The sequence below is a fragment of the Bordetella sp. MIP270_01_BMS genome (assembly GCF_054958705.1).
The window spans coordinates 4020825-4134681 of record NZ_CM143297.1 but is presented as its reverse complement, the minus strand read 5'-3'; the positions used below and the strand labels follow the sequence as shown (position 1 = coordinate 4134681).

The 113857-nt window shown below is 65.5% G+C and carries 105 protein-coding genes, 1 tRNA gene and 2 pseudogenes (2 of these 108 only partly in view); 44 read left to right on the top strand and 64 right to left on the bottom strand.

Features of this window, described 5'->3' with window-relative positions:
* The 4 genes in view from ACV17W_RS19435 to ACV17W_RS19420 are tightly spaced (at most 54 nt apart) and all read right to left on the bottom strand, a layout consistent with a single transcriptional unit that may run on beyond the window.
* Window positions 1-1448, bottom strand: the 5' portion of a protein-coding gene (locus ACV17W_RS19435) for a UvrD-helicase domain-containing protein (RefSeq protein WP_462593998.1). 1993 nt of this gene lie to the left of the window's left edge; only the first 1448 of its 3441 coding nucleotides appear in the window; the start codon lies at window positions 1446-1448; its stop codon lies off the left edge, out of view.
* Window positions 1445-4120, bottom strand: a complete 2676-nt coding sequence (locus tag ACV17W_RS19430) for a PD-(D/E)XK nuclease family protein (protein ID WP_462593997.1) — start codon at window positions 4118-4120, stop codon at window positions 1445-1447. The genes ACV17W_RS19435 and ACV17W_RS19430 overlap by 4 nt, the downstream gene beginning before the upstream one ends.
* Before the next feature lie 54 nt (window positions 4121-4174).
* Complete coding sequence (locus ACV17W_RS19425; protein ID WP_462593996.1) at window positions 4175-4309, bottom strand: hypothetical protein; 135 nt, start codon at window positions 4307-4309, stop codon at window positions 4175-4177.
* A gap of 3 nt (window positions 4310-4312) precedes the next feature.
* A complete protein-coding gene (locus ACV17W_RS19420; RefSeq protein WP_462593995.1) occupies window positions 4313-5512 on the bottom strand; it encodes an MFS transporter in 1200 nt (399 codons plus the stop codon).
* A 175-nt stretch (window positions 5513-5687) separates the two neighbouring features.
* Here ACV17W_RS19420 and ACV17W_RS19415 point away from each other — a divergent pair.
* Window positions 5688-5762 (top strand) — tRNA-Arg (locus ACV17W_RS19415).
* 185 nt (window positions 5763-5947) lie between these two features.
* Window positions 5948-7138: a D-alanyl-D-alanine endopeptidase gene (pbpG, locus tag ACV17W_RS19410; protein ID WP_462593994.1), complete on the top strand. Its 1191-nt coding sequence runs from the start codon at window positions 5948-5950 to the stop codon at window positions 7136-7138.
* Between the two features lie 9 nt (window positions 7139-7147).
* On the opposite strand, the gene ACV17W_RS19405 is transcribed toward pbpG, so the two are convergent.
* The 5 genes from ACV17W_RS19405 to ACV17W_RS19385 form a co-directional block, all read right to left on the bottom strand.
* On the bottom strand, window positions 7148-7552 hold the full coding sequence (locus tag ACV17W_RS19405) for a ribbon-helix-helix domain-containing protein (RefSeq protein ID WP_462593993.1): 405 nt from the start codon (window positions 7550-7552) through the stop codon (window positions 7148-7150).
* Between the two features lie 120 nt (window positions 7553-7672).
* The gene (locus ACV17W_RS19400) at window positions 7673-8251 is read right to left on the bottom strand and encodes a DJ-1/PfpI family protein (RefSeq protein WP_462593992.1); all 579 of its coding nucleotides are present in this window, start codon (window positions 8249-8251) and stop codon (window positions 7673-7675) included.
* A 192-nt stretch (window positions 8252-8443) separates the two neighbouring features.
* Window positions 8444-8932, bottom strand: a complete 489-nt coding sequence (ybaK, locus tag ACV17W_RS19395) for a Cys-tRNA(Pro) deacylase (protein ID WP_462593991.1) — start codon at window positions 8930-8932, stop codon at window positions 8444-8446.
* A gap of 99 nt (window positions 8933-9031) precedes the next feature.
* Window positions 9032-9997, bottom strand: a complete 966-nt coding sequence (xerD, locus tag ACV17W_RS19390) for a site-specific tyrosine recombinase XerD (protein ID WP_462593990.1) — start codon at window positions 9995-9997, stop codon at window positions 9032-9034.
* 18 nt (window positions 9998-10015) lie between these two features.
* The gene (locus ACV17W_RS19385; RefSeq protein ID WP_462593989.1) at window positions 10016-10900 is read right to left on the bottom strand and encodes a LysR substrate-binding domain-containing protein; all 885 of its coding nucleotides are present in this window, start codon (window positions 10898-10900) and stop codon (window positions 10016-10018) included.
* Window positions 10901-11205: 305 nt separating this feature from the next.
* Here ACV17W_RS19385 and ACV17W_RS19380 point away from each other — a divergent pair, with 305 nt between their 5' ends.
* Both ACV17W_RS19380 and ACV17W_RS19375 read left to right on the top strand, forming a co-directional pair.
* Window positions 11206-12903 carry a thiamine pyrophosphate-binding protein gene (locus ACV17W_RS19380; protein WP_462593988.1) on the top strand — a complete coding sequence of 566 codons (1698 nt, stop codon included), beginning with the start codon at window positions 11206-11208 and terminating at the stop codon, window positions 12901-12903.
* A gap of 47 nt (window positions 12904-12950) precedes the next feature.
* The gene (locus ACV17W_RS19375) at window positions 12951-14144 is read left to right on the top strand and encodes an acyl-CoA dehydrogenase (RefSeq protein WP_462593987.1); all 1194 of its coding nucleotides are present in this window, start codon (window positions 12951-12953) and stop codon (window positions 14142-14144) included.
* A 1243-nt stretch (window positions 14145-15387) separates the two neighbouring features.
* Here ACV17W_RS19375 and ACV17W_RS19370 read toward each other — a convergent pair.
* The 5 genes and pseudogenes from ACV17W_RS19370 to ACV17W_RS19350 form a co-directional block, all read right to left on the bottom strand.
* Window positions 15388-15831, bottom strand: coding sequence for a MaoC family dehydratase (locus tag ACV17W_RS19370; protein ID WP_462593986.1), 444 nt, complete (start codon window positions 15829-15831; stop codon window positions 15388-15390).
* An 87-nt stretch (window positions 15832-15918) separates the two neighbouring features.
* A complete protein-coding gene (gene boxA, locus ACV17W_RS19365; protein ID WP_462593985.1) occupies window positions 15919-17187 on the bottom strand; it encodes a benzoyl-CoA 2,3-epoxidase subunit BoxA in 1269 nt (422 codons plus the stop codon).
* 29 nt (window positions 17188-17216) lie between these two features.
* Window positions 17217-18643 (bottom strand): annotated as a pseudogene (gene boxB, locus ACV17W_RS19360) (benzoyl-CoA 2,3-epoxidase subunit BoxB).
* A 155-nt stretch (window positions 18644-18798) separates the two neighbouring features.
* Entirely contained in the window at window positions 18799-20457 is a 1659-nt protein-coding gene (gene boxC / locus ACV17W_RS19355) for a 2,3-epoxybenzoyl-CoA dihydrolase (protein WP_462593984.1), read from the bottom strand.
* Window positions 20458-20591: 134 nt separating this feature from the next.
* Entirely contained in the window at window positions 20592-21500 is a 909-nt protein-coding gene (locus ACV17W_RS19350) for a helix-turn-helix transcriptional regulator (protein WP_462593983.1), read from the bottom strand.
* A 183-nt stretch (window positions 21501-21683) separates the two neighbouring features.
* On the opposite strand from ACV17W_RS19350, the gene ACV17W_RS19345 reads away from it, so the two are divergent.
* From ACV17W_RS19345 to ACV17W_RS19305, 9 genes are read left to right on the top strand one after another with little or no spacing between them, the layout of a single operon-like run.
* Window positions 21684-22154, top strand: a complete 471-nt coding sequence (locus ACV17W_RS19345) for a 4-hydroxylaminobenzoate lyase (protein WP_462593982.1) — start codon at window positions 21684-21686, stop codon at window positions 22152-22154.
* Window positions 22155-22172: 18 nt separating this feature from the next.
* Window positions 22173-23738 (top strand): 3,4-dehydroadipyl-CoA semialdehyde dehydrogenase, encoded by a 1566-nt coding sequence (locus tag ACV17W_RS19340; protein WP_462593981.1) that lies wholly within the window; start codon window positions 22173-22175, stop codon window positions 23736-23738.
* A 34-nt stretch (window positions 23739-23772) separates the two neighbouring features.
* A complete protein-coding gene (locus ACV17W_RS19335) occupies window positions 23773-25332 on the top strand; it encodes a benzoate-CoA ligase family protein (RefSeq protein ID WP_462593980.1) in 1560 nt (519 codons plus the stop codon).
* The gene (locus ACV17W_RS19330; RefSeq protein ID WP_462593979.1) at window positions 25329-26159 is read left to right on the top strand and encodes an alpha/beta fold hydrolase; all 831 of its coding nucleotides are present in this window, start codon (window positions 25329-25331) and stop codon (window positions 26157-26159) included. The genes ACV17W_RS19335 and ACV17W_RS19330 overlap by 4 nt, the downstream gene beginning before the upstream one ends.
* Window positions 26160-26196: 37 nt before the next feature.
* On the top strand, window positions 26197-27360 hold the full coding sequence (locus tag ACV17W_RS19325; protein ID WP_462593978.1) for an ABC transporter substrate-binding protein: 1164 nt from the start codon (window positions 26197-26199) through the stop codon (window positions 27358-27360).
* Between the two features lie 21 nt (window positions 27361-27381).
* Window positions 27382-28263 carry a branched-chain amino acid ABC transporter permease gene (locus tag ACV17W_RS19320; RefSeq protein WP_462593977.1) on the top strand — a complete coding sequence of 294 codons (882 nt, stop codon included), beginning with the start codon at window positions 27382-27384 and terminating at the stop codon, window positions 28261-28263.
* A gap of 1 nt (window position 28264) precedes the next feature.
* Window positions 28265-29320, top strand: coding sequence for a branched-chain amino acid ABC transporter permease (locus ACV17W_RS19315; protein WP_462593976.1), 1056 nt, complete (start codon window positions 28265-28267; stop codon window positions 29318-29320).
* A complete protein-coding gene (locus tag ACV17W_RS19310) occupies window positions 29313-30071 on the top strand; it encodes an ABC transporter ATP-binding protein (RefSeq protein WP_462593975.1) in 759 nt (252 codons plus the stop codon). Before ACV17W_RS19315 ends, ACV17W_RS19310 begins: the two co-directional genes overlap by 8 nt.
* The gene (locus ACV17W_RS19305; protein WP_462593973.1) at window positions 30059-30769 is read left to right on the top strand and encodes an ABC transporter ATP-binding protein; all 711 of its coding nucleotides are present in this window, start codon (window positions 30059-30061) and stop codon (window positions 30767-30769) included. The genes ACV17W_RS19310 and ACV17W_RS19305 overlap by 13 nt, the downstream gene beginning before the upstream one ends.
* Before the next feature lie 78 nt (window positions 30770-30847).
* Here the strand turns inward: ACV17W_RS19305 and ACV17W_RS19300 are convergent, their stop codons facing one another.
* From ACV17W_RS19300 to ACV17W_RS19280, 5 genes are read right to left on the bottom strand one after another with little or no spacing between them, the layout of a single operon-like run.
* Window positions 30848-31954, bottom strand: coding sequence for an ABC transporter ATP-binding protein (locus tag ACV17W_RS19300; RefSeq protein ID WP_462593972.1), 1107 nt, complete (start codon window positions 31952-31954; stop codon window positions 30848-30850).
* Window positions 31951-32751: an ABC transporter permease gene (locus tag ACV17W_RS19295; RefSeq protein ID WP_462593971.1), complete on the bottom strand. Its 801-nt coding sequence runs from the start codon at window positions 32749-32751 to the stop codon at window positions 31951-31953. Before ACV17W_RS19295 ends, ACV17W_RS19300 begins: the two co-directional genes overlap by 4 nt.
* The gene (locus tag ACV17W_RS19290) at window positions 32748-33575 is read right to left on the bottom strand and encodes an ABC transporter permease (RefSeq protein ID WP_462593970.1); all 828 of its coding nucleotides are present in this window, start codon (window positions 33573-33575) and stop codon (window positions 32748-32750) included. The genes ACV17W_RS19295 and ACV17W_RS19290 overlap by 4 nt, the downstream gene beginning before the upstream one ends.
* 2 nt (window positions 33576-33577) lie before the next feature.
* Complete coding sequence (locus ACV17W_RS19285) at window positions 33578-35212, bottom strand: amidohydrolase (protein ID WP_462593969.1); 1635 nt, start codon at window positions 35210-35212, stop codon at window positions 33578-33580.
* Between the two features lie 6 nt (window positions 35213-35218).
* The gene (locus ACV17W_RS19280) at window positions 35219-36340 is read right to left on the bottom strand and encodes an ABC transporter substrate-binding protein (RefSeq protein ID WP_462593968.1); all 1122 of its coding nucleotides are present in this window, start codon (window positions 36338-36340) and stop codon (window positions 35219-35221) included.
* Window positions 36341-36484: 144 nt separating this feature from the next.
* Between ACV17W_RS19280 and ACV17W_RS19275 the strand changes: the two genes are divergently transcribed.
* Window positions 36485-37447, top strand: a complete 963-nt coding sequence (locus ACV17W_RS19275) for a LysR substrate-binding domain-containing protein (RefSeq protein WP_462593967.1) — start codon at window positions 36485-36487, stop codon at window positions 37445-37447.
* Window positions 37448-37453: 6 nt separating this feature from the next.
* On the opposite strand, the gene ACV17W_RS19270 is transcribed toward ACV17W_RS19275, so the two are convergent.
* Window positions 37454-39010, bottom strand: coding sequence for an acetolactate synthase large subunit (locus ACV17W_RS19270; RefSeq protein ID WP_462593966.1), 1557 nt, complete (start codon window positions 39008-39010; stop codon window positions 37454-37456).
* 336 nt (window positions 39011-39346) lie between these two features.
* Here ACV17W_RS19270 and ACV17W_RS19265 point away from each other — a divergent pair, with 336 nt between their 5' ends.
* The 4 genes from ACV17W_RS19265 to ACV17W_RS19250 are packed head-to-tail and all read left to right on the top strand — an operon-like array spanning window position 39347 to window position 42535.
* Window positions 39347-40354: a Bug family tripartite tricarboxylate transporter substrate binding protein gene (locus ACV17W_RS19265; protein WP_462593965.1), complete on the top strand. Its 1008-nt coding sequence runs from the start codon at window positions 39347-39349 to the stop codon at window positions 40352-40354.
* Between the two features lie 14 nt (window positions 40355-40368).
* A complete protein-coding gene (locus tag ACV17W_RS19260; RefSeq protein WP_462593964.1) occupies window positions 40369-41049 on the top strand; it encodes a 3-oxoacid CoA-transferase subunit A in 681 nt (226 codons plus the stop codon).
* A gap of 5 nt (window positions 41050-41054) precedes the next feature.
* Window positions 41055-41711, top strand: coding sequence for a 3-oxoacid CoA-transferase subunit B (locus ACV17W_RS19255; protein ID WP_462593963.1), 657 nt, complete (start codon window positions 41055-41057; stop codon window positions 41709-41711).
* Window positions 41711-42535: an IclR family transcriptional regulator domain-containing protein gene (locus ACV17W_RS19250; RefSeq protein WP_462593962.1), complete on the top strand. Its 825-nt coding sequence runs from the start codon at window positions 41711-41713 to the stop codon at window positions 42533-42535. Before ACV17W_RS19255 ends, ACV17W_RS19250 begins: the two co-directional genes overlap by 1 nt.
* Window positions 42536-42574: 39 nt before the next feature.
* Here ACV17W_RS19250 and ACV17W_RS19245 read toward each other — a convergent pair whose 3' ends face one another.
* The 7 genes from ACV17W_RS19245 to ACV17W_RS19215 form a co-directional block, all read right to left on the bottom strand.
* Window positions 42575-43597, bottom strand: coding sequence for an amino acid ABC transporter substrate-binding protein (locus ACV17W_RS19245; protein WP_462593961.1), 1023 nt, complete (start codon window positions 43595-43597; stop codon window positions 42575-42577).
* A 253-nt stretch (window positions 43598-43850) separates the two neighbouring features.
* On the bottom strand, window positions 43851-44909 hold the full coding sequence (locus ACV17W_RS19240; RefSeq protein ID WP_462593960.1) for an L-threonylcarbamoyladenylate synthase: 1059 nt from the start codon (window positions 44907-44909) through the stop codon (window positions 43851-43853).
* 6 nt (window positions 44910-44915) lie between these two features.
* The gene (locus ACV17W_RS19235) at window positions 44916-46106 is read right to left on the bottom strand and encodes a 5-(carboxyamino)imidazole ribonucleotide synthase (protein ID WP_462593959.1); all 1191 of its coding nucleotides are present in this window, start codon (window positions 46104-46106) and stop codon (window positions 44916-44918) included.
* Between the two features lie 39 nt (window positions 46107-46145).
* Entirely contained in the window at window positions 46146-46667 is a 522-nt protein-coding gene (purE, locus tag ACV17W_RS19230) for a 5-(carboxyamino)imidazole ribonucleotide mutase (protein WP_462593958.1), read from the bottom strand.
* Between the two features lie 168 nt (window positions 46668-46835).
* The gene (locus ACV17W_RS19225; RefSeq protein ID WP_462596590.1) at window positions 46836-47366 is read right to left on the bottom strand and encodes a disulfide bond formation protein B; all 531 of its coding nucleotides are present in this window, start codon (window positions 47364-47366) and stop codon (window positions 46836-46838) included.
* A gap of 17 nt (window positions 47367-47383) precedes the next feature.
* Window positions 47384-47542, bottom strand: a complete 159-nt coding sequence (locus tag ACV17W_RS19220) for a DUF5993 family protein (protein WP_462593957.1) — start codon at window positions 47540-47542, stop codon at window positions 47384-47386.
* A 213-nt stretch (window positions 47543-47755) separates the two neighbouring features.
* A complete protein-coding gene (locus tag ACV17W_RS19215; protein ID WP_462593956.1) occupies window positions 47756-48637 on the bottom strand; it encodes a phosphoribosylaminoimidazolesuccinocarboxamide synthase in 882 nt (293 codons plus the stop codon).
* A gap of 224 nt (window positions 48638-48861) precedes the next feature.
* Here ACV17W_RS19215 and ACV17W_RS19210 point away from each other — a divergent pair, with 224 nt between their 5' ends.
* Complete coding sequence (locus ACV17W_RS19210) at window positions 48862-49287, top strand: GFA family protein (protein WP_462593955.1); 426 nt, start codon at window positions 48862-48864, stop codon at window positions 49285-49287.
* 74 nt (window positions 49288-49361) lie between these two features.
* On the opposite strand, the gene fba is transcribed toward ACV17W_RS19210, so the two are convergent.
* The 10 genes from fba to ACV17W_RS19160 form a co-directional block, all read right to left on the bottom strand.
* Complete coding sequence (fba, locus tag ACV17W_RS19205) at window positions 49362-50426, bottom strand: class II fructose-bisphosphate aldolase (protein WP_462593954.1); 1065 nt, start codon at window positions 50424-50426, stop codon at window positions 49362-49364.
* A gap of 434 nt (window positions 50427-50860) precedes the next feature.
* A complete protein-coding gene (locus ACV17W_RS19200; RefSeq protein WP_462593953.1) occupies window positions 50861-51295 on the bottom strand; it encodes a hypothetical protein in 435 nt (144 codons plus the stop codon).
* A gap of 135 nt (window positions 51296-51430) precedes the next feature.
* Window positions 51431-52333 (bottom strand): beta-keto acid cleavage family enzyme, encoded by a 903-nt coding sequence (locus ACV17W_RS19195; RefSeq protein WP_462593952.1) that lies wholly within the window; start codon window positions 52331-52333, stop codon window positions 51431-51433.
* The gene (locus ACV17W_RS19190; protein ID WP_462593951.1) at window positions 52326-53345 is read right to left on the bottom strand and encodes a 4-hydroxyphenylpyruvate dioxygenase family protein; all 1020 of its coding nucleotides are present in this window, start codon (window positions 53343-53345) and stop codon (window positions 52326-52328) included. Before ACV17W_RS19190 ends, ACV17W_RS19195 begins: the two co-directional genes overlap by 8 nt.
* Window positions 53342-54265 (bottom strand): agmatinase, encoded by a 924-nt coding sequence (gene speB, locus ACV17W_RS19185; protein ID WP_462593950.1) that lies wholly within the window; start codon window positions 54263-54265, stop codon window positions 53342-53344. The genes ACV17W_RS19190 and speB overlap by 4 nt, the downstream gene beginning before the upstream one ends.
* A 55-nt stretch (window positions 54266-54320) precedes the next feature.
* Window positions 54321-55643, bottom strand: a complete 1323-nt coding sequence (locus tag ACV17W_RS19180) for a TRAP transporter large permease (protein WP_462593949.1) — start codon at window positions 55641-55643, stop codon at window positions 54321-54323.
* Entirely contained in the window at window positions 55636-56196 is a 561-nt protein-coding gene (locus ACV17W_RS19175; RefSeq protein ID WP_462593948.1) for a TRAP transporter small permease subunit, read from the bottom strand. Before ACV17W_RS19175 ends, ACV17W_RS19180 begins: the two co-directional genes overlap by 8 nt.
* Complete coding sequence (gene dctP, locus ACV17W_RS19170; protein WP_462593947.1) at window positions 56193-57260, bottom strand: TRAP transporter substrate-binding protein DctP; 1068 nt, start codon at window positions 57258-57260, stop codon at window positions 56193-56195. The genes ACV17W_RS19175 and dctP overlap by 4 nt, the downstream gene beginning before the upstream one ends.
* A 56-nt stretch (window positions 57261-57316) precedes the next feature.
* Window positions 57317-58087, bottom strand: a complete 771-nt coding sequence (locus ACV17W_RS19165) for a creatininase (protein ID WP_462593946.1) — start codon at window positions 58085-58087, stop codon at window positions 57317-57319.
* 109 nt (window positions 58088-58196) lie between these two features.
* Window positions 58197-59090, bottom strand: a complete 894-nt coding sequence (locus ACV17W_RS19160; protein ID WP_462593945.1) for a LysR family transcriptional regulator — start codon at window positions 59088-59090, stop codon at window positions 58197-58199.
* Between the two features lie 256 nt (window positions 59091-59346).
* Between ACV17W_RS19160 and ACV17W_RS19155 the strand changes: the two genes are divergently transcribed.
* Window positions 59347-59754 carry a GFA family protein gene (locus ACV17W_RS19155; RefSeq protein WP_462593944.1) on the top strand — a complete coding sequence of 136 codons (408 nt, stop codon included), beginning with the start codon at window positions 59347-59349 and terminating at the stop codon, window positions 59752-59754.
* Between the two features lie 57 nt (window positions 59755-59811).
* On the opposite strand, the pseudogene ACV17W_RS19150 reads toward ACV17W_RS19155, so the two are convergent.
* Window positions 59812-60165 (bottom strand): annotated as a pseudogene (locus ACV17W_RS19150) (YciI family protein); the annotation flags it as partial.
* A gap of 440 nt (window positions 60166-60605) precedes the next feature.
* Between ACV17W_RS19150 and infA the strand changes: the two are divergent.
* Together infA and ACV17W_RS19140 are read left to right on the top strand one after the other, a co-directional pair.
* Window positions 60606-60869 carry a translation initiation factor IF-1 gene (infA, locus tag ACV17W_RS19145; RefSeq protein ID WP_462593942.1) on the top strand — a complete coding sequence of 88 codons (264 nt, stop codon included), beginning with the start codon at window positions 60606-60608 and terminating at the stop codon, window positions 60867-60869.
* A 35-nt stretch (window positions 60870-60904) separates the two neighbouring features.
* A complete protein-coding gene (locus tag ACV17W_RS19140) occupies window positions 60905-61189 on the top strand; it encodes a hypothetical protein (RefSeq protein WP_462593941.1) in 285 nt (94 codons plus the stop codon).
* Window positions 61190-61272: 83 nt separating this feature from the next.
* Here the strand turns inward: ACV17W_RS19140 and ACV17W_RS19135 are convergent, their stop codons facing one another.
* The 3 genes from ACV17W_RS19135 to mog are packed head-to-tail and all read right to left on the bottom strand — an operon-like array spanning window position 61273 to window position 63173.
* Window positions 61273-62106, bottom strand: coding sequence for a peptidoglycan DD-metalloendopeptidase family protein (locus ACV17W_RS19135; protein WP_462593940.1), 834 nt, complete (start codon window positions 62104-62106; stop codon window positions 61273-61275).
* Window positions 62107-62141: 35 nt separating this feature from the next.
* Window positions 62142-62480, bottom strand: coding sequence for a hypothetical protein (locus ACV17W_RS19130; RefSeq protein ID WP_462593939.1), 339 nt, complete (start codon window positions 62478-62480; stop codon window positions 62142-62144).
* A gap of 57 nt (window positions 62481-62537) precedes the next feature.
* Window positions 62538-63173, bottom strand: a complete 636-nt coding sequence (gene mog / locus ACV17W_RS19125; RefSeq protein ID WP_462593938.1) for a molybdopterin adenylyltransferase — start codon at window positions 63171-63173, stop codon at window positions 62538-62540.
* Between the two features lie 306 nt (window positions 63174-63479).
* Here mog and ACV17W_RS19120 point away from each other — a divergent pair, with 306 nt between their 5' ends.
* Window positions 63480-64955 carry an inorganic phosphate transporter gene (locus ACV17W_RS19120; protein WP_462593937.1) on the top strand — a complete coding sequence of 492 codons (1476 nt, stop codon included), beginning with the start codon at window positions 63480-63482 and terminating at the stop codon, window positions 64953-64955.
* Window positions 64956-65087: 132 nt separating this feature from the next.
* Here ACV17W_RS19120 and ACV17W_RS19115 read toward each other — a convergent pair whose 3' ends face one another.
* Window positions 65088-65435, bottom strand: coding sequence for an AzlD domain-containing protein (locus tag ACV17W_RS19115; protein WP_462593936.1), 348 nt, complete (start codon window positions 65433-65435; stop codon window positions 65088-65090).
* A complete protein-coding gene (locus ACV17W_RS19110; protein ID WP_462593935.1) occupies window positions 65432-66181 on the bottom strand; it encodes an AzlC family ABC transporter permease in 750 nt (249 codons plus the stop codon). The genes ACV17W_RS19115 and ACV17W_RS19110 overlap by 4 nt, the downstream gene beginning before the upstream one ends.
* Window positions 66182-66299: 118 nt before the next feature.
* Here ACV17W_RS19110 and ACV17W_RS19105 point away from each other — a divergent pair, with 118 nt between their 5' ends.
* The 9 genes from ACV17W_RS19105 to ACV17W_RS19065 all read left to right on the top strand — a co-directional run bounded on the left by ACV17W_RS19105 (window position 66300) and on the right by ACV17W_RS19065 (window position 74867).
* Window positions 66300-66785, top strand: coding sequence for a GNAT family N-acetyltransferase (locus ACV17W_RS19105; protein ID WP_462593934.1), 486 nt, complete (start codon window positions 66300-66302; stop codon window positions 66783-66785).
* A gap of 30 nt (window positions 66786-66815) precedes the next feature.
* The gene (locus tag ACV17W_RS19100) at window positions 66816-67361 is read left to right on the top strand and encodes a DinB family protein (RefSeq protein ID WP_462593933.1); all 546 of its coding nucleotides are present in this window, start codon (window positions 66816-66818) and stop codon (window positions 67359-67361) included.
* Between the two features lie 20 nt (window positions 67362-67381).
* Entirely contained in the window at window positions 67382-67711 is a 330-nt protein-coding gene (locus ACV17W_RS19095; RefSeq protein ID WP_462593932.1) for a DHCW motif cupin fold protein, read from the top strand.
* A 113-nt stretch (window positions 67712-67824) separates the two neighbouring features.
* Window positions 67825-68478 carry a glutathione transferase gene (gene yfcF, locus ACV17W_RS19090; protein WP_462593931.1) on the top strand — a complete coding sequence of 218 codons (654 nt, stop codon included), beginning with the start codon at window positions 67825-67827 and terminating at the stop codon, window positions 68476-68478.
* Complete coding sequence (locus ACV17W_RS19085) at window positions 68478-68912, top strand: VOC family protein (protein WP_462593930.1); 435 nt, start codon at window positions 68478-68480, stop codon at window positions 68910-68912. The genes yfcF and ACV17W_RS19085 overlap by 1 nt, the downstream gene beginning before the upstream one ends.
* Window positions 68913-69022: 110 nt before the next feature.
* Window positions 69023-69751: a GntR family transcriptional regulator gene (locus ACV17W_RS19080; protein ID WP_462593929.1), complete on the top strand. Its 729-nt coding sequence runs from the start codon at window positions 69023-69025 to the stop codon at window positions 69749-69751.
* 169 nt (window positions 69752-69920) lie between these two features.
* Window positions 69921-71207 (top strand): hypothetical protein, encoded by a 1287-nt coding sequence (locus ACV17W_RS19075; RefSeq protein WP_462593928.1) that lies wholly within the window; start codon window positions 69921-69923, stop codon window positions 71205-71207.
* A gap of 49 nt (window positions 71208-71256) precedes the next feature.
* Window positions 71257-72234, top strand: coding sequence for a Bug family tripartite tricarboxylate transporter substrate binding protein (locus ACV17W_RS19070; protein WP_462593927.1), 978 nt, complete (start codon window positions 71257-71259; stop codon window positions 72232-72234).
* 164 nt (window positions 72235-72398) lie between these two features.
* Complete coding sequence (locus tag ACV17W_RS19065; RefSeq protein WP_462593926.1) at window positions 72399-74867, top strand: DUF3141 domain-containing protein; 2469 nt, start codon at window positions 72399-72401, stop codon at window positions 74865-74867.
* Between the two features lie 248 nt (window positions 74868-75115).
* Here the strand turns inward: ACV17W_RS19065 and ACV17W_RS19060 are convergent, their stop codons facing one another.
* The 3 genes from ACV17W_RS19060 to tkt are packed head-to-tail and all read right to left on the bottom strand — an operon-like array spanning window position 75116 to window position 79376.
* Complete coding sequence (locus ACV17W_RS19060) at window positions 75116-76309, bottom strand: phosphoglycerate kinase (protein ID WP_462593925.1); 1194 nt, start codon at window positions 76307-76309, stop codon at window positions 75116-75118.
* 5 nt (window positions 76310-76314) lie between these two features.
* Complete coding sequence (gap, locus tag ACV17W_RS19055; RefSeq protein ID WP_462593924.1) at window positions 76315-77325, bottom strand: type I glyceraldehyde-3-phosphate dehydrogenase; 1011 nt, start codon at window positions 77323-77325, stop codon at window positions 76315-76317.
* A gap of 14 nt (window positions 77326-77339) precedes the next feature.
* Complete coding sequence (gene tkt, locus ACV17W_RS19050; RefSeq protein WP_462593923.1) at window positions 77340-79376, bottom strand: transketolase; 2037 nt, start codon at window positions 79374-79376, stop codon at window positions 77340-77342.
* 191 nt (window positions 79377-79567) lie between these two features.
* Here tkt and ACV17W_RS19045 point away from each other — a divergent pair, with 191 nt between their 5' ends.
* The gene (locus ACV17W_RS19045) at window positions 79568-80299 is read left to right on the top strand and encodes a 16S rRNA (uracil(1498)-N(3))-methyltransferase (protein WP_462593922.1); all 732 of its coding nucleotides are present in this window, start codon (window positions 79568-79570) and stop codon (window positions 80297-80299) included.
* Window positions 80300-80355: 56 nt separating this feature from the next.
* Here ACV17W_RS19045 and ACV17W_RS19040 read toward each other — a convergent pair whose 3' ends face one another.
* The 4 genes from ACV17W_RS19040 to ACV17W_RS19025 all read right to left on the bottom strand — a co-directional run bounded on the left by ACV17W_RS19040 (window position 80356) and on the right by ACV17W_RS19025 (window position 85286).
* On the bottom strand, window positions 80356-80820 hold the full coding sequence (locus tag ACV17W_RS19040) for a barstar family protein (RefSeq protein WP_462593921.1): 465 nt from the start codon (window positions 80818-80820) through the stop codon (window positions 80356-80358).
* On the bottom strand, window positions 80817-82013 hold the full coding sequence (locus ACV17W_RS19035; RefSeq protein ID WP_462593920.1) for a patatin-like phospholipase family protein: 1197 nt from the start codon (window positions 82011-82013) through the stop codon (window positions 80817-80819). Before ACV17W_RS19035 ends, ACV17W_RS19040 begins: the two co-directional genes overlap by 4 nt.
* 12 nt (window positions 82014-82025) lie before the next feature.
* Window positions 82026-84314: an NADP-dependent malic enzyme gene (locus ACV17W_RS19030; protein WP_462593919.1), complete on the bottom strand. Its 2289-nt coding sequence runs from the start codon at window positions 84312-84314 to the stop codon at window positions 82026-82028.
* A 108-nt stretch (window positions 84315-84422) separates the two neighbouring features.
* On the bottom strand, window positions 84423-85286 hold the full coding sequence (locus ACV17W_RS19025; RefSeq protein ID WP_462593918.1) for a hypothetical protein: 864 nt from the start codon (window positions 85284-85286) through the stop codon (window positions 84423-84425).
* A 31-nt stretch (window positions 85287-85317) separates the two neighbouring features.
* Here ACV17W_RS19025 and ACV17W_RS19020 point away from each other — a divergent pair, with 31 nt between their 5' ends.
* Window positions 85318-86475 carry a pyridoxal phosphate-dependent aminotransferase gene (locus ACV17W_RS19020; protein WP_462593917.1) on the top strand — a complete coding sequence of 386 codons (1158 nt, stop codon included), beginning with the start codon at window positions 85318-85320 and terminating at the stop codon, window positions 86473-86475.
* A gap of 119 nt (window positions 86476-86594) precedes the next feature.
* Here the strand turns inward: ACV17W_RS19020 and ACV17W_RS19015 are convergent, their stop codons facing one another.
* Entirely contained in the window at window positions 86595-87431 is an 837-nt protein-coding gene (locus ACV17W_RS19015; protein WP_462593916.1) for a lytic transglycosylase domain-containing protein, read from the bottom strand.
* An 82-nt stretch (window positions 87432-87513) separates the two neighbouring features.
* Between ACV17W_RS19015 and ACV17W_RS19010 the strand changes: the two genes are divergently transcribed.
* On the top strand, window positions 87514-89058 hold the full coding sequence (locus tag ACV17W_RS19010) for a UbiD family decarboxylase (protein ID WP_462593915.1): 1545 nt from the start codon (window positions 87514-87516) through the stop codon (window positions 89056-89058).
* Here ACV17W_RS19010 and ACV17W_RS19005 read toward each other — a convergent pair whose 3' ends face one another.
* The 10 genes from ACV17W_RS19005 to ACV17W_RS18960 form a co-directional block, all read right to left on the bottom strand.
* Window positions 89059-89424 (bottom strand): hypothetical protein, encoded by a 366-nt coding sequence (locus ACV17W_RS19005; RefSeq protein ID WP_462593914.1) that lies wholly within the window; start codon window positions 89422-89424, stop codon window positions 89059-89061.
* Between the two features lie 5 nt (window positions 89425-89429).
* A complete protein-coding gene (locus tag ACV17W_RS19000; RefSeq protein WP_462593913.1) occupies window positions 89430-89849 on the bottom strand; it encodes a phage holin family protein in 420 nt (139 codons plus the stop codon).
* Between the two features lie 41 nt (window positions 89850-89890).
* Complete coding sequence (locus ACV17W_RS18995; RefSeq protein WP_462593912.1) at window positions 89891-90208, bottom strand: ElaB/YgaM/YqjD family protein; 318 nt, start codon at window positions 90206-90208, stop codon at window positions 89891-89893.
* An 82-nt stretch (window positions 90209-90290) separates the two neighbouring features.
* A complete protein-coding gene (locus ACV17W_RS18990; protein ID WP_462593911.1) occupies window positions 90291-91016 on the bottom strand; it encodes a hypothetical protein in 726 nt (241 codons plus the stop codon).
* A gap of 95 nt (window positions 91017-91111) precedes the next feature.
* Window positions 91112-93907 carry a nitrate reductase gene (locus ACV17W_RS18985; protein ID WP_462593910.1) on the bottom strand — a complete coding sequence of 932 codons (2796 nt, stop codon included), beginning with the start codon at window positions 93905-93907 and terminating at the stop codon, window positions 91112-91114.
* A gap of 50 nt (window positions 93908-93957) precedes the next feature.
* On the bottom strand, window positions 93958-94287 hold the full coding sequence (nirD, locus tag ACV17W_RS18980; RefSeq protein ID WP_462593909.1) for a nitrite reductase small subunit NirD: 330 nt from the start codon (window positions 94285-94287) through the stop codon (window positions 93958-93960).
* Window positions 94288-94295: 8 nt separating this feature from the next.
* Window positions 94296-96734: a nitrite reductase large subunit NirB gene (gene nirB / locus ACV17W_RS18975; protein ID WP_462593908.1), complete on the bottom strand. Its 2439-nt coding sequence runs from the start codon at window positions 96732-96734 to the stop codon at window positions 94296-94298.
* A gap of 31 nt (window positions 96735-96765) precedes the next feature.
* Complete coding sequence (locus ACV17W_RS18970) at window positions 96766-97608, bottom strand: ABC transporter ATP-binding protein (protein WP_462593907.1); 843 nt, start codon at window positions 97606-97608, stop codon at window positions 96766-96768.
* Between the two features lie 5 nt (window positions 97609-97613).
* The gene (gene ntrB / locus ACV17W_RS18965; RefSeq protein ID WP_462596589.1) at window positions 97614-98414 is read right to left on the bottom strand and encodes a nitrate ABC transporter permease; all 801 of its coding nucleotides are present in this window, start codon (window positions 98412-98414) and stop codon (window positions 97614-97616) included.
* 40 nt (window positions 98415-98454) lie between these two features.
* Entirely contained in the window at window positions 98455-99693 is a 1239-nt protein-coding gene (locus ACV17W_RS18960) for a CmpA/NrtA family ABC transporter substrate-binding protein (RefSeq protein WP_462596588.1), read from the bottom strand.
* A 385-nt stretch (window positions 99694-100078) separates the two neighbouring features.
* Between ACV17W_RS18960 and ACV17W_RS18955 the strand changes: the two genes are divergently transcribed.
* Both ACV17W_RS18955 and cysG read left to right on the top strand, forming a co-directional pair.
* Window positions 100079-100675, top strand: coding sequence for an ANTAR domain-containing response regulator (locus ACV17W_RS18955; RefSeq protein ID WP_462593906.1), 597 nt, complete (start codon window positions 100079-100081; stop codon window positions 100673-100675).
* Between the two features lie 103 nt (window positions 100676-100778).
* The gene (gene cysG / locus ACV17W_RS18950; RefSeq protein WP_462593905.1) at window positions 100779-102194 is read left to right on the top strand and encodes a siroheme synthase CysG; all 1416 of its coding nucleotides are present in this window, start codon (window positions 100779-100781) and stop codon (window positions 102192-102194) included.
* A 119-nt stretch (window positions 102195-102313) separates the two neighbouring features.
* Here cysG and upp read toward each other — a convergent pair whose 3' ends face one another.
* Window positions 102314-102952 carry a uracil phosphoribosyltransferase gene (gene upp, locus ACV17W_RS18945; protein WP_462593904.1) on the bottom strand — a complete coding sequence of 213 codons (639 nt, stop codon included), beginning with the start codon at window positions 102950-102952 and terminating at the stop codon, window positions 102314-102316.
* Between the two features lie 84 nt (window positions 102953-103036).
* A complete protein-coding gene (dacB, locus tag ACV17W_RS18940; RefSeq protein WP_462593903.1) occupies window positions 103037-104479 on the bottom strand; it encodes a D-alanyl-D-alanine carboxypeptidase/D-alanyl-D-alanine endopeptidase in 1443 nt (480 codons plus the stop codon).
* Between the two features lie 190 nt (window positions 104480-104669).
* Between dacB and queA the strand changes: the two genes are divergently transcribed.
* The 6 genes from queA (at window position 104670) to ACV17W_RS18910 (ending at window position 111466) form a co-directional block, all read left to right on the top strand.
* The gene (gene queA, locus ACV17W_RS18935; protein ID WP_462593902.1) at window positions 104670-105797 is read left to right on the top strand and encodes a tRNA preQ1(34) S-adenosylmethionine ribosyltransferase-isomerase QueA; all 1128 of its coding nucleotides are present in this window, start codon (window positions 104670-104672) and stop codon (window positions 105795-105797) included.
* Window positions 105798-105799: 2 nt separating this feature from the next.
* Window positions 105800-106936, top strand: a complete 1137-nt coding sequence (tgt, locus tag ACV17W_RS18930; protein ID WP_462593901.1) for a tRNA guanosine(34) transglycosylase Tgt — start codon at window positions 105800-105802, stop codon at window positions 106934-106936.
* A gap of 477 nt (window positions 106937-107413) precedes the next feature.
* Complete coding sequence (gene yajC, locus ACV17W_RS18925) at window positions 107414-107755, top strand: preprotein translocase subunit YajC (protein WP_462593900.1); 342 nt, start codon at window positions 107414-107416, stop codon at window positions 107753-107755.
* A gap of 68 nt (window positions 107756-107823) precedes the next feature.
* Window positions 107824-109704, top strand: coding sequence for a protein translocase subunit SecD (secD, locus tag ACV17W_RS18920; RefSeq protein ID WP_462593899.1), 1881 nt, complete (start codon window positions 107824-107826; stop codon window positions 109702-109704).
* Between the two features lie 51 nt (window positions 109705-109755).
* Complete coding sequence (secF, locus tag ACV17W_RS18915) at window positions 109756-110691, top strand: protein translocase subunit SecF (RefSeq protein WP_462593898.1); 936 nt, start codon at window positions 109756-109758, stop codon at window positions 110689-110691.
* Between the two features lie 34 nt (window positions 110692-110725).
* Window positions 110726-111466 (top strand): ABC transporter substrate-binding protein, encoded by a 741-nt coding sequence (locus tag ACV17W_RS18910; RefSeq protein ID WP_462593897.1) that lies wholly within the window; start codon window positions 110726-110728, stop codon window positions 111464-111466.
* Between the two features lie 66 nt (window positions 111467-111532).
* Here ACV17W_RS18910 and ACV17W_RS18905 read toward each other — a convergent pair whose 3' ends face one another.
* Entirely contained in the window at window positions 111533-112216 is a 684-nt protein-coding gene (locus ACV17W_RS18905) for a phosphatase PAP2 family protein (protein WP_462593896.1), read from the bottom strand.
* Window positions 112217-112445: 229 nt separating this feature from the next.
* On the opposite strand from ACV17W_RS18905, the gene miaB reads away from it, so the two are divergent.
* Window positions 112446-113857: the 5' portion of a tRNA (N6-isopentenyl adenosine(37)-C2)-methylthiotransferase MiaB gene (gene miaB / locus ACV17W_RS18900; RefSeq protein WP_462593895.1), read on the top strand. 13 nt of this gene lie beyond the right edge of the window; the window shows 1412 of its 1425 coding nt (coding positions 1-1412); it begins with the start codon at window positions 112446-112448; its stop codon lies off the right edge, out of view.

Below are 113857 nucleotides of genomic sequence, written 5' to 3'. Positions count from 1 at the left end.
CCTTGCGAGCGGAAGTTGTCGGTAAGCTGCAGGAAGGTGGGCGCGATCTCGCCAACCCCCTGCTCGGCCGCCTGCAGGAACAGCCCGACTTCGGCTTTGCGGAAGCGGTAGATGGACTGCATGGGGTCGCCCACCAGAAACAGCGTGCGCCCGTCTCCGGGGAGCCAGCCCGAAGTCAGCGTTGCCAGCAGGTGTATCTGCGTCAGGCTGGTGTCCTGGAATTCATCGACCAGCAAATGCCTGATGGACGCGTCGAGCTTGAGCAGCAATTCACCGGGATCGTCGGCGCTGCCCAGCGCATGGGCGGCCCTCTGAGCGATCTCGATGAAATCCACTTCGCGCGTTTCTGCGAATCGCAGGTGCAGCTGCGCCACGGCCAGCTTCAGCGTCATCAACTGCGCGCCCAGCACGCGCCACTGCGCGTCGCTGAATTCAGCCGGTGGCACCTTGTCGATGGAGTCGAGCATCCAGATCCAGGCCGCCTTGGGATCGGCGCTTTCCAGCCATTGCGTGAACGCGTTTTTATGTTCGCACTTGGGCGGGAAGCCATGATTCTTGTTGACGGTGCGGCGCAACTTTCCCTCGCTGGTCAGGAGCAAGTGCCGTATGGCTTTCCATTGAGCCAGCTGGCCCGCGTCGGGCGCGAGCGGCCCCTCCCAGTCGCGCAGGGCGGCCAGCGCGTGCGTGGGACCTTCTGCATCGAGCGCCGCGGCGGCCATGCGGGCGGGCCAGCACAAGGCTTCGTCCCAACCCATGGGCATCGCGCGGGCCAACGCCTGCAGATCCTCGCCGATGGCTTCGGCCAGCGCGTCCTGCAATGCGTCGCGGTCGGTGCCATGCACCAGCAGCGGCAGCCATTGATCGCGCTGGCCCAGCATCGCGGCGATGGCCTCGGCGGCCGCCTGGGTATCGACGTCCAGGTGGGCCAGCAGAATGCGCACGGCCTCGAAATCGTCGGCCAACGCCAGCGTGGCCCGGGCCGCCGCATCATAGTGGGCCTGGGCGTCGTCGGCGATGTCCGGCATGCCGCCCAGTTCGGACAGCCAGGGCATGCCCCGCACGAGGCCGGCACAGAACGAGTCGATGGTGCGTATCGACAGCCGGGCCGGATGCTGCAACAGCTTCCAGCCCAGCGCATCGTTGCGTTCGAGCGCAGCGCGCGCCAGCTGCCAGCTGCGCCGGCCATGCTCGCTGTCGGGCATGGGCCCATTGGCATCGCGCAACTTGCCCAGCACCCGGGCATGCATTTCCGACGCGGCTTTGCGGGTGAACGTGATGGCCACGATTTCTTCCGGGCGGTTCACCGTGGCCAACAGCGCCAGGATGCGGTCGGTGAGCAACTCGGTCTTCCCGGAGCCGGCCGGAGCCTGCACCAGGAAAGACGATGCGGGGTCCAGTGCGCGCAGTCGCGCCGCGTGGTCGGAAGGTTGGCGGGCGGAAGCCGTCATGCCGCGTCCTCGTCGTCTTCTAAGTGCAGACGCAAGAAGGGCATGGCGTCGCAATATTTCAGGTCGGCGTCGCGGTAGACGATGTTGGCCGCGTAACCTGCCGCGTACTCGTCGGCCAGACCCTCGACGGCAGAACGCCAGCGCAACAGAATGTCGCGCCACGCCAGGCCCTCGAACCCTTTGCTGGCTTCGCCCAGTCGCACGCCCTGAAGGCCCAGATCGGTATCGGCCAGGCCTGCCGCGGCGACCTGTCGCGCATGCACCTGCGCCAGCACCACCGCGGCCACATCGGCCTCGGGCGAGTCTCCGGAGAGCACCGCGGCATAGAACGGCAACTGCAGGTTCACCGGACGTGCACGGGCCCAGTCGGACTCGGGATTGCCGGGCGTCATGCCGGTCTTGTAGTCGAGAATCACCGCCCGGCCGTCGGGCAGGCGGTCCAGGCGATCGAGCCGAACCGTCAGAGCCAGCGGGCCGCGCGACCATTGGTGGGTTTCTTCCACCTGGGCCACCTCGAACGGCAGGCGTTGCGCTTCGAGCTGGAACCAGTCGGCCAGCACCGCGCAGGCGCGTTCACATTCCAGGGCGCGCAATGCCTCGGGATAGGCACGGAGTTCTTCATCGGCGGCCTGGTCGACCGCCTGCCGGACCAGGGCGGGCAGACTACCCTGGGCCATGGCGTCGTGCAGATGTTCTTGATCGGGCAACATGCGCCACACAAGCTCGAGGGCGCGGTGCAGGAACTGTCCCCGAACGTTCTGGTTTGCCGCGTCGGCGTAATCGGCCAGCGCCCTGGCCCCGAGCCTGTGCCGCACAAATGCCCACAGCGGGTTGCGCGCCTGGGTATCGAGCACGTCGAGGCCACCCGCGGCACCGGCCACGGGCCCGTCAACGGCGGCTTCGAGGGGAGGTCCGCGATCGTCCTCAAGCACTTGCAGCGACAGCGGCTCGGGCGCCATCGCCCGTGGCGGCTGCCAGGCCATGAGCGCCACATCGGCGATCAGAGGGGACGGGCGCAACTCGCGCTCGCCGTCCAGGTGCGCATGGCTCACCACGACTTCGGGCGCGCACCGGCACAGGGCGGCGTAGAGGGCTTCGGCCCACTGCCGCTCGCGTTCGGGCGTGGCGCGCGGGGCGCCGGCCTGGCGCAATACCGTCAGGGGCAGGAGCGGATTGGGCTGCGGCGTGGCGGGCAGCGCGTCGTCGGTAAGTCCGAGAATCCAGACGCCGTCCCAGTGGCCGCCTTCGGCTTCCAGCAGTCCCAGCACGTCGAGCCGCGCGAGTGGATCGCGCTGTGGCTGGAACGTCGAAGCGGCCGCCGCACTGGAAAGCAGGCGGACCGCGCCGCGACCATCCAGCGGGCCTGCTGCCGGCGCCAGCGCGGCATACCGCCCCAGCAGTTCGCCGAACGCCCCCATGACCTGGTAGCCCACGCTGTCCAGGGCCCGTTCGCCGGGAAATCCCAGGGCCACCAATGCGGCACGTATGACGGGCATCCAGAGATCCGTGGTGGCTCGCTCGCCCGCCTGCCTCCAGATTTCCAGCGCCTGAGGCCAAGCTGCCGCCAGCGCAGTGTCCCCGCCGAGGTCACGCTGCCAACGCGCGGCGTCTATGCTGGCGCGCGCCTGGCGGCGCCAGCGTGCGTCGATGGCCGACAAGCGGGCGAGATCGCGCCGGTCTCCGGCGCAGTGCCCAGCCAGCAGGGCCGCCCCCATGACAGGGGCGGCCGCCGCGCCCGCCCCGGCCATGTCGGCCAGCGCCTGCAACCACGCCAGGGCGGCTCGCACGGCCGGCCATTCGTTCAAGGGCCGTCCCACCGCCACGTTGAATGCGTGGCCGCCTTCGGCCAGCGCCTGACCGACCACGCGTCGCGCAAACGGGGATTCCGCCTGCAACTGCGCCGACACGATGGCATAGCGTCCGGACGGATCAGCCGCCAGGCGCTGCGCGGCCCAGGCCGCCGCCGCACGCCACTCGGCGCCCCGGTCGGCGGCGCCGTAGCGCAGCGGCTCGGCCGGTTCCGTCAAGGTGTCGCTCAGCCATGCGAGGGCTGCGCCACTATTCCGGAAAGCGTCAAGCAAGGCGGCAAAACGTGGCGATACATCGGTGAAACCCGCCAGCACCAGATGCCTTGGGGCTTGTACGAGCTCCTGCTGCAGCGCTTGCAACACCCGGGCGTACCCCTGATTGGCGTCCTCGGCATCGATTTCGGCCAGGCGTTCGCGATAGCGGCGCCGCCAGCGCATGAAGCCGCGATATTCGTCGGTATCGGCGCCGGCCGGCACCTGCAGCCGCCATTCATCCATGAGCGAGTCGGCGTCCATGGCCAGGGCCGCCGCCTGCGCGGTGTCGAGCAGGACGCGGCCCGCTTCTTCGGACTCGATCGCGTCGGCCCATACCATCTGCGCCGCGAAGGTATCGAGCCGATGCGCCGGCAGATCGGCGCCCGGCGTGAACGCCAGTTCATTGGCGGCCTCGGCCAGCCAGGCCGCCAGCGGCAAGACACGCGGCAACTCACTGACCTGGCGCTCGCGGCGCAATTGCGCGGCAAGATCCAGCGTCAGGCGCCGCGCCAGCCGATTGTTGACCGTGAGCACCAGCGTTTGCGGCGCCGGCAACTGGCCGGCCTGTTCAAGAGAGATGGTCGCGCGGGTATCCAGGTCGTGGGACATGTCGGGCAAAGAAGGCACAGATCGCCAAGGATAACCGTACGGCGCAAGCTCGGGTCAGAACCCGCACATGGCCGCCAGGGTCTCCCAGTTGAGGCGCAGTTCTGGCATGGTGTAGCCGAGAAATCCCAGGGCCAGCACACCGGCCAGGGCCGCCCCGCCCAGGATGCGCCAGAGCGTGCGCCGTCCCATGGCTCAGGCCGCCTGCGGCAGCGGCTGCTCGAGCGGCTGCTCGCGCACCGGCAGGCACAACAGCGCCGCCACTACGGCGAGAATCACCCCGATCCACCACATCAGGTCGTAGTTGCCCGTGGAGGCATAGACGTACCCGCCCAGCCACACGCCGATGAAACTGCCGACCTGGTGCCCCAGGAAAGCGATACCCGACAGGGTGGCGGCATAGCGCAGCCCGTAGATCTGGCCGATCAGCCCCTGCGTCAGGGGCACGGTGCCGAGCCAGAACAGACCCATCCAGGCCGCGAACACATAGAGCACCCACGGCGCCAGGGGCACCGCCAGGAGCAGCAGCATGCCGAAGGCGCGCAGCCCATAGACCCCAGCCAGGAGCATCTTCTTGCTGTGGCGTCCCCCCAGCTTGCCCGCGTAGAACGAACCGATGACGTTGAACAGGCCTATCAACGCGATGGCAGTGGCGCCATGGCTGGCGTTCAGGCCGCCATCGACCACGAACGCCGGCAGGTGCAGCGTGATGAAGGCGGTATGAAACCCGCAGACAAAATAGCTGGCATAAAGAAAATGGAACGACGGATGCCGCATGGCCTGGCGCACCGCGGCCGCCAGCGACTGGCCGCCTGCATGGGCCCCGGGCTTGCCGCGCAGGAAGTACGCCAGCGGGGCGCCGGCGGCGACCAGCAGCGAGAGCACCCACAACGCGCCCGTCCAGTCCAGGCCAGTGATCATCAGTTGCCCGGCCGGCACGACCAGGAACTGCCCCATGGACCCACCCGCGCTGGCGATGCCCATGGCCGTGCTGCGATAGGCTGGCGGCACCGAGCGCGCCACGACAGGCAGGATGACCGGGAAGGTCGTGCCGGCCTGGCCCAGGCCCACCAGCACGCCAGCGGTCATGTAGAGGCTGAATTCGTCCGTGGCGAAGCGCGTGCCTATCATGCCGGCCGCGTACAGCAGCGCGCCCAGCACGACGGTGCGGCCCGACCCGTAGCGGTCGGCCAGCATGCCCATGAGGATACTGGCTGCGCCCCACACCAGGTTCTGCAGGGCGAATGCCATGGAAAAGACATCGCGGCTCCAGCCTTGGGCCAGGCCCATGGGCTGCATGAAGAGCCCGAAGGTAGCGCGCACGCCCATGGCAAGCAGCACGACCAGCGTACCCAACAGCACGGTACGCAATGAAATGGATGGAGGGTGAGACATCTGGCCTGCCTGCAGGTTGAACGGGCGCCGGCCCTGCGCCGGATCAGCGGGGCAATTCAGCAGCCGCCATCATATACAAGTATGGTCGCTTTCGACCATGGGCGGCACCGCTTTGGGCGATGCTAGAATTCGGCTCTTGCCGGCGCGCGCCGACGCGGCGCCGGTCATAGGCCGACTCGCCGTAGTTAAATGGATATAACCGACCCCTCCTAAGGGTCAATTGGTGGTTCGATTCCACCCGGCGAGGCCATCCCGGCCGCTCTGTCCCCCCCGGTTACCAATCTGCGCCGCCCCACAGTTAAAAAAGCTGTTTAATTCTGGCGCGTAACTCTATAATTCATCTGGCTTTTTCCCGGCTCCGCTACAGCCTGCCTCGGCCCTGTCCGCGTCTTTTTATCCTGATTCTCTATGGTTTTACGTTGGAAACGCGTCGTCGTGACCGCCTTGGTACCGCTGACATTGGCGCTGGCGGCCCTGTTGCCCCAGGCGGCGCAGGCGGCCAAGACCACCAGCGCGTGCAAGGCCGACGCAAAATCGGCCGCCTGCAAGGCCAGCAAGGCCAAGGCCTCCAAGAAGAGCACCGCCACGGCCTCTGGCGCCAAGACCACCAAGAAAACCGCCTCCAAGACCGCGACGAAGGCCTCCGCCAAGAGCAAGGCCATCAAGCCCGCCAGCAAGAAGGCGACTGCCAGCAAAAGCAGCACGAAGAAATCGGTCGCCAGCAAAACCCGTACGAAACAGTCCGCCTCGAACGCCAAGACGTCCCGGAAAACCAGTGTCGCGGCCAAACGCAAGGCGGCCCAGACCGCAGCGGCGCGCCAGCGCGCACGCGTGGCGGCCGCCATCGCACCCGCCGCGGCAGCTTCGGTGCGAGCCGACATCGAGGCGCTGCGGTCCAGCACAGCGTATGTGCAAGATCTGGAAACCTCGACGGTCCTGTTCGCCAAGAACGACAATGTCGTGCGGCCCATTGCGTCCATCTCTAAGCTGATGACCGCCCTGGTCGTGGTGGATTCCAACCAGCGCATGGACGAGATGCTGGAGATCACCGAGGCAGACATCGATACGCTGAAAGGCACCACGTCGCGCCTGGTGGTCGGCACGCGCCTGAGTCGTGGCGACATGCTGCACCTGGCGCTGATGTCTTCGGAAAACCGCGCCGCGAATGCGTTGGGACGCCACTATCCGGGCGGCCTGCCCGCGTTCGTGGCGGCCATGAACAGCAAGGCGCGGGCACTGGGCATGTCGAGCACGCACTTCATCGAGCCTACCGGGCTGTCGAGCCAGAACGTGTCATCACCGCGCGATCTGGCCCGTCTGCTGCGCGCGGCCGCGCAGCGCCCCCTGATACACCGCTATTCCACGGACGACCAGTATGAGGTCGATGTCGCCAACCGCACGCAGGTCTTTCGCAATACCAATCTGCTGGTGCGCAAGCCGGACTGGGACATAAAAGTATCCAAAACCGGCTATATCAACGAAGCCGGCGAATGCCTGGTGATGCTGGCTCGCATCAATGGCCGCGACGTGGCCATGGTGCTGCTGGATTCGCAGGGCAAGCTGTCGCGCATCGGCGATGCGGTGCGCCTGCGCCGCATTCTTCAGAGCGACGTGGCCATGCTGTAATCAGCCGGCTCAGGCGGCCACGCGCCGCCGGGCCTCGGCTTGAGGCAACGGGTCCGGCAACGGGTCGGGCAAGGTGTCGGGCATGCCCGCCAGCACAGCCCGCGCATCGAGCGAACGGATCGGCACGGCTACGTCGGTGGGAATGCGCCCATCGGCCTGCAGCAATTCATAGCGCAGGCAGCAAACCCGCAGGAACGACGTGAAATTCGCCGCCTCGCCGCGATACTGGACAAGTTCGTCGTAGAGGCGTTCGATCAGCTGAGCGACACGCATACCGTCGCGCGCCGCGATTTCTTCCAGCACCGACCAGAAGAGCCGTTCAAGGCGCACGCTGGTGGCCGCACCGTGCAGGCGCAACGAGCGCGTTTCGGGCGCGTACGAGTCGGGATGGGCACGGATGAATATTTCGCACATGACGCGGCCTTCAGGTAAAGAACCCACTGTACGATCACGCCGCCGGGCCGTGCAAGTGCCGCTGGGGCAGCCGTGCGCCCCCGGCGCGCCAGTGGGGCCCGGGCGGCGGCCTGGATACGGTCAGTGGCTGATGCGCGTGCCGAGCACCTGCAGGAACTGCCAGAGCCATGCCGGATGGGCCGGCCAGGCGGGGGCGCTGACCAGGTTGCCGTCGGTATGAGCCTGATCGATGGCGATTTCGGCATAGGTGCCGCCCGCGGCGCGGACTTCCGGTGCGCATGCGGGGTACGCCGAGCAGGTGCGCCCCTCCAGCACGCCCGCCGCGGCAAGGATCTGTGCGCCATGGCACACGGCAGCGATGGGCTTGCCGGCCTGGTTGAACTGGCGCACGATCTCGAGCACCCGCTCATTCAGACGCAGGTATTCGGGGGCACGTCCGCCCGGAATCACGAGCCCGTCGTAGGCGTCGGGGTCGGCCTGCTCGAAATCGTAGTTCAGCGCGAAATTATGGCCGCGCTTTTCACTGTAGGTCTGCGCACCTTCGAAATCGTGGATGGCGGTGGCAACGCTGTCGCCGGATTTCTTTCCCGGACACACGGCATGCACGGTATGGCCCACGGCCTGCAGCGTCTGGAACGGCACCATGGTTTCGTAATCTTCGGCGTAGTCGCCGACCAGCATCAGTAGTTTCTTGCCCATTTCGGTCTCCTGGTTGGGGGCCGCGAGGCTCGAGCCGGAGAGGTTCCGGCGGCGGCCCTTATAGGCTCGCGATGCAAGCCGCATACCCGGCGCCGCTGGCGCGCGGCCCGGCCCGTACACGCTGTGGCCATTGTGCGGCCACGCTGCGTGGCGCGGGTAGTAACCGAATACCTCAGGGATGCCCGACCGGGCTTACTCCAACGCCACGGACACCGGCCGCGCCTGCAACAGTTCGACCAGCATCTGAGGCGATATGCCGACCAGATACCCGCGCCGCCCGCCGTTGATGTACACCACCGGAAACTGCAGCACGCGTTCTTCTACCCAGACCGGCATGCGCTTGCGGGTACCGAACGGCGAGGTGCCGCCCACCTGGTATCCGGAATGACGTTGCGCCACATCGGGGTGGCAGGGCGCCACTTTTTTCAGGCCAGCCTGGCGGGCCAGGTTCTTGGTCGAGACTTCGCGATCGCCGTGCATGATGACCACCAGCGGCCTGGCGGCCTCGTCTTCCATGATGAGCGTCTTGACGACGGCGTGCGGATCCAGCGCCAGCTGGCGCGCGGCCTCGCCCGCGCCACCGTGTTCGACATAGTCGTAGACGTGCTCGGTAAAGGACACTCCGTGCCGCTTCAGCATCTGTGTGGCAGGCGTTTCGGATACGTGGCGGGCTTTGTTCATGGCGCGCGTCGCGCCGCGATGCGGCGCAGGAAAAAGCCGGTAGTGTAGGCAGGCGCCATCTGTCCTGCAACGACCATGCCTTGCCGGGGTCGGGCGCCGTCAGCCGCGCGGATGATGCGCCGCATGCAGCGCCTTCAGCCGCTCGCGCGCCACGTGCGTATAGATCTGGGTGGTGGAGATGTCGGCATGGCCCAGCAGCATCTGCACCACCCGCAGGTCTGCGCCATGATTGAGCAAATGGGTGGCGAACGCATGGCGCAGCACGTGCGGCGACAATGGCGCGCGCACTCCTGAAATCACGGCATATTTCTTGATCAATTGCCAGAAAGCCTGGCGGGTCATGGGTTGCGCCCGCGCGGTCAGGAACAGCGCGTCGCTGACGCGCTGGCCCGCCAGCTCCGGGCGAGCCTGCCCCAAATACTGGTCGATCCAGTGCGCGGCCTCTGCGCCCAGCGGCACCAGGCGGTCTTTGCCGCCCTTGCCCATGACCACCCGGACCACGCCTTCGTTCAGGCTGACCTCGAGCACTTTGATGTTCACCAGTTCCGATACGCGCAAGCCGGTGGCGTAGAGCGTTTCAAGCATGGCGCGGTCGCGCACGCCCCGGGCAGTGTTGAGGTCGGGTGCGCGCAGAAGCGCTTCGACCTGCGCTTCGCTCAATGTCTTGGGCATGCGCGGGGGCTGCTTGGCCGCGCTGAGGGTCAAGCACGGGTCGCGCTGGCTGCGATGCTCGCGCAGCGCCCAGGCGAAGAATCGCCGCAGCGCGGCCAGCCGGCGATTGGCCGTGGTGGCGCGGCTATCGGCATGACGCGCCGCGAACCAGGCTTCGATGTCGCCCGTGCCCGCGTCGCGCAATTGGCCTGCGCTGGCCGCGCCCCCATGTTCACCCGGCGTTTCCAGCCACTGGGCGAAGGCGGTGAGGTCGCGCCGGTAGGCCGCCAGGGTATTCGCGGCCAGGCCATCTTCGAGCCACACCGCATCGATGAAGGCGTCAATATCCGCCTGCGACGCCAGAGGCGTATCGCGGGCGGTGCGGGGCGTGCGAGGGGTATTGACAGAAGACACGGCTGAGCATTCTACGGGCTATGCGGCCGACTTGAGCCAGCTCTCGAACGCTTTCAGCGCGTCGGGGCGCTCTTCGCGCTGCGGATACCCAAAGTAATAGCCCTGCCCCACGGCCAGCACCTGGGGGACCGGCTGAACCAGCACGCCGGCCCGCAAGGCGGGTTGCGCCAGGAAATGCGGCACCAGCCCCACGCCCAGGCCCGCCTCGGCGGCGGCCAGCATCATGGTGAACAGTTCGTAGCGCGGTCCGCCCGCGGCCTGGGGGCCGTAGGCCTGGCCCTGGGCGTTGTACCACTGGCGCCAGGCTTCCGGGCGCGAACTCAGGTGCAGGTGCGTCAGGCCGGCCAGGCCGCCCAGGCCGTCGGCCATGCGTTGCAGCAACGACGGCGCACAGACCGGCACCAGCTCTCTTTCGGGAAACAGCAGCACCCCCTGGGTGCCGGGCCAGATGCCGCTGGCATGGTAGAGCGCGCCGTCGAAGGGCTGGTCTTTGAACTGGAAAGGTAGCGTGCGCACCGACAGGCTGACGGTGATGTCAGGGTGCTGCTGCTGGAAGCCCGCCAGCCGGGGAATCAGCCAGGTCGTGGCCAGCGTGGGCACCACGGCAATGTGTATGCTGCGTCCCATGCCGGTGCGGCTGACCAGCCCGAAGGTGTCTTTCTCGATCTGGTCCAGATGGTGGCGGATGCGCCCCGCGTACTCGGCGCCATGTTCCGTGAGTACGATGCGGCGCCGCACGCGGGTGAACAACTGCACGCCCAGCCGGGCCTCCAGGCTGGCCACCTGGCGGTAGACCGCGCTGTGCGTCAAAGCGAGTTCTTCGGCGGCCCGCGAAAAACTGCCCAGGCGCGCCGACGCCTCGAAAGCCTGTAAAGCGCTAAGGTTGGGTATGCCGTTTCTCATGTCGTGGGAAGATAGCGGTTTGCACGGCAACGGGCCGGGCGTGGGTTATCCGGGCTTCGGGCGCCCGAAGCGGGGCGCCGGGCCTCGTGTACGGCAACGGGCCCGACAACCGTAACGGCGGCGGGCAATTCGCAGGGCGGCCTCGCCCGACGACGACCGTTGCGGGCCGCCGGGAAACATGTCCCCGCCGCCCGGCAGGGTGAACCGGCAGCTACGTGCCCAAAGATCACTATATTGTGCAATTTTATCAATTGCATTGTGCAAGCAAGGAACATTATCCTCGACGCCTTGGAATCCGGTTAACTATGACAATTTCTACTTCTTCCCCACGCGAGCCCCGGCTGGGCGGCCACATCCTGGTCGACCAGCTGGCTGCCCATGGCGTCAAGCACGTGTTCTGCGTGCCGGGTGAAAGCTACCTGGCCGTACTCGACGGGCTGCATGGCGCCAATATCGAAGTCACGGTATGCCGCCAGGAAGGCGGCGCGGCCATGATGGCCGACGCGCACGGCAAGCTGACAGGCGAGCCCGGCATCTGCATGGTGACGCGCGGCCCGGGTGCCGCCAACGCGCTGGCCGGTGTGCATATCGCCAAGCAGGACTCGGCCCCGATGATCCTGTTCGTGGGCCAGATCGAGCGCGGCATGCGGGAGCGCGAGGCGTTCCAGGAAATGGACTATCGCGCCGTCTTCGGTACTCAGGCTAAATGGGTCACCGAAATCGACCAGATCGAGCGCATTCCAGAACTCATCTCGCGCGCCTTCCACATTGCCACTTCGGGGCGCCCTGGCCCCGTGGTGATTGCCCTGCCGGAAGACATGCTGACCGAGACCGCCAGCGTGCCAGATGCGCCGCGCTACGAACTGATCGACACGGCCCCCGCCGCCGGCCAGCTCGACGAACTGCAGCAATTGCTGGCGCAGGCACGGTCGCCCATCGCGATCCTAGGCGGCACGCGCTGGGACGCCCAGGCCGTGGCGCAATTCGGCGACTTCGCCCAACGGCTGTCGCTGCCCACCGCGGTGTCCTTCCGACGCCAGATGCTGTTCCCGGCCGACCATCCCTGTTTCGTCGGTGATGTCGGGCTGGGCATCAACCCCGCGCTGGCCAAGCGCGTTGCCGACGCCGACCTGGTGCTGCTGGTCGGGGGGCGCATGTCTGAAAATCCCAGCCAGGCCTACACCCTGTTCGACATCCCCGTGCCGCGCCAGAAGCTCGTGCACGTGCACCCGGACAGCGCCGAGCTGGGCCGCGTCTATCGCGCCACGCTAGCCATCAATACCTCACCGGCTGCCTTTGCCCGCGCGCTGGCCGATGTACGCGGCCCGGCCCAGCCGAGCTGGGCGGAAGGCACCGCCGCCATGCGACAGTCCTATCTCGACTGGAGCGACCCGACCAAGGTGCGCACGCCCGGCGCGCTGCAGATGGGCGAAGTCATGGCCTACCTTGAGCGCACGCTGCCCGCGGACGCCATCATGACCAACGGCGCCGGCAACTACGCCACGTGGCTGCATCGCTTCCATCGCTTCACCCGTTACGGCACGCAGCTGGCCCCCACCTCCGGCTCGATGGGCTACGGATTGCCCGCCGCTGTGGGCGCCAAGCGCATCCATCCCGAGAAAACCGTGGTGTGCTTCGCCGGCGACGGTTGTTTCATGATGCATGGCCAGGAATTCGCCACCGCCGTTCAATACCAACTGCCCATCATCGTCGTGCTGGTCGATAACGGCATGTACGGCACGATACGCATGCACCAGGAAAAGCATTACCCGGGTCGCGTTTCGGCCACCACGCTGCAGAACCCTGATTTCGCCGCCTACGCGCAAGCCTTCGGCGGCCACGGCGAACGCGTCGAGACCACCGAACAGTTCGGGCCTGCGTTCGAACGCGCGCTGGCGAGCGGCAAACCGGCGATCCTGCATTGCCTGATCGATCCGGAAACCATCACGCCATCGACCACCCTGGAAAAAATTCGCGAAACGGCGCTGCAGTCGCAGAAATAATCCGCCGCAACGCCTTCCTTTATCCCTTATTCATACCGGAGACTTTCATGTCGTCGAACCCGAGCTTCCACTGGCAAGATCCGCTGTTGCTCGACCAGCAGCTTACTGACGAAGAGCGCATGGTGCGCGACGCGGCCGCGGCCTACGCGCAAGACAAGCTGGCTCCCCGCGTACTCAATGCCTTCCGCAACGAGCAGACCGACCCGGCAATCTTCAGCGAAATGGGTGAACTGGGCCTGCTGGGCGCCACCATCCCCACCGAATACGGCGGAGCCGGCCTGAACTATGTCAGCTACGGCCTGATCGCGCGCGAAGTCGAGCGCGTCGACTCCGGCTATCGCTCGATGATGAGCGTGCAGTCGTCGCTGGTCATGGTGCCCATCAACGAATTCGGCAGCGAAGCCCAGAAGCAGAAATACCTGCCCAAGCTCGCCAGCGGCGAATGGATCGGTTGCTTCGGCCTGACCGAGCCCAACCATGGTTCCGACCCGAACGGCATGGAAACCCGCGCCGTACACACCGACGGCGGCTACCGCGTGTCCGGCAACAAAATGTGGATCACCAACTCGCCCATCGCCGACGTCTTTGTCGTGTGGGCCAAGTGCGTTGGTGGCGAATATGACGGCAAGATCCGCGGCTTCATCCTTGAAAAAGGCATGAAAGGCCTGTCCGCCCCCGCGATTCATGGCAAGGTCGGCCTGCGCGCCTCCATCACCGGCGAAATCGTCATGGACGAAGTCGAAATCTCGGCCGACCAGATGCTGCCCGAAGTAAGCGGCCTGCGCGGCCCCTTCACCTGCCTGAACTCGGCCCGCTACGGCATCGCCTGGGGTGCGCTGGGCGCCGCAGAAGCCTGCTGGCACACCGCCCGCCAGTACACGCTCGACCGCAAGCAATTCGGCCGCCCGCTCGCCGCCAACCAGCTCATCCAGAAGAAGCTGGCCGACATGCAGACCGAAATCACGCTGGGCCTGCAAGGGTGCCTGCGTTTGGGCCGCATGAAAGACGAAGGCACGGCTGCCGTCGAAATCACGTCGATCATGAAGCGCAACTCGTGCGGCAAGGCCCTGGACATCGCCCGTCTCGCGCGCGACATGCTGGGCGGCAATGGCATCTCCGATGAATTCGGCGTCGCCCGCCACCTGGTCAACCTGGAAGTGGTCAACACCTACGAAGGCACGCACGACGTCCACGCGCTGATCCTGGGCCGCGCCCAGACCGGCATCCAAGCCTTCAGCTAAACCGCTCGTACCCCGCGGCGCCCCTTCCGGGGCGTCCACCGCAAGCACCATCGGGCTCCTTCCAGGGGCCCGATGCACTTGCAAGCTCCCATGGCCCCAGCGGCCCACCGCCCAGCTTGCCCCCACCGCAGCGACGACGCGCCGTGCGTCCAGACAGTCCGTCGTGCGGCCCCATCCTGCACTCGATCCAGAAGCACGCAGCCTCGTCCCCTGGACACCCCTCGCACCTGCGCCCGCCTACCCGCGCGGCACGGCCGCCCTGCACGGCCCGCGCCAAAACACCCACCCCATGCAGACCGACACCGTCCGAACCCACAGCCCCCGCAACGATGAAGCCCCCCTTCCCCCAGCAGCAGGCACCCCGAGGCAACGACGGACCCTCCACTCCCCCAGGAGCCCCACGACGTCCGATTCACCCATACGCAGTCTCGCGCCGTCCGGCCCTGCGGGGCGGCGCGTTGGGCGGCGGGGAAGCCTGCGCAGCAGGCCGAGGGCGCCTGCATGCGCCCGAGCCCGACGCACGTGCGCCGCAACGCAGGGCCGGACGGCGCGAGACGGACGCAAGAACCCGAAGGCCCAACGCCAACGCCTCACTCCAACGCCATGAAATCAAGCCCCCAAGCCGAGCAGCAGGCACCCCGAGGTAACCGACGAAGCCGCCCTTCAGGAGCCCCACCGTCCAATCCATCCATACGCAGTCTGGCGCCGCCCGGCCCTGCGGGGCGGCGCGTTGGGCGGCGGGGAAGCCTGCGCAGCAGGCCGAGGGCGCCTGCATGCGCCCGAGCCCGACGCACGTGCGCCGCAACGCAGGGCCGGACGGCGCGAGACGGACGCAAGAACCCGAAGGCCCAACGCCAACGCCTCACTCCAACGCCATGAAATCAAGCCCCCAAGCCGAGCAGCAGGCACCCCGAGGTAACCGACGAAGCCGCCCTTCAGGAGCCCCACCGTCCAATCCATCCATACGCAGTCTGGCGCCGTCCGGCCCTGCGGGGCGGCGCGTTGGGCGGCGGGGAAGCCTGCGCAGCAGGCCGAGGGCGCCTGCATGCGCCCGAGCCCGACGCACGTGCGCCGCAACGCAGGGCCGGACGGCGCGAGACGGACGCAAGAACCCGAAGGCCCAACGCCAACTCCTCACTCCAACGCCATGAAATCAAGCCCCCGCCAGTCCGCACCTACCCGGGCCACCCCATCAAGCACCCAAGAATGCGCGACTCGTCAGGCCGCCAGGCCTGCAACCAGCTTAACCTTCGTCGCCCAGATCGAAAAGACTCGTCGCGTCCAGTTCAAGCACAGCCTCATCGTGCTGATTCACCACCACCCACGCCCAGGAAATGATCCCCAGGTCAGTACGCGACGTCGAGCGCCGCACCCCCTGCACCCGCGCCTGCAGCCGCAGCGTATCGCCCGGACGCACCGGCACGCGCCAGCGCACCTGCCCGAGGCCCGGCGAACCAAACGATTCGGAATCGTGCAATGCCGCTTCAACCGCCATGCGCATTGCCAGCGCACAGGTGTGCCAACCGCTGGCGATCAACCCACCCCATCGCCCGCTGGCGGCCCGCTCTACATCGGTGTGAAACCATTGGGGGTCATATTGACGTGCAAACTGCAGAATCTCGGCCTCGGTCACGACAATCGGACCGCCGTGGATCAGCATCCCTTCTTTGAAATCAGCGAACTTCATGATCGGCGTCTCGAACGAAAACCGGCGTGCCATGGCACGCCGGTACACCTGGATGGTTATTGGGGCGCGAGGCCGCGCCCGTCTCGGCTAATATGTCTCGAAATGCAGCCGCCCTTCGCGGCGCAACGCATCATGCAGGATAGTCCAATCCTGACCCGCTTGCACGACCACCTCGCGCAACGCCTCCAGCACTCCCGTCTCCATGCCCTTCAACCCGCATACATAAATGCAGGTGTTCGGGTCCGTCAGCAAGTCCATGACATCCGTGGCGCGCTCGCGTATCAAGTCTTGCACATAGTGTCGCGGCTGAGCCGGATCGCGCGACAAAGCCAGGTTGATATCGATGAAATCACGAGGCAGCTTCATCAGCGGGCCGAAATACGGCAGCTCACGCTGCGTGCGCGCACCAAAGAACAACATCAGGCGTCCGTTGGTGCCCCGTTGAATGCGCCGCCGATAGCGTTCGGTCATGGCGCGCATCGGCGCCGATCCCGTGCCCGTGCAAATCATCATCAAATTGGCGCCCGCATGGTTGGGCATCAGGAAACTCTGCCCGAACGGCCCGATCACCTGCACCGTATCGTTCCTGGCCAGATCGCACAGATAGTTCGAACAGACGCCCTGCACCGGCCGACCCTGATGATCCTGCGTCACGCGCTTGACGGTCAGAGACAGGTTGTTGTAGCCCGCCCGCTCGCCATCGCGCGGACTGGCCAGTGAATACTGACGCGCGTGGTGCGGGCGCCCTTGCGCGTCCGAGCCAGGCGGCAGAATGCCGATCGACTGCCCTTCCAGAACCGGAAAAGGCAAGTTGCCGAAGTCGAGCACGATGTGATGAATATCGCTGTCGGTGTCGTCGTCGGTAACCCGGTAATTGCCCACCACCGTGGCGACGGCCGGGGACTTGTGCGTGTACAGATTCACATAGGGATGTGCCGCCGACCAGGGCGGGATATTGGCCCCGGGCGCCAGCAGCACCGGCGATTCGAGCGTCTGCGCCGCCTCAAGGGCTTCAATCGCTTCGGGCACTGCGTCGGTGTCTGCACTGGCGGCTTCACCCCCGGCGACCGCGGTCGGCAAGGGTTTTTCCTGCGGCAGCTCTTCCCAGCCGAACTGCTCCTGCACACTGTACGCCTGCGCCCTCAACACCGTCCGCCAATTGTCGATCGACCCGGTCGGGCATGGCGGCACGCAGGCCATGCAGCCGTTGCAGATGTCCGGATCTACCACATAGTTGTTGCCATCGTGCGTGATGGCATCGATGGGGCAGGTTTCCTCGCAGGTATTGCAGCGTATGCAGACCTCCGGGTCGATGAGATGCTGCCTGAGCACTTCGGGCGGCAAGCGCGCATTCATGGCCGGGCTCCTTGTCGCGTAGGCACGCCTTAGTTGAACCGCACGTACTCGAAGTTCACCGGCTGTCGGTTCACGCCCATCACAGGCGGCGCAATCCAGTTGGCGAACTTGCCGGGCTCGACCACCCGCCCCATCAGCGACGCCACGAACTCGCGGTCTTCCGGCGTGGGCAGCCATTTGTGGCTGTGAGCCTGCCACTGCGATTCACTGAGCACTTCGCCTTCCGGCGCCACACGAATGCCGGCCAGCGTGCCGATCTGGCGGTTGAACGCCTTGTGCGGAACCGAAAGCCGGAAAGGCAGGCCGCTTTTCTCGATGACCTTGTTCCACCGTCCCACACCCGCCTTGGAATCGCGAATGAAGTCATCCCGCAGCACTTCGTTCAACGCGTTGAGCATGGGCACCTCGATCTCGCGCAACTGGCCGCCTTCCACACTCAGCACCCGATAGGTGTCGTTCTTGAGCTGGTGGTCGTCGGTGCGCTTGCCTTCCTCGTAGCGCCCCTTCAGCCCCGAACTGTAGAAAATGGCCGCATTCGAAGATTGGTCGGCACCGAACAGATCGATGGTGACGCTGTAGTGGAAGTTCAGATATCGCTGAATGGTGGGCAGGTCGATCACTCCGGCCGCGCGCACCGTTGCGGGGTCGTCTGTCTTGAGCTGCTTCATCACGTCGCACGTGCGTTGGATGATGCGCGACACGCCCGATTCGCCCACGAACATGTGGTGGGCTTCTTCAGTCAGCATGAACTTTGTCGTGCGGGCCAGCGGATCGAACCCCGACTCGGCCAGCGCGCACAACTGGAATTTCCCGTCGCGGTCGGTGAAGTAAGTGAACATGTAGAACGCCAGCCAGTCAGGCGTCTTTTCATTGAACGCACCCAGAATGCGCGGATTGTCCGCGTCGCCCGAACTGCGCTCGAGCAGCGCATCGGCCTCTTCGCGGCCATCGCGTCCGAAATAGCGATGCAGCAGGTACACCATCGCCCAGAGGTGCGGCCTTCTTCTACGTTGATCTGGAACAGATTGCGCAGATCGTATTGGGATGGGGCGGTCATGCCCAGGTGGCGCTGCTGCTCGATCGAGGCCGGCTCGGTGTCGCCCTGCGTCACAATGATGCGGCGCAGGTTGGCGCGGTGTTCACCCGGCACATCCTGCCACACGTCACGGCCCAGGTTTTCGCCGAAATGAATCTTGCGCTGGCCATCCTGCGGCGCCAGGAAGATGCCCCATCGATAATCGGGCATCTTCACGTGGTCGAAATGTGCCCAGCCATCGGGCTCGACACTGACGGCCGTACGCAGATAAACGTCGAAACCATGGGATCCGTCCGGCCCCATGTCCTGCCACCACTGCAAATAATTCGGCTGCCAGTGTTCCAGCGCGCGCTGCAGCGCCCGATCGCCGGACAGGTTGACGTTATTCGGAATCTTGTCGCTGTAGTTGATGCCTGACATGTCTCTTGCTCCTTGGTGGGCGGGCCTTGCCGGCCGCCGGGGCTATCCGAAAAAAGTGAACTCGATCGCGGGCCGGCTGCCCCGCGTCCATCGGCTGCCGCACACGGCGGCCACGCGGCGCAACGGCACCCGGCGCGGCCGCCACGGCATGGTCTCTATACGCGGTTCCAGTCGAAGGCCGCCTGCTCGCCTTTGCCATACAGCTTCAGCGCGCCTTTCTCGCCAGCGGCGTTGGGGCGGTTGAATATCCAGTTCTGCCACGCAGTCAGCCGGCCGAAAATGCGCGTCTCCATGGTCTCGCGGCCGCCAAAGCGCAGGTTGGCCTCCAGCCCGGTCAACGCATCGGGCGAAAGCGCGCGCCGCTCTTCCAGCGCCAGCCGCACCTCGTCGTCCCAATCGATGCTGTCGGGGGCGAACGTCACCAGCCCGAGTTCCAGGGCCCTCGGGGCCGGCAGCCACTGGCCAGCCGCGGCACGCACGGCTTCCAGCGGCAGCGTTTCCTCGTGAAAGCGGCGTTGCAGGCGGCTCTGACCATTCACCAGCGGATAGGCGCCGAAATTCCGGTCGCTGACCACGATCTGCGCCGGCGTGTCGGCGTCTTCGTCGTCCAGCATGTAAATGCGATCGGCGGCGAGCGCCAATTCGAACAGCGTGCCGGCAAAGCAAGAGCCTGGCTCGATCAGCGCGAAGATTGAACGCGAGGTGACATCCAGACGGGCCAGCGTACGACGCAGCATGCCGGCGGTCTCGCGCACGAACCAGTGACCGGTATGCTGCTGCATGGCCGTGTCGGCGGCCAGCACCGCCGCAATGTCTCCCTCGGTCTTGAACACCCAGGTGCCCAGGTCCGGTTCATTGGCACGCAGACTCAAGATTGCATCGTCGAGTTCGCGAGCCATCTGCAGGGGCCACCACTCGGCGCCGGCCGCGAGAATGGCGTCGATGTCCTGCTCCACCTCCGCCTGCGGGCCACGCACGGTCCAGGTCGCCAGGCGACGCTCACGATCAAGCGCCACGTCGACATATCGGTATGAAAGGCGATCCTGGGAGAGCGTGCGCGACAGCGGCACCAGGCTCACGCCGCGCGCGTCGGCCGGGCGGTCGCTTTGCCCCGCGAGCTCGACGGCGCGCGCACGGACCGCTGCCTCGAACTGGGCGGGCTTCACCACCTGGTCGACCAGGCGCCAATCCTTGGCGCGCTGACCCCGCACGCCTTCGACCAGCGTGCAGAAAATATCGGCGTGATCGTGCCTGACCCGGCGCTTGTCGGTCACCCGCGTGAGGCCTCCCGTGCCGGGCAGGACCCCCAGCAGCGGAACCTCGGGCAGGGCCACCGCGGAAGAGCGGTCATCGACCAGGAAAATCTCGTCGCAGGCCAGCGCCAGCTCATAGCCGCCGCCAGCGCAGGCGCCATTGAGCGCCGCGATGAACTTCAGGCCGCCATGGCGGCTGGAATCTTCGATCCCGTTGCGCGTTTCATTCGTGAACTTGCAGAAGTTCACTTTCCAGGCATGGGACGACAGGCCCAGCATGAAAATGTTGGCGCCCGAACAGAAGATGCGGTCTTTCATGCTGGTGATGACCACCGTACGCACTTCGGGATGTTCGAAACGGATGCGCTGCAGGGCGTCGTGCAGCTCAATGTCCACCCCCAGGTCGTATGAGTTCAGCTTCAGCTTGTAGCCCGGCCTCAGCCCGCCGTTTTCATCCACGTCCATGGCCAGGGTGGCGACGGCGCCGTCGAAATTCAGCTTCCAATGCCGATACCGGCTAGGCTCGGTCTGGAAATCCACGCGGGGGGCGGGGTTGCTCATCTGGTGTCTCCTGCTCGCTTTGATATGAATAATACTGCATCTGATGAATTAAAGTGCAGATTAGTGCACAAAAAAACGCCCGTCAAGCGGGCGCTGCATAAAAGTGCAGTTTTCTAGAGAGCCGGGGCGGCGGCCTACAGGGGCAGGCCGCAGGCCTTGCGCACGTTCGTACGCAGCCCGCCAAAGCTTTCCTGCAAGGTGAGGTTGCTGGTTTCCCAGGTGAGATCGGCCTTCGCATAGAAAGCCTCCCGGCCGGCCAGAATGCGTTTCAGGTCGGCCATGGCTTCGTTGTTGCCCGACATGGGCCGGAAGTCGCCCTGCGCCATGACGCGCGCCATGTGTTCGTCGGGCGTGGCGCGCAGCCACACCGTATAGCAATGCGCCAGCAGCAGGTTCAACGTGGCCGGCTCGGACACCAGGCCGCCCGGCGTGGCCAGCACCATTTCAGGGTAGATCTGCACCGCCTCTTCAAGGGCACGGCGCTCGTAGCGCCGATAGGCATTGGGGCCGTAAAGATTGTGGATTTCGAGAATGCTGCAGCCCGCCACGCGTTCGATTTCGCGGTTGAGCTCGACAAAAGGGTAGCCCAGGTCGTCGGCCAGCATCTGCCCCAGCGTGGACTTGCCCGCGCCGCGCAACCCGATCAGCGCGACGCGCTGGAATCGGTTGGGGCGCTGCGCGCCCCCGCCCACGCCGAACAGCTGCACCAGGGCTTCGCGGGCGCGTTGCAGATCGGACTCGGTTCGGCCGCTGAGCAATTCGCGGATCAGCAGCCAGTCGGGCGATTCGGTGGTGACGTCGCCCACCAGTTCGGCCAGGGCGCAGTTGAAGGCCCGGGCGATTTGCAGCAGGACGAGTATCGAGGCATTGCCCACCCCATGCTCAAGATTGGCCAGATGGCGCTCGGACACGCCGGTGGCCTGCGCCAGGCTCTTGCGTGTCATGCCGCGGATGGCGCGCAGACGGCGCACCCGCTCGCCCAGGGCCACCAGAAAGGGCTCCCGGCGTGCTTCGGACGATTCACTGCCTAACGCTTGGATCATGCTGTTCAAACTCCGAGGAAACCCTGATTTTCCAAGTTTTATGCACTATAGTGCTTGACGCGCCACGTGTGAAGCACTATTTTTCTTCTAACGCGACCGCGCAGCGGGTTCGCCAAAACAAACAAGCATTGCATTGCATGCGCCTTCTTCAGCGCGGCCAACAGTGTAAAGGACGAGACAAGCATGAGTACGCCGGCATCCTTCCTGCAATTGATGCACAGCATTACGGCCCGCATAGAGGGCCTGCCGCTGGACGAGGCGTTGCAGTCACAGTTGAACCGCAGCATGGGCGCGGACAGCGCGGTGTATCGCGACGTTTTCTCGGCCTGCCGCAATGGCGTCGCCGAAGGCTGGATGTGCGCCCGGCAAGGCGGCGGCATACGCTACGGGCGCGTCGTCAAGCATGACGAAGGGCTGCACGGTTTCTCGGTGGATGTGGTGGATATGAACTCCCTGGCCGGCCCCCACCATCGCCACCCTCAGGGTGAAATCGACCTGATCATGCCGCTGGACGACGGTGCTCGCTTCGACGGCCACGGCGCGGGCTGGCTTGTGTACGGGCCCGGCAGCGAGCATTCCCCCACCGTCACCGGCGGGCAGGCACTGGTGCTGTACCTCCTGCCCGGCGGCGCCATCGACTTCACCCGCGCCTGATTGCGCACAGGAACCGGCATGGAACACCTACGCAATTTCGTCGGCGGCCAATGGGTCGCCGGCAATGGCATTCCCACGACACTGCGCGACCCGGTATCGGGCGCCGCCCTGGCGCAGGCCGACAGTGCCGGAGTGGACCTGCACGCAGCCTTCGATTGGGCTCGCCGGGCCGGCGGTTCAGCCTTGCGGGCGATGCGCTACGACGAGCGTGCCGCGCTGCTGGCCGCGGTGGCGGAAGTCCTGCAGTCGAACCGCGACAAATACTACGAGATTGCCTTGCGCAATTCGGGCACCGTGCGGCAGGACTCGGCCATTGATATCGATGGCGGCATTTACACGCTGTCGTACTACGCCAAGCTGGGTTCGCGGCTGCCGGGCCGTGCACTGCAACTCGATGACGACCCGGTATCGCTGGCTCGCGACCAGAGCTACGCCGTGCAGCATATCAGCGTGCCGCATCGAGGGCTGGCCCTGCTGATCAATGCCTTCAATTTTCCGTCATGGGGCATGTGGGAAAAGGCCGGCCCCGCTCTGCTGTCCGGGGTGCCCATCATGGTCAAGCCGGCTACGTCGACGGCCTGGCTCGCGCATGAAATGGTGGCCGACGTACTGGCCGCAAAAGTGTTGCCCGAGGGCGCCATCAGCCTGGTCTGCGGCAGCTCGCAGGGTTTGCTCGACGCGCTGGCGCCCCTGGACCTGCTGTCGTTCACGGGCTCAGCCGACACGGCGGCCCTGCTGCGAACCCACCCTCGCATCGCCCGCGACGGCGTGCGCATGAATGCCGAAACGGATAGCCTGAACTGCGCCATATTGGCCCCCGACGCCTCGGACGGCGGTCTGGCCTTCGATGCGCTGGCGCGCGAGGCCGCACGTGAAATGACAGTGAAGTCCGGCCAGAAATGTACGGCGATCCGGCGCATTCTCGTTCCGCAGTCAGCCTATACGCGCATGGCGCGGGCAATCGCCGAACGCCTGCACGCGGTCACGGTGGGGGACCCGCGCAACGCCGACGTGCGCATGGGGTCGCTGGCCAGCCGGGCGCAGCACGAGGACGTGCAGGCCGGTATCGCCAAGATGCGGGCCTGCAGCGAGGTGCTGTTCGATGGCAGCCAGGTGCCGCTGGTGGACGCCGACCCGGCAATCGCGGCCTGTACGGCGCCATGGCTGCTCGGCACGCCGGATCCGGACGCGCATCCGCTGGTGCACGAAATGGAAGTATTCGGTCCGGTCGCCAGTCTGATGCCGTATCGCGATGCAGACCACGCCTATGCGCTGGCCCGCCTCGCCAAGGGGTCGCTCGTGGCCTCGGTCTATAGCGACGACAGCGATTTCCTGGCGCGCAGCGCAGCGGAACTCGCCGACAGCCACGGCCGCGTTCACTGGGTCTGCCCCGACACCGCGAAAACCCATACGGGCCACGGCAATGTCATGCCGCAATCGCTGCATGGCGGACCCGGCCGCGCGGGAGGCGGCGAAGAGCTCGGCGGCTTGCGCGCGCTGCGCTTCTACCACCAGCGTTGCGCCGTCCAGGGCTCGCCGACGCGCCTGCAGACGCTGGCCACCCTGCCGGGCATGGCTCCGTAGCGGCGCCTCGAATCAGAATAAAGGGAGACACCACATGCCGAACTGCCCGATCGAGCTTAATTTTGCCAGCCACATTGCGGCACTGAACGCGCCGCGAGCGGCCAAGCCCGCCTACATCGACGAATACGGCGTCCTGACCTACGGTGCACTGGCCGAACGGGTGGCCCGTTTCGCCGGCGCGCTGCGCCAGCTGGGGTTGCGCCGAGAAGAACGGGTGCTGCTGCTGATGCACGACAGCGTGGACTGGCCGGTGGCGTTTCTGGGCGCCCTGCACGCTGGCGTCGTGCCTGTGGCCGTGAACACGCTGCTGACGGTCGACGACTACGCCTACATTGCCGATCACTGCCGCGCGCGCGCCGCCATCGTGTCGGGCGCCCTGCTGGGCACGCTGCAGGCGGCGATGGCCAAGGGGCCGCACGAGATCGAGCATCTGGTCGTGGCCCGGCCGGTGGGCGACCTGCCGGAACAGGCGCATGAATTCAACGGCCTGCTGGCTGCCGCGCCACTGTTGCCCGCGGTGCGCACCCTGGCCGACGAGATCGCGTTCTGGTTGTATTCGTCCGGCTCCACCGGCAAACCCAAGGGCGTCGTGCACACGCATGGCAATCTGTGGCACACGGTCGAGCTCTACGCCAAGCCGGTGCTGGGCATCCGCGAAGACGACGTGGTATTCTCGGCCGCCAAGCTGTTCTTCGCCTACGGGCTGGGCAACGGCCTGAGCTTTCCTATGTCGGTGGGCGCCACCGTCATCGTCATGGGCGAACGGCCCACGCCGCAAGCGGTATTCAAACGCCTGGTCGAGCATCGGCCCACCATTTTCTACGGCGTGCCCACGCTGTATGCCAGCATGCTGGCCAGCCCTGACCTGCCGGCCCGCGAACAGGTGGCCCTGCGGGTCTGCGCCTCTGCGGGCGAAGCGCTGCCGCGCGATATCGGCGAGCGCTTCCAGCGCCACTTCGGCTGCGACATCCTGGACGGCATAGGCTCGACCGAGATGCTGCACATCTTCCTGTCGAACCAGCCGGGCCAATTGCGCTACGGCACGACCGGCAAGCCGGTGCCCGGCTACGAGGTGCAGTTGCGCGACGACGAAGGCCGCCCGGTGCCGGCCGATGTGATCGGCGACCTGTACATCAAGGGCCCCAGCGCCGCCCTGATGTACTGGAACAACCGTGACAAATCGCGCCAGTGTTTCCAGGGCGAGTGGCTCAAGAGCGGCGACAAGTACCAATGCGATGCCGACGGTTATTACACCTATGCCGGTCGCAGCGACGACATGATCAAGGTCAGCGGCCAGTATGTATCGCCGGTGGAAGTCGAGAACGTGCTGATCCAGCATGAAGCCGTACTTGAAGCGGCCGTCATCGGCGTGCCCGATCACGACGGGCTGGTCAAGACCAAGGCCTATGTGGTGTTGCGCCCCGGCTTCCAGCCCGACGCCGACACGGGCGCTGCCCTGCAGCACTATGTGAAACAACACCTGGCGCCCTTCAAGTATCCGCGCCAGATCAATTTCACCGAAGAGCTGCCCAAGACGGCCACCGGCAAGATCCAGCGCTTCAGATTGCGGCAGATGGAAGAGGCCACGCTATGAGGCTGGCAAGCCCGCCCACTCACGCGCCGGCCTGGGTCGAACTGCGGGCGCTGGACCGCGACCTGCGCCTGGAATGCCGGTGGATCGCACCCGAGCGGCGCGAGACCCCCCTGCTCGTCTTCCTGCACGAAGGCCTGGGCTCGCTGGAAATGTGGAAAGACTGGCCACAGCGCGCCTGTGACGCGGCCGGCTGCCGCGGGCTGGTGTTCTCGCGCTACGGCTACGGCCGATCCACGCCCCGCCCCGCACTCGAGAAATGGACCGTCGATTTCATGCACGACCAGGCGCGCGAAGTCTTGCCGGCGCTGTTCGACGCGCTGGATGTCGACCCCGCACGCGACCGGACGGTACTGTACGGCCACAGCGATGGCGGATCGATTGCCTTGTTGTACGCCGCCATGTACCCCGACACCGTGGCGGGCGTCATCGCTGCCGCGCCCCACATATTTGTCGAAGACATCACCATCGAGAATATCGAAGCGGCGCGCCGTGCCTATCTGGAAACCGACCTGCCCGCCCGGCTCGGCCGCTATCACGCGGATGCGGATTCCGCCTTCTGGGGATGGAACGACATCTGGCTGGATCCCGCATTCCGCCAGTGGGACATACGCCCATACCTGCCCCGGATCCGATGCCCCGTTCTTGCGCTGCAGGGGCTGGACGACGAATACGGCACGCTGGAACAGATACGAGGAATCAGGCGCGCCGTACCGCATGCCCGCCTGCTTGAGTTGTCCGGCTGCCATCATTCCCCGCACAAAGACCAGCCGGATGCTGTGATCGCGGCCGTTGCCAAATTCGTCAGCGACCTGGACCGAGCCGGTTGAGCCCGAAGGGCCAGCCGACAATAACGAGGAGACAACCATGCACCACACCGTGAATCGCGCCCTGTTGGCCGGCGCCCTGGCGTTGATCGCCGGCAGCGCTGCCGCCGCCGACAAAATTAAGGTCGGCTTCATGCTGCCATACAGCGGCACGTATGCGGCGCTGGGCACCGCCATCGAGAACGGCTTCAAGCTGTATGTGGCCGAACAAGGCGGCAAACTGGGCGGGCTCGAGCTGGAATACTTCAAGGTCGACGACGAATCCAATCCGGCCAAGGCTTCTGAAAACGCCAACCGCCTGATCAAGCGCGATCAGGTCGACGTACTGGTCGGCACGGTGCACTCGGGCGTGGCCATGGCGCTGGCCAAGGCGGCCAAGGGCAGCGACACCACCTTGCTGGTCACCAACGCGGGCGCCGACGCCATCACCGGGCCGATGTGCGGGCCGGGCATTTTCCGCACATCCTTTTCGAACTGGCAGCCCGGCTACGCAATGGGCCCGGTGGCCGCCGCCAAGGGGCACAAGACGGCGGTGACCATTACCTGGAAGTACGCGGCCGGCGACGAACAGATGCAGGGCTTTCGCGAGGGCTTCGAAAAAGCCGGCGGCAAGATCGTCAAGGACCTGACCCTGCCCTTTCCGAATGTCGAGTTCCAGTCATTGCTGACCGAAATCGCCTCGCTCAAGCCCGACATGGTGTTCGCCTTCTTTGCGGGCGGCGGCGCGGTGAAGTTCGTGCAGGACTACCATGCCGCGGGCCTGGGCAAGACCATCCCGCTGTATGGCACGGGCTTCCTCACCGACGGCACCTTGAAAGCGCAGGGCGAATCCGCCCAGGGCCTGCTCACCACCCTGCACTATGCCGACGGGCTGAATACGCCGCGCGACAATGCCTTCCGCGGGGCCTATACCAAGGCTTACAACAACATGGCGCCCGACGTGTACGCGGTGCAGGGCTACGATGCCGCGCAATTGCTGCAGGCGGGCCTGCAGGCCGTGCAGGGCAATCTTGCAGACAAGACCAGAATGCGCGAAGCCATGCGTGGCGCCACGATCGACAGTCCGCGCGGCGAATTCACGCTGTCTGCAGCCGGCAATCCGGTGCAGGACATCTATCTGCGCCAGGTGGGCGGACTGGAGAACTCGATGGTGGATGTCGCCGTGCCCAAGCTGGCCGACCCGGCCCGCGGCTGCAAACTCTGACGCACACAAGCAGAGGCCGACATGGACGTCAGCATCTTTCTCATCCAGTGCCTGAACGCCCTGCAGCACGGCCTGCTGCTGTTCCTGGTGGCCAGCGGCCTGACGCTGATCTTCGGCATCATGGGCATCATCAACCTCGCCCATGGCAGCTTCTACATGATCGGCGCCTATATGGCGTTCGGCCTGGGGCCCCTGGTCGATCGATGGCTGGGAGGCGGCTTCATCACCACGCTCGTGCTGTGCGTGCTGCTGGCGGCCGCGCTGGGCTACTTGCTTGAGGCCGCTTTCTTCAGCTATCTGTATCGGCGCGACCATCTCCAGCAAGTGCTGATGACCTATGGCCTGATACTGGTGTTCGAAGAAGTGCGCAGCCTGCTGGTGGGCAATGACGTACATGGGGTGCCCATGCCCGCGTGGCTGTCGGGCACGGTGTCGCTGGGCGGCGTCATGACCTATCCGGTGTACCGCCTGTTCATCTCGGCCGTGGGCATCGGGGTGGCTCTGCTGCTGTACTGGGTCATCACGCGCACGCGGCTGGGCATGATGGTGCGCGCCGGCGCCAGCAATCGCGAGATGATCGGGTCACTGGGCATCGACATCAACCGTCTGTACCGCGTCGTCTTCGCGGCAGGCGTCGCCCTCGCGGCGTTGGCCGGCACCATTGCGGCGCCCGTGTCCTCGGTATACCCGGGCATGGGGCACGGCGTGCTGATCGTGTGTTTTGTAGTGGTGGTCATAGGCGGCATCGGTTCGATCCGGGGCGCCTTTCTCGCGGCGATGCTGGTAGGCACAGTGGAGACTTTCGGCCAGGTGCTCTTTCCGGCGGCGGCCGGGGTGCTGGTGTACCTGCTGATGGCCGTGATTCTGCTGTGCAAGCCCGAAGGGCTGTTCAAACAGGGCTAGCATGAACAAGCTGAACAAACTCATTCCCGTGGCCGTGCTGCTGGCGCTGGCGTTGTTCCCGTTGCTCGAGGCCGACTACTACACGGGGCTGGCGATCAAGATCATGATCTACGCCATCTTCGCCCTCAGCCTGCAGCTGCTGGTCGGCGGCGGCGGCCTGATCAGCCTGGGGCATGCCGCGTTCTTCGGCATCGGGGCCTATGCAGCCGCGCTGCTGTCGCCGGACGGCGAAGCCGCCGGGCTCGTCTGGCTGCTGGCCGCCGCGGTGGCCGCCGCGGCGGCATACGCCCTGGTGACGGGCGCGCTGGCGCTGCGCACCCGCGGCGTCTACTTCATCATGGTGACGCTGGCTTTTGCGCAAATGGCCTATTACGTCTTCCACGACACCGATCTGGGCGGCGGCAGCGACGGCATCTACTTGTACTTCCGGCCGCAACTGGTGCTGGGCGGCCAGACGCTGTTCGATATGGACGAGCCGGGCGCCTATTACCTGTTCGTGCTCGGCTGCCTTGCCGCGGTGTGGGGGTTTCTGGCCCGGCTGCAGCGATCACCCTTCGGTACGGCGCTGGCCGGAATACGCATCAACGAGCAACGCATGCGCGCGGCCGGGTACTCCACATTTCCGTACAAACTCACCGCCTACGTCGTCGGCGCCGGCCTGGCCGGGCTGGCGGGCTTTCTGTATGCGTTGATAGACGGATTCGTGACCCCCGAGCTGCTGGCCTGGGAACAATCGGGCCTGGTGCTCCTGATGGTGATCCTGGGCGGCATGGGGCGGCTGGGCGGCGCAGTGCTCGGCGCAGCAGCGCTTATCCTGCTGCAGGAATTGTTCCAGTCGCAGGTGTTGTTCGGGGACTACGCCAAACATTGGCACCTGTCGCTTGGCCTTGCCATCATCGCGCTGGTTGCCTTGCTGCCCGATGGCCTGGCGGGCCTGCCCGCCCAATGGCGCGCCCGGCGCGCATCGCGCGCCGCGCCGGGGGCCGCACCGCCCATCGACCCGGCGGAGGCACCGCCCGCCCCGCGTCTGCCCTTGTCCGGAGAACCCCATGCCTGACGCCCTGCTGTCGGCGCGCGGCATCACGCGCCACTTCGGCGGCCTCGTTGCCGTCAACGACGTATCGCTGGACTTGCACCTGGGCACCGTGCACGCAGTCATTGGCACCAACGGCGCGGGCAAGTCCACCTTGATCAACATCCTGTCGGGCGAGTTGAATGCTGGTGCCGGTCAGGTTTTCATGAACGGGCGCGACATCACATCGTGGTCACAGCCGCAAAGAGCGCGCGAGGGCCTCGGACGCAGCTATCAGCGTTCCACTATCTTTCCCACCCTGAGCGTCTACGAAAATTGCCGACTTGCGGCGCAGGCGGCGCGGCAGCGGTTCTGGCACTGGTGGCGAGACGCGGCAAGCTGCACGCACAGCACTGAAGCCGCGAACGAGGCATTGCAGCGCACCGGCCTGGCAGCCAGCGCCGCCGTACCGGCAGGCTTGCTGCCGCATGGGCACAAGCGCCAGCTGGAAATCGCGATGTGCCTGGCGGGCCGCCCAAAGGTACTGCTGCTCGATGAACCGCTGGCCGGCATGGGGCCCGAAGAAACCGAGCGCATCCTCGCCTTGCTCCAGACGCTGAAATCGCAACACGCCATACTGCTCGTCGAACACGACATGGACGCCGTTTTCTGCAACGCCGATGTCATCACCGTCATGGTGAACGGCAGCGCCATCGCGCGCGGCACGCCAGCACAGATACGCGCCAACGCGCAGGTGCAGGAAGCCTACCTGGGGGAAGCCACATGCACGCAGTGATCGATGCCAGCGGCCTGCACAGCTACTACGGCGCAAGTCATGTGCTGCGCGGTGTGGATCTGCGCATCGCGCCGGGCGAATCGGTGGGACTCGTTGGCCGCAACGGCATGGGCAAGACCACCCTGATCCGCACTCTGATGGGCCACGTACGCAGCCGCCAGGGCAAACTGGCGGTGGCCGGACACGATTGCACGCGCGCCCAACCGCACGCCATCGCCCAGCTGGGCGTGGCCTACGTTCCCGAAGGCCGCGGCGTATTTCCCAACCTGAGCGTGCGCGAGAACCTGCTCGTCGCCGCTCGCCGCGGCACGCGCGGCCAGGGCGACTGGACCTACGAACGCGTGCTCGAGACTTTCCCGCGACTGGCCGAACGGCTGGACCACGGCGGCCAGCAATTGTCGGGGGGCGAGCAGCAAATGCTGGCCATCGGCCGGGCGCTGACCACCAACCCGGATCTGCTCATCCTCGACGAGGCCACCGAAGGACTCGCGCCGCTGATCGTGGCCGAAATCTGGAAAATAGTGGCCGCCATCCGCGCCACCGGCATGTCGACGCTGATCGTAGACCGCAACTACCGCGCCGTGCTGACCCATACTGACCGCTGCCTGGTCATGGAAAAAGGGCGCATCGTGCACGAGGGCGCCAGCCCGGCGCTGGCGGCGCAGCCTGAACAGCTTGCACGGTACCTGGGGGTATAGCGGCAGCGGCCTTTCGGCGTGGCCGGTGTGACGCCCGCGGCCGGCTGCAACGCCGGCCCGGGCTAGCCCTCACACGGATCAGGCCCGGGGCATGGCCTCGAGCACATTCGCGCAGTCAGGGTCGAACGTCACTGCTACGCGGCTGCCTTGCCGCAACTCTCCCGCACCGCCCTCGCCCGCCACGCTTTCCGCATATAACTCCGTGCCGCGCAACGTCCGCAACCGGTAGTTCATCAGGTTCCCGCCGTAGCTGACCGCCTCGACCGTGGCCGCCATGCCCGGGCGTCCATCGGCCGCCAGACGCAGGCGATGCGGGCGCACCACCAGGCTGACCGCCTCGCCCGCCCGACGCAGTTGTCCCTGGTTACTGGGAACCGCCATCACCCCAGCCTCGGATTCCACCACCACCGAATCGGATGAAGCCTGCCGCACCTCGGCTTGCAGTACATTGCTGCGTCCGAGGAACCCCGCCACAAACAGATTTGCGGGCCGCTCATACAACTCGCCCGGCGTGCCGATCTGCACAATACGGCCATGATTGAAAATGGCGATGCGGTCGGACATCGACAGTGCTTCATCCTGGTCGTGCGTCACATACAGGAACGAAGCGCCCGACTCCTTGTTCAGTTGTCGAAGTTCCCACTGCAGGTCCCCGCGCAACTTCTTGTCCAGCGCAGAGAGTGGCTCGTCGAGCAGCAATACTTCGGGCTCGTATACCAGGGCCCGCGCGAGCGCCACGCGCTGCTGCTGTCCACCCGACAGCTGGCGCGGCAGGCGCCGGGCGTATGCACCCAGTTGCACGCGGTTGAGCGCCTCTTGCGCGCGCTTAACCGCCTGGGCCTTGGGCACTCCCCGGATCGACAGCGGAAACAGGACATTCTGCTCCACCGTCATATGCGGGAACAATGCATAGCCCTGAAACACCATGCCGAAACCACGGGCTTCCGGAGGCTGGCGGGTGATGGATGCGCCACGATGCAGAATCTCGCCCGCGGTCGGCTCGACAAATCCGGCGATGGACATCAGGGTCGTGGTCTTGCCCGAACCCGACGGACCCAGAAGCGTGAGAAATTCGCCGGGGGCCAAAGAAAAATCGATGCCATCCAGCGCTACCGCGCTACCGAACTGCTTGCGCAAGCCGCTCACGCTCAGCAAAGGTTGATCGTTGCTAGGGTTCTGGCTCATTGGGGCTCCCGCTGCCGACGACGCGCGATCAGTCGCTCGGCGCAAAGGCATACAAAGGTGACAAGAATCATCAGGGTGGCGACCGCCGCGATGGAGGGATCAACGTTCTCGTTGATGCCGTCCCACATCGCACGGGGAAGCAGGTATACGTTGCGCGTCGTAATGAATAGCAGCACCACCAGCTCGTCCCACGACACGATGAAGGCGAAGATCGCGCCGGAAAGCACGCCGGGGCGCACTGCGGGCAAGGTGATGCGCCAGAGCACCTGCAAGGGCCGGGCGCCCATCGAGCGCGCGGCCTGTTCCAGCCGCGGATCGACGTTGGACAGCGCCGCCCCCACGGACACAAACACGAACGGTGTGGCCGCCACGATATGGGCCAGCACCACGCCCAGGAACGTGTCGAGCAGCCCCAGATCGATATAAAGGCGATAGAAAGCCAGGGCGCCCACGATCGTCGGCACGATGAGCGGCAGCAGCGCCATCATGCGAACCAGGCCGCCCAGGCGGGCGCCGAGTTTCCAGGCGCCTATCGCCGCACTGGTTCCCAGCAGCGTCGCCAGCGTCGTCGACACGGCCGAGACCGCCACGCTCTGCAGCAAGCTGTTGCGCCACATCGGGTTCTCGATCAACTGCGCATAGTGCTGCAGCGACCAGGACTCGGCCGGAAACGACAGATAGCTGCGGTCGGTGAACGACACGGGAATGACCACCAGGGCCGGCAGGAACAAGAAAGCCAGCACCAGCAGCGCGCTTGCCACCGCCAATACGAACCACAGAGTAGGTCTTATCGTCATGGCGCACCAAACAGGGAAGGCACACGGACACAGCGCGACATCAGCACCAGGCTCAACACCACCGCCAGCAGCAGGGTGCTTGCGAACGCGGTCGAGATCCCCCAGTTCATGGTTTCGCTGATGCCGAACTCGATGTATTGGGCGACCATCACCGTCTTGCCGCCGCCCAGCAGGGCGGGCGTAATGAAGAACCCCAGGCAGAAGATGAACACCAGCACCGCTGCGGCGAGCACGCCCGGCAGAGACAGCGGCAGGTACACCCGCAGGAAGGTACTGACCGGCCCCGCGCCCAACGCCCGCGAAGCGGCCATCAGCGAGGAATCGATGCCCAGCATATTGGTCAGCATGGGCAACACCGCGTAAGGCACCATGTAATGCACCATGCCTATCAACACCCCTGTTTCGTTACGAAGCAAGGCCAGCGGCTGGTCTACCAGCCCCATGGCCATCAGGGTGGCGTTGACCACCCCCTCGCGCGCCAGCAGCAGCACCCAGGCAAAGGCGCGCACCAGCACCGAAAGCCAGAACGGCACCAGCAACGCAATGGCCATCCAGCTGCGTACATGGGCGGGAACGTTGGCCATGACATAGGCCACCACATAGCCCAGCAGCAGCGCAATGGCCGTCGTCAGCAGGCACACCCGAAGCGTCGTGCCCATGATCTTGCGATACAGGGGCTCGGTGAACAGGGCGGCGTAGTTGTCCAGCCCTATGGCGGGCTCGGTCACACTGATGGCCAGGATGCGGACGACTGGCACCAGGAAAGCCAGCCCCACCAAGAGGACAATAGGCGCTACCAGCAACAATGGCAGGGATCGGCGCATGTTCAGACTCCTTCGGGCAAATGCGCGGCCCACGCCGCATCCGGCGAGCGGTAGACCGTCCGGCCGCCCACCAGGGTGGCCTGGACCTGCGTGTCACGGATCTGGTCTGCGTCGACGGCATACAGATCGCGGTCGAGTACGATCAGGTCGGCCAGGCGGCCGGGCGCCAGGGTGCCCTTGGCGTGCGCCTGGTTTTCGGCGATGGCGGGATTCACGGTGTAGCAACGCATGGCCGCCTCCACCGAGATGGCCTGGGCGGCATTGATGCGAGCGCCCGAGGCTGTCTTGCGCGTCACCATCGCGGCCATGCCGTAGAACGGATTGCGTTCGCACACCGGCGCGTCAGAGTGCCCGCACACCAGCACGCCTTGTTCCAGCATGCTGCGATGCGGCCAGAACCACGGCACGTCGGTGTCCGGACGGTTGCTCAAGTAGGCGTCGCCCAGGTTGTACAGAAAGCCGGAAGCCGATGAATCGATCACACCCAGCCGCGCCATGCGCCGCTGGGTGTCCGGCGGCGCGCAGCAGCAATGCTCGATGCGCGGCCGCACGGCGTGCGGGTGTTTTGCCAGGCCTTGCTCGAAAGCGTCGAGCGCGAAGTCGATGCCGCGATCACCGTTGCCGGTGGCCGCCACCTGCAGGCCGGCTTCCATCACGCGCAACACCTTGGCCGCAAGCTCGTCCGGGCTGTAATTCAAGTCGCCGCGGTTGGGCGGGAAGCCATCGGATCCGTCCTGCCCGGTGTAGGGATCGTAATAAGCTGCCGTGCGTCCGCTGGTACTGCCGTCGGAGCCGAACTCCACACCGAGCAGGTGGAGTCGCGCGTCGCCGTGTCCGAAACGCATCCCGGACTCGATAGTCTCGTCGACAAGGTCGGGATCGCGGCCGTTGAGCATCATGCCCACCCGCACCGGAAGCGCCTGCTCGGCGTGCAGGCGGCGATAAGCCTGCACCGCCAACCGGCTCGTCAGCGCATTGTGCACGCTGGTGATGCCCAGGCGAGCCATATCGCGGAAAATGGCAGGAAAGCCTTCCAGGTAATCGGCCACCCGGTCGTTACCCGCTATCAGGGTCGTGAACGCGAACACACCCCTGCCGTGGACCATGCCCGTCACTTCATCCATGCAATGGGCAGGAACGGCGGCGCCGCTGGCGCGCAGGCACGCGAAAGCGGCCGCGTTGGCGATGCCCACCTGCGCGTCCCGTCGCATCAGGAAGGCGGGGCGCCCCGGCGCCGCGCTGTCGAGCATCGCGCGAGTCGGATAAGCACCGAGATCGCGCTCGTCGAGCCGGAATCCCAGGTACCACGCGCCAGGCGCGGCTGTGCGGTCGAACGCCGCTATGCGCGCCCGCACGGCTTCGACGCTATTCAGGCCCATGGACAAATCGTCCCAGCGCCCCGCCTTGACGGCCTGCCCGTCCGGGTGGCAATGGCTGTCGTTGATGCCTGGCATGGCGAACGCCCCGCGCAGGTGCACCTGGATCGTGCCCGCGCCCCTCAACGATAAACAATCCGCATCCGTTCCGGCCGCGACGATACGCCCGTCGCGTATCGCCACGGCCTGGACTACGCCCAGGCCCGGATCCAACGTCGCTATCCGTCCGCCGTGCAGCACGAGATCGGCGTAGTCAGTCATGTTGCATCAACCCGTGATCACCTTGACGTACTCGTTATAGATGCGGTCCTGATTCTCGCCATGCCAGGTGTAGTCGGCGACGACCTGCCGCGAGAAGTTCTCGTCATCGGTGGGGTTATCGCGACGCAGCTCCTCGGGCACCATCGGGCTGGCCGCAGGGTTCGCCGGCCCGTTGCCCATGAGGCGCAGCAACTCGATCTGGCTCTCCGGAGACTGCGTCGAAGCGATGAAATCAAATACTTTCCGGCCCGCCGGATTGCCCTTCGGCACCAGCCAGCCAGCCGGGATCAGCACGCCCTGGTCCCAGGTGAAATCGATGCGCGAACCCGGCTCGCGGCGCATCACCACTGCGCGCGTGTGCCAGATCAGCCCCATGGTGGCCTCGCCCTGGCGCAGCAGCTGCTGGCTTTCCGCGCCCGTTTTCCAGAAAATCGTCTTGTCCTTGATTTCGGCGATCTTCGCCAGCGCGCGCTTCTCGTCGATGGGGTACAGCTGGCTTGCGTCAGCGGGCACGCCATCGGCCATCAGCGCCGTCTCCAGCACGGCAAGGGTCCGGTCGGGCAGCGTGCGTGTGCCTGGAAAATCTTTGGTGTTCCAGAAGTCCGCCCACGACTTGGGTACGCGGCCGCCAAACGCCGTCTTGTCGTACGCCAGGACAAAGCTGTAGATGAAGTGCGAAATGCCGAACTCGCTGCTGAACCCGGGCCGGACCTTGTTGCGGTCGACGATGTCGTAGTCGATGGGTTCGAGATAGCCGCGCTTGCCCAGCGAATGCCCGGCGGCCAGGTTGGCGTCGCAGACGTCCCACACCACGTTCTTGGACTCGACCATGGTGCGGATCTTGCCGAACGAAGGCCCGGTACCGTCGAACTCGACGCGCGTGCCGGTAGCCTTCTCGTAAGGCTTGCCCCATACCGTGGGCTGGTGCTTGATAGCGTCGCCCCCCCAATTGCACACCACGATCCGGGATGAGTTGGCATGCGCGCGGCCCATGGGCGCCAGCGCGGCGACGCCCGCGGCTCCCAACAGGCCCAGCAATTGACGGCGGCGAGCCGAGGACAACGAGGAATCGGACAGCGCCAGTTGCGCCGCGTCTGCCAGCCAGGAATCCTGCACCAGTTTTTTCAAGGTTCGCTCCCCAGGGGAAACAGAAGGAGCGCGCATGATGACTAGGCACCTTGTTTCATGCAATATATGAGTTTTGCATCTATCCGTAATTCCCCTTAGATGGACGGCGCTTCGAACTGTCTGCCAAGGGGTCAAGCCCCCCCTATGAGTATGAATACGCGCGACCAGCGTGGGCTTGCCCCCGCGACCGAATTATGTGAGCCCAGTTTCGCGCAGCTGAGCGTGTTTCATGCCGTCATGGTCACCGGCTCGGTGTCGCGCGCGGCCAAATTGCTGGGCATGAGCCAGTCCGGCGCAAGCCGGATGCTCAACCAGCTGGAAATCACAACCGGCCTGCGGCTGTTCGAACGTACGCACCAACGGCTGATTCCAACGCCCAACGCCCGGCAATTGCAGGCCAGCGTCGAGCGCCTTCACGGGGCGTACGGCGGCGTGCAGCGGCTCATAGGGAGTCTGGCGGATCCCGACTGCGGCAAAGTCACCGTGGCGGCCATCCCCACCCAAGCGACGTCGTTCATGCCGTTGGCGATCAAGCGTCTGCGCGAGCGCTATCCCGGCATCACCATCACCATGGAGATCCTGGCGAACCAGCCGGTGGTCGAAAGGGTCCAGAACGGCGAAGCCGATTTCGGCCTGGTGCACGACCTGACGCCGTCGCCCGATACGCAGAACGAAGACCTCGGCGAGCAACACGTCATCTGCGTGGCCCCGCCCGGCCATCGCTACGCGGCCCTGCCGTTCGTCACTGCGAAAGACCTGGCTTCCGAGACCTTTCTCTCGTATGGGCCCCACACCAATTTCGGCAGCGTGATCGAGAACGCCTTCTTTGAACAGGGTGTACGCATGCCGGTCGCCGTCGAGGTCACTTCTTCGGCGTCGCTGCTGTCACTGATCGGGGCGGGTGTGGGAGTCGGTCTGGTCGAACCCGCCGCGGTGCTGCCGTTCAGCCCCGAGCAGTTCGTGATCAAGCCGTTCCGCCCGACCGTGGTCATGCGTTCGCGCATTCTGCGCTCGCGCATGCGGCCCCTGACGCGTCACGCCGAACTGCTGCTCAATGAATACCGGGCTGTCGTGACCGCCGCACAGCCCGGTTATTTCAACGGCTGAGCCGCGTCAGATCAGCGCTTCGATCAGATACGGGCCCTTGCGCGACAAGCCGGCCTGCAGCGCCTTTGTGAACGCTTCCACGGTGTCCACACGGACCGCTTCGACACCCATGCCGGCGGCCAGGTTGACCCAGTCGAGGCAAGGCTCTTGCAAATCGAGCATGCGCTTGGCGTTGCGACCCGGCTCCTGCACCCCCACGTTCTGCATTTCGCCGTGCAGCGTGGCGTAAGAACGGTTGGCGTAGATGATGGTGAGGCAGTCGAGCTGTTCGCGAGCCTGCGTCCACAGCGCCTGTACCGTGTACATGCCGCTGCCGTCGGCCTGCAGCGTGATGACTTTGCGGTCGGGGCAAGCCACGGCCGCGCCGGTGGCCATGGGAAGGCCGATGCCGATCGCGCCGCCAGTCAGCTGCAGCCAGTCGTGCGGCGCCGAGGTGGCGCTCATGATCGGGAACTCACGGCCCTGCGTGACGGACTCGTCGCAAACGATGGCGTTCTCTGGCAGCAGGCGTGCGGTAATGATGTTGATGGCCGAGGACGTCAGCGCACCGGTACGCGGCATTTCGGCGGTGGACGCCACCGGAACCAGGCCCGGAGCATCGGCGGGAATGCCCAGCTCGTCGGCCAGCCACTGCAGGGCATGCAGCAGGTCGTGCTCGGGCGTTGCGAGCACGATGGGCGCATTGTCCTGCGGCGCCAGCAGGCTGGGCTTGCCCGGGTAGGCGAAGAACGCCACCGGAGCGGCCGCGCCAACCAGCACCAGCTGGCGCACGTCTTTCAGCAATTCGACGGCCTGATCCACAGGGTACGGCACGCGCGTCACCGGCGTACGGTTGATGCCACGCTCGGTGCGCCGGTTCGAGGTGGGCGAAAGCAGGCGCACGCCGGTGGCCTGCGCGATACGGCCCGCTACCGCCAGCGCCGGGGCGCGCAGGGCCATGCCGCCCAGCATCAGCGCCACGCCTTGCCCGGACCGTATCGCCTGCGCCGCGGCACGCACCGCGTCCTGGGTGATCCGGGCGGGCTCGTCCGGCTGCGCCACGGCGGGCGGAGTGTCGGGGGGCAGTTCACCCCAGGCGGCGTCGGCAGGCAGAATCAGGGTGGCGATGTTGCCCGGCGCCTGGCGAGCCACGCGCACGGCCTCGGCGGCATCGGCGGCCAGATCGGCCGCGACCCGGGTGCGGCGCACCCAGTGCGACATGGGTTGCGCCACGCCCTCGACATCGCTGGTCAGCGGAGCGTCGTATTGCACGTGATAGGTGGCGTGATCGCCTACCACGTTGACCATGGGCGTACGCGCCCGTTTGGCATTGTGGAGATTGGCCAGGCCATTGCCCAGGCCTGGCCCCAGGTGCAGCAAGGTGGCGGCGGGCTTGTCGGCCATCCGGGCGTAGCCGTCGGCCGCTCCGGTGACCACGCCCTCGAACAAGCCCAGCACGCAGCGCATGCGCGGCTTGCGATCCAGGGCGGCCACGAAGTGCATCTCGGACGTGCCCGGGTTCGCAAAGCAGACGTCCACATCGTTGGCCAACAGGGTGTCGCAAAGGCTATCAGCGCCGTTCATGGTGATTCCGTAAAGCAGGTTGCAAAAAGGCGCGGCCGTCTGGCCGCGCGTCGGTAAGGCATCATAGGAAAGCGTACCGCCCAGGCATAGGTCCACTCCCACCCTTGAGAATGGAACCATTGTGCCTGATCTCCGCGGCGAGGCGCCGGCGGGTCCCGCTGCGGCCCCCGCGGGCGAGTTCGATCATCGAACATTAAAGCGCGTCGACGCATTCCACGCCCGAGCATTACGCGCATACTTTTCCTGCGATTCGGTTCGCTGAACAACACAAGCGGCAGAGCCCACACCCGCGCACGACGCGGCCCGTGCGGCACATGCCCCGGCGGAGACAACCCCATGCGCTTTTCCCTGATACCCCCCCGTGTCCGGCCCAGCCGGCGTACCGCCCTGCTCGCACTATTGTGCGGCGCCGCCCTGGCCGCCGGCCTGCCCGGCACGGCCCGGGCAGCCGACGCCTGGCCCGACAAGCCCATCAAAGTGATCGTGCCCTATACGCCGGGCGGGGCAACCGACACCGTGACCCGCATAGTCATGGACAAACTGGCCACGCGGCTGGGGCAGAACGTCATCATCGAAAACAAGCCGGGCGCCAACAGCACCCTGGGTTCCGCCATCGCGGCCAAGGCCGATCCCGACGGCTACACCTTCCTGAGCATTCTGCCCGCGTATGTCATCAACACCCACTTGTATCCGCTGAACTACTCACCCTCGCAGCTCGAACCGGTGGTTCACATGGCCGACCTTCCGCTGTTCCTGTTCGTGAGCAAGGAACTGCCCGTGAATACACTGGGGGAACTCGTCGACTATGCGCGCGAGCATCCGGACACTCTCACCTATGCGTCCAGCGGCACCGGGTCCAGCGCGCACCTGACCGGCGCCGACTTCGCGCTGCAGGGCAAGCTCAAGATGACGCACGTGGCGTACAAGGGCAGCGCGCCCATCCTGGCCGACCTGCTGGCAGGCCGGGTGTCTATGGTGTACGACCCGGTTCTGGTGCCGATGCAGTACGTGAAACAGGGCAAACTCAAGGTGCTGGCGTTCACCGGCAAGAAGCGCTGGGAAGACGCGCCCGATGTGCCCACCATGGAAGAAGGCGGCTTCCCGGGCTTCGTGACAGGTTCATGGGTGGGCCTGCTCGCCCCCGCCGGAACGCCCAAGCCCATCGTGGACCGCATGGCCAGGGAGATCAGCGCCATCGTGCACGAACCGGACGTCACTCAGAAGTTCATCGACGCCGGTTTCCTGCCCACGGGCAGCACACCGGCCGAGTTCGCCTCGCTGATGAAAAAAGACTCCGAGCGTTACGCGAAGATCATCAAGGAAGCCAACATCACGGTCAATTGACGATCCGGTTCGCCATGATTGATAAATTCGTTGCCTCGCTGGCCGATGCGGTCAGCGGCATCCATGACGGCGCCACGCTGCTGGTGGGCGGGTTCGGTGGCGCCGGCATGCCCACCGACCTGCTGCATGCGCTCATCGACCAGGGCGCGCGCGACTTGACTGTCGTGAACAACAACGCCGGCAATCACGAAACCGGCCTGGCGGCCCTGATCAAGGCGGGACGGGTGCGCAAGATGATCTGCTCGTTTCCCAGGGCATCGCACTCATGGGTATTCAACGACTTGTATCGCCGGGGCCAGATCGAACTCGAATGCGTGCCGCAAGGCACCATCGCCGAACGCCTGCGCGCGGCGGGCGCCGGCCTGGGCGGTTTCTACACCCCCACGGCCTACGGCACGGAGCTGGCCGCCGGCAAGGAAACGCGCCTGATCGACGGCCGACACTATGTATTCGAAGAGCCGCTGCACGGCGACTACGCCCTGGTACAGGCAGATCGCGCAGACCGCTGGGGTAACCTGACTTACCGCATGAGCGCGCGCAACTTCGGGCCCGTGATGTGCACGGCGGCGGCCACCACCATCGTGCAGGTGCGCCAAAGTGCCGAACTCGGCGACCTGAACCCCGAAGCCATCGTGACGCCGGGCATATTCGTCGACCGCCTGGTCGTGGTTCCCAATCCCGCATTCTCGAGTTGACCGACGTGTACGCAGCACAAGACTACCGGCCGCTGACCCGCGAACAACTGGCACGCCGAGTGGCGCTCGACATTCCCGATGGCAGTTACGTCAACCTGGGCATAGGGATGCCCGTGCTGATCGCCGCGTGCCTGCCCGCCGGCCGCGAGATCCTGCTGCACAGCGAGAACGGCATCCTCGGCATGGGGCCCCCGCCCTCGCCCGAAGCCGCCGACCTCGATCTGATCAATGCCGGCAAGCAGCCTGTCACGCTGCTGCGCGGCGGCGCGTATTTCCACCACGCCGATTCGTTTGCAATGATGCGTGGCGGCCATCTGGATATCTGCGTCATGGGAGGCATGCAGGTCTCGGCCGCCGGAGACCTGGCCAACTGGTCGCTGGGACGGCCGGAGGAACCGCCGGCCGTGGGCGGCGCCATGGACCTGGCCGTCGGCGCCCGGCAGGTGTTCATCATGATGGAACACAACACCAAGAGCGGTGCGCCGAAAATCGTGCAGCAGTGCACCCTGCCGCTGACCGGTGCCGGGGTGGTCAGCCGCATCTACACCGACCTTGCCGTGCTGGATGTCACGGCAAACGGCCTCGTGGTTCGCGATATGATCGACGGTCTCACCTTGCAAACGCTGCAGTCGCGCACCGGTGCGCCCCTGCGCGCCGACTGATGCGTATCCCGCCGCCGCCCGACTACGCCGCCCCGCTGCCCGCCGACGAGCACCCCGACCGCTTTCGCGGCGATCCGGATTTCATGCAGACGCTGTCGCGCGGGCTGCACGTCATCCGCGCGTTCGGCGAGCGGCGCTCACCCCAGACGGCCGCCGACCTCGCACGGCGGGCCGGCCTGTCGCGCGCAGTCACGCAACGATGCCTGCACACCCTGATCCGCCTTGGCTTCGCCGAACAACATGGCAGGCACTATGCGCTGACGCCGCTGATACTCAGCCTGGGGCATGCGTATTTCTCTTCGACGCCCTTCGTGTCGCTGGCGCAGCCAGTGCTCGAAGAGCTGAGCGCGACCGTCAACGAAACCTGCGCGCTGGCCATCATGGAAAGCAACGAAGTGCTGTATCTGGCGCGCTCAGAGGTGCACCGGATCCTGGCAACGACATTGGGGCTGGGCAGCCGCCTGCCCGCCTACTGCACGACCATCGGACGCGTGATGCTGGCCCAGCTGTCGCCTGCGGCCCTGGACCGCTATTTCGACACCGTGGACCTGGCGCCTTATACCGAGTTCACCGAGACTTCGCCGGCTCGGTTGCGCGAAATCCTCGCGCGGGTGCGCGAGCAAGGCTACGCGGTGGTCGACCAGGAACTCGACTTGAACGTGCGCGCCATCGGTGTGCCGGTGCGCGCCGCCAGCGGCCTGACTTGCGGGGGCCTGAATGTCAGCGTGAGATCGCCGCGCATGCCACTGGGTCGCCTCACGAGCGAATTCCTGGCGCCCATGCGGGCCGCGGCAGACAAGCTGGGGCAGTTCCTGGTGTTGTAGCAACGCGGGCCGCGAAGGCCGCGCGCTGCTGCCTGGCTGTTACCGGATGGGCCACGGATACATGGCGCCGCCCTGGTTCCACAAGGCGTTGGTGCCTCGCTCCAGCCCCAGTTTGCTGCCCTTGCCCACGTTGCGCTCGAAGATTTCAGCGTAATTGCCCACGGCCTTGATGGCGTTGTACGCCCATTTTTCATCCACGCCCATGTTCTTGCCCATGCCTGGGGTGACGCCCAGGATGCGCAGCACGTTGGGGTTGGTGCTCTTGGTCATTTCATCGACATTCTGCTGCGTGATGCCATATTCCTCGGCTTCCATCAGCGCGAACAACGTCCAGCGCACCAGGCCGAGCCAGTTCTCGTCACCCTGGCGCACCATGAGGCCCAATGGCTCTTTCGAGAAACGTTCCGGCAGGATCTCGAAATCGTCGGGGTTGGCCACCTGCGTGGCGCGCACAGCCGCCAGTTGCGAAGCGTCGTCGGTGAAGGCGTCGCAGCGGCCGGATTCGAACGCGCGCACGACTTCCGTGACCTTGTCGATGACCACGGGCGTGAACGAGATGCCATGAGCACGGAACCAGTCGGCCAGGTTCAATTCAGTGGTCGTGCCGGGCTGGACACAGACGGTGGCGCCATCGAGCTCTTTGGCGCTCTTGACCCCCTGGTCTTTGCGCACCATTACGCCCTGGCCATCGTAGAAGCTGGGCGCCACGGCCGCGAGCCCCAGCGAAGTATCGCGCGTCTGCGTCAGCGTGACCGTGCGCAACAGCACGTCGACTTCTCCGGACTGCAAAGCGGTGAAACGCTGCTGTGTCGAAAGGGCCGTGCCCTTGAACTTGTCGGGGTCGCCGAGCACCGCCGCGGCAATGGCGCGGCAGATGTCCACATCCATGCCTTCCCACTCGCCTTTGCTATTCGTGGCGCTGAAACCCGACACGCCGTCAGTCAAGCCGCACTGTACGAAACCTTTGTTCTTGACCGCGTCCAGAGTGGGGCCCGCCATTGCAGCCTGGGTTCCACATGCCAACGCGATGGCGCCGGCCATCAGGGCGATTCGCCGCTTCATCTTGCTACTCCTTAGAGTGTGCACGCCGGATGCCACCTTGTGAGTGATGCACCTGACGCAAGGGTTGCGCCCGGGCGTGCCGGGCGGTGAGCAAGAGTACGACAAGAGTGCGCGGGGAAACAAGCGGGCGCTCGGCCATCAACGCGCCATGAACAAACCGGCACTTCGTGGCCGCGGCGTGTCGTTGGCCAGCCCGCGCGTCGGTGCGCCGATGGAGACCGGCCGACGGCAAGCCCGGCCGGATCCGTCTGGATCAGGTGGCCTGCAGACCGGCGGTATCGAGCGTGAAGGCGGCCGCCGCGCGGCCTATGCGGTCGTTGACCGCGCGCCAGGCATCATCGGCCGGCGGCGCCTGCACCAGGATGCGGGCATAGTGGCCGCTGTCGAGTTCGCGCAGCATGGCGTACAAGGCCTGCGCATAGCGGGCGGGATCGTCCGACACCTGGCGCCAGGCCACATGCGGGCCGGCATCCCCGGGGGCCGGGCCGAAAGCCACGATCGCCACCATGCCAGCGTACCTGGCCTGATCACGCGCCGCGCCGGCGGCGTCGTGCTCCGACACCAACTCAAGCGGCGTGCGCGGCGCATAGTGCGCCTTCAGCGTGCCCGACGCGCGTGGAGCCGACGCATCGGGCATGCGCACCGGCACGCCCAGCACGGCCTCGATCTGTGCCGGCGTCACGTGGCCTGGCCGCAGCAGCACGGGGCCCGCACCCTGTTGCAGGCGCGACAGGTCCACAATGGTGGACTCGATGCCCACCTGGGCCGGCCCGCCGTCGAGCACGGGCATGCCATGCAAGACTTCTTGCGGAAACTCGCGCCTGACGTGATCGGCCAGCGTGGGAGACACATGCCCGAATTTGTTGGCCGATGGCGCGGCAACGCCCCCGTGCCCGCCGGGCATCAGCGCCGCGAAGGCGCGCAGCAAGGCTTGCGCCACCGGATGCGACGGACAACGCAAGCCTATGCTGTCCTGCCCGCCGCTGACCGACACCCCGGCGTGCGGGGCACGCGGCAGGATCAGCGTCAGCGGTCCGGGCCAGAAAGCGGCGATGAGTTGCTGCGCCGGTTCCGGAATGCTGCTGGCCCAATAGCCCAGGTCGGCTCCGGGCGCGACATGCACGATGATCGGATGGTTCGAGGGCCGCCCCTTGGCCGCATAAATGCGCTGCACGGCTTCGGGGTTCTGAGCGTCGGCGCCAAGGCCATAAACCGTTTCGGTGGGAAAGGCCACCAGATGGCCGGCCACAAGGCGTTCGGCCGCGCGAGCGACGGCTCCATCTACGGCGGGATTGGAATTCACGGCGGCCATGGAATGTTATTCGGGTGCGGTCATGCCCAGCGCGCGGGCGACCTGCGCGGCATCGGCCCTGGCCTGCTCGAGCGTGGCGGCCACCACCGTGACATGGCCCATTTTGCGGCCGTGCCGCGCCTCGTGTTTGCCATACAGATGCAGCTTGGCCGTGGGCACCGAGAGCACGGCCGCCCAGTCGGGCTCGCGCGGCGCGGCAGCGCCCGGCTCGAACCACGCATCACCCAAGATGTTCAGCATGATGGCGGGGGCCAGCAGGGCGGTACTGCCCAGCGGCAGGCCCGCCATGGCGCGCGCTTGCTGCTCGAACTGGCTCGTCAGGCAGGCGTCGAGCGTGTAGTGCCCGCTGTTGTGCGGCCTAGGCGCGATTTCGTTCACCACCAGGCTGCCGTCGGTCAGGACGAAAAATTCCACGCACAACACGCCGTGGTAGCCCAGCCCGCGAGCGATGGCGCGCGCGGCATCGGTAGCCTGGGCCTGGCGCTGCGCATGGGCGGCATCGCCCTCGCCATCGGCCACGGTCGACACCGCCAGGATGCCGTCGCGGTGCAGGTTGCGTGCCACCGGGAACACCACGTCGCTGCCGTCGAAGCCACGCGCCAGCACCACCGAGATTTCGTAGTCGAGCGGCATCAATGCTTCGAGCACGCACGGCACGCCGCCGAACCTGGAATAAGCTGCGAGCGCCTCGTCGCGTGTCGAGATGCGTGCCTGTCCTTTACCGTCGTAGCCCAGGCGGGCCACCTTGAGAATACCGGGGAACAGCGCGTCGGGAGCGTCGTTCAGGTCTTGTTCGCTGCGCACGGCCGCATGCGGAGCGACGGGAATGCCTTGGGCCGCGATGAAGGTTTTTTCGGCAATGCGGTCCTGCACGACGGCCACCGCGTCGGCCGCGGGGCTGACCCGGCATTGCGCCGCGAGCGCCCGCAGGCTGTCGGCGGGCACGTTCTCGAATTCGGTAGTGACCGCGCGGCATAGCTGCGCCAGCGCAGCAAGACCCGCAGGATCATCATAGGCCGCCTGGATATGACGGTCGGCCACCATGGCTGCGGGGCCGTCGGCGGCAGGATCAAGTACGGCCACGCGGAAACCCAGGCTCTGGGCGGCATGACAGAACATGCGGCCAAGTTGGCCGCCGCCCAGTAAACCCAGCCAGCCGCCGGGCGCAATCGTGAAGGTGTCGGTCTTGGATGTCATACAGAGAGAGAACGCGCCCGGCAGAGCGCGTGTCAAAGTTCAGGGCTGCGGGGGAACGACCATGTTGCGGGCCGCGTCTGTCTGGCGGGCGCGGAACGCGACCAGCTGGCGATGCAGATTGTCGTCGGTCGTGGCGAGCGTGGCGATAACGTGCAGCGCCGCGTTGGCCGCGCCGGCCTCGCCGATGGCGAACGTCGCGACCGGCACCCCCTTGGGCATCTGCACGATCGACAACAGGGAATCTTCGCCACGCAAGTAGCGCGAAGGCACGGGCACCCCGAACACTGGCACTTCGGTCAGCGCGGCCATCATGCCGGGCAGATGCGCGGCGCCGCCGGCGCCGGCGATAATGCCGCGCAACCCGCGCGCGCGGGCGGCTGCGCCGTAATCGGCCATGTCTTGCGGCATGCGGTGCGCCGAGATCACGCGCGTTTCGTGGGGCACGCCGAACGAATCAAGCATGGCCACGGCGTGCTGCATGATGTCCCAGTCGCTGGAAGAACCCATGATCACGCCCACCACAGGCGTGGCCGGCGTGGGTGCGGAGGCAGAAGTCGTCATGGCAGAATCGGCAGGCAGAAAAGGCGGGCGGGGCACCTGATGCACGGTGCCGCGGGCGGGAAACCCGGTATTTTACCCGGCCTGGCGAACGGGCCTGCGCGAGGCGCCTTGCGGCCAGCGCCGCTGTGCGTCCGATGCGGGCGGCGCCCCGCCCTCTCCGCCCGGCCGCTATGCCGACGAACCCGTGCAGCCGCCCTCGCCACACAGCAGCGATGCACCCGCCACATTGGCCAGGATGGCCAGCAGGAACAGGCCCATGACGATCAGGGCCGGCAAGGCCACGGGCTTTTTCAGCGCGTTGTCGCCCCACTTGCGGTCGGCTGCCAGCATCAGCACGCAAAATACCAGCAGGCCGCAGAAGGCCATGAAGGTCCACGAATCTACCGCCATTCCGAGCACGGCCGGCCGGATCATGGCGGCATCCCGCGACAGCAGCAGATTGACCGCCGCGGCCAGCCCGCCCAATGCGGCGGCCAGCACCATGGCGTAGTGCAACGGTGACGGCCCCAGACGGATATTGAGCACCATGCCCACCCCTGCCATCACCAGGGCTGCCCGTTGCAGCTGGCAGAGCGAGCACGGCTCCGAAGCGTGCAGCACCTGCCACGCCAGCGTCGCATACAACAGTACGCTGATGCCCAGCAGGGCAAAGGTATTGATGATGCGGGAACCCCGAGCCGGATTCAGTGAGAAGAGCAGACTCATCTAAACCCGCGCTAGAGCGCCAGCGCGAATGGCTGGACCAGCTGCGCACCCGCTCCGGCGATAAAGATCACCAGGGTGGCCAGCCAGAGAGTAAAACAAGGGCGGCGCTTGCCGAGCATGCCATACCAGACTGCCAGGGCACTGGTAAGAAAGGGCAACGTCATCATCATGCGATCGTCCTCCGAAGGTCGATCGTTACGATACGAAATAATGCGTTGCGCTGGCCGGCAAACAAACCGCGCATCACCCCTTTTTTCGCCGGATTGGGAAGCCGGGCGACCGCAAGGTCACTGCCCCGCCGCAGAGATCTGACGGCATGCCGATGTAGCCTTCCTGGCAACAGGCGCCGGCCCCCGGCCAGTGCGGGGGCGCAAAGCCCGGACTCACGCCACCAGGCGATCCAGGGCTTCGCGATACTTCGCGGCCGTATTCTGCAGCACGTCTTGCGGCAGGCGCGGCGCCGGCGGCGTCTTGTCCCAGGGCTGGGTCTCGAGCCAGTCGCGCACGAACTGCTTGTCGAACGACGGCGGGCTGATGCCCTCGCGCCAGCTGTCGGCAGGCCAGAACCGCGACGAATCGGGCGTCAACACCTCGTCCATCAGGTACAGGGTGCCGTCATCGTCAAGCCCGAACTCGAACTTGGTGTCGGCGATGATGATGCCTTTGGTAGCCGCAAATTGCGCGGCCTCGGCGTACAGGCGCAGCGTGACATCGCGGATGCGCTCCGCCATTTCCACGCCGACTTCATTTACCACATGGGCAAAGTCGACGTTCTCGTCATGCAATCCGAACTCTGCCTTGGCCGCCGGCGTGAAAATGGGCTCGGGCAGCTTGCTGGCCTGCTGCAGTCCGGCGGGCAATGCAATGCCGCATACTGCCCCTGTGGCCTGATAGTCTTTCCAGCCCGACCCAATGAGGTAGCCCCTGGCCACCGCTTCGACCAGGATGGGCTTGAGGCGCTTGACGACGACGGCCCGGCCTCGAACCTGGTCGAGCTCGTCGGCGGCCACGACGTCTTCCGGACGTACGCCGGTGGAATGGTTGGGCAGAATGTGCGCCAGCTTGTTCAGCCAGAATTCGGTCAGTTCGGTCAGCACCTGCCCCTTGCCGGGGATGGGGTCATCGAGAATGACGTCAAAAGCGGAAATGCGGTCGGAAGCGACGATGAGCAGTTTGTCGTCGCCCACGGCGTACATGTCGCGCACTTTGCCGCGACCCAGTAGCGGCAGAGACTTGATGCTGGATTGGTGCAGGGCGGAGGTCACGAATCGGCCTATGGCAAAAAATGAGCATAGATTACTGCAAATGCCGGCGCCGCGTTCTGGGCGCCCGGCTGCGCAACATTGCGCGATCAGCGTCCGGCCTGGCGGGCGGCCGCGGCATGCCCGTACCGGCCTAGGCCATGGCACGCGGGCGCAGGCCGGCATGGCTGCGCGAGGGCGGTGAAAATCGTTTAGGCTATGGCCCGATCGACTCACCAGGAGACCCGATGCCATCCAGCACCTTTTCCACGTTGACCGGCGGTTGCCAATGCGGGGCAGTCCGTTATGAAATCACGGCGGCACCCCTGACGGCGGCCACCTGCCACTGCCGCGACTGCCAGTACGCCAGCGGCGGCGCGCCGGCGCATGCGCTGGTGCTGGCCCCGCAAGCGCTGCGGATATTGCGCGGTCAGCCCCGCGAGTACGCGTACCGCGGCGAATCGGGCAATTCCGTCTCGCGCCGCTTCTGCCCCGAATGCGGCACGCCGCTCTTCGGACACACAGAAGGGAAGGATTATGTCATCGTCAAGGCGGGGTCGCTGGACGACCCGGATGCGTTCCAGTCGCGCCTGACGCTGTGGACGGACTCCGCGCCAAGGTGGCACCACATCGATCGCACGGTTCCCGCCTTCGGGGGCAACGCGCCGGCCTGATCGCCGCCGGGGCGCCGAAAAACAGGCGCCGCCCGAGGGCGGCGCGGCTACATCCGACGTACGTCGGCCCGAGCTTACTGCACGACTTGTTGCAGCTTGCCGGAGGCGTACTGCTGCGCCATTTCCGACAGCGGCAGCGGTTTGATCTTGCTGGCGTTGCCGGCCGTGCCGAACTGGGTGTAACGCTGCACGCAGATGGCCTTGGCAGCGGCACGGGCAGGCTTCAGGTATTCACGCGGGTCGAACTTGCCGGGGTTCTCGGCGAAGAAACGGCGGATGGCGCCGGTCATGGCCAGACGGATATCGGTGTCGATGTTGACCTTGCGCACGCCGAACTTGATGGCTTCCTGGATTTCTTCGACGGGCACGCCGTAGGTTTCCTTCATATCGCCGCCGAATTCGCGAATCTCGGCCAGCAGCTCCTGCGGTACGCTGGAGCTGCCGTGCATCACCAGGTGGGTGTTGGGCAGGCGGGCGTGGATTTCCTTGATGCGTGAAATCGACAGGATGTCGCCCGTGGGCTTGCGGCTGAACTTGTAAGCGCCGTGACTGGTGCCGATGGCGATGGCCAGGGCGTCGAGCTGGGTGCGGCGCACGAAGTCGGCGGCCTGCTCGGGGTCGGTCAGCAATTGCTCGCGGGTCATGGTGCCTTCCGCGCCGTGACCGTCTTCCTTGTCACCCATCATGGTCTCGAGCGAACCCAGGCAGCCCAGCTCGCCTTCGACCGTGACGCCCAGCTTGTGGGCGACATCGACCACTTTCTTGGTGACTTCGACGTTGTATTCGTAGTCGGCGATGGTTTTGCCGTCTTCTTGCAGCGAGCCGTCCATCATCACGCTGGAAAAGCCCAGGTCGATCGCGCCCTGACAGACCTTGGGCGACTGGCCGTGGTCTTGGTGCATGACGACCGGGATATGCGGATACGACTCGACGGCCGCCTGGATGAGGTATTTCAGGAAACCCTCGCCCGCGTATTTGCGAGCGCCGGCCGAGGCCTGCATGATCACCGGGCTGTCCGTTTCGGCGGCAGCTTCCATGATGGCCTGAACCTGTTCCAGGTTATTGACGTTGAAGGCGGGAATGCCGTAGCCGTGCTCGGCGGCATGGTCGAGCAACTGACGCATGGAAACTAGGGCCATGGGGTGGTCCTCCTGAATGGCAATGGAATGGAAAGTGCAAGCCTGCTGAACAGCGGGATTTTAGCCGGGATTGTGGCAGGCTCTCAGCAGGCAATGTCACGGAAGGTGTCAGGGCATGGCCAGGGGCCCAAGCGTGGGAAGCCGCCGGCGGCGGCGCGGACGGAAATACGAGGGCTGCGCGCTGAGCTTTCCCGCCTGCGTCGGGCAGCGCACACGACGATTTCTGGAAAGTTTCCCGCCGATTTCTGGCCGACATCTGGCGGCTGGCGGCTGGCGGCTCGCGGGCAGATTGCCGGCGACGGCCGACTGCTCCCCGGCCGCTGACCGGCCTCGTCCGGGCTCCTGCCGGGGTCGTTGCCGGCAAATGCCCGACTGCTGTGTCCGGGTCACGCTCCAGCTGGCCTGGAGCCGCGGTCCCGGCCGCTTCCGGTCGGCTATTCGTTTACCGTACAGCCCACCGGTTCGCCGGCGTCGAACTCCACGTCATAGGTATGTTCGTTGTCCCAGGGCACCGTGAACCACATCTCGTACCCCTCGCCCGACTCATCGAACAGCCACAGGGCGCGCAACACGGCACAGCCCGCCATGGATTCGGCACTCTCGTCGGCCAGCCATTGCGCCGGGTCGACCCCCTGTTTCAACCACTCTTCACGCGTGTAGTGGTCCAGGAGGAAATCCGCGGCCGACAACACCTGATCGTCGAGATGGTCCAGCAGCTCTCGCACCACGCGGGAAGCCTCGGGGCCCGGGGCCTCGCCATCGGTCTGGACCATGATATGGATGGGCGGCCGCCCCGGGCCGGCGGGAACGTTCTCGGCTGCCCAGAGATCAGGAGCTTCGGGATCTTGGGAAAAATTTAGCGTCGCCACGGTGGCCCTCCGCAAGCTGGATGAGCCGGCTCAGAGCGAGCCGGCCAAGCCCCATTTAACCAGACCCCGTCAGCGGGTGCCGACGCAACCACGAAAAAAGGGCCAATGCGAGCGGTGTGCTGCCGATGATCGCCCCTACCCTGCCCCGGCTTCGCCCCGCATCGCGACACGGATTCCGGCGGCGTCCGAGAGCCGATATCCGGCTCCCAGCGCAAGCCGCGCGGCCGATCTGACGCAATCGACGTTAGAAGCGGCCGTTCCCGGCGGCAGATCTTCCAGGCCCACCCGGATATGTCCGCCGCGCTCCAGCGCGTAGGGCAGCAGAGGCGAAATCTCCACGCCCAGCCCAGCCACCATCCAGGGCATTCCCGGATCGCAACGTTCGAGCATATCGACATAAACGTCTACACCCTGCGGCTCGGGCCTGAAGCCGAAGGTATAGGTATCGCTGAACATCAGCCGATAAATCGGTTTGGGCAATCCCGGGATCGCCTGGCGCATTGTCGCGCCCATGCGCAGGAATCCGGGTTCGTAGATGGTAAAGCTGGGATGAAACTGGTATGCCGCCGCCAGTTGGAGGTTGTTACGGATCTCGGGGACGGTGTTGGTATGGATAAAGCCGTCCTTTCCATTCAGGATGTCGTCATGCGATGCAAAATTGAGGCTTCCCAGATCGGCCACGGACCATTCCAGCAGCCCCCGCTTTCCCAGCACCTCTATCACGCTGAAGCGATCATCCGCCACACAGGCGCCAGGTCCTTGCGAGGCCGCGGCGAAAGGCACTGTCGGGTAGACAATCGCGTCAACTCGGCTGCGAACCCCCTCGATGATCCGCGTGTAGATATCCGGATCATCTTTCTGCCGGCCCGTTGAGGGGTCGTAGGCATGCACATGCACGATCGACGCGCCTTCGTTGACGCACGCGATGGCCTCCGCAATGATCTCGGCCTCTGTCACCGGGATGCCCGGCTGATATTGTCGTGTCCATGGCCCGTTCAAGGCGACCTCCAGCCAACGCTCTCGTGATGACTCAAGCATGGCGATCTCCCAGTCTGGACACCGTGTCGAGCAAGGTCTCGGCGGCGCCTTGCGTGAAGCCTTCGCTGAAATTCATTCGCTGCACGAACTCGAAAAAAATGGGGCCCAACAAGGGCTCGGTGAAATGTTGCAGCATCCACGCATCTTCGCCACGCTCGGCCAGCATGATGTGGTGCCGCTGCAGGGCTGACAGCTCCTGGCCCGCCCGCCTGGCCCGCGGCGCACATTCCACGTAGTGCGACGCCGGAATCTTCAGCGCAGGAATGCCATTCGCCGCCAGGCGCCGCGCCAGTGAAACGACATCTTCGGTCGAAAACGCCACATGCTGGATGCCCTCGCCGTTGAACTCATGCATCTGGCGATAAAGTGGAGAAGCAGGATCGAGGGGCTCGTTGCAAGCCAGGTTGATGCCCCTGCAGGGGCTGCGCATTACGGTAGTGATGGTGCGCGCCCCATCCACCAGCAACTCCGCCTCGAACACTCGCTGAAAACCGAATGCCGACGACAGAAAGTCGTTCCAGTACTCCCGCTGCCCTGTCGACACATTGAAGGTAAGGTGATCCACCTTCTGCAGCGCCCCGGGCGGCATGGCGGTACATCCTCCCGGCTTCGGCCCGGCACTCGGCCGCGCGGCATCGACGAAAGTCATCGCGATACCGCCCATCCCGAGCACGGCATATTCGTACGGACGAGTGCCATCGTCCGGAACAGGCAATGGCTGCGCGCCCGCATGGATAGCCCGCTGCCAAGCCAGCTCGGGATGCTGGACGCGCATACCCACAGCCGCCAGCGCCGGCCCGTGCAACTCTGCGTAAGTCCGCCCGAAGCTGCCCGGCGTGACGTCGACAATAAGTTCAAGGGTCCCTTGTTGCCAACGCGCGCGCTCGTCGGATCCATCCACCCGCTCGAAACCGAACGCTCGCAATATCGGCTCCAACTGTCCTGGACGCTCGGCTCCGAACTCGAGATACGCGAGCCCCTCGAAACCACATGGATCTCCGACGGGCGTCACGATTTGCGCTCCTGGCCGCGTTTTGAAGGAATGGCGCAAAGCATTTCGAACGCCAGATTTGCAGCGGTCAACGCAGTCATCCCGGCACAATCGAAGGGGGGCGACACCTCGACCACATCGGCGCCGACGATATTCATGCCCGAGCACCCCCTGATGAGCTGCAGCGCCTGTGCGGTAGACAGACCTGCAATCTCCGGCGTGCCGGTGCCCGGCGCGTAGGCTGGATCCAGCCCGTCTACATCAAAGCTGATATACATCGGGTGGTTTCCTATGCGCGCCCGTATGCGAGCCACAACGTCGTCCATGGGACGCTGCCAGCACTGCGCTGCGGGGACCACCTGAAAACCCTTGCTCGCCCCCCAATCGAACTCGTCCGAGGTATATCCGGTACCGCGAAGCCCGATCTGGAACACCTTCTCACAACACAGCAGGCCCTCTTCAACCGCACGCCTGAAGGGGGTTCCGTGCGCGATTTTCTCGCCAAACATCGTGTCGTTGATGTCTGCGTGAGCGTCCACATGCACCAACGCGACCGGACCGTGGTATTGGGCAATGGCGCGCAGGATAGGCAGTGCGATGGTGTGGTCTCCGCCCAGCGTCAGGGGTATGCAACCCTGAGCCAGCACCGCTTTGTAGTAAGTCTCGATGCGCTCGATGCTGTCCAGCAAGTTGTAGGGATTCACTGCCACATCGCCCAGGTCGGCGACTCGCAAGCGACTGAACGGCGAGTCGCCCGTTCCCAAGTTGCAGGGCCGAAGCAGCGGCGATTCGGCCCGGATGGCGCGCGGCCCGAATCTGGCGCCAGGGCGGTTCGACGTACCAAGGTCGAGCGGCACGCCGACGAACGCCACATCCAGGCCTTCCGCGCTGGAGACGTGGGGCAGCCTCATCATGGTGGCGATCCCACCGAATCGAGGCATGGCATTCCCGCTGAGAGGCTCATTAAAAGAGGTCAATTTTGTCTCCGTCATTGAATCAAAAGCGTGTGAGCACACTGGGCAAATAGGTGGCCAGCGCCGGCATCCACGCCACCGCCGCGATGACGAGGAACTGGCAGGCAAGAAACGGCAACACGCCGCGCGTCATGTCGCGATAGGTCATCTCTGGCGGCGCGATGCTGCGCAGATAAATGATGGATGGCGCCACGGGCGGCGTCAGGTAAGAGGTTTGCATGATGACCAGCGCAAGCACCCCGAACCACAGCGGATCGATGCCGTGGGCGACGATCAGAGGCTGGAAGATCGGCACGCAGATCAGAATGATCGTGACCCAATCGAATGGATAGCCAAGCACAAAAATGATCAGGCCCATGGCGAAAACGAGCTGGGACTGCGAAAGTTGCATCGATTCGATCAGATGCAACACCGCTGCCGACCCGCCCACCAGGATGAACATGCTGGTGAACATGGTTCCCGCCAGCACGACCAGCAGGATCATCACCGAGATCCTCACCGTATCCTGGCAGGCCTCGAGAACACTGCGCAGGCTGAACACCCGGTGCAGTATCGATAGCGCCACGGCGCCGATCACGCCCATCGCCGCCGCTTCGGTGGCTGTGGCCACGCCGGCGAGTATGGATCCCAGCACGACCACAATCAGCAACACGACCGGCGCGATGCCCGAGACCAGCATGATCACCTTGTCCCGGCGCGGCATGCGGTCGAATTCACTGGTGTCGGGACGTGGCGCATCCTGCGGCCTGAGCCACCCATGCAGAACGATGTAGCCGGCGAACGCGCCCATGGTCAGCAGGCCCGGGATCAGAATGCCTGCCGTCAGGTCTCCGATGCTCATGTCCGCGACCGACGCATACACGACAACAATGATCGACGGCGGGATGATCGTGCCCAGCGATCCACCAGCACAGATCGACCCTGCGATCAGCGGCTTGGCATAACCGCTGCGCATCATGGCCGGTATCGCCATCAGGCCCACCAGCACTTCCACCGCCCCCACAATCCCCGTGGCGGCCGCGAATACTCCGCACATGGTGATCGCGGCGAGGGCCATTCCGCTGGGAAGGCCCCGCATGATCAGCTGCAACGCATTGAAGAGGCGTTCGGCGATGCCGGATCTCGCCAGCAGAAAACCCATCAGAACGAACATTGGCACTGCGGTGAGCGCCTGGTTGCGCGCGACATCCGCCGTGGTGGTCCACAGGTGCTGACCAACGGCGCCGCCCAGCGTGTAGGCCCCTGCCGCAAACGCAATTCCGGCCATGCTCAAGGACACCGGAATCCCCAGGAACAGGAACGTAAAGAGCGCTATGAACATCAGCGCCGGCATCCAGTCAGACATGGCTGCCTCCCGACGAAAGGGGACTGCGTCCCAGGGCATGCTTGACGATCTCCGCCACACATTGCAATGCAAATCCCGACAGGCCAATCGCAATGGCCAGGTAGAACGGGCCTACCGGCGGCGCCCACGCGCTCATCTGTTCCAGCTCATGCGTCGCAATCGCATGCAGGGCCCGCTGCCATGCCGTCGCAGCCAGCAGCGTCAGCCCGGGCAGTAACAGCACCAGGTAGAAGACAATGTGGATGAGGTCCTGGACGTGGCGCGGAATGACGCCCAGAAAGGTCTCTACTCTGACGTGCACATTCTTGGACAGGGCCCACCCGGCGGGCACCATCAGCAGCGTTCCGTTGATCATGTAAGACAGGTCGTTGGCCCATAGCGTCGGACGATCCAGTACGTAACGACTGAAGGTCTCGTACGCCATGAGCAGTGCCAACGCGGGCACCAGCACCAGCACCGCCCGCCCCAGCTGGCGATTCAGCCATTCGATGGCCTGCACGATCCGCCAAGCCGCTTGACGGAATGTGCGGCCTGATTCGGTACGGTGGCTCATCGTCCCAGCGCCTGCGAGGTGGCTTCCCATTTATCCTGGAAAGCAAAGTACGAATCGGCGATCCGCTTCATCCAGGGATTGCCCTTGGCTTCCTGGGCCGGCACGCGTTCGCTTACCCAATCGCGACCCGCCTGCTTGATTTCCTGCTTGAACTCGTCCGACAGGTAAACCACCTCATTCCGGCCGTCGAGCAGTCTGCTCATGGCATCCAGGTCGGCGACGCCCCATTCCATATAGGTGTCGAAACTCGTCAGCTGGGCCGCCAGCTGCAACTGGTGCCGGATGTCCTCGGGCAAGGCATCCCACTTGTCTTTCTGCATGATCACCTCGAATGCATAAGACGGGGAATGCACGCCGGGCACGACGATGTACTTGGCGATTTTTTCCAGACCTGCCTTGAGGTTCCCGCTGGGCGTGGACCATTCGGCGGCGTCGATCGCCTTGCGTTCGAGCATGGTGTAGACCTCGTGCCCCGGAACCACCACCGGCGCAGCGCCGAAACTCTGCAATATGTTGGCCCAGCTGCCGATCGTGCGGAACTTCAACCCCGCCATATCGGCTTTCTCTCGAATGGGGCGATGTGAATGTGCAAATATTTCGGCCGTTCCCAAGCCGGCGATCAAGGGCTGCAAGCCCATCTGTTCGCGGCGGAATTCCTGCCAGAGCTCTTTCCCTCCGCCGTAGTACAGCCAGTGAAAGTACGCTTCGGGCACCATTCCTCCCGGCTGCCCGCTCAGCAGGATGTTGGCCGGATCCGTGTTCACGATATAGGCCGGCACGGTCTGGCCCAAATCGGCCACCCCACTCATTACTGCGTCATGCACCCCGAATGGAGGGGCCAGCACACCGGCAGGAAACGGCTGGATCTTGACGCGCCCCCCGGTCAGCTGTTCCGCGTACTTCACAAATTTCAGTGCATAGACGGTGTAGTTGGCGCTGGCTTCGGGCGCCGTGGTGGCCATGCGCCATTTGAATTCCTGGGCGTGGCCGGGCGCGCCCGCCAGCAAACAGGACAGTAATGCGAGTGCGGGCCCGAATGCACGGGCGCGTTTGAGCAATTCCATCGAGATCTCCTCGTCAGGACAGGTGATACAGCAGTTGGATAAATGAGGTTCGGCGCCTAGGGCACTTTGAACGCGTGCCGCAATGCCTGCGTCACGCCACCGGTAATCGCGTCGGCGAGACGGCGGCCTTTTTCGGCGGAAGCGCCCTGCGCCGGGCTAAGCGAGCCACATTCCGGCCCCCATGCAGGGTCGGCGGGAAATATGTCGTAAGGGGGAAAGACCGGGGTCGGTTCGCTTGGAATGCGATCGATCAGCACATGCTGCGGGAAATAATGCAGCATCATCGAGGTTTCCATCGCGGCGGCGTGCTCGAACTGAACGTTGAGCCCTTCCGGGAAAATCGCTTCAATATCCGCCGGTTCGAGAACATCCCAGTACTCGATGCGCATCGTGCGCATGCCCTGGGCAACCACCGCCGGATCGCGCATCGCGATGTCGATGCCTTCGGTCAGGAACCACTGGTTTTCGAAGTGGCCATTGAGAAAGCACAGCCGCTTGACGCCATGGCGATGCATTTCGCGCAACAGGTCGCCCACCAGCCTGATGTAGGTCTGCCCGTCGAGATTCGTGGTGCCTGGAAACTTCGGCCCGCCTCCCGATTTAGGCATGGACTTATAGCCGTAGCTCAAAGGAGGCATGACCAGCCCTCCTATTTGCCGGGCGACGTCCTGGGCAATCGCTTCGCTCAGCATGGCATCCACGCCAAGGGGAAGATGCGGCCCATGCTGCTCGATCGCTCCGCACGGCACGATGACCACTGGCTGCCGCTCTATCGCTTCGGCAAAGGCCTGCCATGTCATGTGCATTACCCGGACATCGTTTCTCATAGCTCCCCCCTTGAAGTTATGGACGAAGTCTAGCCACCGCCTTACATTCGATAAATACGGCCCGATGATTTTTTATATTCAGAAAATTGCATGTATCGCCATACCGGGCTCAGTGGCCATTCAGGTCTGCAACGAAGGCCCGGGCGGCAAGCGACAGCGTGTTGCCCCGGCGGTATATCAATTCGAAATCCGCTGTGTGCGTGGGCAGCCGCGCGACCTTCAGGGGCCGCACGCTGCCTGCGTCCACCCACGGTCTGGCGTAATGAGTGGGCAGGTGGCCCAGATAGCGCCCGGTCAGTATCAGCATGGCCACGGCCTCCATTGTGGCCACGGTCGCCGTGACCCTTGCACCGCGAGGCAACATGGGGTGCTTCATCGGGTAGTAGCTGCGATGGGCGAATTCATGGGGAAGCAGATCCCGAATCTGCAGGTTAGTGGCTGCAAATAGCGGATGGTCTCGCCCGCAATAAAGCTCATGGCGCTCGTCGAAGAGCTTTTTGTAGACCAGCCCGGGGGCGCGATTCGGAAAGCAGCCCACGCCCAGTTCCAGCCGCCCGTCCACAACTTTCTGCTGGGTCTCCAGCGGTGAGCCTACGTGCAAATGCAGGTGAACGCTGGTGCGTCGGTCGTTGAAACGCCGCAGCGCATGGACCAGCGGCGAAGTCTCGTTGGTGACCGTATTGTCTATGACCCCCAGGTGCAGATCGCCGGTCACCACGCCATGCAAGGCCGCGATCTGCTTATTGAACGCGTCATGCGCGGCAAATAGGGTCTTGATCGAGGCGTAGATGGCTTGGCCCTGGGGGGTCACCCTGAACCCTTTGCGCCCGCGCTCGCAAAGCCGCACGCCCAGTTTTTCTTCCAGTGCTGCCATCCGGTTGCTGATGGTAGGCTGGGTCGAATTCAGGATCACCTGCGCGGCCGTGAATCCACCGCTCTCGACGACGGCGACGAAAAGTGCCAGCAAACGCAGGTCGATGGATGTCAGCCGGCTGTAGTCCATGCAATCTCCTTGTGGCGGCTTTCATATGGGATAGCGACCGCTCTGGTATAGGCAACAGCGCGCCGGCCACCGACTTCAATCGGCTCGGATTATTCCATAATCCCCCTTGCATGAGTTCCTGAATTGGCCGCACGGTCAAGCGGGGCCGCACCTCATTCGAAGTTCCCCCCCCCCCCCGCAGGCCTGGGTACCCGCACCCGGCGCCCAACCTGCGCGCCGGTATATATTCAAGCTTTCCAGTTGCCGGAGCATCGACATGCTGAAGGGTTCCTGCCTGTGCAGCCGCGTGGCCTACGAAATATCGGGTCCATTGACGCAGGCCTGGCACTGCCATTGCGCGACTTGCCGCAAGGCCCACGCTACCGCCTTTCGCACGCGTGCCACGGTACAGGCCAAGGACTTCGCCTGGACGCGCGGCGAAGGTTCGGTGACCTGGTATAGCTCGTCGCCCGGCCATTACCGCGGCTTCTGCAGCGCCTGCGGCACGCCGCTGCTGGCGCGCTTCGACCAGGCGCCGGAAACCTACGGCCTGCCATTGGGCGCGTTGGACGACGATCCGGGCATCCGCCCTTCCTGCCACGTGCATGTCGCCAGCAAGGCCTCGTGGTACGACATCACCGACGACCTGCCTCAATACCAGAAGTCGGCCCCGCGCTCCGAATAGAAGTCGCCAGCCCGGCTGCTCCGTAAGTCGGCCCGCCGAACGGCTGACCGGCTACATGAAGTCCGCCATTTCATAGAGCGGGCGGATTTCGATTTCGCTGGGGCCGGGCATGGGATTGGGGCACCGTTTAACCCACGCGACGGCCTCGTCCATATCCCGCACCTGCCACAGCCAGAAGCCGGCCACCAGCTCGCGCGTTTCGGCGAACGGTCCGTCGGTGACATGACGGCTGGAACCCTCGAACGCCACACGCTTGCCTTCAGACGACGGGCGCAGCCCATCGGCGGCAAGCAGCAGCCCGGCTTTTTCGAGTTCGGCGTTGAATTCACCCATGGCCTGCAACAAATCGGCTGACGGCAGCTCGCCCGCCTCGCTTTCAACGGTGGCTTTCACCAATACCATTACCCTCATGCTGGTCTCCTGACTCGGGCGCCCCATTGGCGCGCATACCCCTACGACGCGCCAATCTCGGGCAAATAGACACAAATCTCGCGCAAAAGCGCCCGAATTCGGGAAAACCCTGGTCAAACAGGAGGGTTTGGAGTAATATCTTTAGTTGTTCCGTGCAAAAGTTCTGAATGACAAACACGGTACGCTATACCCCGCTTCTTCCGGTGTTGTGCCCCGCGCAGTGCCGCGACCAAGCCGCGCCCCGCGCGCATATTGCCCCCAGCGGCGTGAGTACCGCCCCGGGTTCCGCCAGGTTCCTCGGGCCCAGTACCTCCGTACCAGCCGGGACGTTTTACGTTCCACCGCTGGCCCAGGTCCGCTTGGGTCCCGCGCATGCCGCCCACGGGTGGCGCGAGTGCCATGCCACGGTGCCCGCGCGCATCGACCAAGGAGAGTCATACATGGCGAAAGAAGAACTGATCGAACTCGACGGTATCGTTGACGAAGTGCTGCCCGATAGCCGCTACCGCGTTACCCTGGACAACGGCATCGAAGTAGGCGCCTACGCGTCCGGCCGTATCCGCAAGCACCGCATCCGCATCCTGGCGGGCGACCGCGTCACCCTGGAAATGTCGCCTTACGACCTGACCAAGGGCCGCATCAATTTCCGTCACAAAGACGAACGCGCCCCCCAGACCGCGCGTCCCGCGCAGCGCCGCCGCTAAGCAGCGCCTGGCTTGGCCCGATCCGTATGCCGTTCATGGATACGAACGTTGCGGATACGAACGAATCGCCAGAGGCCGCCGCACAGCGCGTGGCACAGGCTCAGCATGCCGTCAACCAAGGCGAACTGGGCTTGCGCCTGCTGAAACAGTCGCGCGCCGCGTTTGTACAAAGCCTGCGCGCTACCGGCCTGACCTATGCGCAGGCCTGCATCAAATACGACAACTGCCTGGAAGAACAACTCCGACTGCACCAGGCGGCCGTCGACACTCTGCAGTACGCTGAACGGCGTTACCAGTCTCTATTGGCCACGGTGCGGTAAAGCCGCGCATACCCTGCGCCTCGGTGCGGAGCATCCACTGCACCGCGTCGACATCCAGGACGCGGGCGCCAGCGCCGCCCGCCTCAGCGTTGCGCGGCCCCAATGAAAATGGCCGGATCGACACGAGCCCCGTTGAGGCTCACGTTCCAGTGCAGGTGGGGGCCGGTCGCGCGCCCCGTGCTGCCCACCTTGCCTACGACCGCACCGCGCGCCACCTCGTCGCCCGGCTTCACATCGATGGCCGACAGATGGCAGAACATGGTGATGAAGCCCTGGCCATGGTCTATGAACACGGTGTTGCCGTTGAAGAAGTAGTCGCCGACCAATACGACACGCCCTGCAGCGGGCGCCTTGACCGGCGTGCCCTCGGGCACCGCGAAGTCCAGGCCTGAATGCGGGTTGCGTTCTTCGCCATTGAAGAAGCGGCGCAAGCCGAAGGGGCTGGACAACCGGCCCTCGACCGGCCGGTCCAGGATCACGTTGCTGGGGACGATGCCCTCGCGGAAGTGGCGGTAGGCAGCCATCTGCACGTCGAGCTCGCGCTCGATGCGCTTGACGTCTTCCGGATGCGGGGTGACCTGGCGGCGATTCTTCAGCTTGATGTGCTGCGCCGCGTATTCTTTACTGCCCACCTGGAACGCCACCGGAGCGCGGCCCTGCACCTGGAGCGTATGCCGCCCGGGCGCCTTGCCCAGTGCAATGCCCACGATGGCGATCCACTGCCGGTCGCTGTCGCGCACCACCATGACACGATGGCCATCGAAGCTGGCGTGCGGCGCCTGCTCGGCCTCGCCCAGCTGGACCACTGCAACACCTCCGGGCACGGGCATGTCGAGCTTGCGGGCAATGTAGCCCTGCGCATGCGCCTGCGCCATCCAGGCCAGCAAGGCCGCGCCCAGCAGCAGCACCTGCGCCATCACCCGCGCCAGGCGTGCACGCGGTAGCAGGCTGGCTACATGCACAGATTCGCGGCCTCGACCAGCGCCGTGCTGTACCGCGGAATGCGCGTCGACAAGCGCACGTCGGTCTTGCCCTTCCAGGTAGTGGCGGTCAGCACGGCCTCGACCCCCATGGTGCCGGGCACGATCAGCTCGAAGCCGTTATGCACCGCCTGCGTTTCCGTCTGCGTACCCGCGCCTTCCCAGGCGGTCTTGACGCACGTGGTGTATTGATCCGCAGGCCGGGCCGTCGAGCCGAAGAAAACCGGCTCGCGTCCGCGCACGTCTTTGACGTTGGCGCAGCCGGCCAGGATACCCATCAGTGCCAACGTCGCGATGCATCGCAATTTCATGAAGATAAGCTCAAAAAACGGACAGAAAGAACCGGTGAACTATAACGCACGCCTTCGTCATGCTGCCGGCTTGCGCAGCGCCGACTTGGGGCGGAACGCCTTGACCACATGCTCGTGCGTCTCGGCGTAAGGGCCACCGATGAGATCTATGCAATAGGGCACGGCGGCGAACACGCCCTGCACCGCGACACTGCCGTTTTCATCACGCAGCCCTTCAAGCGTTTCGCGTATGGCCTTGGGTTGACCGGGCAGATTGATGATCAGCGCCGCGTGACCTTCGATTTCGCGCACGACCGCAACCTGACGCGACAGGATGGCGGTGGGAACGAACTTGAGGCTGACCTGGCGCATCTGCTCACCGAAGCCCGGCATTTCTTTGGTGGCGACGGCCAGGGTCGCCTCGGGGGTGACGTCGCGCCGTGCCGGGCCCGTGCCGCCGGTAGTGAGCACGAGGTCGCACCCGCAGGTATCCACCAGTTCAACCAGCGCCGCCGAGATCTCGCCGGCTTCGTCGGGTACGAGCCGTTCGACGGCCTGCCAAGACGAGGAAATCGCCGTGCCGAGCCACTCGCGCAGTGCCGGCACGCCCTGGTCCTGGTAGACGCCGGAGGTGGCTCGATCAGAAACAGATACCAACCCGATGATGAGGTCGTCGGGATGGCGGCGAACAACGCGTTGCGGGGTGGCGGGCATGACGATATCCAGTAACGAAAAATCCGATGCTATCGCATTATGGCGATCCGGGGCCCCCGCGCCGGGCCATTGGCCCGCCTCCTGGGAATCTTCCCGTGCATCGCCAGGCTGCCCGTGGCGCACGGCGTTTTGATGGCGCCCCCGCGCAAGTAGGATCGAAGGCCGCTGCCGCCGCTGAGCGACCGCGGCAAACCATCCCGACGGGAGGGCCTGTCTTACACGAGAGGAACCGGTCCGGCGTCACAAATCTGCAATAATCTGGCCTGCGTTCCTTCCGAAATCGCCTCTCCCACCCCATCCCTCCCCATGTTCCAAATTTTCTCCGGCCTGGACTTCTGGATAGGCGCGAGCCTCGTGCTGGCCTTGTTTTTCGTCCTGGCCTTCGAATTCATCAACGGATTCCACGACACCGCCAACGCCGTCGCCACCGTTATCTACACCAAAGCCATGCCGCCGCACCTGGCCGTCGTCATGTCCGGAATTTTCAACTTCCTGGGTGTGCTGCTGGGCGGCGTGGGCGTTGCCTATGCGATCGTGCATCTGCTGCCTGTCGAACTGCTCATCAACGTTGACACCGGCCAGGGCCTGGCCATGGTGTTTGCCATGCTCACGGCGGCGATCGCCTGGAACCTGGGCACCTGGTACTTCGGCATCCCGGCCTCCAGTTCCCATACCCTGATCGGGTCCATCCTGGGCGTGGGCCTGGCCAATGCCCTGCTCACAGACCTGCCCCTGGGAGACGGCGTGAACTGGAACAAGGCCATCGACATCGGTCTGTCCCTGGTCGCCTCGCCCCTGGCGGGCTGCCTGGTGGCAGGCGGACTGCTGCTGCTCTTCAAGCGCTGGTGGCCCACCTCGAAAATGCACAAGACGCCCGAACAGCGCCGCGAAATCGATGCGAAGAAGCACCCGCCCTTCTGGAACCGCCTGGTACTGGTGCTGTCGGCCATGGGCGTCAGCTTCGTGCACGGATCCAACGATGGCCAGAAGGGCATAGGCCTGATCATGCTGGTGCTGATCGGCATCGTGCCGGCCCAGTTCGTGCTGAACGAATCCAGCACCACTTACCAGATCGACCGCACCCGCGATGCCGCCACCCACCTGGCCGCCTTCTACAACCGCAATCACGCTGCGCTGGACGAGTACCTGGCGCTGTCCAAGTCCAAGTCGCCCGCGCACGTGCTGCCCGACCAGTTCCGCTGCGATCCGCAACTGACCATGCCCACCATCGATGCGCTGGTCGCGAACTTGCGCGGGGTCACCCACTACGCCGAACTGCCCTCCGAACAGCGCATCGCGATACGCCGCTACCTGCTGTGCCTGGATGACACGGCCAAGAAAGTTTCGGGCCTGGACGGCGTGCAGGAACGCGATCGGGCCGACCTGGGCAAGCTGCGTTCAGACCTGACCGCCACCACTGAATACGCGCCCCTGTGGGTCATCGTGGCCGTTGCCCTGGCGTTGGGCATCGGCACCATGGTCGGCTGGCGTCGCGTCGTGCTGACCGTCGGCGAGAAAATCGGCAAGCAAGGCATGACCTACGCCCAAGGCATGGCGGCCCAGCTGACGGCGGTCGCCGCCATCGGCATGGCGAACGTGTTCAGCCTGCCCGTGTCCACCACGCATGTGCTGTCTTCCGGCGTGGCGGGCACCATGATCGCCAACAAGAGCGGCCTGCACCGCAGCACAGTGCGCACCATTCTGCTGGCCTGGGTCCTGACGCTGCCCGCCTCGATGCTGCTGGCAGCCGTGCTGTTCTGGCTGGGCATGTCCCTGACCTGACGGTACCGCACGGCCCCGACGTGGCCTGGCTGAGCCGACCCGCCCGCGCCTGGCGGGTCGAGCCCGGGGGGCCTGGGCCAGCCAGGCACGCGCGGCGGCATCGGCCCCACGGGCCGCCCGACGGGCGGCCCGCTAGTGCGCCAGTTGCACCACCATCAGCAAGACGCCATATCCCACCACCCCGGCAATCACCGCCACGCCTGTATTGCGCAAACGCCTTGCCGCCAGCGCCGTGGTCAGCATGCCGCCCGCGTAGGGCAGCCATTGCGACAGGCCTTTCAAGGCCACCACGTCCGGCACAATGACGGCCGCCGCGATGCCGGCCAGCAGCGCCGGGCCCAGGGCCGCCATCGAAGACCCTTCCGCCAGGCGACGCAGCAGCCGGCTGCGGGCAGACAGCAGGAATGGCAGAGCACGCGTCAGGTACGTGATGACCGCCATGGCGATCACCGCGCCCCAGAATCCAAGTTCACCGCTCATGACGCGCCCCGCTCTCGCGATCCTGCGCGGCTGGCGGCGTCCGGCCGATAGCACAGGCAACCCGCCACGGCGCCTGCCACGATCGCCAGCGTTGTCTGGCCGAACGCCGCGAATGCGCCCGCGACGAGCAGCGCCGCCAGGACCGGCGCACGCATCGCGCGCGTGCTGCTCTGGCAGACCAGCGCCAGGAACAGGGCCGGCAGAGCAAAGCGCATCACTTGCGACAGCATGGGATAGTGACGCTCCAGCCCGTCGCCCGCATACACGCCCACGGCCGTGCCCGCGATCCAGGTCAGCCATGCACCCACGCCCAGCAGGGTCATCCAGCGGTTGCGCGTGGCGGGAGGCACCCGTTCAATGCGGTGCAACGCCGTCGCAAATACTTCATCCGTGAGCAGGAAGGCGATTTTCAGGCGTGTGCGCAGTCGCTGCGGCAAGAAGCGCGACAACAGCGGCCCGTACAGAAGATGCCGCGCATTGAGCAGCGAGCACAGGGCCACCACCCAGAGCCATGGCGTGCCCGCCTTGATCGAGGCCAGCAGCAGGAACTGGCTTGCGCCCGCGTAGACCAGCACCGAGATCAGCACCACCTGCAGCGGCGCCAGCCCCGTGCCCACACCAGCAATGCCGAATGTGACGGCCACAGGGAAATAGCCGATCATGACCGGCAGGCAGGCCTTGAGCCCTGCCCACCCGGCCTCATCCGCGGAGTGCGGCGCCGGCGACGGCGCCGATGAACGGTTCATGCAATGCTCCTGCAACAACAGAGCCGGCAGTGTACCTAGTGGCCGCCCGCCCGGCGCGGCATAATACCCACCACCGCTCATCCCGGCTGCCGCCGCGGCCTGCACCCAGGGAACCATCGTGCTGGACATCATCGACGCAGACTTCAACAACCCGGACCATGGCGAGATGGTCGTCGCCTTGCTCGACGAATACGCTCGCGGCCCCATGGGCGGCGGCCAGGCGCTGTCCGACTACACCCGCACCCACTTGGTGGCCGAGCTCGCGCGCCGCCCCACTGCGGGTGCGCTGCTGGCTCTGTACGAGGGCCAGCCCGCCGGCCTGGCCATCTTCTTCGAGGGCTTTTCTTCCTTCGCGTGCAAGCCGCTGCTGAACCTGCACGACTTCATGGTTTCCGAACGCCATCAGCGCAAGGGTATCGCCCAGCGTCTGCTGCAAGCCCTGGAAGACGTCGCCCTGCGCCGAGGCTGCTGCAAGATCACGCTGGAAGTGCTGCAGGGCAATGAGCCCGCGAAGGCCCTTTACCGCAAGATTGGTTACCAGGGCTACGAACTGGCCGATGACACCGGCCAGGCCATGTTCTGGCAAAAGAAACTGGCCGCCTAGGGCCATCGCCTCCCATCATCGAGCGCCATCATGCCCAACGCCGCCGACCTGCGTCTGCTCGCCAACTACAACGCCTGGATCAATCAACGCATCTACCGGGCCGCGGCCCAACCCGCCGCCTGCGCAATGGAGCCGCGCGGCGCATTCTTCGGCTCGCTGTTCGGTACGCTGAACCACATCGCGGTGGGCGACATCCTCTGGCTGAAGCGCTTCGCCACGCATTCTGCGGGCTACACGGCGTTGGACCCGGTATGCGCCTTGCCCATGCCCAGCGGGCTCGACCAGCCATTGAGCCCCGACCTTCCGGGCCTGACGGCGCTGCGACAGATGCTCGACCGCGCCATCATCGACTGGGCCGCTCAGGTCGCCGACGCCGACCTGGGCCAGGTGCTTGCATATTCCAGCTCCCGTGGCGTGGCGTCGCGGCGCAACTTCGGCAGCGTGGTGCTGCATTTCTTCAACCACCAGGCCCATCATCGCGGCCAGGCCACGACCCTGCTGACTCAGGCTGGCATCGATGTCGGTCCCACCGACCTGCTGCTGCAGGTGCCAGACGAGTTGGCTCCCCCTTTGTGATCACACCAGCGAGCTCTTGAATGAACCTGCGCGACATCCCCTTCGACACCACGGACTGGCAGACCATCGAACCCACCGTGCATCCCGGCGACACCGGTTCGGCCCTTTGGCGCACGCGCCAATTCGGCGACATCCGCGTGCGCATGGTCGAGTATTCGCCCGGGTACCTGGCCGACCACTGGTGCAGCAAAGGGCATATTCTGTTGTGTCTTGAGGGCGAACTGCATACCGAACTCGAAGACGGCAGACACTTCGTGCTGAAGCCCGGCATGAGCTACCAAGTGGCTGACCAGGCCGAAGCGCACCGTTCATCAACGCCCACCGGCGCCCGCCTGTTCATCGTCGACTGAACGCCCTGGCGCCACGGCCTCGGATGCCGGCGCAACCCGATTGCGGTACGCTTGAGGATACGCCGCGGCCATGGGCCGCGCCGCGCCACGCGCGCACGCCTTCGGAGACCACCTTGCCCGCGCCGCTTGCCTCGCCGCTTACGCTGTATGTCGATGCGTTGCTGCTCAGTCCATACGCCATGGCGGCGTATATCGCCTTGGCCGAGAAGGGCCTTCCCGTCGAATTGAGGCTGGTCGACCTGGGCGCGGGCGAACAGCGGCTGCGGCCCTACGCCAGCCGCGCACCCACCTGCCGTATTCCGGCCCTGACCCACGACAGCTTTCACCTGACCGAATCCAGCGCCATCATCGAATACCTGGAAGACGTCTTCAGTGCGCCCGACTATCCGGCGCTTTTCCCTCAGGCCCCCCGGCAGCGAGCCCAGGCACGGCAGATCCAGGCCTGGTTGCGGAGCGATCTCGCGCCCTTGCGTGAGGAACGCCCCACCGAAGTCGTGTTCCACGGCGCCCGCTGCGCGGCGCTGGGCGATAAGGCTCAGGCGGCCGCAGCCAAGCTGATCCGCGTGGCCCAGGCGCTGCTGCCCGAGGGCCAGCCTCACCTTTTCGGCGCATGGTGCATTGCCGATACCGAACTGGCGCTGATGTTGCGCCGCCTTGCGTGCAGCGACGATGCACTGCCGCCGGGCCTGCGCGCCTATGCCGACAGTCAATGGCAGCGGCCGACGGTGCAGACTTGGCTGCAGTTCAATCACGACGCCCGCATCTGATGCAGCTGCTCGACCACGTTTCAATCACCGTGGCCGACCTCACCACGGCGCGCCCCTTCTATGACGCGGTCATGGCAACGTTGGGAGCCGTCAAGATTTATGATCGCCCCGACGGCCTGGGCTACGGTGAGCGCTGCGACGGTGCCTCGCCTGACCATACCTATCTGTCAGTGTTGCTCTCCGCTGCCTGCAATGCCGCAGTGCGTCGCCATTGGTGCTTCAAAGCCGCCAGCCGTTCAGCAGTCGATGCGTTCCATCGGGCTGGCCTGGCCCACGGCGGGCAGGATCTGGGACAGCCAGGCGTGCGCACCGATTACCACCCTCACTACTACGCCGCTTTCCTATCCGATCCGGCAGGCAACCGCATCGAGGCCGTGTGCCATGCACCCTGTGCGCCCGCCGTTGACAAAACCAACGAGGTTTCCGTGGTCTGACATGCGGCAATGCACTCGCCTTCAAGTTCCAGGCTGAACGGCTCAATTCTGGCGACCAGAGCGAAAGTTATACTGCTTCATTGAGCGCAATGCCTAGCAAATCTCGCCAGATGAAGAAATTCTTCAACCCCTTTCCCAAGTATCTGCAGCTACGCGAGATCCTGCGCAAGCGTATGCAGTCTGGTTATGAAGTAGGCGATCGGCTACCTACAGAGGGGGCGTTGTGCAAGGAATTTGCGGTATCCCGTGAGACCGTGCGTGAGGCACTGCGGTCGTTTGAAGAAGAAGGCATCATCGTCCGGCGCCAAGGGCAGGGCACTTTTCTTGCCAAGCGCTTCGAACAACGCGGCGAACAGCGCCTTACCGGAATGAGCGAAGACTACACGGCGCTGAAACTGGATACGAGTTCCAGATTGATCAAATCGGGCGCCGTGCTCCTGCCGGATATCGCCAAACTCATCGAATCCCCGTCCGACGATGTCTTCATGGTGAAACGGGTACGGTATTTCGAAAATAGTCCACTGGCCCTGCATTTTGCCTACTTTTCTCCTGAAGTCGGCGTGCAGATTCAGGACGTCAATTTTGAAGTTGTTTCAATTTTGAACCTGATCTCGACGGAGCTGAAAATCGCGTGCTTCGAAGAAAAGCAGCAGATCGAAGCCCTGGTGGCCTCGCCGGAGCTTTCGGAATTCCTTGATATATCTGTCGGTGCGCCAGTGCTCTTCCTGTCGCGCTTTTTCCGCAGGGACGATGGCACGCCGCTTGCTGTGTCACTCTTACTATCGGGCGGATCGCTACTATTACAGCTTGAACATCGCCGATGTATCTCGCACTTCTAGTCGCAAATCTCCCGTCGCTCGCGCAAATGCGGTCTCTCGTTTGAAAGGTAGCTCGGCCGCCAACTGAAGTGCACTACCGGAAATGGGTTCAGGAAGAGCTTGGTCATTTGTATGGTTGCCCGTACAATCCAACAACTATCCACATATCCCGACCGTAAATGGTGCCCCAGTGAACACCCCGATTCAAAAACCCGCGGCCGCCGCGGGAAAAGATCGATTTGGTAATCCGATCGACCCGACCGTGTCGTACGCGCGCGGGCAAATTCTGCGGGGAAATGCCGACGAGGTGGTACGCCAACAGCGAGCGCATCAGCTGGTACACGACCGCCGCACGGCACTGGGCGATGGTGCCCTCTTCAACTTGACCGGGCTGATCAGAGGATTTCGCTACAAGCAAGGAGACCAGGCGAAACTGCACTCTTATATCGATTTCGCCGCCATCGACACCAACCAGATCGTTCCTGCGGCACTGGGATTTATGGGTGGTGCATCGCCCGAGCACGACGGCCTGTTGTGCAACCGGGTCAGCGCTGCGGCACTGGCAACGATGCTGGCTCTGGTAAAGCCTGGCCAGACTGTACATTCAGTGGTGCCCGCAGATCGATGCCATCCGTCTATCAAGAACTCTGTAGCTGTTGCGGGTGGAGAGTTTCGGGAATTCGTTGGCCCAGACTCGTTCGAGCAAGGCCTACAGCAAGACCCGATGCCACCCGTGCTGGTGGTGATCACGACTATCTCACCGTCCAAGCATCACATGGTCGAACAGGATATTCGCACCGCAATCCGCCTGGCCAAAGCGGCCGGAGCCGTCGTCGTTCTGGACGACGCCCACATGGCAGCACGAATTTCGCTTTACGACGAGACGCCGCCGCTGGCATTAGGCGCTGATGTCGCGTTCTGGTCATTGGACAAACACCTGACCGGCCCCAGATCCGGGATGCTCGCCGGCCGCACTGAACTGGTAGCCAAGATCCGCACCACCGCTTTCATGTTTGGCCTCGAAGCCCAATTGGGTTCTCTGGTGGCCGGGTTGAACGCCATGACCGATTTCGATGCAGACCCCATACGCGAGGCAGCATCGTTCGCCGAGCAGGTCATGTCAGCGCTGCAGCCGATGTTGCTGGGCCGAGCCTATCGCGCAGGCGCCGGAATTGCTATATCCGGAGAAGACCTGCTCGAGCTGGCATGGCGCGAAAGTGGATCGACGCGCTGTCACCTAGTGCCGATCGAGGCCACCGCCGCTGCGGCCATGGTCTTGCTGCAAACCACAGGAGCGGTAACGATTCCTGCATCGGGCATGCCAGGGTCCGCATGCGTATATCGATTGATGATGTACCCGGACGGGATGCGCCTCGGAAGCGATGCAATCCTTGAAGGAACGCGGCAGGCAATCTCAACCGTGGCGAAATTGATGACGAACATCGATGCCGCGCGCGAGTTGATTCTTGGTCGATGACGGGCTACCGCATTTGACTGAACATTCATAAAACAAGGGGAATATCACCATGCAACTTCGTGACTGGTTGTCGGCGTTCACATTGTGCTCTGCCTGCATCGCAACCGCCGTCCCGCTTTCATCAGCAACAGCGCAGGAAAGCTGGCCAGCCAAACCCATCCGCATGGTGGTGCCCTTCGCGACTGGCGGCAGCAACGACGTGATCGGGCGACGCATTGCCCAAGATCTGACGCAACGGCTGGGACAGACGGTAGTGGTTGAGAATCGGGGCGGCGGTGGAGGAACGATTGGCGCGCAGGCGGTGGCCTCGTCCACTGCGGACGGTTACACGCTGTTGTTCATGTCAAGCTCGCTGGCGACCTCTGCCGCCGTGCAGAAAACGCCTTACAACCCGGTGACAGCATTCGACCCTATTTCGCGTGTCGCAGCAGCACCCTTCTTGCTCGTTACCCGCACAGATTTTCCTGCCAAAACCTTTTCTGAGTTCGTAGCGTACGCAAAGTCGAATCCGGATAAGCTGAACTATGGCAGTGCGGGGCTTGGCGACAATAGCCAACTCGCGACCGAACTGCTGAACGATCTGGCCGGCATCCGCACCACGGGGGTCAATTACAAAGGTACCGGCCCAGCCTTGCTGGATCTCGTGGCCGGCAGAATCGATTTCACCATTACTTCAATCGCGTCTATACGGGGCACAGTGGCCGACCAGTTACCGAAGCTGGCCTTTACTGGGGCCCAGCGGGACCAGGATTTTCCCGACATACCGACCGTTAAAGAGTCCGGGCTGGACTATGTGGTCGAGCTCTGGTGGGGGGTGTTCGCACCGGCGGGAACACCGTCGGAAATCCGTCACCGCCTGAACAAGGAAATCTTCTCCATTGTCCAGGGCCAGGAATTTGCGAAGTTCCTGAAATCAGCTGGGGCGATGCCGGCCCCGTCCACATCGGAGGAACTCCGAGCGGATGTGGCGCGCGATGTGGCCCGTTGGTCTGACATAGCCGCCAAGGCTGGCTTGAAAGCCAACTGAACTCTCCAGGAGCCAGACTGCAGCGGCGCATCGCTCATCGCCGCCACCCGCACCCTAATGTTGCATTGCAACATCGTTTTGCGTTGTAATGGACTCTGATCTTTCTGCGAGGACGGGTCGAACGGCTTGGCCGTGGCCCCTCGCACCTCGAACCGGAGTCTATCTTGGCCGCTTCCCCCACGCCCAGTACTGACCGGCCCGTCCAGGCGAACCTGCCCTGGGGCGCCGCCTACGAATATGCCGTTGATGCGATGCAGCGCAGTGTGCTGTATGCCGACGTGATGCGGCAGCGCGGCAATCAGTATCACAGCCATATGGCCAAGCGCGCGCCCAATGTGCTCAGCATGAAATCCGAACTGGTACTGGATGGTCGCGAGTTCGCCCAGCCGGTCAACTACGGACTGCTGCGCATTGTGCCGCCCGACGACTCGCCGGTGGACCCTCAGAAGCGCCCGTTCCTCGTGGTGGACCCGCGCGCCGGCCATGGCCCCGGCATCGGCGGATTCAAGCCTGAAAGCGAGATCGGCGTGGCGGTGCGTGCCGGACACGCCTGTTATTTCGCCTCATTCCTTCCGCAGCCCACGCCCACCCAGACCGTAGAAGACGTAATGCGCGCCGAAGCGCGTTTTCTGGAAGAGATCATCGCGCGCCATCCCGAATCGGAAGGCAAGCCCGTGGTGGTGGGAAATTGCCAGGCCGGCTGGCAGATTCTGATGACTGCCGCCATGCGGCCAGAACTTTTCGGGCCCATCATCGTTGCCGGCGCACCCCTGTCCTACTGGGCCGGTTGGCGCGGCATGAACCCCATGCGCTACAGCGGGGGGCTGCTGGGCGGCAGTTGGCTGACCGAGATGGCCTGCGACCTGGGCCATGGGCACTTCGACGGCGCCTGGCTAGTTCAGAACTTCGAGAACCTGAATCCCGCCAACACGCTTTGGAGCAAGCAGTACAACCTGTACGCGAACGTCGACACCGAAGCCTCACGCTACCTGAGCTTCGAAAAATGGTGGGGCGGCCATGTTTTCCTGAATGCGCCGGAAATCCAGTACATCGTCAACAACCTGTTCATCGGCAACCGGCTTTCGACTGCAGGGCTGGTCACGTCTGACGGCATACGCATCGATTTGCGCAATATCCGCTCGCCCATCATTGTGTTCTGCTCGAAGGGCGACAACATCACCCCTCCGCCCCAGGCGCTGGGCTGGATTCCCGACCTTTACCAGGACGACACCGAAGTCGTGGCCCACGACCAGACCATCGTTTACGCCATCCACGAAAGCATTGGTCACCTGGGCATCTTCGTCTCGGGCAGCGTGGCGCGCAAGGAACACCAGGAATTCACCGCGAACATCGACCTAATCGACGTCTTGCCCGCCGGAATCTACCAGGCCGAGATTGCCGACAAGACGCCCGACACGCCCAATGCCGACCTGGCCAGGGGGGACTATGTCCTGTCGTTCGCCCGGCGCAAGGTAGACGACGTGCGCGCCATCGTCCAGCGCAATGAAGAAGATGATCTCCGCTTTGCGGCCGTCGCGCGCATCTCAGACATCAACCTGGGGCTGTACCGCAGCTTCGTTCAGCCCTGGGTGCGGGCCGCAGTCACGCCGCAATCGGCGGAATGGCTGCAGCGCATGCATCCGCTGCGCCTGCCCTACGAACTTATTTCGGACCGCAATCCGTGGGTGGCGCCCGTGGCGCAGGCCGCGGCGCAGGCCCGGCTGCACCGCCAGCCCGTGGCGGCAGACAACCCGTTCCTGGTTTTCGAACACATGGCGTCAAACGCCATCGAGGCGGGGCTGAACATGTGGCAGGAATTGCGCGACGCGGCGGGCGAACAACTGTTCATGAACGTATACGGTTCGCCGCTGGTGCAGGACTGGGCAGGGCTGGGCGCGCGCAGCGGTGCGCCCCGCAAGCATCCCGGCGTCTCGCCGGAGCACCGCGACTTCATGAAACAGCGCACCGACGAGCTGCATACGCTGATGGACCAGGGAGGCGTGCGCGAGGCCGCCATGCGCATGCTGCTTTATGTGTCCAATGCCGAAGGCAGCATCGACGAACGCAGCTTTGCCATGCTGCGCAAGATGCGCGCTGACGCCGATTCGAACCTGGCCCTGCAGGAATTCAAGGATGTGGCGCGCGACCAGGCCCTGATGATGCGGCTGGACACGGCCGCCGCCTTGAAGGCCATGCCTACTTTGCTGGACAAGGCCACCGCCGACGAGATCCGCGACGCATTCGGCATCATGCGTCACGTGCTGGAAGCCACCGGTCCGCTGAACGAACTCGCACGCGCCCATCTGGGCGAGATGGAGCAGATTTTTCGGGACGCGGCACGGCGGGCGCTGGCGCGCGAGCAGGCCAATGACGCGAAGCCGCAGCGCGCCTCGGCCAGGCGAACCGCGGCGAAGAGAAACGCAGAGAAGGGAACCGTGGCCACGCGAGCCCCGGCGAAGAAAGCCGCGGCCCGGAGCGTGCCCGCCAAGCGCACGGCATCCAAGCAGAAGGCAGCGCCCCCGAGTGCGGCGCAGGCGCAAGCACCCGCGACGAACGACGCCGCCCCGCTGGGAGGCACGACGAGCAAACCGCCCGTTCGCAGAGCGCCCGGTACGCGGCGTCGAGGCGCCTGAGCGTCCGAGGCTCGCAGCCGGCCCGAACGCCGGATCGGCCGGGCCGCGGTGCCCGACGCTGAATGGGCCCGGCCGACTCGCGATCGCCGCGGCCGCGGATGGCCGCACGGGCCCGGCAAGAACAGCCTTGCCGAGCAGCCATTCTCAGCAACGCGACCCGGCGCCGCCCGGGTTTGCGACATCCGGAATGAAAAATGCCAGGCGCTCTCGCGCCTGGCATCCGGTTTACCACTGCTGTGCGCAGGAGCTCAGGCCGCCCGCTCTTCCAGGATGGCAACCGCCGGCAGGGATTTCCCTTCGAGGAATTCCAGGAAGGCGCCGCCGCCGGTGGATATGTAGCCCACCTTGTCGGCAATGCCGTACTTGGCGATGGCCGCCAGCGTGTCGCCGCCGCCCGCGATGGAAAACGCGGGCGATTCGGCGATGGCCTTTGCCAGGACTTCGGTGCCGTTCGAAAAAGCGTCGAACTCGAAAACGCCTACCGGACCGTTCCAGACGATGGTGCCGGCCTGCTGCAGGATGCCCGCCAGCTGTTGGGCAGTTTGCGGGCCGATATCGAGGATGAGGTCGTCGTCGGCTACCGCGTCGGCCGCCTTGACGGTGGCCTCGGCGTCGGCCGAGAACGCCTTCGCGCACACCACATCAGTGGGAATCGGCACGTCGGCGCCACGCTTTTTCATCAGTTCGATGACCGAACGCGCCTGCTCGACCTGGTCGGGCTCGGCCAGCGACTTGCCAATGGGCAGGCCCGCCGCCAGCATGAAGGTGTTGGCGATGCCGCCGCCCACCACGAGCTGGTCGACCTTGTCGGCCAGCGACTGCAGGATGGACAGCTTGGTGGACACCTTGGAGCCTCCCACGATGGCCACCAGCGGACGCTTGGGTTCGTGCAGCGCACGACCCAGGGCCTGCAATTCGGCTTCGAGCAAGGGGCCCGCACATGCCACAGGCGCGAAACGGGCGATCCCATGCGTGGTGGCCTCGGCGCGATGCGCAGTACCGAACGCATCGTTGACGTAGACGTCGCAAAGCGCGGCCATTTTTCGCGACAGCGCCTCGTCGTTCTTTTTCTCGCCCGGATTGACGCGGCAGTTTTCCAGCAGCACGACCTGGCCCGGATCGACATTGACGCCATCGACCCAGTTCTGCACCAGCTGCACCGGCATGCCCAGCAACTGCGACAGGCGGCGACCCACGCGGTCGAGCGAATCGGCGGCGTTGAGGGTACCTTCGGTGGGACGGCCCAGGTGCGACGTCACCATGACGGCGCCGCCGCCATCGAGCGCCAGGCGTATGCCCGGCACCGAGGCACGTATGCGCGTGTCTTCGCTGATCTGGCCGGCGTCGTCGAAAGGCACGTTCAGGTCAGCGCGTATGAATACGCGCTTGCCGTGAAGCGCGCCGGACTTGGCCAGCGCGGACAGGGTGTGGACCTTGGCCATGCTGCTTACTTGGCCGTCATCAGCGCGACGGTCGTGTCGAGCATGCGGTTCGAGAAACCCCACTCGTTGTCGTACCACGACGAGACCTTGACCAGGCGGCCCGACACTTTGGTAAGGGTCGAGTCGTAGGTGCTGGAAGCCGGATTGTGGTTGAAGTCGACAGACACCAGGGGGTCGGTGTTGTAGTCGAGGATGCCCTTGAGCTCGCCTTCGGAGGCCGCCTTCAGGATGCTGTTGACTTCTTCGACCGAGGTTTCGCGCTTGGCAACGAAAGACAGGTCGACGATGGACACGTTGATGGTGGGCACGCGGATGGCAAAGCCGTCGAGCTTGCCGTTCAGTTCGGGCAGCACCAGGCCCACGGCGGCGGCGGCGCCGGTCTTCGTGGGAATCATGCTCATGGTGGCCGAACGGGCGCGGCGCAGGTCTTCGTGATAGACGTCGGTGAGCACCTGGTCGTTGGTGTAGGCGTGCACGGTGGTCATCAGGCCGCTTTCGAGACCCAGCTTGTCATGCAGCGGCTTGACCAGCGGAGCCAGGCAGTTGGTGGTGCACGACGCGTTAGAGATGACGGTGTCGGAAGCTTTCAGCACGCCGTGGTTCACGCCATACACGATGGTGGCGTCGACGTCCTTGCCGCCGGGGGCCGAGATGATGACCTTCTTGGCGCCGCCCTTCAGGTGCGCGCCGGCCTTTTCCTTCGAGGTGAAAAAGCCGGTGCATTCCAGCACGACGTCGACATTCAGCTCGCCCCAGGGCAGTTCGGCTGGATTGCGGTTGGCCAGCACGCGGATCTTGTCGCCGTTGACTACCATGTAGTCGCCATCGACCTCGACCGTACCCGGGAACTTGCCGTGGGCGGTATCAAAGCGCGTCAGGTGCGCGTTGGTCTTGGGATCGCCCAGATCGTTGATGGCCACGATCTCGATGTCGTGCTTCTTGCCAGCTTCGTAGTGGGCACGCAGGATGTTACGGCCGATACGGCCGTACCCGTTGATGGCGACGCGAATAGTCATGACTAGAGCTCCTTTTACAAAACTTGCTTGACGGTCTCGGCCACCTTGTCGGCGGTCAGCCCGAAGAACTTGAACAACGCGGCGGCGGGGGCCGATTCGCCGTAGCGGTCGATGCCGACCACGGCGCCTTCGAGGCCCACGTATTTGTGCCATAGGCCGGTAGTGCCGGCTTCGACGGCCACGCGCGGCAGGCCCGGGGGCAGCACGGCGCGCTTCCAGTCGGCGTCCTGGCGGTCGAAGACGTCGGTGCTGGGCATGGATACCACCCGCACGGCGATGCCCTGCGCGGCGAGCTGCTCTTGCGCGGCCAGCGCTATCGCGACCTCAGAACCCGTGGCGATGATAACGGCGCGCGCGTCGGCGGCGTCTTTCAGGACGTAACCGCCGCGGGCGATGGCTTGCAGCGTGTCGGCGTCGCGCGGGACGAAGGGTAGGTTCTGGCGCGACAGCAGCAGCGCGGTGGGGCCGCCATCGTTGACATTCATGCCGATGCTGGCGGGCCGGGACACGGCCGCTCCCCAGGCAACGGCGGTTTCGACGGTATCGCACGGACGCCAGACGGACAGGTTGGGGATCAGGCGCAGGCTGGCGGCGTGTTCGATGGATTGGTGGGTGGGGCCGTCTTCGCCTAGGCCGATGGAGTCGTGCGTGAAGACATGCACGACGCGCTGCTTCATAAGCGCGGCCATGCGGATGGCGTTGCGGGAGTAGTCGGAGAAGGTGAGGAAGGTGCCGCCGAAAGGCAGGTAGCCGCCGTGCAGGGCGATGCCGTTCATGACGGCGGCCATGCCGAATTCGCGCACGCCATAATTGATATGGCGGCCGAATTGCACACCTTGTTCGCCGGCACGCACAGGCGCCACGCCCTTCCAGTCGGTGTAGTTCGAACCGGTCAGGTCGGCCGAACCGCCCAGCAGTTCGGGCAGCAGGTCCGCCAGCGCCGTGATGGCGAACTGGGATGCCTTGCGGGTGGCCACCGTTTCGGCCTTCTGGTCGGTGGTCTGAATGAAGGCTTGCAGTTTGTCTGCGAAATCGGCCGGCAGATCGCCCTTCATGCGGCGCAGGAACTCGGCGGCTTCGGCCGGGTATTTGGCGGCGTAGTCATCGAAGAGGGCCTGCCAGGCGGCCTGCGCCTGGGCGCCAGTTTCGCGGGCGTTCCAGGCCTCGCGCACCGCTTGGGGAATCTCGAACGGCGCCGCCGTCCAGGCCAGCGCCGCGCGCGTGGCGGCGATTTCTTCGGCACCCAGCGGCGCACCGTGGACATTGTGCGTGCCGGCCATGGAAGGCGAACCCTTGCCGATGATGGTGCGGCAGACGATCAGCGTGGGCTTTTCGGACTGCGCGCGCGCCTGCGCGATGGCGGCCTCGACCGCGGCCACGTCGTGCCCGTCGACGCCACGGATGACGTTCCAGCCGTAGCCCTCGAAGCGGGTGGCGGTGTCATCGGCGAACCAGTGCTCGACGTGGCCGTCGATGGAAATGCCGTTGTCGTCGTACAAAACGACCAGCTTGGAAAGCTTGAGCGTGCCTGCCAGCGAGCAGGCCTCGTGCGAAATGCCTTCCATCAGGCAGCCGTCGCCCGTGAACGCGTAGGTGTAGTGGTCGACGATGGGCAGGCCGGGCTTGTTGAACTCGGCGGCCAGCAACGATTCGGCAAGCGCCATGCCCACGGCGTTCGCCAGCCCCTGCCCCAGCGGGCCGGTGGTGGTTTCAACGCCCGGGGTGATGCCCACTTCGGGGTGGCCCGGCGTGCGCGAATGCAACTGGCGGAACTGCTTGATTTCCTCGATGGGCAGGTCGTAGCCGGTGAGATGCAGCAACGCATAGATCAGCATAGACCCATGGCCGTTCGACAGCACGAAGCGGTCGCGGTTGGCCCACGCCGGATCCGCCGGATTGTGCCGCATGTGCCCCAGCCAGAGGGCCTGCGCGATTTCGGCCATGCCCATCGGCGCGCCGGGATGCCCCGAATTGGCTTGTTGGACGGCGTCCATTGCGAGGACGCGGATGGCGTCCGCCAGGGCGAGGGGTTGGGCGGTGGGTAGGCTCATGCGGTGTGGCTCGTAAACACTGGCGCGCGCGGCGAGCGGTCCAGGTAGGCGGGGTTGCGAAGCTCATGATTTTACCATCTGGGGCACGGGCGGGTCCGCCCGGAGCGAGGGCTGCCCCAGGGGCAGCGGGCAATGGTAGGCTACGCGCTTGATCGGTTCCCGGCGCGCGGCGCGCGCCCCGCACATCCACCATGTCTTTGCCGCGTTTTTTCTGTGACACGCCGCTGTCGGCGGGTGAGCGCATGCCGCTGCCCCCTGCCCTGGCGCACCATGCCGCCCGGGTGCTGCGCCTGCGGCCCGGCGCTCCTATCGTGCTGTTCAACGGCGCTGGAGGAGAATACCCGGCCACCCTGGAAATCGAAGGCAAAGACGCCTGGGCCGTGCTGGGCGCATTCAATGACCGCGAAGCGGAATTGTCCGGGCGGATCGTGCTGGTGCAGGGCCTGGCCGCCAGCGACAAAATGGATTGGGTGATAGAGAAAGCGGTGGAACTCGGCGCCTGCCGCGTCAGCCCCATTGCCGCGCAACGCAGCGTGCTGCAGCTTTCGGGCGAACGGCTTGAAAAACGGCGGGCGCATTGGCAGCGCATCGCCCGGGCCGCAGCCGAGCAATGTGGCCGTAATCGGCTGATGGAAGTGGATGCGCCCACCGATCTGCGCACCTGGCTTGGCCAGCCTGACGACAGCCTGCGGCTGCTGTGCCACCCGGAAGCGGGCGCCAGCCTTGCACAGGCGCTGCGTGCCAGGCCCGGCTTGACACAATTGACCTTGCTGGTGGGCCCCGAGGGCGGCTGGTCGGATGCCGAACTGCAACTGGCCGCCCAGCATGGGGTGCAGGCCGTGCGCTATGGGCCGCGCGTGCTGCGCACCGAAACCGCGGGCCTGGCCCTGATCGCGGCGGCGACGGCGCTGCTGGGCTGGTAGTCGACGGGTCACGCGACGCGCCGGGCCCGCACGACAGGACGCGATGCGGGTGGCGTTCAGCCTTCTCCGTACGGGGCGGCGGCTACGCCGGGTTCGGGGTCGGGGTGCTTGCCGGCATGTTCGATGACGAATGTGAATACCCGCCCGTTCTCGCGGGCGAACTCGGCGGCGTCGCCGCAAACGGCCTCGATTTGGACTGCGTCGGCTTCAAGGGCCGGATCGCCCGAGTGCAGCCTGTACAGCCACAGCACCACGCCGACCTTCTGATCGAGCACCGTATCGCACAGACAGTCGTAGAGGGCGTCGAGATTGCTGCCGAAATATTCAGGAAAATCCACGGCCTTGGCGATGGCGCGCAATACGGCCGAGCGGCTGCGCGCCCGGTCGCAATCGGCTACCAGCAAAGCCAGGCCGAGCTCGCGCGCGGCCTCGACCACGGCTTCTTTCTGCAAACCGTCGTGTTCGAGCGCCCCGCCCCGGTTCAGTTGGCGTTGCAGCGTAGACTGGCCATTTCGCGTCATGCCTGGCCCTCCTTGAAAAAGTCTTCCACTTCTTCGATACGCCGCATCGTATCGGCATAACCTAGTTCGATCAATCGCCGTGTGTAAGCACTTTCGAACAGCAGGTACGACATCAGCGCGCCACCCCCTGGGCGGTCTGGGTCGGACGATACACCGAGTACACGAAAAAGGGTACGGGCTTCGACGGGCATTTCTTGCAGGTAGTCGAGCGCAAGCAAATCGAGCGACTGACTGGGCGTGAGCGTCAGAACGTTCACCCGGCGGACGCCCGGCCCCGAGCCTGGCGCGGGTTCAATCGCCATGAGCAGGTCATTGATGCGCTCGAGCCGTTCCACATCCATCGAGAGGCCGTCGAGGAAGATGCTGGACAGCACGTGTCCGCCCACCTGCGCCAGCGACGGATAGGGCGGCGCCTGCTCGCGCTTTTCGGGATGCGTGTCGTCGCGGTAGCCGGTGCCTATCACCAGCACCCGCTCGGCGCCCAGGTGAATGGCCGGGCTGATGGGAGCCAGCTGGCGCATCGAACCGTCGCCGCACCATTCGGTCTGTCCGTGCACGTCCACGGCCTGCGCCGGAAACACAAACGGTATCGAAGAAGAGGCCATCAGGTGCTCGACCCCGATGCGCGCGGGCACGGCGCGGCGCAACGAGCGGCGCCACGGTTCGATGACCCGGCTCGACTGGTAGAACGTCAGGTGTTCGCCGCTGGTGAAGCCAGACGCGGTAATGGCCAGCGATGACAGCGCGCCGCGTTCCAGATTGGCCTGCAGGTTCTGGAAATCGAGCACTCGCGTCAGCAGATCGGCCAGGGGCCGGTTATCGAGCAGCGACTGCGGCCGCTTGCGCCCCAGCCCCGAGAACATCCAGCCCAGCGTCAGCAGGCCCAGCCAGCGTACGCCGGTCTTGATGAGCCCCGGCGCATCGGCGCGGTAGACCATGTCGGTGCCCAGCGATTCCCACAATCGCCGCATGCGGCGCACGGCCAGGTGGGGGCGGTGCGCGCGGCAGGCCAGAGCAGCGGCGTTGATGGCGCCTGCCGACGTCCCGCAGATGATGGGAAAGGGATTGTGCAGGCCCTGCCGCTGCGACGGGTCGAGAATGTCGAATACCGCGTGCAGCACGCCAACCTGGTAGGCGGCGCGCGCGCCGCCACCGGTCAGGACCAACCCTGTGGCGGGGCCGCGCGCGCGCATGGTGGCCGGCGGTTATTTCGGCACGTTGGCGTCGACGACGACCAATGCCGTCATGTTGACGATGCGCCGCACCGTGGCGCTCGAAGTGAGGATATGCACGGGCGCGTTGGCGCCCAGCAGGAACGGGCCCACCGCCACGTTGCCGCCCGCGGCCGTCTTGAGCAGGTTGTAGGCGATGTTGCCCGAATCGACATTGGGGCAGACCAGCAGATTGGCCTCACCCTTGAGAGTGGACGACGGCAGGATGCGTAGGCGCAGCGCTTCATCGAGCGCGCAATCGCCATGCATCTCGCCATCGATTTCCAGCTGGGGAGCGGCTTCGCGCACCAGGGCCAGCGCTTCGCGCATCTTGGCCCCCGAGGACGAGCTGCCGGTGCCGAAGTTCGAGCGCGACAGCAGTGCCACCTTGGGCACCAGATTGAGGCGCGACATTTCTTCGGCCGCCGCGATGGTGAACTCGGCGATCTGTTCGGCGGTCGGGTCGTCGTTGACGTGCGTATCCACCAATGCAACCATGCGCTCGTTGAGCAGCAGCACGTTCATCGCCGCGTAGACCTTGGCGTCGGGCCGCCTGCCGATGACCTGATCGACAAAGCGCAGGTGTTCGGCGTAGGTGCTGACGGTGCCGCAGATCATGCCGTCGGCGTCGCCCAGGTGCACCATCATGGCCCCGATGAGCGTCAGGCGGCGGCGCATTTCGACGCGCGCCATCTCTTTGGTGATGCCCCGGCGGCACATCATTTCCCAGTAGGTGGTCCAGTAGCGGTGGAAGCGCTCGTCGTATTCCGGGTTGGTGACCTCGACGTCCTCGCCCAGGCGCAACCGCAGGCCGAACTTTTCGATGCGCGCGGCCAGCACGGCGGGCCGGCCCACCAGGATGGGCTTGGCGAGCCCTTCGTCGACCACCACCTGCACCGCACGCAGCACGCGTTCATCTTCACCCTCGGTGAACACCACGCGCGCCTTGCCGCCATCGCGCACGAAGCTCTTGGCGGCCGCGAACAGCGGCTTCATGAATGCGCCCGAGTGATATACGAATTGCTGCAGCTGCTCGGTATATGCCTGCAGGTCGGCCAGGGGCCGGGTTGCCACCCCGCCTTCCATGGCGGCCTTGGCCACCGCGGGTGCGATACGGGTGATCAGGCGCGGATCGAATGGCTTGGGTATCAGGTACTCGGGGCCGAAGCTGATGTCATAAGTGCCATAGGCCGCCGCGACGACTTCGTTTTGCTCTTCCTGCGCGAGTTTGGCTATGGCGTAGACCGCCGCCATTTCCATTTCGCGCGTGATGGTCGTGGCGCCCACGTCGAGCGCACCGCGGAATATGTAGGGGAAACACAGGACATTGTTGACCTGGTTCGGATAGTCGGACCGGCCGGTCGCCATGACCACGTCGTCGCGCACGGCATGCGCGTCTTCGGGCAGGATTTCGGGGTTGGGGTTGGCCAGCGCCAGGATGACCGGGCGCGGCGCCATGGCCGCCACCATTTCGGGCTTGAGCACGCCACCGGCCGACAGGCCGAGGAACACGTCGGCGCCCTCGATCACCTCGGCCAGTGTGCGTTTGTCGGTCTTCTGGGCAAAGCGCGCCTTGTCGGGGTCCATGAGCGCAGTGCGGCCTTCATACACCACGCCCTCGATGTCGGTGACCCAGATGTTCTCGACGGGCACACCGAGGTCGACAATGAGGTCCAGGCAGGCCAGCGCGGCGGCGCCCGCTCCCGAGGTGACCAGCTTGATCTGGTCGAGCGACTTGCCCACCACGGCAAGACCGTTGATGAACGCGGCCGACACGCAGATGGCCGTTCCGTGCTGGTCGTCGTGGAAGACGGGAATCTTCATGCGCTCGCGCAGCTTGCGTTCGACCACGAAGCATTCGGGTGCCTTGATGTCTTCGAGATTGATGCCGCCGAAGGTGGGCTCGAGGCCGGCGATGATCTCGACCAGCTTGTCCGGATCGGTTTCGTTGATCTCGATGTCGAATACATCCAGGCCGGCGAACTTCTTGAACAGCACCGCCTTGCCTTCCATCACCGGCTTGGACGCCAGGGCGCCGATATTGCCCAGACCCAGCACGGCCGTGCCGTTGGTGATGACGCCTACCAGATTGCCACGGGCCGTGTAGCGCACGGCATTGACCGGATCGGCGACGATCTCTTCACAGGCCGCGGCCACGCCGGGAGAGTAGGCCAGTGCCAGATCGCGTTGGTTCGACAATTGCTTGGTCGGGGTGACTGCGATTTTGCCGGGACGGCCGGACTCGTGATATTCAAGCGCGGCTTTGCGAAAGTTGGCATCCATAAGGCTGGCTACTCGGTAGGTACTTGAAGGGGGAGATTCTAGCGCTTAGCGCGGCGACTATCTTACCCCCAACCTCACCGGCTCATCGGCCCATGGCCCCGCGAGGACTCAGGACACGTACAAATCGATGGGGTCGAAGCTGTCTTTGACGCGCACTTCCAGGCGGCGTGCGGCCCCGGCCAATTCGGGCGGCGGCGCGGCGTCGGACGGCGCAGGCACGGCCATGCCCGGCGCCAACAACGCGCGTTCCACCCAGGCCAGCGCCCCGCCGTGTCCCAGCACCAGGTGAGCCAGGTTCACCTCGGCGGGCGGATCCGGCAGCAAGGCATCCAGCCGGAACCGGCACGGCCAGCGCGGCTGCGCACGGCAGGCCGCCGCATCGGCCGAAACCGAAAGCTGGAAGAGCGCCGGGACCAGCCGCTGGACCGTGGCCGACCTCAGGGGCCGCTGGTCGCCGGGGCCGAAGGGACCCAGGGTTTCGGCCGTACCGTCACTGAGCAGCACGTCGACGGTGAGCACGCCGCTCGCAGTGGTGGCACCGGCCGGCCACGCATGCGCCTGGGCCAGCCAGGCGCCCAGCGTGGCGTCGCGAGGCGCGTGGCGGAATTGTTCCAGCCCCGCGTCGGCCAGCTCTCCCAGGCGGCAGCCGGGTTCGGCGTACCACTGGCCGTCAAGCGGGCCCGGCACCCGTTGGACCAGGCCGCAGGGGTCGACCTGCAGCACTGGCCGGCCGCCCGTATCGGCATCGCCGCATCCATCGAGCCACAGGGCCACCCCGTATTCGACGCACAGTGCCTGCGCGTGCCGCACATCTTCCAGGCGTGCGGCCACCAGCCGCGCGCGGCCGGCCGGCCCGGGCGCGAGTTCCTGCACGGCGCCCTGGGCCGCCCGCGCCAGCCGTTGGCGGAAGGTGTCCCAGGGCGTGCTGGGTATTCGTCTGCCGAACAGAAAAGCACGCCGCGATGGCTGCATCTACAATCCCTTTTTCGTTGCGAGAACCAAAATGCTGCGCCTTGCCTCACGCGCCCAGGATTTCCTTACTTTTCAGGTCGTCGAGCTATTCAAAGAAGCCCAGGCGCTGCAGGCCGCCGGCCGAGACATCATCAGCCTCGGCATAGGCGAACCGGACTTTACCGCGCCGCCGCAAGTGGTGGAAGCGCTCGAGCGCGCCGCGCGCGCCGGCCTGAGCGGCTACAGCGCGCCGGCCGGCCTGAGCGGCCTGCGCGAGGCCATAGCCGGATTCTACGCAACCGAGTTCGGCGCCCCGATAGACCCCTCGCGGGTGATCGTGACAGCGGGCGCGTCCGGCGCGCTGTCTCTGGCCTGCGCGGCACTCGTCGACGCGGGGGCCGAAGTACTGATGCCGGATCCGTCTTACCCGGCCAACAGTAATTTCGTACTGGCGGCAGGCGGCCGGCCGCGGCTGGTGCCCAGCGATGCCGCACAACGCTTCCAGCTATCGGCCCAGCACGTGCGCGACCACTGGACCGAGGCCACGCGAGGCGTGCTGGTGGCTTCGCCCAGCAATCCCACGGGCACGTCCATCGCGCGCGACGAATTGGCGGCGCTGCTGCACGCGGTTCGCGAGCGCCAGGGATTCACCATTGTCGATGAAATCTACCTGGGTCTGAGCTATGAAACGCAGCCGCGTTCGGCCCTGACGCTGGACGACGACATCATCATCATCAACAGCTTCTCGAAGTACTTCCACATGACGGGCTGGCGCCTGGGCTGGATGATCGTGCCGCAGCGGCTGGTGGCTCCCATCGAGAAGATGGCGGCCAGCCTGGCCATCTGCGCCCCGACCCTGGCGCAGCACGCCGCGCTGGCCTGCTTCACGCCCGACGCGCTCAAGATCTACGAGCATCGCCGCGACGCCTTCAAGCAACGCCGCGATTACCTGCTGCCCGAATTCGAGCGCCTCGGACTGCACGTGCCGGTCAAGCCCGACGGCGCGTTCTACATCTATGCAGACATCACCGGGCTTGGCATGGACAGCGCCACCCTGTCGCACCGGCTGCTGCACGAAGCCGGTGTAGCGGCCGTCCCCGGCCTGGACTTCGGCCCGGCCCACGGCCATCACACGCTGCGGGTGTCATACGCGACCGGGCTCGACCGCCTGGAAGAGGCGGTGCACCGGATGCAAGGCGTACTGTTATAGCCGGCGTTACAAGCGACAGGTATCGCGGAGCTTCCGAAAGGGTCGGGGCCTTGCGCATGCGCCGCCAGGGGCCATCGGCCCGCGGTGCAGCAGCGCACCCGCCGCCGCACCCCGAGGCGTCATTCGCGTGCCAAGGCAATGCCCGCGGCCAGGGCGAGACGCCGGCGCTCGGCCTGCACCTTGGCGCCATAGCCGCCATCGCTGGGGCCGGTGGCTCCGACGTAGCAGGCCAGCCCGCCGTCGATCGAGCCACGACGGTCGATGCAGTCGCGCAGGATGGTGGTGCCGACCCGTATGTTTGCAATGGGGTCGAGCGGGTTGTTCAAGCCGTCGCCCAGCTTGTCGAATTTGTCCTGGTGCACGCGCGTCATGACCTGCATCAGGCCCTGGGCGCCCATCGAGCTTTCGGCAAATGGGTTGTAGCGAGACTCGATGGCAATCACGGCAAGCAACAACAGCGGATCCAGCTCTTTTTCGCGGGCGACCTTGTACACCGTATTCACAAGCACGGAAGTCGCGTCATATGCCACGCGGTATTTGCGGGAGATATAGTTGCGCAATGCCTCGACCTGGGGGCCGGACACGGTGCTGCGCGCCTTGGCCTTGGGTGGGGCAGGCGGCAGCTCGCTACGCAAGGGGCCCAGATAGCCGGTGGCATTACTGGTCGGCGTAGCCGGTATTGCCATGGCCACCACCGAAGGGGTGTCATAGGCAGGGTCGTAGGCCGATTCCGCATAGGAACCGGATGGCACGGGTGTAGGCGCTAGGGCGGTCAACAAGGCTTTGTGCACCTGCAAGGCCTGGTCGCGCAAACCAGGCAAGGCGAATCCCATGCTAACCGTGACAATGACCGCGATACCCAGGTAGGTACAGCAAATGCGCAGCCATTCGGCAAGCTGGTGGTGCACTCCTTGGGCGGCCTGACGGAACAGGCCAGCCACTGACGCATCGGGCATGGGGACCTCCTGCGTGGAAAGAAGCACTGGATGTTAACCTTTGTTCAACCCCAAAAATGTAACGAATTGACCGGGATCTGTAGTGAAATACCGCGACCTTAGAGACTTTTTGCAGCAATTAGAACTCCGCGGACAGCTCAAGCGCATCCAGGCGCCGGTGTCCACCCACCTGGAAATGACCGAAATCGCAGACCGCGTCCTGCGCTCGGCGGGCCCGGCATTGATGTTCGAAAACAGCGTGCACCAGGGCAAGCGGGCGGACATGCCGGTACTGGCCAATCTGTTCGGCACGCCCCAGCGTGTTGCCTGGGGAATGGGGGCCGAAGACGTCAGCGCGTTGCGTGACACAGGCGAATTGCTGGCCACGTTGCGCGAGCCCGAGGCGCCCCGTGGGTTGCGCGATGCACTGGGCAAGGTCGCCATGCTGAAATCCGCCCTGTGGGACATGGCGCCCAAGCGGGTGCGCAGCCCTGCCTGCCAGGAAATCGTCTGGGAAGGGGCCGACGTCGACCTGGACCGCCTGCCCATCCAGACGTGCTGGCCCGGCGACGTGGCGCCCCTGCTGGCATGGGGCCTGGTGATCACCCGCGGGCCCAACGCGCGCCGCCAGAACCTGGGCATCTACCGACAGCAGCCCATCGCCCGCAACAAGCTCATCATGCGCTGGCTGTCGCATCGCGGCGGCGCGCTGGATTTCCGCGCACACGCGCTGGCGCACCCGGGCACCCCCTTCCCCATCGCGGTGGCCCTGGGCGCCGACCCGGCCACCATCCTGGGCGCCGTCACGCCGGTGCCCGACAGCCTGTCGGAATATCAGTTCGCCGGACTGCTGCGCGGATCACGCACCGAGGTCGGCCAGGCGCTGGGCAGCGAACTTTCGGTGCCGGCCTGGGCCGAGATCGTGCTGGAAGGCCATCTTCTGCCGACAACTGATCCGCGCGCACACGCAGCAGCCGTGCCCGACGGCGCGCCGCCGCCGCCCGATACCGGCTACGAGATGGCGCTCGAAGGCCCCTACGGCGATCACACCGGGTATTACAACGAGCAGGATTGGTTTCCCGTGTTCACGGTCGACCGCATCACCATGCGTCGCGACCCGATTTACCACTCCACGTATACCGGCAAGCCGCCAGACGAGCCGGCGGTGCTGGGCGTGGCGCTGAACGAAGTGTTCGTGCCTTTGCTGCGCCGGCAACTGCCCGAGATCGTGGATTTCTACCTGCCCCCTGAAGGGTGCAGCTACCGCCTGGCCGTCGTGTCGATCCGCAAGCAGTATCCGGGCCACGCCAAGCGTGTCATGTTCGGGCTCTGGAGTGTGCTGCGCCAGTTCATGTACACGAAGTTCATCGTGGTGGTTGACGAAGACGTCGACCCGCGCAACTGGACTGAAGTGGTGTGGGCCATCACGACCCGCATGGATCCGGTGCGCGATGCCGTGCTCGTGGAAAACACGCCCATCGATTATCTGGACTTCGCTTCACCGGTATCGGGACTGGGCGGCAAGATGGGCATGGATGCCACCAATAAATGGCCGGGCGAAACCGATAGGGAATGGGGTCGTCCCATCACCATGGACCCTGCCGTCAAGCGACGGGTCGACGACATGTGGGACGAGCTGGGTTTGTGATCAATACGATGGCGGCGCGGCGCGGCCGTCGCGCGAGCCACGCCACGCCCTGAACGCCTGCCAGCCCAGCAACGCGCCGCCCGCCAGACGCAGCAGCCGCGAACGCTTGCCCCGGCCCATGATCAGGGCTGAGACCGTCGAACTGATGAACGGGTAGCGGCGCGCCAGTGACACGCCTTGCCAGACCAGCCCGGAGAGATTGCTTCGCCCCACGGCAGGCAGCCACCGTTTGACGAGATTGCGCGGCTGCAGCGAGCGGCTGGCCGACGCGATGTCGTGCGCCAGTGATTCGCGCTCGATGGCAGCGCGTGCACGCAGCAGTTCGATGCGCACCGCGCGGTCAATGGCAGGGGACGTCTTGGCCATGGGTGTCAGCTCTCGTCTTGCCGGCGATCGGCTTCCGCGTCTTGTTGGGCCTGCGCCGCGCGCACGCTGTCGAGCAGGTCGGCGTCGCGGCCCAGCTCTTCGAACGTGGCGGCAAACGGCACCGGACCCGATACCAGCTCGCGGCGGACCGCCAGCAGCAGGCCCAGGCCGACCAGCGCATACAGACCTGCCAGCAGGCCCAGCGCGAGATAGCGGTCTTCAGTGGGCCAGAACGCGACCGCGATGGTCACGCTGAACACCAGAACCGCCAGCGTCAGGAACAGCAAGGCGGCGAACGCCATGCCGAGGACCTTCACCAGCCGGGTCTTTTCTTCGGCGGCTTCAAGGGCGAATAGTTCGAGGCGGGTACGCAGCAGCCCGACCAGGCTGCCAGCCACGCCGAATACGGATGTACGCAGGCTCATGGGCTAGAGCGGGCTGGCCGCCAGGCGGCCGGCCCGGCTTCTTAGCGACGCGCGATGAGCAGGCCCAGCAGCAGGCCGGTCACGCCCGCCAGGCCTATGGCCTGCCAGGGGTTGTCGTGGACGTAGTCGTCCGTGGCGCGCGCGGCCTTGCGCCCGCGCTCGAGCACGGCATCCTGCGCGTCGTACAGGGCTTCGCGGGTACGCTTGAGCGAAGCCATGGCGCGGTCGCGCAGTTCAGTGGCCTTGTCGCCCGAGCTCGAGGCTGCCTCGCGCAAGAGGTTTTCTGCATCGGTCAGGCTGCTTTTGACACTGTCGATGAGTTTTTCTTTGGCGACTTCCTCGGAACGTCGTGTGGTCATAAAGGCTCCTGTTGATCTGTCGATGACGAATCAATCATACCAGCGGCCTGCAGGGTGCAGCACCCTTGCTTGCTACCGACTGCTACTTTATCTGGGTAATTTCAACGGCGGACTTTACCCCGGACTGATCGATGTCCTGGCGCATGACCAGATTCACCGCAGGACAATACCAGTCCGTCACGACGGTGTTCATGCCCGGTATGGGCAACTTGATACCCTGAAAGGTGGCCATGGTGGGATCGGTATTGCGCGTATAGCGGACCGGCCAGCATGTCTGGCGGCCCAGAGCAGTGTCCAGCGACTGCTGCGCCCCCACCGTTTTTTCTCCGATGCGCACGACGGTTGTGGGCTGGCCGCCCACCGGCGCCTCTTTGCCGATGTTCAGCCTGTAGGTGGCGCCCGGGAATGTCTGGCCTTCGGCGAGTTTGCCGTCATAGGCAAACAGCCCAAGCATGCGCAGGTCGAACTGGCCTTCATTGCGGGGCTGCTCGCCGGCGCTGGCGTAGCGTACGAATTCCGCCTGGCCGCTGCGTATGGTCATCAGATAGTCGAGCCTGGACTTGCCGGCTGGCAGCCCGGCGTAGCTGAAACTCGCCGTGCCCTGGACGCGCGCCCGGCAGTTGGCCGAGTCGGTCTTGCTGACCTCCGAGAAGCTCAGGTCGGCCCCCAGGCTGAGGTTGCCCGAGCCGGTCAGCTGCACTGCGCCGCCATCGTGCATGAAGCGCGCGTCGCAGACCCCGGCCTGGGCAAGCCCCGACAGGCCGGCGGCTCCCGCCAGGAGAACCATGGAAAAGAATCGTGCCGTCACCGGTACCCTCCAGAAAATGCTTGACCAAGCAGGTGGCGACTCGATACTACAACGCGCCGGCACGACCCCGGCGGGCAAACCGCGTAAATCCGTGTCTAAATATTAGAAAGTTCCGACCGGCCGGCGGGCAGGGCTTCACCGTTGGCAGTGGCGGCCTCCGCCCAGGTCGCATGCCGCTCGATCAGGCGTCGCACTTCGGGTACGCACGACCCGCATCCCGAACCGCAACCGAGCCGCGCCTTCAATTGGTCGAGATCCAGCCCGCGCTCGATGCCCTTGCGTATGGCCTGTTCGGTGACGCCTGTGCAGGCGCAAACGGTGCGCCCGCGTGGCTCGGAGGCGCCGCGTCCCATCAGCAGCATGGCCAGGCTGGCGGGCGCTGCCCCGCCCTCCGCCCACGCCATCAGCCCGTCATGGGCCCGCACATCGCCCGTCAGGAGAAAGGCCGCGGGCGCCCCTTCTGCGACCCGCAGGCGGCGCATGATGCCGCGAGAAATGTCGTCGAAAGCCGCATCGGGCCGGCTCAGATCCAGGTCCCGCGCCAGCGCGGCCACCACATGCTCCGGCGGCGCAGATTCCGCCGCAAGCCGCAGGCGCACGCCAGGGCCGGCCGCGCACGGCGCCAGAATCGCATAGTCGAAACGGCGCAGCCAGGGCGCCAGCCGTTCGCGCAGCGCGGCCGAATCACCGGCCAGCCAGCCCGAGGCCTGCCAGCCCAGTCGCGCCGGCGTCACTGCCACGGCGGCATGCTTGAGCTCGGGCTGGCGCGAAACGGGGTCGCGCGTGGGATTGGTGAGCGCGTTGACTCCCATGCCCGCCATATACGCACTGCCCCAATGCATGGGCAGGAATGCGTGCCCTGGCTTGAGCGTATCGTCGGGCCGCACCGGCAGCACGATCGCGCCCCGCCGGGATCGCACGTGTGCCGGCGCGTCTGGCGTGAGTTTCAGGCGCTGCAGGTCGGATGGATGCAGCGACAGCCAAGGCTCTTCGGCATGACGGGTCAGCACAGGAGCCAGGGCGGTACGTGCCAGGGTGTGCCAGTGATCGCGCAGACGCCCGGTCGTCAGCCGCAAGGGAAACTGGGCCGACACCGCCTCGGCAACCGGCGTGTAGCCGGTGTCCATGAACCGCGCGCGGCCATCATCGGTGGCAAACCGGCCATCGGCATAGAGACGGGGCGTACCCCCGGCGGCGCCGTAGGGCCACTGGACCGGGCCCGTGCCTTCGAGCAGGGCGTAGTCGACCACGCTGTAGTCCAGGTCACGTCCCGCCGTCAGGCGGGCATGTTCGGCGAATACGGCCGCGGCATCCGCATAGGCGAATAAGCCGGCTTTGCCGGGCGCCACCAGGTGAGCCAGGCGGCGCGCGACGCCGGCGGCCAGCTCCCAGTCCGCCCGCGCGTCGCCGGGCGGATCGATGGCCGCGCGCACGCGGCTGATGCATCGTTCGGAATTGGTCACCGTGCCCGACTTCTCGGGCCAGGTGGCGGCCGGCAGCACCAGGTCGGCATAGGCCAGGGTCTCGGTGCCGGCAAAAGCCTCCTGCACGATGACGAATTCGGCCTTCTGCAGCGCCGCGCGCACCCGCGCCTGGTCGGGCAGAGACTGGGCCGGGTTGGTGGCGGCGATCCACAGCACCTTGATACGACCGTCGAGCACCGCGTCGAACATTTCCAGGGCCGGTGTGCCCGGCCGGTCCGGCAGGCCGTCCACGCCCCAGATCTCGGCCACCTGCTGGCGATGTGCCGCATCGGCAGGGTCGCGGTGCCCGGGCAGCAAGGTCGCCATGCCGCCCGCCTCGCGCCCGCCCATCGCATTGGGCTGCCCGGTCAGCGAAAACGGTCCGGCGCCGGGCCGGCCGATCTGGCCCGTGGCGAGATGTAGATTGATCAGCGCCCCGTTCTTGGCGGTACCGCTGCTGGATTGGTTAAGCCCCATGGTGTACAGCGACAGGGCCGCCCCCGCCTGGCCGAACCACCGCGCCGCCTGTGCGATATCGGCCGCCGGCACGCCGCAGACGTCTTGCGCGGCTCGCGGCGTGAACTCATGCACGCGCGCCTTCAGGGCATCGAAGCCCGAGGTATGAGCCGCCACGTACCCGGAATCGACCAGGCCTTCCCACACCATGACGTTCAGCATGGCGTGGAACAGCGCCACATCGGTGCCCGGCAGGATGGGAAGGTGCAGGTCGGCCAGCGCCGCGGTGTCGGTGCGGCGAGGGTCCACCACCACGATCTTCATATGCGGCCGCGCGGCCTTGGCAGCCTCCAGCCGCCTGAACAGCACCGGGTGCGCGTAGGCCATATTGGCGCCCGCAATGAGCACCGTGTCTGCCAGGTCGAGATCTTCGTAGCAGGCTGGCGGCGCGTCGGCGCCCAGTGTGAGCTTGTAACCCGACACCGCGCTGGACATGCACAGGCGGGAATTGGTGTCGATATTGTTGGTGCCGACCAATGCGCGGGCCAACTTGTTGAACACCGCATAATCTTCGGTCAGCAGCTGGCCCGAAAGATAGAAGCCCACTGAATCCGGCCCGTGAGTGCCGATGGCCGCGGCGAGCTTTTCGGCGGCCAGGTCCAGCGCGTCGTCCAGTGGCATGGGCGTACGCTCGCGCCCCCTTTCGGTACGCCAGGAAGCGCGCAGCACTCTCGCCGCGTCGCCACGCACGGTGTCCCCCAAGGCCAGGCCCTTGCTGCAGAGCTTGCCCCGGTTCGCCGGGTGCCCGGGGTCGCCCTCTACCTTCAACACCTCGTTGCCGCGCGCCGTCACGCGCACCCCGCAACCCGTGCCGCAATAACAGCATACCGACGCCACGGTGCGTTCGACGGCCAGCCCAGGCAGCCTCTCGGGCGAGGCCGCGGCGTCAGAACGCTGCATCGTATCGATCATTGCAGGGTCTGCTCCGATGAGGGCGTGGCTGCGCGCTGGAAGGGGTGAATTCATGCCAGGTCGAGATAGACTGCGCCGGCTTCGACCTTGACGGGCAGCGTGCGCACGCTGCCTTCGTCCGGCGCCTGCGCCTGGCCGGTGGAAAGATCCATGACCCACCCGTGCAGCGGGCAAGCCACCGATCGCCCATGCACCAGCCCGGCCGACAAGGGTCCACCCTTGTGCGGACACCGGTCGACCACTGCGTAGACCTGGCCGTCGCCGGTGCGGAACACGGCAACGTCGTCCTGGCCTGGCCGTTGAACCACCCGTGCACCCCTCGCGGGGATATCGTCGATATGGCAGACGTTGCGCCATTGGCAGGCTTGCGATTGCGGCATCACGGGTCTCACAGGGTCAGGGTTTGGAATTCGCGGGCGGCGGGCCTGGCGGCACGGCGCTCTTCCCAGGGATCGGTCTCGAACGACAGGGCGAACTTCAGGCGCGAGTACAGTTCGGCTCGCTGCGTCGCGTCTTCGACCACGCGCGCCTTGGCATGATCCAGACCGACCCGCGCCAGGTAATGCACCGTGCGTTCCAGGTAATAGGCTTCTTCGCGATAAAGCTGCAGGAACGCACCGCTGTATTCCAGCACTTCTTCGGCCGTCCTGACCTTGGCGAAAAACTGCGCGACCTCAGTCTTGATGCCGCCGTTGCCGCCTACGTACAGCTCCCAGCCCGACTCCACGGCGATGATCCCCACGTCCTTGATGCCCGATTCGGCGCAATTGCGCGGGCAGCCCGATACGGCCAACTTGACCTTGTGGGGACTCCACATGCCCACCAGGTCCTTCTCCAGCGCAATGCCCATGCCTGTGGAATCTTGCGTGCCGAAACGGCAGAACTCGCTGCCGACACAGGTTTTCACCGTGCGCAGGCTCTTTCCATAGGCATGGCCCGAAGGCATGTCGAGGTCGGCCCATACGTGCGGCAGGTCTTCCTTCTTCACGCCCAGCAAATCTATGCGCTGCCCCCCGGTCACCTTGACCAGCGGTATGGCGTACTTGTCCGCCACGTCAGCGATGCGGCGAAGTTCGGAAGGATTGGTCACGCCGCCCCACATGCGCGGCACCACGGAATACGTGCCGTCTTTCTGGATATTGGCATGCATGCGCTCGTTGGCCAGCCTCGACTGGCTATCGTCGCGCGCCTCGCCAGGCCAGGTGGAAAGCAGGTAGTAGTTGAGCGCGGGCCTGCAGGTGCTGCAGCCGTCGGCGGTGCGCCAGTCCATGAAATGCATGGCGGCAGGAATGCTGACCAGGTGATGTTCGCGTATGGCCTTGCGCACTTCGCCGTGCGTGAGGTCGGTGCAGCCGCATATGGCCTTGGCAGATTTCGGCTTCACATCGGCCGCGCCCCCGACGCAGTTGATCAGTATCTGTTCGACCAGGCCGGAACAGGACCCGCAGGAACTGGCGGCCTTGGTGTGCTTCTTGATTTCGTCCACGGTGAACAGGCCTTTGTCGCGGATGGCCTTGACGATCGTGCCCTTGCACACCCCGTTGCAACCGCATACTTCGGCGCTGTCGGCCATGCCGATGGCGCGGTTCTCGCCGGCATGCCCGGTATCTCCGCCGATGGCGCTCTCGCCGAACATCAGCTGGTCGCGCAGCTCGTCGATGCGCTTGCCCTCGCGGATCAACCGGAAATACCAGGCGCCGTCGGCGGTGTCTCCATACAGGCAGGCCCCGACGAGCCTGTCGTCCTTCAACACCAGCTTCTTGTATACGCCGCCAACCGGGTCGGCCAGCGTGATCTCCTCGGTGCCCTGCCCGCCCATGAACTCGCCGGCGGAGAACACATCGATGCCCGTCACCTTGAGTTTCGTGGAAGTGACGCTTCCTTCGTATCGGCCGATGCCGTGGAACGCGAGGTGGTTCGCGGCCACTTTGGCCTGCTCGAACAGCGGGGCCACCAGCCCGTAGGCTGTCCCGCGGTGGCTGACGCACTCTCCCACCGCGTAGATCAACGGGTCATAGGTCTGCAAGGTGTCGCTGACCACCACTCCCCGGTTCACGTACAGGCCGCAACCCTCGGCCAGTTCGGTGTTTGGCCGGATGCCCACCGCCATGACGACCAGGTCGGCGTCGATCTCTGCGCCGTCGGCGAAGCGCACCGCGCGCACGCGCCCCTGGTCGTTGCCAAGCAGGGCCTCGGTCTGCCGCGGCATCAGGAACTTCAGGCCGCGTGCCTCCAGGCTGCGCTGCAGCAGCAGCGCGGCTTGCGCATCCAGCTGGCGATCGAGCAAACCCGAACCCAGATGCACCACCGAGACGTCCATGCCCCGCGCGGCCAGCCCGCTGGCGGCTTCAAGGCCCAGCAGGCCTCCGCCGATCGCCACGGCGCGCGAGTGAACCCGTGCAGCCTCGATCATCAGGTTCACGTCGCGGATATCGCGAAAGGTCACCACTCCGTCGAGGTCGCGGCCCGGTATGGGCAGAATGAAGGGATTGGATCCGGTGGCCAGCAGCAACCGGTCGTACGGAACCTGGCTGCCATCTTCCGCTTCGACCACGCGGCGTGCCCGATTGATGCGCGTGACTTTGCAGTTCAGCCGCAATTGAATGCCGTTGCCACGGTACCAGTCTTCATCGTTGAGCACGATGTCCCGCACGGTCTGTTCGCCGGTCAGCACGGGCGACAGCAGGATGCGGTTGTAGTTCGGATAGGGCTCGGAACCAAATACCGTGATGTCGTACAGGTCGGGCGCCAGTTTGAGCAGTTCTTCCAGCGTGCGTACGCCGGCCATCCCGTTGCCCACCATCACCAGCTTCAGTTTTTTTTCCATGCTGTGTCTCGTCGTGCGTCTATGCTGTGTGTCAGGCGTCGGCCGCCTCGGCAGCCAGAGCGGCGCTCGCGCCGCTGTCGGCCTTGGGGGCCGTCCTTCCATGACGGCGATGCAGGAAATCCACGGCCGCGATGCGGCACGCCAGGTAGTCCGGGTGAGCGGCCAGGGCCAGGCGGTCGCGCGGGCGCGGCAGCGGCACGGGCAGCACTTGTCCGATGGTGGCCGCCGGGCCGTTGGTCATCATCACAATGCGGTCCGACAACAGCACGGCTTCATCCACGTCGTGCGTGACCATGATGGCCGTGCTGCGCGTCGCCGCCACGATCTTCAAGAGCTCGTCCTGCAAGTGCGCACGCGTCAGGGCGTCCAGCGCCCCGAACGGCTCGTCCATCAGCAGCACCTTGGGTTCGATGGCCAATGCACGGGCGATGCCCACGCGTTGCTTCATGCCGCCCGAGATCTCGCCGGGAAGCTTCGCGCTGGCGTGAGTGAGCCCCACCAGTTCCAGCGCCGCATGAGTGCGCTCGGCCAAACGCGCCTTGTTTTCCTGCGCGCCGAACACCCGCTGTACGGCCAGGTGCACATTCTGGTAACACGTCAGCCAGGGCAGCAGCGAATGGTTCTGGAACACCACGGCGCGGTCCGGCCCCGGGCCGCTGATCTCGCGTTCGGCGCACAACAGCACGCCCTCGGTGGGACGCGTGAGCCCCGCCACCAGGTTGAGCAACGTGGACTTGCCGCAGCCGGAATGGCCGATCAGGCTGATGAACTCGCCCTGGTCTACCGTCAGGTCGATGTCGCGCAGCGCCACGAAGCTGCCGCGGGGGGTGACGAAGGTTTGGCCCACGCGTTCGATGCGTACGAATTTCTGCATGGTGTTCAGTCCTCGGTATAGGCAAAGCGGCGCGCCAGGCGCACCAGCAGGGTTTCCAGGGCGAGCCCCACGATGCCGATCACGAAAATGGCGACGACGATGTGCTCGACTTTGAGGTTGTTCCATTCGTCCCACAGCCAGAACCCGATGCCGGTGCCGCCCGTAAGCATTTCGGCAGCCACGATGACCAGCCAGGCCGTCCCGATGGACAGGCGCACGCCGGTCAGGATGTGGGGCAGAACCGAAGGCAGCAGCACTTTGGTCACGACCTGCCATTCCGACAGGCTGAGCACGCGCGCCACGTTCAGATAATCCTGCGGCACGCGCGCGACGCCAGCCGCCGTATTGATCACCATGGGCCAGATCGAACAGATGAAGATCGCCCAGATGGCTGCGGCATCGGCGTCGCGAAACAGCAGCAGCCCCAGCGGCAACCAGGCCAGCGGCGACACCGGCCGCAGCAGGCTGACGACGGGCGAGAACATGGAACTGGCCGCCGCATAGCGGCCCATCACGAAGCCCGCGGGTATGCCCACCAGCGCCGCAAGGCCGAATCCGATGGCCACGCGCCGCAGCGATGCCAGCACGTTCCATCCTATGCCGCGATCATTGGGACCGTTGTCGTAGAACGGATCGGCGAACAAGGCTCGCGCGGCGTCCCAGGTGGCGCCCGGGGTGGGAATATCAGGCACTAGCAGTGCGATGGCCTGCCAGGCCAGTATGAACAGGGCAAAGCCGGCCAGCGGTCCGATGGCGGCGCGCATCAGCGCATCCGCGGCGGCTCGCCACGCCAGGGGTTGAGGCATCGCAGGGGGCAAAGTGGTGCTGGGCATGGCAAGCGCTCCGTCAGGCCTTGATGGTGAATCCGTCGGCGTAGGCAGCCGGATCGCTGCCGTCCCAGAGCACGCCGTCCATCAGCGTCGAACTGCGCTGCTCGCTCGCCGGCAGCGGCGCGCCCGCGGCAGCGGCCGCCTGCCTGTAGATGTCGATGCGATTGATGGCGCCTGCGACGGCGCGATAATCGGGGTGTTCCTTCAACAGGCCCCATCGCTTGTGCTGGGTCAGGAACCACATGCCGTCGCTCAGGTAAGGAAAGCACGCCACGCCATCGGCATAGAAGCGCATCGAGTGCGCGTCGTCCCAGGATTTGCCCAGGCCATCGGTATACCGGCCCAGCATGCGGTCGACGATGGCATCCGGCGCGGTGTTCACATACGACTTGGCCGCGATGGTTTCGGCCGTCTTGCGGCGATTTTCCGGCGAAGCGTCGATCCATTTTCCGGCTTCGATCACGGCAGCCGTCACGGCTCGCGCCGTATGCGGATGGGTGGCCACAAAGTCGCCGGTGGCGCCCAGCACTTTTTCGGGATGGTCTGTCCAGATCTGCTGCGTAGTGGCAGCGGTGAACCCGATGCGGTCCATGATGGCGCGGGCGCCCCAGGGTTCGCCCACGCAAAAGCCATCCATATTGCCCACCCGCATATTGGCCACCATCTGCGGCGGCGGCACGGTGATCACGCGGGCATCGCGCATGGGGTCTATGCCGTTCGCCGCCAGCCAGTAATACAGCCACATGGCGTGGGTGCCCGTGGGAAAGGTTTGCGCATAGGTGTATGCGCGCCGTTCCGCCTGCATATGCTTGCGCAGCGACTCTCCATCGGTGACGCCCGCCTCGTGCAGCTTGGACGACAGCGTGATCCCCTGCCCGTTCTGGTTCAGCCCCATCAACACCGCCATATCCTTGCGCGGGCCGCCGATGCCCAGGTGCACACCGTAGACCAGGCCATAGAGCACATGCGCGAAGTCCAGTTCGCCGTTGATCAGCTTGTCCCGCACGCCCGCCCACGAAGCTTCCTTGGACGGCACGATCTTCACGCCATACTTCTGGTCCAACCCCAACACCGAGGCCATGACGACCGAGGCGCAATCGGTCAAGGGAATAAAGCCGATGCGTACCTCGGTCTTCTCCGGCGCATCGCTGCCCGCGGCCCACGCTCCGGCCCTGACCAGCGGATCCACCAGCCCCAGCAGGCTGGCTCCCGCCACGGCCTTGGCGGTGGCGCCCAGCCAGTCTCGGCGAGCCATATTCGTCGTATCGGTATTGCCAGGCTTCAGGGGCATAAAGGCCTCTTCCAAAAAAAAAGCGTTCCGCGCTGCCCAGGCCCATGCCCGTGCAGTTCGCAGAACGCCGTTGTCCAGTCATCATGCCGCGTCGCGGCCGGCGACCGCCGTTGGCCGCCGATAGGGATCAAGCAAAGTCCATGCCAGCCGCATTTCTCTCGGCAACCCGGTCGTGTGCGAGCTCAACGCGTGCCAATTTGGTGCGATATGCATGGCGCGGCGCACCACTCCCGTGCGCAGGCCGCGCACGGCGCGCCGCCAACCCCACCGGCCGGGCCATGGTCCCAGGGCCGGCCCTGCGCGCGCCGATGGCATGGATATTGCATGACCCGGATATCAGGGAGCGGTCATGCTGAAGGTCATGCTTTTGAACGACGGAGATGGGCGCGCAGCGTCGCTGCGGCATACGCTGGCTGCGGCCGGCGTGGAAGTGGTGGCCGAGCGCGCCGCCGGCATCGACCTGGCCGAAGCCATCGTCAAGCTTGAGCCCGACGTCGTGCTGATCGATGCCGATGCCGCCGCGCGCGACACACTCGAAAACATCTGCGTGGCCAGCGAGTCCAGCGCGCGACCCGTCGTCATGTTCACCGACGATGGCAACCGCGACACCATCCGCGCAGCGCTGCAGGCCGGGGTGGCCGCCTATGTGGTCGGTGCCGTTCCCCCTGAACGCATCGAGCCGCTGCTCACGGTTGCCATCGAACGCGGTGCGGTCGAACGTGCCCGACGGGTTGAACTGGCCGAGGCGCGTCAACGGCTGGCAGACCGCCAGGCCGTCGAGCGGGCCAAGGGCCTGCTCATGCGCATGCGCGGCGTTTCTGAAGAGCAGGCCCATCGCCTGTTGCGCGAGCGTGCCATGCAGACGCAGCGAAGGCTGGGCGACGTAGCCCGCGAAGTCGTCGAAATGGCGCAGTGGCTGGGCGGTCCGGCCGGAGGCGGCGCCTAATCACTTCCCGCTATATCAATCCAATAAATCAAAAGTTGTAGGGATGAAAGGGTGTCCCTATGATCGACTGAACTACTGCGGGTACGCCCGCTGGCTGATTTCCATGAAGCTTTTCCCTCTATTCGCCGACTTGCAGGGCCGCCGCGTCCTAGTAGTGGGCGGCGGCGAAATCGCTGCGCGCAAAGTGCAACTGCTGCTCGAAGCGTCGGCCGATGTACTGGTGGGCGCCCCCGATCTGGTGCCGGAACTGGTCCAGCTGGCCGACCAGGGGCGCATCGACCTGGTGACCGGGCAATTCCGCTCCGAATGGCTGGACGACGCCTGGCTGGTGGTGGCCGCCACGGATGACCGTGCCGTCAATGCCGCCGTGTCGCAGGCAGCGAACGCCCGCCGTGTCTTCAGCAACGTCGTGGATGACGCCGAGCTGTCGTCATTTCAGGTGCCTTCCATCGTCGACCGCTCCCCGCTGGTTGTGGCAATCTCTTCGTCCGGCGTGGCCCCCGTGCTGGCGCGCCGCCTGCGCGAGCGCGTCGAATCGCTCTTCGACCATTCACTGGGCGCACTGGCCGGGCTGGCCGCGCGCTACCGTCCGCGAATCCGCGAACGCAGGCCCGATCTGAAGCAGCGCCGGGCCTTCTATGACTGGCTGCTGGACGGCCCGGTGGCGTCCCTGCTGCGGCAGCAGCGGCCCGACGAGGCCGCGCGCGCGCTCGACGAAGCCCTGGCGCAGCCGCAGAATCCGGGCCAGGGCAGCGTAGTCCTGGTGGGCGCGGGGCCGGGCGATCCGGGACTGCTTACGCTGAAGGCGCTGCGCGCCCTGAATGAAGCAGATGTCATTCTGCACGACCGGCTCGTCAGCCCGGCCGTATTGTCGCTGGCCCGTCGAGACGCCGATCGCGTGGCCGTGGGCAAACGCCCAGGCGAAGACCACGATGCCACGCAGTCACGCATTCACGCCCTGCTGGTCGAGCACGCACGCGCCGGCAGGCGGGTCGTGCGCCTGAAAGGCGGCGACGCCTTCATCTTCGGGCGTGGCGGCGAAGAACTGGAATACCTGCGCGATCACGGCGTGCCTTATGAAGTGGTGCCAGGCATCACTGCCGCGCTCGCTTGCGCGGCCTATGCCGGCATACCTTTGACGCATCGCGAGCACGCCCAGTCGGTCACCCTCGTCACGGCGCACTGCCGCGCTGACGAAGACGCCGTAGACTGGGCGGGTCTTGCCCGAGCGCATCAGACACTGGCCTTCTACATGGGCGTGGGCCAGCTGGAAACCCTGTCGGCCCGGCTGATCGGCCACGGCCGCGCCGCCGACACGCCGTTTGCCCTGATCGAGAACGGCAGCCGCCCCGAACAGCGCGTCGTGAGCGGGCGCCTGGAAAACCTGGCAAGCGTGGCGCGCAGCCACGATGTGCGCGCCCCCGCGCTGCTGATCGTGGGCGAGGTCGCCGCACTGGCGGATTCGCTGCACTGGTTCGGCAAGCACCTGACGGGGCAGCCGGTCGCACTGGCCGCGTGAACCTCGCGGCGTGGCCGACGCCGCCGCCGGCAATCGGGATGTCACATCGCGGTGCGCGTACCGAGTGCAACCGCACCCTGCCCGGGCTTCCCGCTACGTTCCGCCCCGGCCCGGCGGCGTCACTCGGGTTTCTGCTTCGTACCGAATATGCGGTCGCCCGCGTCGCCCAGGCCGGGCATGATGTAACCATGCTCGTTCAGACCGTCGTCGATCGAGGCCGTGTATATGTGTACGTCCGGATGCAGATCAAGCACGGTCTTGATGCCGATGGGCGCAGCCACCAGGACCAGCGCGCGGATTTCCCGGCAGCCGGCGCGCTTGAGCATGTCGATGGTGGCCACCATCGAGCCGCCCGTCGCCAGCATGGGGTCGACGATCAGCGCCAGGCGCTGGTCGAGTTCGCCGACGAGTCGTTCCAGATAAGTGTGCGCCTGCAGCGTTTCTTCGTTGCGCGCCACGCCCACCACGCTGACCTTGGCGCCCGGAATCAGGCTGAGCACGCCGTCGAGCATGCCGATGCCCGCACGCAGGATGGGCACCACCGTCACCTTCTTGCCGGCGATCTTTTCGACCTTGACGGTGCCGCACCAGCCCTCGACCGTGGATTCGGCCAGAGGCAGGTCTTTGGAGGCCTCATAGGTCAGCAGCGCGCCCACTTCCTGAGATAGTTCACGAAAGCTCTTGGTACTGAGGTCGGCACGGCGCATGATCCCGAGCTTGTGGCGGATCAGCGGATGACGGATTTCGTGCACGGGCATGTGCGGAAGTCTCCAGGAATCGAAAAACGGCGCACAGGCACGCGCCAGACAGCGCAATCGTAAACCGTTTGAGGGCGGTGCGGCTTACTGGCTGGCCAGCCAGGCAATGAGGGCGTCATCAAACGCCCGAACGGCGGCCGCATTCGCATGATTGACGATACTGACCACGACATAACGCTTGCCGCTGGCGCCCAGCACATACCCTGCCACAGCCCGCACATCGCGCAACGAGCCGGTCTTGAGGTGCGCCATGCCCGCGGTGGACTGATCTTTCAGGCGCCGCCGCATCGTGCCGTCCACCCCGGCGATGGCCATCGAAGACACGAACTCGGGCATCAACGGCGTGTTCCAGGCCAGGGTCAGCATCGACGCCAGGCTCTCGGCCGAGACGCGCCCCTCGCGCGATAGCCCCGAGCCGTTATCCATGACAAGTTCGGGCATGTGCAAGCCCTGCCCCGCCAGAACGGCCTTGGCCACGGCTTCGCTGCTGTCGACGGTGGCGGGGCGCCGGCCGCGCTCGGCGCCGAGCGTCAGCAACAGGGTGCGCGCCATTACATTGTTGCTGCGCTTGTTGATCTGGCGTATGGCCTCGCCCAGCGGCGGCGATTCGTGCGTGGCCAGCACGATCGCGTCGGGCGGCACCATGCCCGCGCGGATACGGCCCGTGAAGGTACCCCCCAGCTCACGCCATAGTTGCCTGAACAAGGCCTCGGTAAAGTCCGGCTGGGGCAGGGCCAGCCGATACAGGCTGAACTCTCCGCATGACCCGGCCACCTTGCCCCCCAGCCGGATCGAGACGCCCTGCTGGGTCAGCACGGGGTCGGTGGTGACCACGGGCGGGCCGGGACAGCGGATGTCGCTCCATTCGACCTGGCCTTCGACGCGCACCGTTGGCAGCGGCGGATCGATGATCGGCACCCATTTTTGCGCCACGGGGTCGGGCGTGAACAGAAGCCGCAGGGCCCCGAAACCCACCATCAGCGCATCCGGACTGGCGTTGTAGGCGCGGTCGGGCGCACCATCGAACGCGCCCGGATCTGTCGCCACCTGGCCGAACAGACTGCGGTCGATCACCAGGTCGCCGATATTCTTCACCCCGCGCAAACGCAGCTCGCGCAGCAGCGACCAGAGATCTTGCACCAGCAGGTAGGGGTCGCCGCCGGCGCGCAGATACAGCGGGCCCGACAGGGCGCCCTGTGCATCGGGCCGGGTACCGGGCTCGGTCAGGAATTCCGTGCGCCAGACATAACTGGGCCCGAGCTCGGACAGCGCCGCCCACGTCGTGACGAGCTTCATCACCGATGCCGGATTGCGCGCTTCCTGGGCGTTGATACTCACCTTGCGCTGCCCGCCCAGTTCCTGCACCACCAGCGAGAGCGATGAATCGGGCAGTCCCGATGCCTTCCACGCGCGCGTCAGCTCGGCAGGCAGCCCCTGCGCCTGTGCGGCCAGCCCCGCGCACCACAGCGCGCCCACCGCCAGCCATGGCGCCACACGTTTCCAAAGCCGATGCGACCCTACCGCCATACCGCGCCCACCACACTACGTTGCCTTCGAAGACGCAAGCATACAGAAAGCGGGCCGTACCGAGCAGGGGCGCCGCCCCCGTCGCGCGTCGCGCTTACAATAGCGGGCTTCGCCCCGCGAGGCGTGCTGCTGGGTCCGGTGTTCCGGGGGCCGCGCTCCGGCCGCATGTCGTGACCGCGCGCCTGATCGCATGCCGAAGCTTCCCGCCCAGGCTGCGCGCAAGTCGCGCCCAGCCGCCATAGGCGCTTTACCTGAATCACATCGCGTGCCTTCCACCTTTACCGTTTCCGATTTCGACTACAGCCTGCCCCCCGAGCTGATCGCCCAAATCCCTGCGGCGCAGCGCGGCGGCAGTCGCCTGCTGCACCTCGACGGTGCGGGTGCCCTGCACGACCGGCGCTTTCCTGATCTGGCCGCCTTGCTGCGCCCCGGCGACCTGCTGGTCTTCAACGACACGCGTGTCATCAAGGCGCGGCTGGCCGGCCGCAAGGCCTCGGGCGGCAAAGTCGAAGTGCTGGTCGAGCGCGTCACCGAACCCAACCGCGCGCTGGCCCACGTGCGCGCCAGCAAGTCGCCCGGGCCCGGCACCACGCTGCACCTGGCCGACGCCTTCGACGCCACCGTGCTCGGACGCGAAGGTGAACTTTTCGACCTGCGCTTTCCCGCTCCTGTGCTGGAATTGCTGGATGCCCATGGGGCCACGCCGCTGCCGCCCTACATCACCCACGCGGCCGATGCCAGCGACGAATCGCGCTACCAGACGGTGTACGCTCGCGAACCTGGCGCCGTCGCTGCCCCCACCGCGGGCCTGCATTTCGACGAACCCATGCTCGAACAGCTGGATCAGCTGGGCGTGGAACGGGCCTTCGTGACCCTGCACGTCGGGGCCGGCACCTTCCAGCCGGTACGGGTCGAGAATATCGCCGACCACATCATGCACGCCGAGTGGTACACGGTAGGCCAGCCGGTGGTCGATGCCATCGGCCGCACGCGCGCCCGAGGCGGCCGCGTCATTGCCGTGGGCACAACCAGCGTGCGCGCCCTGGAATCGGCCGCCGCCCAGAATCCCGCCGGCCCCCAGGCCGCGCTGGCGCCCATGCAGGGCGACACTCGGCTCTTCATCACGCCAGGCTACCGCTATCGCATCGTCGATGCGCTGATCACCAACTTCCACTTGCCGCAATCCACCCTGCTGATGCTGGTGTCGGCCCTGGCCGGCATCGAGCCCATCCGCCAGGCCTACGCACACGCCGTCGCGCAGCGCTATCGCTTTTTCAGCTACGGTGACGCCATGTTCATTGAATCGCCCGCCTCCTGACCATGACCGGACTGAACTTCGAGCTTCTGGCCACCGACGGCAACGCCCGCCGGGGCCGCGTCACGCTGAACCATGGCGTGGTGGAAACCCCCATCTTCATGCCGGTGGGCACCTACGGCAGCGTCAAGGCAATGCTGCCCCACGAACTGAAAGAGACCGGTGCGCAGATCGTACTGGGCAATACCTTTCATTTGTGGCTACGGCCGGGCACCGACATACTCGAACGCCACGGCGGCCTGCACGGCTTCATGCAATGGGACAAGCCCATCCTCACCGATTCGGGCGGCTTTCAGGTATTCAGCCTGCAGGGCATGCGCAAGATCACCGAAGAAGGTGTGAAGTTCGCGTCCCCCATCGACGGCGCGCGGCTGTTCCTCACGCCCGAAGAATCCATGCGCATCCAGCGCGCGCTGAATTCCGACATTGTCATGGTCTTCGACGAGTGCACGCCCTACCAGATCAACGGGCGCCCCGCCACGACCGAAGAAGCCGCCCGATCCATGCGCATGTCGCTGCGCTGGGCCCGCCGCTCGCGCGATGAGTTCGAGCGGCTGGGCAACCCCAACGCTTTGTTCGGCATTGTTCAGGGCGGCATGTACGAATCGCTGCGCGACGAATCCCTGGCCGGGCTGACCGACATCGGATTCCATGGCTACGCCATTGGCGGCTTGTCCGTAGGCGAACCCAAAGAAGACATGATGCGCGTGCTGGCACACGTGGCGCCGCGCCTGCCCGCCCACGCTCCGCGCTACCTGATGGGCGTAGGCACCCCCGAAGACCTGGTCGAAGGCGTGGCGCGCGGCGTCGACATGTTCGATTGCGTCATGCCCACCCGCAACGCCCGCAACGGCTGGCTCTTCACCCGCTATGGCGACGTGAAGATCCGCAACGCCAAGTATCGCGACGACACCCGTCCCCTGGACCCGAGCTGCTCGTGCCACACCTGCGGCCATTTCTCGCGCGCCTACCTGCACCACCTGCAGCGCGCCAATGAAATCACCGGCGCGCGCCTGAACACCCTGCACAACCTGCACTTCTACCTGACCATCATGGCCGAAATGCGCAGCGCCATCGAAACCGGCACGTTCGACGCCTGGCGCGCCCAATTCGCCGCCGACCGCGCCCGCGGCATCGAGTAGCCACTCGCCGGGCGGCGCCCGCGCCTGCCCCGGCGCCACGGGACGGCCCCAGCACGCCGCCCCCACGTCCCCAACCGCCACCGCGCGACCCAGGCCCCCTTTTCCCCAGCCCCGCCCCCGGCAGTCGAGGTGCCGAGCCCAATATTCCCGAGTCCCGCGGCGTCGGGGCTGGCGTGGCGGCATGTTGGGCGGGGGGGCAGCCTGCGCAGCAGGCCGAGGGCGCCTGCATGCGCCCGAGCCCGACGCACGTACGCCGCCACGCCAGCCCCGACGCCGCGGAACGGCCCCAGCACGCCGCCCCACGCCCCGAGGCCGCCCATCCGCCAGGCCCCCACACCACTTACAATCCCCCGCCGCCTTCCCCCCCTGAATAACCTCGCTACAATAGTCGGCTTGCCCTGTCCAAGGCTCGCGCGGGGATGGGCGCAGAACACATACTTTTCATAACCTGACCCGAAACACATCCAGGAGATTTTCATGTCCGTAATCGACACCGCCGGCCTCGTCCTGGCCCAGGCCGCCCCCGAAGGCAGCGCGCTGATGGGCATGCTGCCCATCGTGCTGATGTTCGTGATCCTGTACTTCCTGATGATCCGTCCGCAGATGAAGCGTCAGAAAGAACATCGCAACCTGGTGTCCAACCTGGCCAAGGGCGACGAAGTCATGACGGCAGGCGGCCTGCTGGGCCGGGTCTCCAAAGTTACCGACACCTACATCACCGTCGAAGTGTCGCAACTGGCCGACAAGCCGGTTGAAGTGCTGATGCAGAAAACCTCGGTGTCGGCCGTGCTGCCCAAGGGAACCATCAAAGACCTGTAAGCGTCTTATCAGGCCCTCGCCATGAGGGCCTTTTTCCGTCCTACCCACGCATCACACCCTAGCCGCCAATGAACCGCTATCCCCTCTGGAAGTACATTACGGTGCTGGTCGCGGTCGTTATCGGCCTGCTTTACACCCTGCCCAATTTCTACGGCGAATCCCCCGCCGTCCAGGTTTCCAGCGCAAAAGCCACCATCAAGGTAGACAACGGCACGCTGGGACGGGTCGAACAGATCCTCGCAGATGGCGGCATAGCCGCCACCAGTATCTATTACGAACAGAACGGCGCCCTGGGCACCATTCGCGCGCGCTTCCCGTCCACCGACGTGCAGTTGCAGGCGCGCGATCTCATCGAAAAGTCGCTCAATCCCGTCGCTGACGACCCGCAATACACCGTGGCCCTGAACCTGCTGCCCGCCTCGCCGCCCTGGATGCGCGCGCTGGGCTGGTTCGAGCCCAAACCCATGTACCTGGGCCTGGACTTGCGCGGCGGCGTGCACTTCCTGCTGCAGGTCGACATGCAGGGCGCGCTGACCGCCCGCTACGATTCCCTGGCCAGCGACGTGCGCACCATTCTGCGCGACGCAAAACTGGCCAGCCGCAGCGTCGAGCGCGCGGGCACCTCCGTGGTGACCACGTTCGCCAACGACGACGAGCGCGACCGCGCCCTCGGTGCGCTGCGCAACCGCCTGCCCGACCTGGAATTCACTGAAAGCGAAGATGCCGGCCGGCCCACCCTCGTGGGCATGCTGAGCCCCTCTGCCATCACGCGCGTGCAGGAATCCGCGCTGAAGCAGAATATCAACACCCTGCATAACCGCATCAACGAACTGGGCGTGGCCGAACCCGTCATCCAGCAACAGGGTTCCGACCGCATCGTCGTCCAGTTGCCCGGCGTGCAGGATGTGGCCAAGGCCAAAGAATTGCTGGGCCGCACCGCCACGCTGGAAATCCGCATGGTCGACGACAGCCCCGCGGCACAGTCGGCCCTGGCCGGCGGCACCGTGCCGTTCGGCCTCGAACGCTACACCGACCGCGACGGCCGCCCCATCCTGGTGCGCCGCCAGGTCGTGCTTACCGGTGAAAACCTGCAGGACGCCCAACCCGGCCGCGACTCGCAGACCCAGCAGGCTGCCGTCCACCTGACGCTGGACAGCAAGGGCGCACGTATCTTCCGCGACGTCACCCGCGACAACGTGGGCAAGCGCATGGCCATCCTCCTGTTCGAGAACGGCAAGGGGGAAGTAGTCACGGCGCCGGTCATTCGCAGCGAAATCGCCGGCGGCCAGGTGCAGATTTCGGGCAGCATGTCCGCCGAAGAAGCAGCCGATACCGCGCTGTTGCTGCGTGCCGGCGCACTGGCCGCGCCCATGTCCATCATCGAAGAACGCACCATCGGACCCAGCCTGGGCGCCGACAATATCGCCAAGGGCTTCCATTCCACCCTGTATGGTTTCCTGGCGATTGCCATCTTCATCATCGTGTACTACCACCTGTTCGGGGTGTTCTCCACCATCGGCCTGTCGATGAACGTGCTGCTGTTGCTGGCGCTGCTGTCGATGCTGCAAGCCACCCTGACGCTGCCCGGCATCGCCGCCATTGCGCTCACGCTGGGCATGGCCATCGACTCGAACGTGCTGATCAACGAGCGCATCCGCGAAGAGCTGCGCAATGGCGCAACGCCGCAGCAGGCCATACACCAGGGCTTCGAGCGCGCCTGGGGCACCATTTTCGATTCCAACCTCACCACGCTGATCGTCGGCCTGGCCCTGCTGGCTTTCGGCTCGGGTCCGGTGCGCGGCTTCGCCGTCGTGCACTGCCTGGGGATTGCGACCTCGATGTTCACCTCGGTGGTCGGTGTGCGCGCCCTGGCCAACCTCTGGTACGGCCGCAAGAAGAAACTTGCCCGGATTTCCATCGGCACCATCTGGAAACCCAAGACAAACTGATCCCTGCACCGGGCGCCCTCGCCGCCCGGCGCACAAGAAGCAAGGCGAAACATGGAATTTTTCCGTATCCACCGCACCATCCCGTTCATGCGCCATGCCCTGGTGCTGAACCTGTTCAGTTTGCTCACATTCGCGGCGGCGGTGTTCTTCATAGTCGCACGCGGTTTTCACCTGTCGATCGAGTTCACCGGCGGCACGGTCATGGAAGTCAGCTACGCGCAAACCGCGCAGCTCGACACCGTGCGCAGCGCCGTATCGGGTCTGGGCTATACCGATTTCCAGGTGCAGAATTTCGGCACCTCACGCGATGTCATGATCCGCTTGCCCGTCACCGAGGGGCAGACGACATCCACACAAAGCGAAACCGTGATGGGCGCGCTGAAAGCGGCCGACCCGTCGGCCGAATTGCGTCGGGTTGAATTCGTCGGCCCCCAGATCGGCCAGGAACTGCTGCACAACGGCCTGATGGCGCTGCTGTTCGTCGTGGTGGGCATCATGGTTTACCTGGGCATCCGCTTCGAATGGAAGTTCGCGGTCGCAGGCGTCATCGCCAACCTGCACGACGTGGTCATCATCCTGGGGTTCTTCGCGTTCTTCCAGTGGGAATTCTCGCTTGCGGTACTGGCCGGCGTGCTGGCCGTGCTGGGGTACTCGGTGAACGAGTCCGTGGTCATCATGGACCGCATCCGCGAAAACTTCCGCAAGCAGCGCAAGTCCAGTGTGCAGGAAGTCATCAACAGCGCCATCACCCAGACCATCTCCCGCACCATCATCACCCACGGCTCCACCCAGATGATGGTGCTGGCCATGCTGTTCTTCGGCGGCCCGTCGCTGCACTACTTCGCGCTGGCCCTGACCATCGGTATCTGGTTCGGCATTTACTCGTCGGTGTTCGTGGCCGCCGCCCTGGCAATGTGGATGGGCGTCAAGCGCGAAGACCTCGTCAAGCCCGTGAAGAAAGAAGAAGGCGAGCCCGAGGTGCTCTGAGCGCCGGTCTCGCAGCTTCTTGCCAGGTTCCGCAATGACACTGTCGCCCGCCATCGTCGAAGCGTTCACGCCCACCGGCAGGCTGCGCGCCTCCATCAACCTGGGCAACCCCATCCTGGCTGGCCGCGATGCGGCCACCGGCGAACCTGCAGGGGTCTCGGTTGATCTGGCGCGCGCCTTTGCGCAGCGGCTGGGTGTGGAGCTCGAGCTGGTCGTGTGGGACAGCGCCGGCAAATCCGTGGACGCCGTCACGGCCGAACAGGCCGATATCGGCTTCTTCGCCATCGACCCGGTGCGCGGCGCGGGCATCACATTCACCGATGCCTACGTGCTGATCGAAGGGGCCTACCTGGTACGCGATGGCTCGCCGCTGCGCGAGCGCAGCGAAGTCGACCAGGCCGGCATCAGCGTCATGGTGGGCAAAGGCAGCGCCTACGATCTCTACCTGACGCGCGAACTCAGCCAGGCCCGGATTCTGCGCGCACCCACTTCGCCCGCCGTGGTCGACAGCTTCCTGTCCCAGGGCGCCGACGTGGCGGCGGGCGTGAAGCAACAGCTCGAAGCCGACATGCAGCGGCTTTCCGGGTTGCGGCTGCTGCCCGGCAGCTTCATGGTGATCCGTCAGGCCATGGGCGCGCCCAAGAGCCGCGGCCCGGCGGCGGCGGCCGCGCTGAGCGATTTCGTCGAAGAAATGAAGGCCAGCGGGTTCGTGGGCCAGGCCTTGCAACGGCACCATATCCACGGTGCTGCTGTTGCGCCGGCCGCCGGCCACTGAACTTGCCGCGCAATGCCAGGTCCGGCGCCCTGCCGGGCCGACCCTACAGGCCGGCGGCGCAGGGCGCTACTTGCGCCAGCGCCACGGCGCGCGCAGCATCCAGCGGTAGTCCTGGCCCAATATGTACGGCGCCAGGTAGTGCGCCACCATGATGCCCAGGAATGCCGAGGCGGTCACGTCAGAAAGAAAGTGGTCGCGGTTGATCACCCGGCTGACGGCGACGACGGCGGCCACGGCCAGCATCGGAAGCCGCCAGCGCGGCGCGATCTGCCCGATGACCGCTGCTACCGCGAACGCGGTCAGCGTATGGCTGGATGGAAACGAATCATAGGGATCGCCGGCAAAAGGCACCCCCAGCCCATGCCAGCCCTGCTCGAGCAAAACCTCGGGCCGGCCGCGCGACACCAGTTTCTTCAGCAGCAGCGTTATCAGCCCGCCGATGGTCATGGTGGCCAGCAGCAGCATGCTGTAGCGCGCCAGCCGCTCGAAGCCGGCCCGCAGGGGGCAGGCCCAGCCTCGCCGGATGCCGAACAAGGACACGATATAGAGCAACAGCCCGCCAACGACATAACTCGCACTGTCGCCAAGGTCGCCGATCTGCTCGAACACCTCGTTCACCTGTTCGGGCACATGGCGCTCGATGGCTTGGGTCAGGGGCACGTCGATCCAACGACTCATCAGCAGCAGTGCCACGGCAAAGCCGGCGGTCAGCGCTACGCCTCGAAACGGGCGGGGTGAAATGGCGGGCATACTCAGCGGAGCTGCAGAGACAGGGTCAGTAGGCAAGCCGCGAGGTAGAGTCATGAAAGCGTAAGCATAGTGATTCGAAGGCGCCGGGTCCGCTGCCGGCCACGCGCGCGGCTCACATCGTAATCGCCAATTGCGCCGGATCCAAGCCCAGGATTGCATCGACGCGTTAAAATCGCGGCTTCCCCCTATTCAACCGCCCCCGGGATCTACACCCGTCACGGCGCACGCCATGCAAGAAACTCCTCTCAAACGCGCCGGCGCTTCTGCCGCCCCTGCCGCTCCCGCTTCCGGTTCGGCCGCCACCCGCAAGCTGTACATCCGCACCTTCGGTTGCCAGATGAACGAGTACGACTCCGACAAAATGGTCGACGTGCTGCGCGGCGACCAGGGCCTGGAACTCACCAACACCCCCGAGGACGCCGACGTCATCCTGTTCAACACCTGTTCGGTGCGCGAAAAAGCGCAAGAAAAGGTGTTCTCCGACCTGGGGCGCGTGCAGCACCTCAAGAAACTCAACCCCAACCTCGTGATTGGCGTGGGCGGTTGCGTGGCCAGCCAGGAAGGTGAAGCCATTGTCAAACGCGCGCCTTACGTCGACGTGGTATTCGGCCCCCAGACGCTGCACCGCTTGCCCGAGCTCATTCAGCGGCGCCGCGCCTCGGGCAGGTCCCAGGTCGACATCAGCTTTCCCGAGATCGAGAAATTCGACGCCATGCCGCCGCCGCGCGTGGATGGCGCCACCGCCTTCGTTTCCATCATGGAAGGCTGCAGCAAATACTGCAGCTTCTGCGTGGTCCCCTACACACGCGGAGAAGAAGTCTCGCGCCCGTTCGACGACGTGCTGGTCGAAGTGGCCGACCTGGCGGACCAGGGCGTCAAAGAGGTCACGCTGCTTGGCCAGAACGTCAACGCGTACCGCGGCCCCATGGGCGATTCCGGCGAGATCGCCGACTTCGCCACGCTGCTCGAGTACGTGCATGAGATCCCGGGCATCGAACGCATCCGGTACACCACCTCGCATCCCAAGGAAATGACGCAGCGCATGGTCGAGGCCTATGCCAACCTGCCCAGGCTGGTGTCCTTCCTGCACCTGCCCGTCCAGGCCGGCAGCGACCGCGTGCTGGCCGCCATGAAGCGCGGCTACACCACCCTCGAGTTCAAGTCGGTGGTGCGCCGCCTGCGCGCGGCACGGCCCGGCCTCACCCTGTCGTCCGACTTCATCGTGGGCTTCCCGGGCGAATCCGAGGAAGACTTCCAGAAAACCCTGAAGCTCATCGAAGACGTGGGTTTCGACACCTCGTTCTCGTTCGTGTATTCGCGCCGCCCCGGCACGCCGGCCGCCGACCTCGCCGATGACACGCCGCAAGACGTCAAGCTGCGCCGGCTGCAACAGCTGCAGGCCCTGATCAACCAGCAGGCAGCCGACATCGCCCGGTCCATGGTGGGCACGCGCCAGCGCCTGCTCGTGGAAGGCCCGTCGCGCCGCGATCCCAACGAACTGATGGGCCGTACCGAAAACAATCGCATCGTGAACTTTGCCGCACCCGCGCGGCTGATCGGCCAGATGGTCGACGTGATCATCACCGAGGCCTACCCCAATTCGCTGCGTGCCCGCGTAGCGGATGTCGAAGGCACGTTACA

Excerpts from the sequence above, each read along its gene's own strand:
- ACV17W_RS19235 (WP_462593959.1), bottom strand. The coding sequence starts at position 46,106 with ATGACATCCAAGACCGACACCTTCACGATTGCGCCCGGCGGCTGGCTG.
- ACV17W_RS19085 (WP_462593930.1), top strand. The coding sequence starts at position 68,478 with ATGCAGCTGCTCGACCACGTTTCAATCACCGTGGCCGACCTCACCACG.
- ACV17W_RS19045 (WP_462593922.1), top strand. The coding sequence starts at position 79,568 with ATGTCTTTGCCGCGTTTTTTCTGTGACACGCCGCTGTCGGCGGGTGAG.
- ACV17W_RS19095 (WP_462593932.1), top strand. The coding sequence starts at position 67,382 with ATGAACCTGCGCGACATCCCCTTCGACACCACGGACTGGCAGACCATC.
- ACV17W_RS19295 (WP_462593971.1), bottom strand. The coding sequence starts at position 32,751 with ATGACGATAAGACCTACTCTGTGGTTCGTATTGGCGGTGGCAAGCGCG.
- ACV17W_RS18910 (WP_462593897.1), top strand. The coding sequence starts at position 110,726 with ATGACACTGTCGCCCGCCATCGTCGAAGCGTTCACGCCCACCGGCAGG.
- ACV17W_RS19350 (WP_462593983.1), bottom strand. The coding sequence starts at position 21,500 with ATGATCCAAGCGTTAGGCAGTGAATCGTCCGAAGCACGCCGGGAGCCC.
- ACV17W_RS19030 (WP_462593919.1), bottom strand. The coding sequence starts at position 84,314 with ATGGATGCCAACTTTCGCAAAGCCGCGCTTGAATATCACGAGTCCGGC.
- ACV17W_RS19370 (WP_462593986.1), bottom strand. The coding sequence starts at position 15,831 with ATGAAGTTCGCTGATTTCAAAGAAGGGATGCTGATCCACGGCGGTCCG.
- ybaK (WP_462593991.1), bottom strand. The coding sequence starts at position 8,932 with ATGAACAAAGCCCGCCACGTATCCGAAACGCCTGCCACACAGATGCTG.
- boxA (WP_462593985.1), bottom strand. The coding sequence starts at position 17,187 with ATGAATGCGCGCTTGCCGCCCGAAGTGCTCAGGCAGCATCTCATCGAC.
- ACV17W_RS19430 (WP_462593997.1), bottom strand. The coding sequence starts at position 4,120 with ATGTCCCACGACCTGGATACCCGCGCGACCATCTCTCTTGAACAGGCC.
- speB (WP_462593950.1), bottom strand. The coding sequence starts at position 54,265 with ATGCCTCGATTCGGTGGGATCGCCACCATGATGAGGCTGCCCCACGTC.
- ACV17W_RS19400 (WP_462593992.1), bottom strand. The coding sequence starts at position 8,251 with ATGGGCAAGAAACTACTGATGCTGGTCGGCGACTACGCCGAAGATTAC.
- ACV17W_RS19260 (WP_462593964.1), top strand. The coding sequence starts at position 40,369 with ATGATTGATAAATTCGTTGCCTCGCTGGCCGATGCGGTCAGCGGCATC.
- ACV17W_RS19210 (WP_462593955.1), top strand. The coding sequence starts at position 48,862 with ATGCCATCCAGCACCTTTTCCACGTTGACCGGCGGTTGCCAATGCGGG.
- ACV17W_RS19340 (WP_462593981.1), top strand. The coding sequence starts at position 22,173 with ATGGAACACCTACGCAATTTCGTCGGCGGCCAATGGGTCGCCGGCAAT.
- ACV17W_RS19380 (WP_462593988.1), top strand. The coding sequence starts at position 11,206 with ATGACAATTTCTACTTCTTCCCCACGCGAGCCCCGGCTGGGCGGCCAC.
- ACV17W_RS19040 (WP_462593921.1), bottom strand. The coding sequence starts at position 80,820 with ATGACGCGAAATGGCCAGTCTACGCTGCAACGCCAACTGAACCGGGGC.
- mog (WP_462593938.1), bottom strand. The coding sequence starts at position 63,173 with ATGCCCGCCACCCCGCAACGCGTTGTTCGCCGCCATCCCGACGACCTC.
- ACV17W_RS19120 (WP_462593937.1), top strand. The coding sequence starts at position 63,480 with ATGTTCCAAATTTTCTCCGGCCTGGACTTCTGGATAGGCGCGAGCCTC.
- ACV17W_RS19025 (WP_462593918.1), bottom strand. The coding sequence starts at position 85,286 with ATGCAGCCATCGCGGCGTGCTTTTCTGTTCGGCAGACGAATACCCAGC.
- tkt (WP_462593923.1), bottom strand. The coding sequence starts at position 79,376 with ATGAGCCTACCCACCGCCCAACCCCTCGCCCTGGCGGACGCCATCCGC.
- yajC (WP_462593900.1), top strand. The coding sequence starts at position 107,414 with ATGTCCGTAATCGACACCGCCGGCCTCGTCCTGGCCCAGGCCGCCCCC.
- ACV17W_RS18970 (WP_462593907.1), bottom strand. The coding sequence starts at position 97,608 with ATGCAGAAATTCGTACGCATCGAACGCGTGGGCCAAACCTTCGTCACC.
- secF (WP_462593898.1), top strand. The coding sequence starts at position 109,756 with ATGGAATTTTTCCGTATCCACCGCACCATCCCGTTCATGCGCCATGCC.
- ACV17W_RS19275 (WP_462593967.1), top strand. The coding sequence starts at position 36,485 with ATGAGTATGAATACGCGCGACCAGCGTGGGCTTGCCCCCGCGACCGAA.
- fba (WP_462593954.1), bottom strand. The coding sequence starts at position 50,426 with ATGGCCCTAGTTTCCATGCGTCAGTTGCTCGACCATGCCGCCGAGCAC.
- tgt (WP_462593901.1), top strand. The coding sequence starts at position 105,800 with ATGACCGGACTGAACTTCGAGCTTCTGGCCACCGACGGCAACGCCCGC.
- ntrB (WP_462596589.1), bottom strand. The coding sequence starts at position 98,414 with ATGCCTCAACCCCTGGCGTGGCGAGCCGCCGCGGATGCGCTGATGCGC.
- boxC (WP_462593984.1), bottom strand. The coding sequence starts at position 20,457 with ATGAGCAACCCCGCCCCCCGCGTGGATTTCCAGACCGAGCCTAGCCGG.
- ACV17W_RS18985 (WP_462593910.1), bottom strand. The coding sequence starts at position 93,907 with ATGATCGATACGATGCAGCGTTCTGACGCCGCGGCCTCGCCCGAGAGG.
- ACV17W_RS19060 (WP_462593925.1), bottom strand. The coding sequence starts at position 76,309 with ATGGCCAAGGTCCACACCCTGTCCGCGCTGGCCAAGTCCGGCGCGCTT.
- ACV17W_RS19100 (WP_462593933.1), top strand. The coding sequence starts at position 66,816 with ATGCCCAACGCCGCCGACCTGCGTCTGCTCGCCAACTACAACGCCTGG.
- ACV17W_RS19005 (WP_462593914.1), bottom strand. The coding sequence starts at position 89,424 with ATGGCCAAGACGTCCCCTGCCATTGACCGCGCGGTGCGCATCGAACTG.
- ACV17W_RS19135 (WP_462593940.1), bottom strand. The coding sequence starts at position 62,106 with ATGGCGCAGGTGCTGCTGCTGGGCGCGGCCTTGCTGGCCTGGATGGCG.
- ACV17W_RS19000 (WP_462593913.1), bottom strand. The coding sequence starts at position 89,849 with ATGAGCCTGCGTACATCCGTATTCGGCGTGGCTGGCAGCCTGGTCGGG.
- dacB (WP_462593903.1), bottom strand. The coding sequence starts at position 104,479 with ATGGCGGTAGGGTCGCATCGGCTTTGGAAACGTGTGGCGCCATGGCTG.
- ACV17W_RS18960 (WP_462596588.1), bottom strand. The coding sequence starts at position 99,693 with ATGGCTCGCCGAGACTGGCTGGGCGCCACCGCCAAGGCCGTGGCGGGA.
- ACV17W_RS19270 (WP_462593966.1), bottom strand. The coding sequence starts at position 39,010 with ATGAACGGCGCTGATAGCCTTTGCGACACCCTGTTGGCCAACGATGTG.
- ACV17W_RS19320 (WP_462593977.1), top strand. The coding sequence starts at position 27,382 with ATGGACGTCAGCATCTTTCTCATCCAGTGCCTGAACGCCCTGCAGCAC.
- ACV17W_RS19300 (WP_462593972.1), bottom strand. The coding sequence starts at position 31,954 with ATGAGCCAGAACCCTAGCAACGATCAACCTTTGCTGAGCGTGAGCGGC.
- dctP (WP_462593947.1), bottom strand. The coding sequence starts at position 57,260 with ATGGAATTGCTCAAACGCGCCCGTGCATTCGGGCCCGCACTCGCATTA.
- ACV17W_RS19240 (WP_462593960.1), bottom strand. The coding sequence starts at position 44,909 with ATGGCCGCCGTGAATTCCAATCCCGCCGTAGATGGAGCCGTCGCTCGC.
- ACV17W_RS19325 (WP_462593978.1), top strand. The coding sequence starts at position 26,197 with ATGCACCACACCGTGAATCGCGCCCTGTTGGCCGGCGCCCTGGCGTTG.
- nirB (WP_462593908.1), bottom strand. The coding sequence starts at position 96,734 with ATGGAAAAAAAACTGAAGCTGGTGATGGTGGGCAACGGGATGGCCGGC.
- ACV17W_RS19165 (WP_462593946.1), bottom strand. The coding sequence starts at position 58,087 with ATGAGAAACGATGTCCGGGTAATGCACATGACATGGCAGGCCTTTGCC.
- ACV17W_RS19160 (WP_462593945.1), bottom strand. The coding sequence starts at position 59,090 with ATGGACTACAGCCGGCTGACATCCATCGACCTGCGTTTGCTGGCACTT.
- ACV17W_RS19070 (WP_462593927.1), top strand. The coding sequence starts at position 71,257 with ATGCAACTTCGTGACTGGTTGTCGGCGTTCACATTGTGCTCTGCCTGC.
- ACV17W_RS19285 (WP_462593969.1), bottom strand. The coding sequence starts at position 35,212 with ATGACTGACTACGCCGATCTCGTGCTGCACGGCGGACGGATAGCGACG.
- ACV17W_RS19265 (WP_462593965.1), top strand. The coding sequence starts at position 39,347 with ATGCGCTTTTCCCTGATACCCCCCCGTGTCCGGCCCAGCCGGCGTACC.
- gap (WP_462593924.1), bottom strand. The coding sequence starts at position 77,325 with ATGACTATTCGCGTCGCCATCAACGGGTACGGCCGTATCGGCCGTAAC.
- ACV17W_RS19385 (WP_462593989.1), bottom strand. The coding sequence starts at position 10,900 with ATGAGAAACGGCATACCCAACCTTAGCGCTTTACAGGCTTTCGAGGCG.
- ACV17W_RS19195 (WP_462593952.1), bottom strand. The coding sequence starts at position 52,333 with ATGCTTGAGTCATCACGAGAGCGTTGGCTGGAGGTCGCCTTGAACGGG.
- ACV17W_RS19115 (WP_462593936.1), bottom strand. The coding sequence starts at position 65,435 with ATGAGCGGTGAACTTGGATTCTGGGGCGCGGTGATCGCCATGGCGGTC.
- ACV17W_RS19180 (WP_462593949.1), bottom strand. The coding sequence starts at position 55,643 with ATGTCTGACTGGATGCCGGCGCTGATGTTCATAGCGCTCTTTACGTTC.
- ACV17W_RS19420 (WP_462593995.1), bottom strand. The coding sequence starts at position 5,512 with ATGTCTCACCCTCCATCCATTTCATTGCGTACCGTGCTGTTGGGTACG.
- ACV17W_RS19155 (WP_462593944.1), top strand. The coding sequence starts at position 59,347 with ATGCTGAAGGGTTCCTGCCTGTGCAGCCGCGTGGCCTACGAAATATCG.
- ACV17W_RS19310 (WP_462593975.1), top strand. The coding sequence starts at position 29,313 with ATGCCTGACGCCCTGCTGTCGGCGCGCGGCATCACGCGCCACTTCGGC.
- ACV17W_RS19375 (WP_462593987.1), top strand. The coding sequence starts at position 12,951 with ATGTCGTCGAACCCGAGCTTCCACTGGCAAGATCCGCTGTTGCTCGAC.
- queA (WP_462593902.1), top strand. The coding sequence starts at position 104,670 with ATGCCGAAGCTTCCCGCCCAGGCTGCGCGCAAGTCGCGCCCAGCCGCC.
- secD (WP_462593899.1), top strand. The coding sequence starts at position 107,824 with ATGAACCGCTATCCCCTCTGGAAGTACATTACGGTGCTGGTCGCGGTC.
- infA (WP_462593942.1), top strand. The coding sequence starts at position 60,606 with ATGGCGAAAGAAGAACTGATCGAACTCGACGGTATCGTTGACGAAGTG.
- ACV17W_RS19220 (WP_462593957.1), bottom strand. The coding sequence starts at position 47,542 with ATGATGATGACGTTGCCCTTTCTTACCAGTGCCCTGGCAGTCTGGTAT.
- ACV17W_RS19020 (WP_462593917.1), top strand. The coding sequence starts at position 85,318 with ATGCTGCGCCTTGCCTCACGCGCCCAGGATTTCCTTACTTTTCAGGTC.
- ACV17W_RS19175 (WP_462593948.1), bottom strand. The coding sequence starts at position 56,196 with ATGAGCCACCGTACCGAATCAGGCCGCACATTCCGTCAAGCGGCTTGG.
- ACV17W_RS19015 (WP_462593916.1), bottom strand. The coding sequence starts at position 87,431 with ATGCCCGATGCGTCAGTGGCTGGCCTGTTCCGTCAGGCCGCCCAAGGA.
- ACV17W_RS18955 (WP_462593906.1), top strand. The coding sequence starts at position 100,079 with ATGCTGAAGGTCATGCTTTTGAACGACGGAGATGGGCGCGCAGCGTCG.
- ACV17W_RS18905 (WP_462593896.1), bottom strand. The coding sequence starts at position 112,216 with ATGCCCGCCATTTCACCCCGCCCGTTTCGAGGCGTAGCGCTGACCGCC.
- ACV17W_RS19245 (WP_462593961.1), bottom strand. The coding sequence starts at position 43,597 with ATGAAGCGGCGAATCGCCCTGATGGCCGGCGCCATCGCGTTGGCATGT.
- ACV17W_RS19035 (WP_462593920.1), bottom strand. The coding sequence starts at position 82,013 with ATGCGCGCGCGCGGCCCCGCCACAGGGTTGGTCCTGACCGGTGGCGGC.
- ACV17W_RS19290 (WP_462593970.1), bottom strand. The coding sequence starts at position 33,575 with ATGCGCCGATCCCTGCCATTGTTGCTGGTAGCGCCTATTGTCCTCTTG.
- ACV17W_RS19110 (WP_462593935.1), bottom strand. The coding sequence starts at position 66,181 with ATGAACCGTTCATCGGCGCCGTCGCCGGCGCCGCACTCCGCGGATGAG.
- ACV17W_RS19315 (WP_462593976.1), top strand. The coding sequence starts at position 28,265 with ATGAACAAGCTGAACAAACTCATTCCCGTGGCCGTGCTGCTGGCGCTG.
- ACV17W_RS18995 (WP_462593912.1), bottom strand. The coding sequence starts at position 90,208 with ATGACCACACGACGTTCCGAGGAAGTCGCCAAAGAAAAACTCATCGAC.
- ACV17W_RS19140 (WP_462593941.1), top strand. The coding sequence starts at position 60,905 with ATGGATACGAACGTTGCGGATACGAACGAATCGCCAGAGGCCGCCGCA.
- ACV17W_RS19250 (WP_462593962.1), top strand. The coding sequence starts at position 41,711 with ATGCGTATCCCGCCGCCGCCCGACTACGCCGCCCCGCTGCCCGCCGAC.
- ACV17W_RS19305 (WP_462593973.1), top strand. The coding sequence starts at position 30,059 with ATGCACGCAGTGATCGATGCCAGCGGCCTGCACAGCTACTACGGCGCA.
- ACV17W_RS19345 (WP_462593982.1), top strand. The coding sequence starts at position 21,684 with ATGAGTACGCCGGCATCCTTCCTGCAATTGATGCACAGCATTACGGCC.
- ACV17W_RS19335 (WP_462593980.1), top strand. The coding sequence starts at position 23,773 with ATGCCGAACTGCCCGATCGAGCTTAATTTTGCCAGCCACATTGCGGCA.
- ACV17W_RS19080 (WP_462593929.1), top strand. The coding sequence starts at position 69,023 with ATGAAGAAATTCTTCAACCCCTTTCCCAAGTATCTGCAGCTACGCGAG.
- ACV17W_RS19405 (WP_462593993.1), bottom strand. The coding sequence starts at position 7,552 with ATGTGCGAAATATTCATCCGTGCCCATCCCGACTCGTACGCGCCCGAA.
- ACV17W_RS19425 (WP_462593996.1), bottom strand. The coding sequence starts at position 4,309 with ATGGGACGGCGCACGCTCTGGCGCATCCTGGGCGGGGCGGCCCTGGCC.
- ACV17W_RS19330 (WP_462593979.1), top strand. The coding sequence starts at position 25,329 with ATGAGGCTGGCAAGCCCGCCCACTCACGCGCCGGCCTGGGTCGAACTG.
- nirD (WP_462593909.1), bottom strand. The coding sequence starts at position 94,287 with ATGCCGCAATCGCAAGCCTGCCAATGGCGCAACGTCTGCCATATCGAC.
- upp (WP_462593904.1), bottom strand. The coding sequence starts at position 102,952 with ATGCCCGTGCACGAAATCCGTCATCCGCTGATCCGCCACAAGCTCGGG.
- ACV17W_RS19130 (WP_462593939.1), bottom strand. The coding sequence starts at position 62,480 with ATGAAATTGCGATGCATCGCGACGTTGGCACTGATGGGTATCCTGGCC.
- purE (WP_462593958.1), bottom strand. The coding sequence starts at position 46,667 with ATGACGACTTCTGCCTCCGCACCCACGCCGGCCACGCCTGTGGTGGGC.
- cysG (WP_462593905.1), top strand. The coding sequence starts at position 100,779 with ATGAAGCTTTTCCCTCTATTCGCCGACTTGCAGGGCCGCCGCGTCCTA.